General features: G+C 69.2%; 73 protein-coding genes (1 of these 73 cut by a window edge). 44 read left to right on the plus strand and 29 right to left on the minus strand.

Annotation, left to right across the window (positions count from 1 at the left end; genetic code table 11):
* Window positions 1–407, minus strand: the 5' portion of a protein-coding gene (locus AC07OX_RS28865; RefSeq protein ID WP_489059975.1) for an IclR family transcriptional regulator. Its footprint begins 334 nt before the window's first position; only the first 407 of its 741 coding nucleotides appear in the window; it begins with the start codon at window positions 405–407; its stop codon lies off the left edge, out of view.
* Window positions 408–496: 89 nt separating this feature from the next.
* On the opposite strand from AC07OX_RS28865, the gene AC07OX_RS28870 reads away from it, so the two are divergent.
* From AC07OX_RS28870 to AC07OX_RS28885, 4 genes are all read left to right on the plus strand, one after another.
* The gene (locus AC07OX_RS28870; protein WP_495262716.1) at window positions 497–1432 is read left to right on the plus strand and encodes a hydroxymethylglutaryl-CoA lyase; all 936 of its coding nucleotides are present in this window, start codon (window positions 497–499) and stop codon (window positions 1430–1432) included.
* A complete protein-coding gene (locus AC07OX_RS28875; RefSeq protein ID WP_062479735.1) occupies window positions 1425–2615 on the plus strand; it encodes a CaiB/BaiF CoA transferase family protein in 1191 nt (396 codons plus the stop codon). The genes AC07OX_RS28870 and AC07OX_RS28875 overlap by 8 nt, the downstream gene beginning before the upstream one ends.
* A 32-nt stretch (window positions 2616–2647) precedes the next feature.
* The gene (locus AC07OX_RS28880; protein WP_062479733.1) at window positions 2648–3574 is read left to right on the plus strand and encodes a LysR family transcriptional regulator; all 927 of its coding nucleotides are present in this window, start codon (window positions 2648–2650) and stop codon (window positions 3572–3574) included.
* Between the two features lie 64 nt (window positions 3575–3638).
* A complete protein-coding gene (locus AC07OX_RS28885; protein ID WP_056584391.1) occupies window positions 3639–4091 on the plus strand; it encodes a DUF2214 family protein in 453 nt (150 codons plus the stop codon).
* A gap of 85 nt (window positions 4092–4176) precedes the next feature.
* Here AC07OX_RS28885 and AC07OX_RS28890 read toward each other — a convergent pair whose 3' ends face one another.
* Window positions 4177–4542, minus strand: a complete 366-nt coding sequence (locus tag AC07OX_RS28890) for a hypothetical protein (RefSeq protein ID WP_062479731.1) — start codon at window positions 4540–4542, stop codon at window positions 4177–4179.
* 132 nt (window positions 4543–4674) lie between these two features.
* On the opposite strand from AC07OX_RS28890, the gene argS reads away from it, so the two are divergent.
* The 7 genes from argS (at window position 4675) to AC07OX_RS28925 (ending at window position 12803) form a co-directional block, all read left to right on the plus strand.
* Window positions 4675–6360, plus strand: a complete 1686-nt coding sequence (argS, locus tag AC07OX_RS28895) for an arginine--tRNA ligase (protein WP_495262717.1) — start codon at window positions 4675–4677, stop codon at window positions 6358–6360.
* A gap of 14 nt (window positions 6361–6374) precedes the next feature.
* Complete coding sequence (locus AC07OX_RS28900) at window positions 6375–7139, plus strand: SPOR domain-containing protein (protein ID WP_095949698.1); 765 nt, start codon at window positions 6375–6377, stop codon at window positions 7137–7139.
* Window positions 7140–7291: 152 nt separating this feature from the next.
* Window positions 7292–7936 carry a thiol:disulfide interchange protein DsbA/DsbL gene (locus tag AC07OX_RS28905; RefSeq protein WP_095743352.1) on the plus strand — a complete coding sequence of 215 codons (645 nt, stop codon included), beginning with the start codon at window positions 7292–7294 and terminating at the stop codon, window positions 7934–7936.
* A 122-nt stretch (window positions 7937–8058) separates the two neighbouring features.
* Entirely contained in the window at window positions 8059–8778 is a 720-nt protein-coding gene (gene lptA / locus AC07OX_RS28910; RefSeq protein WP_495262718.1) for a lipopolysaccharide transport periplasmic protein LptA, read from the plus strand.
* Window positions 8775–9569: an LPS export ABC transporter ATP-binding protein gene (gene lptB / locus AC07OX_RS28915; protein ID WP_062480328.1), complete on the plus strand. Its 795-nt coding sequence runs from the start codon at window positions 8775–8777 to the stop codon at window positions 9567–9569. The genes lptA and lptB overlap by 4 nt, the downstream gene beginning before the upstream one ends.
* A gap of 17 nt (window positions 9570–9586) precedes the next feature.
* On the plus strand, window positions 9587–11176 hold the full coding sequence (gene rpoN, locus AC07OX_RS28920) for an RNA polymerase factor sigma-54 (RefSeq protein WP_487848734.1): 1590 nt from the start codon (window positions 9587–9589) through the stop codon (window positions 11174–11176).
* A gap of 10 nt (window positions 11177–11186) precedes the next feature.
* Complete coding sequence (locus AC07OX_RS28925) at window positions 11187–12803, plus strand: phospholipase D family protein (RefSeq protein WP_495262719.1); 1617 nt, start codon at window positions 11187–11189, stop codon at window positions 12801–12803.
* A gap of 12 nt (window positions 12804–12815) precedes the next feature.
* On the opposite strand, the gene AC07OX_RS28930 is transcribed toward AC07OX_RS28925, so the two are convergent.
* The 5 genes from AC07OX_RS28930 to AC07OX_RS28950 form a co-directional block, all read right to left on the minus strand.
* A complete protein-coding gene (locus AC07OX_RS28930; protein ID WP_095743356.1) occupies window positions 12816–13463 on the minus strand; it encodes a LysE family translocator in 648 nt (215 codons plus the stop codon).
* A gap of 25 nt (window positions 13464–13488) precedes the next feature.
* Window positions 13489–14121: a YceI family protein gene (locus AC07OX_RS28935; RefSeq protein WP_095743357.1), complete on the minus strand. Its 633-nt coding sequence runs from the start codon at window positions 14119–14121 to the stop codon at window positions 13489–13491.
* A 38-nt stretch (window positions 14122–14159) separates the two neighbouring features.
* On the minus strand, window positions 14160–14744 hold the full coding sequence (locus tag AC07OX_RS28940) for a YceI family protein (protein ID WP_062480316.1): 585 nt from the start codon (window positions 14742–14744) through the stop codon (window positions 14160–14162).
* Entirely contained in the window at window positions 14741–15352 is a 612-nt protein-coding gene (locus AC07OX_RS28945; RefSeq protein WP_495262720.1) for a cytochrome b, read from the minus strand. The genes AC07OX_RS28940 and AC07OX_RS28945 overlap by 4 nt, the downstream gene beginning before the upstream one ends.
* 80 nt (window positions 15353–15432) lie before the next feature.
* On the minus strand, window positions 15433–17256 hold the full coding sequence (locus AC07OX_RS28950; RefSeq protein WP_495262721.1) for a sensor histidine kinase: 1824 nt from the start codon (window positions 17254–17256) through the stop codon (window positions 15433–15435).
* 81 nt (window positions 17257–17337) lie between these two features.
* Between AC07OX_RS28950 and AC07OX_RS28955 the strand changes: the two genes are divergently transcribed.
* Window positions 17338–18591: a THUMP domain-containing class I SAM-dependent RNA methyltransferase gene (locus tag AC07OX_RS28955; protein ID WP_062480312.1), complete on the plus strand. Its 1254-nt coding sequence runs from the start codon at window positions 17338–17340 to the stop codon at window positions 18589–18591.
* Window position 18592: 1 nt separating this feature from the next.
* On the opposite strand, the gene AC07OX_RS28960 is transcribed toward AC07OX_RS28955, so the two are convergent.
* Window positions 18593–18907: a DMT family transporter gene (locus tag AC07OX_RS28960; RefSeq protein WP_062480310.1), complete on the minus strand. Its 315-nt coding sequence runs from the start codon at window positions 18905–18907 to the stop codon at window positions 18593–18595.
* Window positions 18908–18921: 14 nt separating this feature from the next.
* Window positions 18922–19860 carry a DMT family transporter gene (locus AC07OX_RS28965; RefSeq protein ID WP_495262722.1) on the minus strand — a complete coding sequence of 313 codons (939 nt, stop codon included), beginning with the start codon at window positions 19858–19860 and terminating at the stop codon, window positions 18922–18924.
* Window positions 19861–19981: 121 nt separating this feature from the next.
* Between AC07OX_RS28965 and AC07OX_RS28970 the strand changes: the two genes are divergently transcribed.
* Together AC07OX_RS28970 and AC07OX_RS28975 are read left to right on the plus strand one after the other, a co-directional pair.
* Window positions 19982–20893 carry a LysR family transcriptional regulator gene (locus AC07OX_RS28970; protein ID WP_495262723.1) on the plus strand — a complete coding sequence of 304 codons (912 nt, stop codon included), beginning with the start codon at window positions 19982–19984 and terminating at the stop codon, window positions 20891–20893.
* A 53-nt stretch (window positions 20894–20946) separates the two neighbouring features.
* Window positions 20947–21372, plus strand: a complete 426-nt coding sequence (locus AC07OX_RS28975) for a PIN domain-containing protein (protein WP_062480304.1) — start codon at window positions 20947–20949, stop codon at window positions 21370–21372.
* A 16-nt stretch (window positions 21373–21388) separates the two neighbouring features.
* Here the strand turns inward: AC07OX_RS28975 and AC07OX_RS28980 are convergent, their stop codons facing one another.
* Entirely contained in the window at window positions 21389–22294 is a 906-nt protein-coding gene (locus AC07OX_RS28980) for a BUD32 family EKC/KEOPS complex subunit (RefSeq protein ID WP_070063745.1), read from the minus strand.
* The gene (locus tag AC07OX_RS28985) at window positions 22291–23991 is read right to left on the minus strand and encodes an FMN-binding glutamate synthase family protein (protein ID WP_495262724.1); all 1701 of its coding nucleotides are present in this window, start codon (window positions 23989–23991) and stop codon (window positions 22291–22293) included. The genes AC07OX_RS28980 and AC07OX_RS28985 overlap by 4 nt, the downstream gene beginning before the upstream one ends.
* Window positions 23992–24060: 69 nt before the next feature.
* Here AC07OX_RS28985 and AC07OX_RS28990 point away from each other — a divergent pair, with 69 nt between their 5' ends.
* Window positions 24061–24855 (plus strand): UPF0149 family protein, encoded by a 795-nt coding sequence (locus AC07OX_RS28990; RefSeq protein ID WP_495262725.1) that lies wholly within the window; start codon window positions 24061–24063, stop codon window positions 24853–24855.
* Window positions 24856–24917: 62 nt separating this feature from the next.
* Window positions 24918–26105: an MFS transporter gene (locus AC07OX_RS28995; protein WP_495262776.1), complete on the plus strand. Its 1188-nt coding sequence runs from the start codon at window positions 24918–24920 to the stop codon at window positions 26103–26105.
* Here AC07OX_RS28995 and AC07OX_RS29000 read toward each other — a convergent pair.
* Both AC07OX_RS29000 and AC07OX_RS29005 read right to left on the minus strand, forming a co-directional pair.
* Window positions 26095–26418, minus strand: coding sequence for a GNAT family N-acetyltransferase (locus tag AC07OX_RS29000; protein WP_354347973.1), 324 nt, complete (start codon window positions 26416–26418; stop codon window positions 26095–26097). The two genes, AC07OX_RS28995 and AC07OX_RS29000, sit on opposite strands and share 11 nt — an antisense overlap.
* The gene (locus AC07OX_RS29005; RefSeq protein ID WP_369631040.1) at window positions 26415–26912 is read right to left on the minus strand and encodes a nuclear transport factor 2 family protein; all 498 of its coding nucleotides are present in this window, start codon (window positions 26910–26912) and stop codon (window positions 26415–26417) included. The genes AC07OX_RS29000 and AC07OX_RS29005 overlap by 4 nt, the downstream gene beginning before the upstream one ends.
* A gap of 194 nt (window positions 26913–27106) precedes the next feature.
* Between AC07OX_RS29005 and AC07OX_RS29010 the strand changes: the two genes are divergently transcribed.
* Entirely contained in the window at window positions 27107–27871 is a 765-nt protein-coding gene (locus tag AC07OX_RS29010) for a helix-turn-helix transcriptional regulator (RefSeq protein ID WP_495262726.1), read from the plus strand.
* Window positions 27872–27988: 117 nt separating this feature from the next.
* On the plus strand, window positions 27989–29182 hold the full coding sequence (locus AC07OX_RS29015; RefSeq protein ID WP_495262727.1) for an Acg family FMN-binding oxidoreductase: 1194 nt from the start codon (window positions 27989–27991) through the stop codon (window positions 29180–29182).
* 15 nt (window positions 29183–29197) lie between these two features.
* Here the strand turns inward: AC07OX_RS29015 and AC07OX_RS29020 are convergent, their stop codons facing one another.
* Window positions 29198–29725 carry a CinA family protein gene (locus tag AC07OX_RS29020; RefSeq protein WP_492687381.1) on the minus strand — a complete coding sequence of 176 codons (528 nt, stop codon included), beginning with the start codon at window positions 29723–29725 and terminating at the stop codon, window positions 29198–29200.
* On the minus strand, window positions 29719–30276 hold the full coding sequence (locus AC07OX_RS29025; RefSeq protein WP_495262728.1) for a phosphatidylglycerophosphatase A family protein: 558 nt from the start codon (window positions 30274–30276) through the stop codon (window positions 29719–29721). The genes AC07OX_RS29020 and AC07OX_RS29025 overlap by 7 nt, the downstream gene beginning before the upstream one ends.
* A 162-nt stretch (window positions 30277–30438) precedes the next feature.
* Between AC07OX_RS29025 and AC07OX_RS29030 the strand changes: the two genes are divergently transcribed.
* Window positions 30439–31899, plus strand: a complete 1461-nt coding sequence (locus tag AC07OX_RS29030; protein WP_495262729.1) for an MFS transporter — start codon at window positions 30439–30441, stop codon at window positions 31897–31899.
* Here the strand turns inward: AC07OX_RS29030 and AC07OX_RS29035 are convergent.
* Window positions 31896–33608 (minus strand): FAD-dependent oxidoreductase, encoded by a 1713-nt coding sequence (locus tag AC07OX_RS29035; RefSeq protein ID WP_495262730.1) that lies wholly within the window; start codon window positions 33606–33608, stop codon window positions 31896–31898. The genes AC07OX_RS29030 and AC07OX_RS29035 overlap by 4 nt on opposite strands.
* Window positions 33609–33627: 19 nt before the next feature.
* Complete coding sequence (locus AC07OX_RS29040; RefSeq protein WP_492683580.1) at window positions 33628–34644, minus strand: Bug family tripartite tricarboxylate transporter substrate binding protein; 1017 nt, start codon at window positions 34642–34644, stop codon at window positions 33628–33630.
* A 99-nt stretch (window positions 34645–34743) separates the two neighbouring features.
* Here AC07OX_RS29040 and AC07OX_RS29045 point away from each other — a divergent pair, with 99 nt between their 5' ends.
* Both AC07OX_RS29045 and AC07OX_RS29050 read left to right on the plus strand, forming a co-directional pair.
* Window positions 34744–35643 carry a LysR family transcriptional regulator gene (locus AC07OX_RS29045; RefSeq protein WP_495262731.1) on the plus strand — a complete coding sequence of 300 codons (900 nt, stop codon included), beginning with the start codon at window positions 34744–34746 and terminating at the stop codon, window positions 35641–35643.
* A 63-nt stretch (window positions 35644–35706) separates the two neighbouring features.
* Window positions 35707–36432, plus strand: coding sequence for a DUF3053 domain-containing protein (locus AC07OX_RS29050; protein WP_495262732.1), 726 nt, complete (start codon window positions 35707–35709; stop codon window positions 36430–36432).
* Here AC07OX_RS29050 and thiL read toward each other — a convergent pair whose 3' ends face one another.
* Window positions 36433–37389, minus strand: a complete 957-nt coding sequence (gene thiL / locus AC07OX_RS29055) for a thiamine-phosphate kinase (RefSeq protein WP_307697012.1) — start codon at window positions 37387–37389, stop codon at window positions 36433–36435.
* A gap of 136 nt (window positions 37390–37525) precedes the next feature.
* On the opposite strand from thiL, the gene AC07OX_RS29060 reads away from it, so the two are divergent.
* Both AC07OX_RS29060 and AC07OX_RS29065 read left to right on the plus strand, forming a co-directional pair.
* A complete protein-coding gene (locus AC07OX_RS29060; protein WP_495262733.1) occupies window positions 37526–38665 on the plus strand; it encodes a helix-turn-helix transcriptional regulator in 1140 nt (379 codons plus the stop codon).
* An 82-nt stretch (window positions 38666–38747) separates the two neighbouring features.
* Window positions 38748–39533 (plus strand): SGNH/GDSL hydrolase family protein, encoded by a 786-nt coding sequence (locus AC07OX_RS29065; RefSeq protein WP_062483039.1) that lies wholly within the window; start codon window positions 38748–38750, stop codon window positions 39531–39533.
* A gap of 13 nt (window positions 39534–39546) precedes the next feature.
* On the opposite strand, the gene AC07OX_RS29070 is transcribed toward AC07OX_RS29065, so the two are convergent.
* Complete coding sequence (locus tag AC07OX_RS29070; RefSeq protein WP_495262734.1) at window positions 39547–40176, minus strand: isochorismatase family protein; 630 nt, start codon at window positions 40174–40176, stop codon at window positions 39547–39549.
* Window positions 40177–40283: 107 nt separating this feature from the next.
* On the opposite strand from AC07OX_RS29070, the gene AC07OX_RS29075 reads away from it, so the two are divergent.
* On the plus strand, window positions 40284–41273 hold the full coding sequence (locus AC07OX_RS29075) for a GlxA family transcriptional regulator (RefSeq protein WP_495262735.1): 990 nt from the start codon (window positions 40284–40286) through the stop codon (window positions 41271–41273).
* Window positions 41274–41279: 6 nt separating this feature from the next.
* Here AC07OX_RS29075 and AC07OX_RS29080 read toward each other — a convergent pair whose 3' ends face one another.
* Genes AC07OX_RS29080 through apaG form a run of 4 tightly spaced genes read right to left on the minus strand, consistent with a single transcriptional unit; the run spans window position 41280 to window position 46181 of the window.
* Window positions 41280–42503, minus strand: a complete 1224-nt coding sequence (locus tag AC07OX_RS29080) for a YbdK family carboxylate-amine ligase (RefSeq protein WP_495262736.1) — start codon at window positions 42501–42503, stop codon at window positions 41280–41282.
* Window positions 42500–43771: a cation:proton antiporter gene (locus tag AC07OX_RS29085; RefSeq protein ID WP_062480997.1), complete on the minus strand. Its 1272-nt coding sequence runs from the start codon at window positions 43769–43771 to the stop codon at window positions 42500–42502. The genes AC07OX_RS29080 and AC07OX_RS29085 overlap by 4 nt, the downstream gene beginning before the upstream one ends.
* Window positions 43768–45741, minus strand: a complete 1974-nt coding sequence (gene tlpB, locus AC07OX_RS29090) for a transporter-like protein TlpB (protein WP_062481011.1) — start codon at window positions 45739–45741, stop codon at window positions 43768–43770. The genes AC07OX_RS29085 and tlpB overlap by 4 nt, the downstream gene beginning before the upstream one ends.
* Before the next feature lie 44 nt (window positions 45742–45785).
* A complete protein-coding gene (apaG, locus tag AC07OX_RS29095; protein WP_495262737.1) occupies window positions 45786–46181 on the minus strand; it encodes a Co2+/Mg2+ efflux facilitator ApaG/CorD in 396 nt (131 codons plus the stop codon).
* 60 nt (window positions 46182–46241) lie between these two features.
* Between apaG and rpe the strand changes: the two genes are divergently transcribed.
* Window positions 46242–46937 carry a ribulose-phosphate 3-epimerase gene (gene rpe, locus AC07OX_RS29100; RefSeq protein WP_062480999.1) on the plus strand — a complete coding sequence of 232 codons (696 nt, stop codon included), beginning with the start codon at window positions 46242–46244 and terminating at the stop codon, window positions 46935–46937.
* On the opposite strand, the gene AC07OX_RS29105 is transcribed toward rpe, so the two are convergent.
* Window positions 46927–47160, minus strand: coding sequence for a hypothetical protein (locus tag AC07OX_RS29105; protein WP_062481001.1), 234 nt, complete (start codon window positions 47158–47160; stop codon window positions 46927–46929). The genes rpe and AC07OX_RS29105 overlap by 11 nt on opposite strands.
* A 163-nt stretch (window positions 47161–47323) precedes the next feature.
* Between AC07OX_RS29105 and AC07OX_RS29110 the strand changes: the two genes are divergently transcribed.
* The 6 genes from AC07OX_RS29110 (at window position 47324) to AC07OX_RS29135 (ending at window position 60429) form a co-directional block, all read left to right on the plus strand.
* The gene (locus AC07OX_RS29110; RefSeq protein ID WP_495262738.1) at window positions 47324–48316 is read left to right on the plus strand and encodes a succinylglutamate desuccinylase/aspartoacylase family protein; all 993 of its coding nucleotides are present in this window, start codon (window positions 47324–47326) and stop codon (window positions 48314–48316) included.
* Between the two features lie 157 nt (window positions 48317–48473).
* A complete protein-coding gene (locus AC07OX_RS29115) occupies window positions 48474–48632 on the plus strand; it encodes a hypothetical protein (RefSeq protein ID WP_167394958.1) in 159 nt (52 codons plus the stop codon).
* Window positions 48633–48661: 29 nt separating this feature from the next.
* Window positions 48662–50851, plus strand: coding sequence for a catalase (locus AC07OX_RS29120; protein WP_495262739.1), 2190 nt, complete (start codon window positions 48662–48664; stop codon window positions 50849–50851).
* 226 nt (window positions 50852–51077) lie between these two features.
* On the plus strand, window positions 51078–53189 hold the full coding sequence (locus tag AC07OX_RS29125) for a CHAT domain-containing protein (protein WP_495262740.1): 2112 nt from the start codon (window positions 51078–51080) through the stop codon (window positions 53187–53189).
* 41 nt (window positions 53190–53230) lie between these two features.
* Window positions 53231–54949, plus strand: a complete 1719-nt coding sequence (locus AC07OX_RS29130; protein ID WP_495262741.1) for a ShlB/FhaC/HecB family hemolysin secretion/activation protein — start codon at window positions 53231–53233, stop codon at window positions 54947–54949.
* A gap of 2 nt (window positions 54950–54951) precedes the next feature.
* Complete coding sequence (locus AC07OX_RS29135; RefSeq protein ID WP_495262742.1) at window positions 54952–60429, plus strand: two-partner secretion domain-containing protein; 5478 nt, start codon at window positions 54952–54954, stop codon at window positions 60427–60429.
* A 7-nt stretch (window positions 60430–60436) separates the two neighbouring features.
* On the opposite strand, the gene AC07OX_RS29140 is transcribed toward AC07OX_RS29135, so the two are convergent.
* Complete coding sequence (locus AC07OX_RS29140) at window positions 60437–61303, minus strand: glycosyltransferase family 25 protein (RefSeq protein WP_495262743.1); 867 nt, start codon at window positions 61301–61303, stop codon at window positions 60437–60439.
* 47 nt (window positions 61304–61350) lie between these two features.
* On the opposite strand from AC07OX_RS29140, the gene AC07OX_RS29145 reads away from it, so the two are divergent.
* A complete protein-coding gene (locus AC07OX_RS29145) occupies window positions 61351–63096 on the plus strand; it encodes a glycosyltransferase family 2 protein (RefSeq protein WP_495262777.1) in 1746 nt (581 codons plus the stop codon).
* Here the strand turns inward: AC07OX_RS29145 and AC07OX_RS29150 are convergent.
* The 4 genes from AC07OX_RS29150 to AC07OX_RS29165 all read right to left on the minus strand — a co-directional run bounded on the left by AC07OX_RS29150 (window position 63054) and on the right by AC07OX_RS29165 (window position 68969).
* Window positions 63054–63833, minus strand: a complete 780-nt coding sequence (locus AC07OX_RS29150) for a hypothetical protein (RefSeq protein ID WP_495262744.1) — start codon at window positions 63831–63833, stop codon at window positions 63054–63056. The two genes, AC07OX_RS29145 and AC07OX_RS29150, sit on opposite strands and share 43 nt — an antisense overlap.
* 6 nt (window positions 63834–63839) lie before the next feature.
* Window positions 63840–65828 (minus strand): hybrid sensor histidine kinase/response regulator, encoded by a 1989-nt coding sequence (locus AC07OX_RS29155; protein WP_495262745.1) that lies wholly within the window; start codon window positions 65826–65828, stop codon window positions 63840–63842.
* On the minus strand, window positions 65825–66835 hold the full coding sequence (locus tag AC07OX_RS29160) for an ABC transporter substrate binding protein (protein ID WP_495262746.1): 1011 nt from the start codon (window positions 66833–66835) through the stop codon (window positions 65825–65827). The genes AC07OX_RS29155 and AC07OX_RS29160 overlap by 4 nt, the downstream gene beginning before the upstream one ends.
* A gap of 226 nt (window positions 66836–67061) precedes the next feature.
* Window positions 67062–68969 carry an ATP-binding response regulator gene (locus AC07OX_RS29165; protein WP_495262747.1) on the minus strand — a complete coding sequence of 636 codons (1908 nt, stop codon included), beginning with the start codon at window positions 68967–68969 and terminating at the stop codon, window positions 67062–67064.
* A gap of 164 nt (window positions 68970–69133) precedes the next feature.
* Here AC07OX_RS29165 and phnD (AC07OX_RS29170) point away from each other — a divergent pair, with 164 nt between their 5' ends.
* The 12 genes from phnD (AC07OX_RS29170) to tagF all read left to right on the plus strand — a co-directional run bounded on the left by phnD (AC07OX_RS29170) (window position 69134) and on the right by tagF (window position 88196).
* A complete protein-coding gene (gene phnD, locus AC07OX_RS29170; protein ID WP_495262748.1) occupies window positions 69134–70183 on the plus strand; it encodes a phosphate/phosphite/phosphonate ABC transporter substrate-binding protein in 1050 nt (349 codons plus the stop codon).
* Between the two features lie 11 nt (window positions 70184–70194).
* Window positions 70195–71214, plus strand: coding sequence for a phosphate/phosphite/phosphonate ABC transporter substrate-binding protein (phnD, locus tag AC07OX_RS29175; protein WP_495262778.1), 1020 nt, complete (start codon window positions 70195–70197; stop codon window positions 71212–71214).
* A gap of 263 nt (window positions 71215–71477) precedes the next feature.
* Entirely contained in the window at window positions 71478–71855 is a 378-nt protein-coding gene (locus tag AC07OX_RS29180; protein WP_495262749.1) for a DUF2628 domain-containing protein, read from the plus strand.
* A 113-nt stretch (window positions 71856–71968) separates the two neighbouring features.
* Window positions 71969–74473, plus strand: a complete 2505-nt coding sequence (locus AC07OX_RS29185; RefSeq protein ID WP_495262750.1) for a type VI secretion system Vgr family protein — start codon at window positions 71969–71971, stop codon at window positions 74471–74473.
* A 5-nt stretch (window positions 74474–74478) separates the two neighbouring features.
* Window positions 74479–75471 (plus strand): DUF4123 domain-containing protein, encoded by a 993-nt coding sequence (locus tag AC07OX_RS29190; RefSeq protein WP_495262751.1) that lies wholly within the window; start codon window positions 74479–74481, stop codon window positions 75469–75471.
* A 28-nt stretch (window positions 75472–75499) separates the two neighbouring features.
* Entirely contained in the window at window positions 75500–78415 is a 2916-nt protein-coding gene (locus AC07OX_RS29195) for a T6SS effector BTH_I2691 family protein (protein ID WP_495262779.1), read from the plus strand.
* Between the two features lie 11 nt (window positions 78416–78426).
* Window positions 78427–79557 (plus strand): MFS transporter, encoded by a 1131-nt coding sequence (locus AC07OX_RS29200; protein ID WP_495262752.1) that lies wholly within the window; start codon window positions 78427–78429, stop codon window positions 79555–79557.
* 193 nt (window positions 79558–79750) lie between these two features.
* Window positions 79751–80758, plus strand: coding sequence for a DUF6708 domain-containing protein (locus AC07OX_RS29205; RefSeq protein ID WP_495262753.1), 1008 nt, complete (start codon window positions 79751–79753; stop codon window positions 80756–80758).
* 374 nt (window positions 80759–81132) lie between these two features.
* Window positions 81133–82464 (plus strand): type VI secretion system baseplate subunit TssK, encoded by a 1332-nt coding sequence (gene tssK, locus AC07OX_RS29210; RefSeq protein WP_095743395.1) that lies wholly within the window; start codon window positions 81133–81135, stop codon window positions 82462–82464.
* A 124-nt stretch (window positions 82465–82588) separates the two neighbouring features.
* The gene (locus tag AC07OX_RS29215; RefSeq protein ID WP_495262754.1) at window positions 82589–83965 is read left to right on the plus strand and encodes a DotU family type VI secretion system protein; all 1377 of its coding nucleotides are present in this window, start codon (window positions 82589–82591) and stop codon (window positions 83963–83965) included.
* Window positions 83962–87564 (plus strand): type VI secretion system membrane subunit TssM, encoded by a 3603-nt coding sequence (gene tssM / locus AC07OX_RS29220; protein WP_495262755.1) that lies wholly within the window; start codon window positions 83962–83964, stop codon window positions 87562–87564. The genes AC07OX_RS29215 and tssM overlap by 4 nt, the downstream gene beginning before the upstream one ends.
* Window positions 87561–88196 (plus strand): type VI secretion system-associated protein TagF, encoded by a 636-nt coding sequence (tagF, locus tag AC07OX_RS29225; protein WP_495262756.1) that lies wholly within the window; start codon window positions 87561–87563, stop codon window positions 88194–88196. Before tssM ends, tagF begins: the two co-directional genes overlap by 4 nt.
* The last annotated feature ends 132 nt before the right edge of the window (window positions 88197–88328 follow it).

Below are 88328 nucleotides of genomic sequence, written 5' to 3' on the forward strand. Positions count from 1 at the left end.
TCGACGCGGAATTGGCACAGCCGCACCCAGCTGTCGCCCTGGTCCTGCCGCACGTGGTACGCCGCGCTTTCGCCAGTGGCGGCGGCGAGCGTGCGCAGCACCGGCAGCACGAGGCGGTCGAGCGACTGCGACGCCGCATACAGCCCGTGCAGCCGCGCGATCTCCAGCCCCAGCGCATAGCGCCCGTCGTCCTGCCGGCGGATGAGCCGCGCATGTTCGAGCGAGGCCAGCAGCCGCAGCACCGTGCTCTTGTAGAGCTGCGTGCGCTCGGCGAACTGCGCGAGCGACAGCGCCTCGTCGCCAGGCCGGAAGGCCGACAGCAGGCTCAGCGCGCGGTCGACCGCGGCGGCGCCGCCGGGGGCGGCGTTGAGGTCGGACACCGATTCGGTCTGGGCTTTGCGGGGCATGGCGTGGCTTGACAGTCGGCGGGCTTGCCGATTTAATTCTGTTTAACAGAATATAGTTCTGCAAGATAGAACAGTCAAGAAAGCACCCGATGACCTCCCCCGACGTTCTCATCAGCGAGGTCGGTCCGCGCGACGGCCTGCAGTCCGTGAAGGCCACCATGCCCACGGCCGACAAGCTGCGCTGGATCGATGCGCTGCATGCCGCCGGCCTGCGCGAGATCGAGGTCGCCTCCTTCGTGCCCGCGAAGCTGCTGCCGCAGATGGCCGACGCCGCCGAGGTGGTGCGCCACGCGGTCACGTTGCCCGGCCTCGTGGTGATGGCGCTGGTGCCCAACCGCAAGGGCGCGCAGGGCGCGCTCGAGGCCGGCGTGCACAAGCTCACGATGCCGGTGTCGGGCAGCGTGGCGCATTCGCTGGCCAACGTGCGCAAGACACCGACCGAGATGGTCGAGGAGGTGCGCGCCATCGCCGAACTGCGCCGTGCCCTCGCGCCGCAGGTGAAGCTCGAAGCGGGCATCTCCACCGCCTTCGGCTGCACGCTGCAGGGCTTGGTGCCGGAAGACGACGTGATCCGCCTGGCGGTGCAGTGCGTCGAGGCCGGTGCGCAGGAGGTCGGCCTGTCGGACACCGTGGGTTATGCCAACCCCGCGCAGGTGCGCCGCCTCTTCAAGCGGCTGCGCGCCGAACTCGGCGTGCACGCGGGCGCGGCCCACATGCACAACACGCGCGGCCTGGGCATTGCCAACTGCCTGGCCGCGTGGGACGAGGGCGTGCGCACCTTCGACGCCTCGCTCGGCGGCCTCGGCGGCTGCCCGTATGCGCCGGGCGCGTCGGGCAATGCGGTCACCGAAGACCTCGTCTTCATGTTCGAGGCCATGGGCGTGCGCACCGGCATCGACATCGACAAACTCATCGCGGCGCGCGCGCCGCTCAAGGCCGGCCTGCCCGGCGAGCCGGTCTACGGCATGACGCCCGAAGCCGGCCTGCCCAAGGGCTTTGCCCAGGAAACCACCTCTCATGTCTGAAGCCAATCCCTTGCCCTACGCGGGCGTGCGCGTCGTCGAGTTCACCCACATGGTCATGGGCCCGACCTGCGGCCTGCTGCTGGCCGACCTGGGCGCCGAGGTCATCAAGGTCGAGCCCATCGAGGGCGACAACACGCGCCGCCTGCTGGGCTCGGGCGCGGGTTTCTTCCCGACCTTCAACCGCAACAAGAAGAGCATCGCGCTCGACCTGAAGAAGCCCGAGGGCGTGGAGGCCGCGCTGCGCCTCATCGCCACCGCCGACATCGTGAGCGAGAACTTCAAGCCCGGCACGATGAAGAAGCTGGGGCTCGACTACGACACGCTCGCCAAGCTCAACCCGCGCCTCATCTACGTGAGCCACAAGGGCTTCCTGCCCGGCCCGTACGACCACCGCACGGCGCTGGACGAGGTGGTGCAGATGATGGGCGGCCTGGCCTACATGACCGGCCGCGCCGGTGACCCGCTGCGCGCGGGCACCAGCGTGAACGACATCATGGGCGGCATGTTCGGCGCCATCGGCGCGATGGCCGCGCTGCGCCAGCGCGACCTCACGGGCAAGGGCTGCGAGGTGCAGTCGGCGCTGTTCGAGAACAACGTGTTCCTCGTCGCGCAACACATGATGCAGTTCGCCGCCACCGGCAAGGCGGCCGATCCGATGCCCAGCCGCATCTCGGCCTGGGCCGTGTACGACGTGTTCACGGTGAAGGATGGCGAGCAGATCTTTCTGGCGGCCGTGAGCGACAAGCAGTGGGCCATCTTCTGCAAGGCCTTCGGCCTCGAGGAGATGCTGGCCGACCCGCGCCTGAAGACCAACAACGACCGCGTGCGCGCACGCGAGTGGATGATGCCGATCCTGCGCTCGCACCTCGCGAACCACAGCGCGGCCGAACTGAGCGCGGTGTTCGAGCAGAACGAGTTGCCCTTCGCGCCCATCACCAAGCCGCAGGAGCTGTTCGACGACCCGCACCTGAACGCCACCGGCGGCCTCGCGCCCGTGCGCATGAACGACGGCCACATGGCGAAGGTGCCGCTCGCGCCGTTCACGCTGGGCGGCGAACGCCCCGGCATCCGCCTGCAGCCGCCGCACATCGGCGAGCACAGCGAGGCGCTGCTGAAGGAAGTGGGCTACAGCGACGGCGACATCGCCGCGCTGCGGGCGCAAGGCGTCACGGCCGGCGACTGATCTTCGGTGGCGGGCGATATAGTTCCCGCGCCATGGACCGCCTCAAGCAGCTCGAATCCTTTGTCTCGGTCGCGACCCGCGGCAGCCTCACCGCGGCGGCCAAGGCGGAAGGCGTGGCGCCCGCGATCATGGGCCGTCGCATCGATGCGCTCGAAGAGCGCCTGGGCGTCAAGCTGCTGGTGCGCACCACGCGGCGCATCGCGCTCACGCACGAAGGCAGCGCCTTTCTCGAAGACTGCCAGCGCCTGCTGACCGAGTTCGCGAACGCCGAGGCCAGCGTGAGCGCCGGCGGCGTGAAGGCCAGCGGCCACCTGCGCGTGACCGCGCCGGCCGGCTTCGGCCGCCGCCACGTCGCGCCGCTGGTGCCGCGCTTTCATGCGCTGCATCCCGAGGTGACGATCTCGCTGAACCTCAGTGACCGCGTGGTCGACGTCACGGGCGAGAGCTTCGACTGCGCCGTGCGCGTGGGCGACCTGCCCGACTCGTCGCTGGTGAGCGTGCGCCTGGCCGACAACCGCCGCCGCTGCGTCGCCACGCCCGAGTTCCTGCGCCGCCACGGCGCGCCCAAGCACCCCGGCGAGCTGTCGCGCTTTGCCTGTCTCACGCTGTCGAGCGACGCCTCGCAGACGCGCGGCTGGGCCTTTCGCATTACCAGCGAGGAGGGCGTGCAGGAGCTCATCCACCTGCGCCCCAGCGGCCCGCTCGATTGTTCCGACGGCCAGGTGCTGCACGACTGGTGCCTGGCGGGCCACGGCATCGCCTGGCGCAGCACCTGGGAGGTCGAGGCCGAGATCGACGCCGGCCTGCTCGTGCCCCTGCTCGACGACTTCGCCGCGCCGCCCAACGGCATCTATGCGGTGTTCACAGGCACCAAGCACCTGCCGCTGCGCGTGCGACTGTGGCTTGATTTCCTCAAAGCGCAGTACGGGCAGCCGGAATTCTGGGGCGGGCGGTCCTGAAATCGTGACCGGGCGGCACAATGCTTTTTGCATTTGCTTGCAACCCCGATGAAGAAAGTTTCCGATGACCCTCGAAGCCATCCTCGCCTACCTGCATCTGTTGGCCATCCTCACGATGGTCGTGTTCATCTCCAGTGAAGCCGCGCTGTGCCGCGTGCAATGGCTCAATGCCGCCGTGGTCGAGCGGCTGGCCAAGGTCGACATGGTCTACGGCATCGCCGCCATCGCGGTGCTGGCCACCGGCATCGCGCGCACTTGGTGGGGCGTGAAGGGCACGGCCTGGTACTGGACCAACCCGCTGCTGCACGTGAAGCTCACGCTGTTCATCATCGTGGGCGTGCTGTCGATCTTCCCGACGTTGACCTACTTCCGCTGGCGCAAGACGCTGCGCGCCACGGGCAAGCTGCCGGCAGAGGCCGACATCCTGAAGACGCGCAAGCTGGTGATGATCCAGGCGCACCTGATCGCGCTGATCCCGCTGGTGGCGGTGTTCCTGGCGCGCGGCTTCGGCAAGTAATCAAAACAGAGACAAAAAGAAAAGGCCCGCGTGAGCGGGCCCTTCGGGAGTAACAAATGTCAGCGCCAGACGGCGCCGCGCCGGATCAGGCCTTGGCCGCGTCGGCTTCGCACTTCTTCATGAAGCTGTTCTTGGCGGCACCGGCCAGGGCCTTGCCGTTCTTGTCGACCGCCTTGGCGGCGCAGGCGGGTGCGGCGGCGGCCTTGGTGCACTTCTTCATGAAGCTGTTCTTGGCGGCACCAGCCAGCGGCTTGCCGTTCTTGTCGATGGCCTTGGCATCGCAGCTGGCGCCACCGGCGGGTGCGGCCGCGGCGGCAGGGGCTGCCGCAGGTGCGGCTGCGGCGGCGGGGGCCACGACCGGTGCGGGTGCCTTGTCCTGCGCGTAGGCGCTGAACGACAGGCAGGCGCCGAGCGCGACGGTGGAGGCGACCAGGGAAAGGAGCTTCTTCATGGTGGATATGTCCTTGCAAGGTTGGGTTGTGACAGACGCCCCGCCTCGGGGCCGACCATCCTAACGGGCGACATCGCCCATCGGATGACGATCGTTAACTGGGTCCGGGTTTGCCCCCGGTAAAATTCACAGATGCTATTGGTCAAACAGGAGCTGCTCGCGGCGCTCGCGAACACGCTCGAAACCCTCTCTCCCGGCGCCGGCGCCAAAGCCGCGTTCGAGTCGCCCAAGGTGGCGGCGCACGGCGATTTCGCCAGCACCGCCGCCATGCAGCTCGCCAAGCCGCTGGGGCGCAAGCCTCGCGAACTGGCCGAGGAACTGAGCGCTGCGCTGCTCGCCACCCCTGCTTTCGGCCAATGGGTCGAGGCCATCGAGATCGCCGGCCCCGGCTTCCTCAACATCCGCCTGAAGGCCGCCGCCAAGCAGCAGATCGTGCGCGAGGTGCTGGCCGCCGGCGAAAGCTTCGGCCAGCAGCCCGCCACCGGCGAAAAGGTGCTGGTCGAGTTCGTGTCGGCCAACCCGACCGGTCCGCTGCACGTCGGCCACGGCCGCCAGGCTGCGCTGGGCGACGCCATCTGCAACCTGCAGGCCTCGCAGGGTCAGAGCGTGTGGCGCGAGTTCTATTACAACGACGCCGGCGTGCAGATCCAGACGCTGGCCAACAGCACGCAGCTGCGCGCCAAGGGCTTCAAGCCCGGCGACCCCGAGTGGCCCAGCGGCGAAAAGGCCCCGGCCTACAACGGCGACTACATCGCCGACATCGCCGAGGACTTCAAGGCCAAGAAGACCGTCAAGTCGGACGACCGCGAGTACACCGCCAGCGGTGACATCGACGACCTGGACAGCATCCGCGAATTCGCCGTGGCCTACCTGCGCCGCGAGCAGGACCTCGATCTGCAGGCCTTCCGCGTGCGCTTCGACAACTACTACCTCGAGTCCAGCCTCTACACGAGCGGGCGCGTCGAGGCCGCCGTGGCCGAGCTCGTGGCCGCCGGCAAGACCTACGAGCAGGACGGCGCGCTGTGGCTGAAGTCGACCGACTACGGCGACGACAAAGACCGCGTGATGAAGAAGCAGGACGGCACGTACACCTACTTCGTGCCCGACGTCGCGTACCACATCGCCAAGTGGGAGCGCGGTTTCCACAAGGTCGTGAACATCCAGGGCACCGACCACCACGGCACCATCGCGCGCGTGCGCGCCGGCCTGCAGGCCGCGGGCGAAGGCATTCCCGAGGGCTACCCCGACTACGTGCTGCACACCATGGTGCGCGTCATGAAGGGCGGCGAAGAGGTCAAGATCAGCAAGCGCGCCGGCAGCTACGTCACGCTGCGCGACCTGATCGAGTGGACCAGCACCGATGCCGTGCGCTTCTTCCTGCTCAGCCGCAAGCCCGATACCGAGTTCCTTTTCGACATCGATCTGGCGTTGGCGCAAAACAACGACAACCCGGTCTACTACGTGCAGATGGCGCACGCGCGCATCTGCAAGATGCTGCGCGACTGGGCCGGCGACGTGGCATCTCTGAGCACGGTGGACCTGTCCTCGCTGGAGGCCCCGCAAGCGCAGACGCTGATGCTGCAACTGGCCAAGTACCCGGGCATGTTGACGGCCGCTGCCAAGGATTTCGCGCCCCACGACGTAACTTTCTACCTGCGCGAGTTGGCCGCCAATCTGCACAGCTACTATGACGCCGAGCGTGTGCTGGTCGACGACGAAACGTTGAAGAAAGCGCGCCTGGCACTCGTCGCCGCTTGCGCGCAGGTGCTGCACAATGGCCTCGCGATCCTCGGCGTCAGTGCGCCGAGCAAGATGTGAATCACCCTCTGAACATGAAGAAGACAAGCAGACAACGCGGCAACATCGTCATCGGGCTGATCATCGGCCTGGTGCTCGGTCTGGGCGTCGCCCTGGGCATCGCGGTCTACGTCACCAAGGTGCCGATCCCGTTCGTCAACAAGACGCAACGCGGCGGTGCCGAGCAGGACGAAGCCGAAGCCCGCAAGAACCGCGACTGGGACCCGAACGCGCCGCTGGCCGGCAAGGCCGGCGCGCCCAAGCCGGCCGCCACGCCGCCGGCCGCCACGGCCACCGGCCCGGTGAACCCGATCACCGGCGCGCCCGCCACCGTGGCCCCCGGCACGCCGCCCGTCGCCACCGCGCCGGTCACCGCCCCGGCCCCCGTCGTGGTAGCGCCCAAGCCGGCGCGCCCCGCGCCGGTGCCGGCCGAAGCCAACGCCCTGCCGCCGTCGAACGATCCGCTGGGCGACCTCGCCCGCGCCCGCGCGGGCGGCAGCACGACCACCGCGTCCGCCGCGCCGAGCCACACGGCCGCCGCGCCGTCGTCGTCGGGTGCCGACCCCTTCATGTACTTCGTGCAGGCCGGCGCCTTCCGCACCACCGACGACGCCGAGGCGCAACGCGCCAAGCTGTCGCTCATGGGCGTCGAGGCCAAGGTCACCGAGCGCGAGCAGGCCGGTCGCACGGTCTACCGCGTGCGCGCGGGCCCGTTCAACAAGAAGGACGACGCCGACCGGCTCAAGGAACGGCTCGACGGCGGCGGTCTCGAATCGGCGCTGGTGCGCGTGCAGCGCTGACCGACGCCTTTCTTGAACAGCCTTTAAGCTCTCGCCCGCGCGGCATCTGCCGCACTCGTTTGTCAATTCCAGCGCCTCGGTCGCGCCGTCCACGGGGAACTCCCGGCGGCGCGCCGGCTCTGTACTGCGGTACCCACAGGAGAACCTTTTCCATGAAACGTCGTGACTTTTCGCTGGCCGCCACTTCGATCGGGCTGCTTTCGCTGGCTGCCGTTCCGGCACACGCCCAGCGCGCCCCCAAGGCCGGCACCGATTTCCTCGTGCTCGACAAGCGCGTGCCCGTCGATGCACCCGCCGGCAAGGTCGAGGTGGTCGAGTTCTTCTCGTACAACTGCCCGCATTGCAACGACTTCGAGCCCTCGCTCGAAGCCTGGGTCAAGGCAGCCCCGAAGGAAGTGGCCTTCCGCCGCATCCCGGTGCCCTTCGTGGGCAACGACGTCGAAGCCAAGCAGCGCCTGTACTTCACGCTCGAAGCGATGGGCAAGCTGGACGAGTACCACCCGAAGGTGTTTGCCGCGATCCACGCGCAGCGCCAGAACCTGAACGGCGACGCCAACATCCAGGCCTGGGCCGAGCGTGCCGGCCTCGACGGCGCCAAGTTCAAGGAAACCTTTGCGTCCTTCGGCGTGGCCAGCAAGGCCCGCCGCGCGGCGCAGCAGACCGAGGCCTACAAGGTCGCCGGCGTGCCGGCCCTGGCCGTGGCGGGCCGCTGGTATGTCGACGGCGAAACCGCCGGCAGCATGTCCAAGGTGCTGCAGGTCGCGACCTTCCTCATCGGCGAAGCCAAGAAGGGCTGACCGACCCGACGACCTGGTTCTTCGGTCGAATGCAAGGCCCGCTTCGGCGGGCTTTTTCATTGGCGGCGGTGGGCAATTGCCATCCCACGCATACAATGTTTCAGAGCAAGTTTCGTGCCTTTATGACATTGCCCTCCATCCCCACATTCCCCACCCTTCGTCGCCTCGGCCGCCTGGCTTTCGGTGCGCTGTTGCTGGCCGGTGCCGCCTCGGGCGCCCTGGCCGAGACCGCCGACCGCACCAAGCCGATGAACATCGAGTCCGACTCGATGCGCTACGACGACCTGAAACAGACCAGCGTGTTCACCGGCAACGTGCTGGTCACGAAGGGCACGATCATCATCCGCGGCGCGCGGCTGGACGTGCGCCAGGACGCCGAGGGCTACCAGTACGGCGTGGTCACGGCGGCGCCCGGCAAGCTGGCCTATTACAAGCAGAAGCGCAACGCCGGCGACGAGTGGATCGAGGGTGAGTCGGAAGTCATCGAGTACGACAGCCGCGCCGACAACGTCAAGTTCATCCGCCGCGCCGTCATGCGCCGGCTGATCGGCGCCACGGCCAACGACGAGAGCAGCGGCGCCCTGATCGTCTACGACCAGAGCAACGACACCTACACCGTCAACGGTTCCCTCGTGCCGCCGAACGCCGGCGTCTCGGCGGGCGGCGGTGGCCGCGTCAAGGCCATCCTCACGCCGAAGGCCGCCGCGGCCCCGGCGGCCCCCGGCTCCGCACCGGCAGCCGGCGGCAAGAAGCCCGCGGCCCCGGCACCCACCCCCGCGCCCGGCGCCGGGCTGCGCCCGAGCACCACGCTGGGCGGCACCGAAGGGGAAGGGCGCAAGTGATCGAAACCGCAGGAACCCAGGCCGCCGACGGCATTCCGGGCAGCCGCCTCGTGGCGCGCGGCCTCAAGAAGAGCTACGGCAGCCGCACGGTCGTGAAAGACGTCTCGCTCGATGTGCAAAAGGGCGAGGTCGTCGGACTGCTCGGCCCCAACGGCGCGGGCAAGACCACCTCGTTCTACATGATCGTCGGGCTGGTGCGCGCCGACGCCGGCGAGATCACCATCGACGGCGAGCCCATCGCCCACATGCCCATTCACCGCCGCGCGCGCATGGGCCTGAGCTACCTGCCGCAGGAAGCCTCGATCTTCCGCAAGCTCACGGTCGAGGAAAACGTGCGTGCCGTGCTCGAGCTGCAGCGCGAGCCCGACGCCAACGGCCGCATGATGCCGCTGACCAAGCAGCACACCGAAGAGCGACTGGCCGACCTGCTGGCCGACCTGCGCGTGGACCACCTGCGCGATTCGCCCGCGCTCGCGCTGTCGGGCGGCGAGCGCCGCCGCGTTGAAATTGCACGCGCACTGGCCACGCAGCCGCGCTTCATCCTGCTGGACGAGCCCTTCGCCGGCATCGACCCGATCGCGGTGATCGAGATCCAGCGGATCATCAGTTTCCTGAAAGAGCGCGGCATCGGCGTGCTCATCACCGACCACAACGTGCGTGAGACGCTGGGCATCTGCGATCACGCGTTCATCATCAGCGACGGGCACGTGCTGGCACAAGGCACACCCTCGGAGATCGTCGACAACGCCGAGGTACGCAGGGTGTACCTGGGCGAGCACTTCCGCATGTAAGGGAGGGTCGGGTCTCCATGAAGCAAGGGCTGTCCCTTCGCGTCTCGCAGCATCTGGCGCTGACGCCACAGCTGCAGCAGTCCATTCGCCTGCTCCAGCTCTCCACGCTCGAGTTGAGCCAGGAGGTCGAGCAGATGCTGGACGAGAACCCGTTCCTCGAACGCACCGCGGAAGAAGCGGCGCGCGAGGAATTCGGGCTGGACACGGCCGATGCGCCGGTGCCGCGCGACGACGCGGGCGAGGGCGAGGCCGAGTTCACGCCGTCCGCCGCCAGCACGTCCTCCACGTCCAGCGACACCACCTCCTCGACCCCCGACACCGACGGCCCCGCCGCCGAGATCGCCGAGCGCGAGCCCGACTGGGAAGGCGACGGCACCGTCGACATGGCGCCCGACGACAGCGAGTGGGGCAGCGATGCACCCGCACGCCAGAACAACCTGGGCGACGACGAGCGTGCCGACGCCACCGAGCTCGCGCGCAGCCAGGAGTCGCTGCAGTCCTTCCTGCACCGCCAGGCGCTGAGCCTGCGGCTCAATGAAAACGACTGCGCCGCGCTGCGCTTCCTGATCGAGTCGCTCAACGACGACGGCTACCTCGAAGACTCGCTGCCCGCGCTGGCCTCGGGCCTGGCGGGCGACGACAACGACCAGTTCGACGACCTCGTGCACCACTTCCAGGTGGCGCTGGGCCTGCTGCAGAGCCTGGAGCCGGTCGGCGTCGGTGCGCGCGACCTGGGCGAATGCCTGAGCATCCAGCTGAAGGCGCTCGCCAGCGAAGACGAGACCGAGGCCGAAGCGCTCATCCGCAAGACCGCCATCGCGATCTGCAAGCAGCCGATGGAGCTGCTCGCGCGGCGCGACTTCAAGCGCCTGGCCACGCTCACGCGCACCAACGAAGAGCTGGTGCGCTCGGCGCTGCAAGTCATTGCGCGGCTCGAACCCAAGCCAGGGCGCCGCTTTGTCGACGTCGAGCGCAACATCGTCATTCCCGACGTGATCGTGACCAAGACCGGGCGCGGCACGAACGTGAAGTTCCGCGTCATGCTGAACCCCGAGGTCATGCCGCGCCTGCGCGTGCACGACATCTACGCCGGGGCGCTCAAGTCGCACAAGGGCGAGGGCAGCCAGGCGCTGTCGCAGCGGCTGCAGGAGGCGCGCTGGTTCATCAAGAACATCCAGCAGCGCTTCGACACCATCCTGCGCGTGAGCAACGCCATCGTCGAGCGCCAGAAGAGCTACTTCGTGCACGGCGAGCTGGCCATGCGCCCGCTGGTGCTGCGCGAGATCGCCGACGAGCTGGGCCTGCACGAGTCGACCATCTCGCGCGTGACCACCGCCAAGTACATGGCCACGCCCTTCGGCACGGTCGAGCTCAAGTACTTCTTCGGCTCGGCGCTGGGCACCGAGACCGGCGGCAACGCGTCGAGCACCGCGGTGCGCGCGCTGATCAAGCAGTTCGTGAGTTCGGAAAGCATCAAGAAGCCGCTGTCCGACAGCCAGATTTCCGAGATGCTGAAAGAGCAGGGCATCGAGTGCGCGCGCCGCACCGTCGCCAAGTACCGCGAGGCCTTGCGCATCGCACCGGCCAACCTGCGCAAAGCCCTGTAGAAAGCCCACGATGACCCGTCGCCTGCTGTCGCGCTGGGGGCATTGGGTCTTCGCCCTCGTGGCTGCATCGCTGTTCGCCGGCTGTGCCACCTTGCCCGACGAGGCACCGCGCCCGCCCACCAAGGCCATCGCCGTCTCGGCCGACACCGCGCTCGGCAAGATCGCGCTGGCCTCGCAGCCCGACCCCGACCTCAGCGGCTTTCGCCTGATGCCCGGCGGCGATTTCGCCTTCGACACGCGGCTGCAGCTGGCGCGCCGCGCGCAGCGCACGCTCGACGTGCAGTACTACCAGATCGAGAACGACGAGACCGGCCGCTACCTGCTGCGCACCCTGCGCGATGCGGCCCAGCGCGGCGTGCGCGTGCGCCTGTTGATGGACGACCTGTACACCTCGGGCGAAGACGAGCTGCTGCTCGGCCTGGCCGCCACGCCGAACGTGGAGCTGCGCCTGTTCAACCCGTTCCCGGCCGGGCGCGGCAGCCTGCTCAAGCGCTTCACCGCGTCGCTGTTCGACTTCAGCCGCGTCAACCGCCGCATGCACAACAAGCTCTTCATCGCCGACGGCGCGATGGCGGTGGCGGGCGGGCGCAACATCGGCAACCAGTACTTCCGCCGCACCACCGGCCCGAACTTCATCGACCTCGACACCTTCGTCACGGGCGCGCTGATCCCGCGCCTGGGCGTGCTGTTCGACCAGTACTGGAACAGCCCGCACGTGCGCCCGATCGGCGCGGTCGTGCACACCGACCTGCCGCGCGAAGAGCTGCAGCGCCGTTTCGACGCCGCCACCGGCCCCGACACCACGCCGCCGCCGCCCAGGCCTGCGCCCAACGACCTGCTCGGCTACAGCCCCGTGGCCGACGACCTCGACGCCGGCAAGCTCGGCCTGATCTGGACCACCGCCGAGGCTTATGCCGATTCACCCGACCGCGTGATCGGCAAGACCGCGTCGTATGGCGGCGTGCCGCTGCTCGACGTGGACAGCGTGCGCTACAACGTGGTCGAGCAGATGCGCCGCGCGCGGAGCGATGTGATGCTGGTCTCGCCCTACCTGATCCCGGGCGCGTCGGGGCTGGAGGTGATGCGCGAGATCCGCGGGCGCAACGTGAAGATCAGCGTGGTCACCAACTCGCTCGCCGCCACCGACGAACCGCTGGTCCACACCGCCTACCGCCGCTACCGCGCCGACATGCTGGCGCTGGGCGCCGAGCTGCACGAGCTGAGTTCCGCGCGCACGCGGCGCAGCGTGCGCCTCGGCCTGTTCGGCACGTCGGTGGGCCGGCTGCACGCCAAGTCGGCGGTGATCGACCAGCGCATCCTGTTCGTCGGCTCGATGAATTTCGATCCGCGCTCCGAAATCCACAACACCGAGATCGGCCTGTTCATCCGCAGCCCCGAGATGGCGCAGCAGACCCTGAAGCTGCTCGACGTGCTCAAGCAGCAGGGCGCCTACCGGCTGCGCTTTGCCGAAGGCGCCGATGCGGGCGCCACCGGCTCGCGGCGCATCGAGTGGGTCAGCGAGGAAGGCGGCAAGACCACCGTGCTGCACGAAGAGCCCGACTCGGGCTTCTGGGACCGCACCATGCTCGAACTGCTGGCGCCGCTCACGCCCGAGAGCCTGCTGTAGCGGCTTGGTTGGCTAGGTGCCGCGCACGGCCGACCACACCAGCCGCAGGCCCAGCAGGCCCATCACGCCGCCGGCGGCGCGGTCGATCCAGGTCTTGTAGCGCAGGTAGGCCGCGCGCGGCGCGGCCGAGGACAGTGCCAGCGCGACGATCGCGTACCAGCCCGTCTCGATGCAGAAGATCACGGCCGGCACGGCGAGCGCCAGCACCAGCGGCACCTCGCGCGGCAGGAAGGCCGCGAAGATGCTCGCGTACACCACCGCCGTCTTCGGGTTGCTGATCTGCGTGGCCAGGCCGAGCAGGAAGGTGCGTCCGCTGCGGCCTTGGCTGCGGGGCGAGGCGTCCGTGTCGGGCGTGATCGCGAGCGGCTGCCGCGCGCCGCGCCAGATGCGAAAGCCCAGGTAGATCAGATAGGCGCCGCCGAAGGCCTTGATCGCGAGGTACAGCGCCGGCACCGCGAGGAACGCTGCCTGCAGCCCGGCCAGCGCCGCGATGGAGAACGCCAGCCCGCCGGCGCCCATGCCCAGGGCCGCCGCCAGCCCGTCGCTGCGCGAGGCCACGGCCGTGCGCGCCACCATCACGAAGCTCGGGCCCGGGCTCATCGCGCCCACGGCCATGGCGCCGGCAATGCCGAGCAGGGACAGGAGGTGGGCGTCGGTCATGGGGTGGCTCCGGTGGGGGATGGGTTCATTGCACGTTCACGGCTTCGACCTGCACCAGCAGCTTCACCTTGTTCTCGAAGCCGAAGTTCAGGCCCCAGGTGATGCCCCAGTCGCTGCGCTGCACGGTGGCCTCGAAGTCGCCGCCGCAGACCTGGCGGTTGATCAGCGGGTTCAGGTAGCAGTTGAAGCGCACGGCCTTCAGCGTCACCGGCTTGGTCTGACCCATGAGCGTGAGCGTGCCGGGCACGTCGGTCACCTTGTCGCCGCTGAAGTCGATGCGCTCGGCCACGAAGCGGCCGGTGGGGAATTCGGCCACGTTGAAGAAGTCCTTGCTCTGCACGTGGCGGTTGAGCAGGTCGACGCCGGTGTTGATGGAGCTGATGTCCATCGTGATGTCGACCTTGCCGCTGGCGCCGGTGCCGTCGATCTGCACCGAGCCGTCCTTGGTGCTGAAGCGGCCGCGGTTGGTGGTGGTGCCGTAGTGGCCCATCTCGTACATGACGAAGGTGTGGGTCGGGTCGATCACGTAGCTGGCGTTCTTGACCGGCCCGCCCGCGGGCTTGGCGGCCAGCGGCGGCGCGGTGTATTCCTGGGCCGTGGCGGCCAGCGGCAGGGCCGCGCCCGCGCACAGGGCCGCGGCGAAGAAGAGCTTGTTCATGGCAAGGGAAGAAGGATGCATGGGAAATGAAATCGTCGTCACAGCGGCCCGAGGCCCGCGAGCGTCAGCTTGAAGCGCACCTGCACCTCGTTGCCGACCACCGAGGTGTCGGTCCATTCGCCGTCGCCCACCTTGTAGTCGAGCCGCTGGATCGTGAGGGTGCCCGTGGCGACCGAATACGCGCCGCCCGACGACACGATGCTCACGGGCACCGTCACGTACTTGCTGACGCCCTTGATGGTGAGCTTGCCGGCCATCTCGAAACGGCCCTCGCCCAGCGCCTTGATGGCGCTCGAGCGGAAGCTGGCCTGCGGGAAATGCGCGGTGTCGAACCAGGTCGGCTTGGGCAGCTCGGCATCGCTCATGGGCACGCCGAAACCGGCGCTGGCGGTGTCGATCTGCAGCACGACCGAGCCGCCCTCGGGCTTCTTCGGGTCGAAGGCGACCTGTGCGTCGAAGCGCTTGAAGCTGCCTTCCACCGGCACGCCCATCTGCTTGCTGACGAAGGCGATCTGGCTCTTCTCGGGCACCAGTTTGGCAGTGGTGGCCGGCATGGGCTCGGCCGCGGCGTGCAGCGCGAGGCCGAGGAGGGCGGCGGTGCCCCACAAAAGACGGGTCGTCATCCGGCGGATTCCTTGCGTGGCGCGGGCCACATGCGTTGCAACAGACCGTCGTGGTCGATCCAGTGGTGCTTGAGCGCCGCCGCCACGTGCAGCAGCGTGACGCCGGCCAGCAGAAAGGCGCTGCGCTGGTGCAGCGGCTTGAGCACGGCTTCGGCGAAGTCCTTGTCGACCGCCACCAGGTCGGGCAGCGGCAGCAGGCCGAACCACACGACCGGCACGCCCATGCCCGAGCTGTAGGCCCAGCCGAACAGCGGGACCGCGAAGAACAGCAGGTACATCAGCGCATGGCTGATGCGGTGGGCGGCCCGCTGCCAGGCCGGCATGGCCGCCAGCACCCGCGCCGACAGCGGCGGCGGGCGGTGCGTGAGGCGCCACAGCAGCCGCAGCGCCGACAGCAGGAGGATGGTGATGCCGGCCCACTTGTGCCAGCTGTAGAGCTTCAGGCGCTGCGGCGAGAAGGGCAGGCCCGTCATGTAGAGCCCGACGCCGAGCGAGCCGACGATCATCGCCGCGAGCAGCCAGTGCAGCAGCATCGCGACCCGCCCGTAGCGCGGCTCGCGCAGGGCGGCGGCGCCAACGGAAGGAGCGGGAAGGGGTTCGACGGGCATCGGGGCAGGGGCGGCGGCGGCCTGTGCGCGGAGCATAGCTCGGAAGCGATGACACCGCAGCGGGACCGGCCCGCGCCGCGCTACGTCGACGACGGCGGTTGTTGCTGCTGCTGCGCCCGCAGCAGCACGCGCCGCAGCGCATCCGGCTGCACCGGCTTGCGCAGCGCATGCCAGCCGCGCGCGGCGGCCAGCTGCTGCGTGGCCTCGGTGATGTCGGCCGAGATCAGCGCGATCGTCAGTGCGGGCTTGCGCTGCGCCAGCCGCTCGGCCAGCGCGATGCCGTTGAACGCGCCGGGCAGGCGGATGTCGCACAGCGCCGCGTCGAGCGCGTCCAGGTCGGCCAGCGCGAGCGCCTCGGCGGCACTGGCGTAGATGCGCGGCGCCACGTGCCAGTGCCGCAGCAGCGCCGAGAGGCTGTCGGCCACCACGATGTTGTCCTCGACCACCAGCACCGCGAGGCCGGGGCGCAGCACGGTGTCGGCGTCGGGCTCGTCCAGCGCCACGGAGGGCGCGGGCGCTGGCACCGCCGCCGCACCGGGGCGGGCCGCCGGCAGCTCGAAGCTGAAGACCGAGCCCTTGCCCGGCGCCGAGCGCAGCGCGACCTCGATGCCCAGCTGCCCCGCCAGCCGCCGCACGATCGCCAGCCCCAGGCCGTGGCCGTGCTGCAGGTTGCGCTCCACGTTGCCGACCTGCTCGAAGTCGTCGAACACCCGCGTCTGCGATTCGGCCGCGATGCCGATGCCGCTGTCGCGCACCTCGACGCGCCACGCGCGCCCGGTGTCCGTGCCGAGCCGGCGGCGTGCCCGCACGGCCAGCAGCACGCGCCCGCGCGGCGTGAACTTGAGGGCGTTGTCCAGCAGGTTGGAGAGCACGCGGCGCAGCGCCACCGCGTCGGTCCAGGCCACCGCATCGGCCGGGCAGCGCACCGCGACGCGGCCTTCGCCGGCCTGGCGCGCCAGCTCGTTCAGCAGCGGCGCCAGCGCCACCGCCGCCGGGCGCAGCGGATCGACCGCGGCCTCGATGCGGCCGATTTCGAGCAGCTGGTTGGTCAGGCCCTCGAGCGCCTGCTGCGCGCGCGAGAGCGAGGCCACCGTGTGCTGCACCGCCGCGCTGTCGGTGCCGTGCTGCAGCTGCTGGCGCAGCACCTCGGCCTGCAGCCCGATGGCCATCACCGGCTGGCGCAGGTCGTGGTTGGCCGCCGAGAAGAAGCGCAGCCGCTCGGCCTGCGCCTGCTCGGAGGCGCGCAGGCCGGCCAGCGCCTGTTCGCGCAGCGTGCGCTCGTTCAGGCGCAGGCCGATGTTCTCCTCGAGCTGGCGCGAATGGTCGGCCACCAGCTTCCACATCATCGCGGTCAGGCCGATGCCGATCACCGCGACCGCCATCATCACCGGCGCCCCGAGCCACAGGCCCGTGACGATCACCGGCGCCAGCAGCAGCGTGATGGCCAGCTGCGTGGCCGGCGTGTAGAACGACACCGAGAACGCCGACGACAGCGTCATGCCCATGAGGATCAGGCCCAGCAGCAGCTGCAGGTCGGGCCGCTCGGGGTTGAACAGCAGCACGCCCGCCAGGCCGTGCGCCAGCTCCCAGATGGCCGTGCGCAGCGTGTGCTGGCGCTGCGCGGCGCGCAGGGTGGCGGGGGTGAAGGGCTCGGGCAGGCACTGCGCAAAGAAGCCGCGCATCACCGTGACCCCGGTGACCAGCGCCAGCCACACCAGCGCGCGCACCGGCGAGAACTGCCAGGCGAAGAGCGCCGCCACGCCGCAGTTGAGCAGGTACTGCACCAGCAGCACCGGCCCGAGCGGGCGGATCGACAACCGCAGCACTTCGCACTGGATCGCGAAGCGGTGGTCGCCGTCGCGGGCGTCTGCCGGGGGGGCCGCGGAGGCGGGGGTGGGCGTCATGGGCAAATCGACTATATAGAGAAGGCCCCAGCCCCGGCGACAATGGGGGCCCTTAGCGGGCTTCCCGATGGCCGACTTTCCGTGAACGATCTCTCATTTTTCCTGCCTTGCGCCGCCGGCGTCGAGGAATTCCTTGCCCAGGAGGTGCATGCCCTGACCGGCCGTGCCGGGCAGGACCTGCTCACCCTGCGCGGCGGCGTGCGCGTGCGCGCCGACTGGCGCGATGGCCTCAAGCTCAACCTGCACAGCCGGCTCGCGCAGCGCGTGCTGGTCGAACTGGCCCACGGGCCCTACCGCAACGAGAACGACCTGTACGCCATCGCCAACGGCGTGGCCTGGGAGATCTGGTTCACGCCCAAGCAGACCTTCAAGATCGAGACCACGGCCCAGCACAGCCCGCTGCAGAGCCTGAACTTCGCCACCCTGCGCATCAAGGACGCCGTGGCCGACCGCTTCCGCGCCAAGGCCAATGGCGTGCGCCCGAGCATCGAGACCCAGTGGCCCGACTGCCGCATCTTTGCGCACCTGACCACCGACAGCTGCACGCTGTACATCGACACCTCGGGCGAGCCGCTGTTCAAGCGCGGCTGGCGCCAGGACAAGGGCGACGCCCCGCTGAAGGAAACCCTGGCCGCCGCCATGCTGGCCGCCAGCGGCTGGTGGAACCCCGAGACCGGCGAGGTTGCCAAGGCCCCGCTGTACGACCCCTGCTGCGGCAGCGGCACCATCGCCATCGAGGCCGCGCAGATCGCCAGCGGCATCGCGGCGGGCTCGCTGCGGCGCTTCGGCTTCGAGAAGCTGCTGCCGTTCCAGGCGCACGTCTGGGCGGCCATCAAGAATGAAGCCGCCAACGCGCAGCATGCGAGCGCCATCGCCGTCTTCGGCTCCGACGTGTCGCACCGCATGGTCGACTTCGCCGAGCGCAACGCCGAACGCGCGGGCGTGGCGGGCGCCATCGAGTTCCGCGGCGGCGACGCCCTGCAGCGCATGCCGCCGGCCGAGGGCGGCGTGATCATGCTCAACCCGCCGTACGGCGAGCGCATCGAGGTCGGCGGCGTGGCGCGCTTCGGCGCCCGCGAGGCCGCCCAGACCCCGGGTGACGGTGAAGGCGGCGACGGCGGCGACTTCTTTCCGCAGCTCGCCACCCACTGGAAGAAGAACTACGCGGGCTGGACCGCCTGGGTGCTCACGCCCGACCTGAAGCTGCCCAAGCAGATGCGCCTGAAAGAGTCGCGCCGCGTGCCGATGTGGAACGGCCCCATCGAATGCCGGCTGTTCCGCTTCGACATGGTGCGGGGCTCGAACCGCGCTGCGCCGCAAGACGCCCCCACCTGAATCAGCTCTGCAGCTTCAGGCCTGCAATGCCCAGGAAGATCAGCGCGATGCACACCAGCCGCAGCGGCGCCGCGCTCTCCTGGAAAAAGAAGATGCCGATCAGCGTGACGCCGATGGCGCCGATGCCGGTCCAGATCGCGTAGGCGGTCCCGACCGGCAGCGTCTTCATCGCGGCGGTGAGCAGCACGATGCTCGCCAGCGCCGCGCCCAGGCCCAGCGCACCGGCGCCGGGGCGCTCCCAGCCCGCCGCGGCCTTCAGCGCGAGGGCCATCACGATCTCCACCAGTCCGGCGGCAAGCAGAAGAAACCAGGCCATGGCGTTCGCTCCTTTCACAGCAGCTTGATGATGGCCACGCCGAGCAGCAGCACGGCCACGCCGGCCATGCGCAGGCCCGACACCGGGCGCTGCGGCAGCCGGAACCAGCCGTAGCGGTCGACGAACACCGACGCCACCTGCTGCCCCGCCACCGTCAGCCCGACCGCGGCCGCGGCGCCGATGGCCGGGATCGCCGTGAACACCGTCGTCACATAGGCCGCGCCCGCAAGACCGCCGAGCCAGCCCCACCACGGCATGCCGCGCAGCGCCGAGCCCTGCGGTGCGACCGCCGCAGGGGCGGGCGCACGCCGGAACAGCGTGACGAGCAGCAGCGCCAGGGCCATCGCCAGCGTCGCCACGAAGAAGCTCACCGCGCCCACCGCGAACGGCGCGCCCAGGTCCTGCCGCAGCAGCCCGTTGACCACGCCCTGCACCGGCAGCACCGCGCCGGCCAGCAGCGCGAGCACGATCCATCCGGCCTTGCCCGCCAGCGCCTGGCGCAGGCTGCCGGCCTGCCCCGCGACGATGGCCCCGGCCCCGAGCAGCACCGCCAGCGTGCCGCCGGCCATGGCCGGCGTCAGCACCTTGGGGGCCACGCCGAGCAGGCCGAAGGTGTCGAGCGCGAACGAGGCCAGCATCTGCCCCGCGATGAACAGGCCGACCGCCACCACCGCGCCCAGGCGCGGAAACAGCAGGATGGTCGAGACCACGTAGAAGGCGCTGGCCGTGCCGCCGATCACGTGCCACCACGGCACGCCCGGCAGGCCGGCCAGCGCCGTCAGCGTGCCCGTGGCGAGCGCCACCGCCAGCAGGGCCAGCGTGCCGACCGACAGCTGCAAGGTCGTGGCGGTGAACGGGCTGCCCGTGGCCTTGGAGAGCTGGGCGTTGGCGCCGGCCTGCACGGCGAGCAGGCCTCCGGCGACGAGCGAGGCGGGAATGAAAAACGCGTCCATGGTGGTTCGACCTCCGTGTGGTGTGGATGCGGGGCGGGAGAATCGCGGCCCCCTGCGGACGACTGTAGGATCGGCACGTTTGCAAAGCCATTCGAAAAAATCGCATCCGCGGTATGCATAAATGCAGGGCACAGACTGGGACGACTTTCGCGTGTTCCTGGCCGTCGGCCAGGCCGGCTCGCTCTCCGGCGCCGCGCGCCAGCTGGGCGTGAACCATTCCACCGTGCTGCGGCGCCTGGGCGCGCTCGAGGCGCGCATGGCGGTGCGCCTGTTCGACCGCCTGCCCGCCGGCTACGCGATGACGCTGGCCGGCGAGGCACTGCGCGAGCGCCTGCAGGGCGTGGGCGAGCAGATCGACGCCGCGCAGCGCCACCTCATGGGGCTCGACCTGCGACTGACCGGCGTCATCCGCATCACCAGCACCGACACCTTCATGGCCGGGCTGCTCGGGCCGATCCTGGCGGACTTCCGGGCGCTGCACCCGGGCATCGAGTTGCAGGTGGTGATGAACAACCTCTTCCTGAGCCTGACCAAGCGCGAGGCCGACGTGGCGATCCGCCCGACCAACGCCCCGCCGGACCACCTGGTCGGGCGCCGGGCCGGGCGCCTGCAGACGGCGGTGTACGCGTCGAAGGCCTACCTCGCGAAGCACGGGGCGACGACCCCGCTAGACCAGCACGACTGGGTCGCGCCCGACGAAGGCCTGTCGCACCTGCTGCAGGCCAAGTGGCTGCGCGAGCAGGTGCCGCCGGCGCGGATCGCGGCGCGCGTCGACAGCCTCGTGGGCATGACGCAGCTCGTGAAGCGCGGCCTGGGCCTGGGCATGCTCCTGTGCATGCTGGCCGATGCGGAAGACGAGCTGGTGCAGGTCGAGGCGCCGAGGGAGGCGCTCGACACGCAGGTCTGGGTGCTGACGCATCCCGACCTGAAGGAGGTCGCGCGGATCAAGGCCTTCACCGACTTTGCCTACGCGCGGCTCGTTGCCGAAGCGAAGGTGCTGGCGATGCCTTCAGGGCGGCCGGCGGCGCGCTAGAAGCCCGGGCGCCGCATGGTGCAACATCGGCGATAGACAGATTTCACGCGACCATGACCTTGCCAGCCCCCGACCTCGTCGTCATCGACACCAACATCGCCCTCGACCTGCTGGTCTTCGAAGACCCCGCCTGGGCGCCGCTGGTCGACGACCTCGCGCGCGGCGCGCTGCGCTGGCTGGCCACGCCCGCGATGCGCAGCGAACTGGAACGCGTGCTGGGCTACCCGCTGATCGCCCGGCGCATGGCGCAGCGGGAGCTGACGATTCCCGTGGTGCTCGCGGATTTCGATGCGCGCGTGCAGCTGGTGACCGAGGTGCCGGCGCGCGCGCCCTGCGTGTGCAGCGATCCGGACGACCAGGTGTTCATCGACCTGTCCGTGGCGCACGGGGCGCAGCTGTTCAGCAAGGACAAGGCGGTGCTGTCCATGAAGAAGCGGCTGGCGCTGCGCGGGGTGGCGGTGCGGTCGGCGCTGGCCTAGGCCACGCCGGTCCGTCTCAGGCCTTGTTCAGTTCGTACCACTGCCCCAGCAGGCGCGCGACGGCCCGCACGCGCTGCGTGTCCCGTCCCCAGCGCCGGCTGGCCGGCAGCTTCTGCGCCCACTTCATGCGCCGTGCCGCGTTCGCGATGCGCTCGCGCACTTCCTCGTCCACCTCCGCCAGCGCCGCGTGCCAGTGCTGCCCCGCCGCCTGCGGCGCGGCGGCCTCGAGCATCATGGCCGTGGAGTGCAGGTAGCTCAGCCAGTCGCGGGCCTGGCATTCGGCCAGGGTCATGACCTCGGAGGGATCGTCCTCGAAATCGATGTAGCCGATCACGCCGTCGGGGCACTGCACGAGGTTGCGGTCGAAGGCCTGGCTCAGGTGCTGGCCGCACAGGTGCACGGCGGCGATGGCGGCCAGGCCCTCGCGCCACACGGCGAGCAGGGCGGCGGGGCCGGCGGCGGCGGCCTGGTCGATGCGCTCCTGCAGCACCACGGTGGCACGGCCGCTTTCGCCAAGATCGGAAATCAGCAGCCCGTCGGCCTGCTGCGCCAGCACGATCGGCACGCGCAGGCCTGCGGCGGCCAATTGCTTCAGGCGACGTGCCTCGGTGGCGATGGCGGCTTCGCCGCCCGGGTTGGGCACGGGCTTGATCACGTCGAGACCGGCCAGCCGCGCGGCCAGTGCCATCACGCGGTAGCCCCACTTGCCGTGGCGCGGGCCGGCCTTCTTGAGCCAGACGCGCTCACTGCCGAAGCGGTGGCTGGCCACGTTCTTGGCCTGCCTGGGCAGCGTGACGCGCAGGAACTCGGCGTAGTCGCCGGGCGCCGAGCCCGGGGCGTCGTCGAGCGGCGCGGGCGCCGACGCGGCGCCCCGTTGGCTGTACAGGCGCGTCGCGGCGCCTCCTCGTCTCAGTGGATTCATGCGGCCATGGCGAAGCCCGGCGCCAGCAGCCCGTGCGGGCCCTGCGTCACGGGCTGGAAACTCTGTGCACTGGCCAGCGGCCAGTAGGTGCGGAAAACGGTGTGCTGGTTGTCCAGCGGCCCGAGCAGCGCGCCGGGCTGCACCTGCATCACCAGGTTGCTCAGCAGGCGCACCTCGGTGTCGGAGATGCGGCGCACGATGTGGTGCGCGGTGATCTGCTGCGGGTGATCGAGGCCCGCGGCCTGCACCAGCTCCTGCAGCGCATGCAGCGTGCTGCGGTGGAAGTTGCGGACCCGGTCGGCCTTGGTTGGCACCACCAGCGCCTGCTGGCGCACCGGGTCCTGCGTGGTCACGCCCGTGGGGCAGTGGCCGGTGTGGCAGCTCTGGGCCTGGATGCAGCCCAGCGCCATCATGAAACCGCGCGCCGCGTTGCACCAGTCGGCGCCCAGCGCCATCATGCGGGCCACGTCGAAGGCGGTGATCACCTTGGCGGCGCAGCCGATCTTGATGCGGTGGCGCAGGTTCACGCCGATCAGCGTGTTGTGCACGAGCAGCAGGCCTTCCTGCAGCGGCGCACCGACGTGGTCGCTGAACTCGACCGGCGCCGCGCCCGTGCCGCCCTCGGCACCGTCGACCACGATGAAGTCGGGCGTGATGCCGGTGGCCTGCATCGCCTTGACGATGCCGAACCATTCCCACGGGTGGCCCAGGCAGAACTTGAAGCCGGTCGGCTTGCCGCCCGACAGCTCGCGCAGCTTCGCGACGAAATGCATCATCTCGGTCGGCGTGGAGAACGCGCTGTGCGACGAGGGCGAGACGCAGTCCACGCCCACCGGCACGCCGCGCGCCGCCGCGATCTCGGGCGTGACCTTGGCCGCCGGCAGCACGCCGCCGTGGCCGGGCTTGGCGCCCTGGCTGAGCTTGATCTCGATCATCTTCACCTGCGGGTCGCGCGCGTTGGCGGTGAAGCGCTCGGCGTTGAAGGTGCCGTCGTCGTTGCGGCAGCCGAAGTAGCCCGAGCCGATTTCCCAGATCAGGTCGCCGCCGTGCACGCGGTGGTGCTGCGAGATCGAGCCTTCGCCGGTGTCGTGCGCAAAGCCGCCCATCTGCGCGCCCTGGTTGAGCGCGAGGATGGCGTTGGCCGACAGGGCGCCGAAGCTCATCGCCGAGATGTTGAACACGCTGGCGCTGTACGGTTGGGTGCAGATCTGCGCCAGGTTCGCATCGGCCGGCTGCGGCGTGCCGCCGATCACGATGCGGAAGTCGTGGTTCGCCAGCTTGGTGGGCTGCATCGAGTGGTTGATCCACTCGTAGCCCGCGGCCGACACGTTCAGCTGCGTGCCGAAGGGCCGGTTGTCGGGCTCGCCCTTGGCGCGCTGGTACACCAGCGAGCGCTGGGCGCGCGAGAAGGGTGCGGCCTCGGCGTCGCTCTCGATGAAGTACTGGCGAATCTCGGGGCGGATGAACTCGAGCAGAAAGCGCAGGTGCCCGATGACCGGGTAGTTGCGCAGGATGGCGTGGCGCGCCTGGCGCAGGTCGTGCACGCCGGTGCCGGTGAGCACCGCGAAAGCGGCCACGCCGATCCACGCGAGCCACAGGTGCGGCGAGGCCAGAACCAGCGCCAGGCAGGCGACCAGACCCAGCACACACAGGGCGAACGCGCTGTAGCGTGCGGGAAACGGAATAATCGTGGGCATAGTCATCAGATGTCGGCTGGAGCCTGCTGCATCATAGAGGGCTGCCCCCAACCTGCCATGACTGCTGCCATGACGACCACATCCGACACCCCCGATACCCCTGACACCGCCCTGGCCGCCTCCTCGCAAGCCCTGGGACCCGACGATTTTGACGCCCTCGACAGCGCGCTCGACGCCATGCGCGAGCACGACGAGGAAATTCCCCAGTGGGAGTTCTGCGAAGGCTTCATGGCCGCGCTGATCTGCACGCGCCGCCCCATCGACCCCACCGAATACTGGCCCGTGCTGCTGGGCGACCACTTCGTGCCGGCCCAGCACATGGAGTTCGTCTGGAACTGGAAGCGCCGCTGGCGCGAGATCGAGGAAGGCCTCGACGCCCCGGTCGAATCGCTCGAAGACGAGCGCAGCTGGCAGCCCGAGGTGCTCGACACCCGCGGCGCCATCGCCTCGCTGCCCGAGGAAGAGCGCGCCGAGATGGCCGCCGAAGAGATTCCCTCGTTCGCGCAGGTCTGGGCGCTCGGCTTCATGTACGCGGTCGAGAACTGGCCCGAGGACTGGGCCGCGCCGCGCGACAAGGAAGCCGCGCAGATGCTCGACGACGCGCTCGACAACATCGTTGCGCTGACCGAGGACGACACCGCCAAGCCCACGCTGTCGATGTACGACGAGAACGGCCCGCCCAGCGTGAGCCAGCAGCGCCTGGACGACTTCGGCGCCGCGATCTGGGCGGTGTACGACCTGCGCCAGCTCTGGAAGAGCCTGGGCCCGAAGGTCGAGACGATCCGCAAGGAAGCCGAACCCGGCCGCAACGATCCGTGCCCTTGCGGCAGTGGAAAAAAGTACAAGAAGTGCCACGGGGCATGAGTGCTGTCGCGCCGACGCAGCGCCCTGCCGCGCAACCCCTGACGCCGCAGGCGGCATGGGTCATGGTCCTCGCGCTCTGCGCCGGGGTCGCGCTCAGTCAGGCGTTTCGCACCGTTGGCGCCATCATGGCGAGCCCGCTGCAAGCGGACTTCCACCTTTCGGCTCAAGCCCTCGGGATCTTCTCGGGGGCTTTTCACTTTGCGTTCGGCGCGATGCAGCTTTTCATGGGCATCGGCATCGACCTGCACGGCGTGCGCCGCACCGTGCTCGTGGCCTTCCCGGTCGCGATCGCGGGCGCGCTGCTGTCGGCCGTGTCGCCGAACTACCTCGTGCTGGTGGCCGGGCAGGCGCTGATCGGCGTCGGCTGCGCGCCGGCCTTCCTTGTGTGCACGGTGTTCATTGCGCGGCACTTTCCGGCGGCGCGTTTCGCCACCGTGTCGGGCCTGGTGCTGGCCATCGGCGGCCTGGGCATGCTGGCCACCGGCACGCCGCTCGCGTGGCTGGTGCAGGCGTATTCGTGGCGCGCGGGCTTCCTGGTGCTCGCGCTGGCGTCTGCGCTGGCCTGGCTCGCGATCTGGCGCTGGGTGCACGAGCCCGTGTCGGCCGTGCCGCAGAAGAAAGAGTCGATTCCCGAAGCCGTGCGCCAGTTCGGCGCGCTGTTCGCCATGCCGCACACGCTGGGCATCATGGTGCTGGGTGCGGTGACGTATGCGGCCTTCATCTCGCTGCGCGGGCTGTGGCTGGGTCCGCTGATGATGGAGCGCCACGGCTACTCGCTGGTGCAAAGCGGCAACGTCGCGCTCGCGGTGTCGGTGATCGCGCTGTTCGGCTCGCCGCTGTTCGGCCGCTTCGACCGCGACGGCGCCGCGCGCCGCCGCTGGATCGTGGCCTGCGGCCTTTTCTACGCCGGCCTGTTCGCGCTCATCGCCGTGGTGCATTCCGCCTGGCTCGACATCGCGGGCATGGTGCTCATCGGCGTGCTCTCGGGCTTCATCGTCTGGCAGTACGCCGACGTGCGCGTGGCCTACCCGGCCGCGCTCACGGGCCGCGCGATGGCCGTCTTCACCATGGCGATGTTCCTGGGCGTCGCGTTCATGCAGTGGGGCACGGGCGTGGCGGCCTCGGTGGCCGCGGCGCACGGCGGCGATCCGCTGACCGCCGTGCTGGCCGTCATTGCGGCGCTGCTGGTGATCGGCATCGCGGCCTTCGCGTGGCTGCCCGCGCCGAAGGCGGCTTCCGTCAGATCTTGAAGGCGCGCTGGATGTCCGGCCGCACGAGGTCGGCGTACTCGCGGTGCTTGCGGATGTAGCCCGCGATGAACTGGCACACCGGAATCACATGCCGCCCGTTGGCGCGCGCCTCGTCGAGCACGTGCCTCGCAATGCCCGAGCCCACGCCCTTGCCCTCATGCTCGGGCAGCACCTCGGTGTGCGTGAACATGATCGCATCGGTCAGCAGGTTGTACTCGGCATAGGCCGCGAGCTTGCCGTCGAGCGCGGCTTCGTAGCGGTGCTGCGCTTCGTTGTTCGTGAAGGTGAGGGCGGTCGAGGAAGAAGTGGTCATGAAGGTTGGCGTGCAAGAAAAGTGGCGAGGTTGGCGGCGGCGGTGGCGCGCACCTTGTTGCGCAGCATCGGCGTCCAGCCCAGCAGCAGGCCTGGCGTGCCCAGCGCCTGCCGCGACCAGGTCCAGAACGGGAAGCTGTCGCGGTGTGTGGCGATCAGGCCGTCGGGCGTGAAGGTGAAGCGCGCGTCGATGCTGTTGTCGACCAGGCGGCCGGTGGCGCTGAAGCGGTAGTGGGCGTCCCAGTGCGCGCTGCCCGTGCGGGCGTCGGCCTGCACGTCGCGCCAGCTCAGGCGCCACACGTCGGCACCCTTGGCCTTGGTGGCGTCGCAGAGCATGCGCCACATGCCGCCGATCTCGCGCCGGCCGCGCAGCGAAAAGGCCTCGTCGTCGAACACCGCGTCGGGCGCGTAGCAGGCGGCCATGGTGGCGGCGTCGAGTTGCGAGAACGCGCTGTAGAAGCGCTCGATGGTCGGGGCGTGGGTGGCTGCGGTCATGGGGCCTCGGGATGGGTGGTGCCGGATCATCGCCGGGATGCGGCGCGCAAGGAAGCGCACGGGTGATTCCGGGTGCCCGGCATTAACATGCGCCCCGATGCCGGTCCTCGCAGGGCCGGCGCCCTGGCGGTGGCGCAGAAAAACCAGAACCACAGTCGCTGCGCCCGCCGCACACAACCCGAGGGGACGCATCCATGGCCGAGGTGATCAACGACTGGCAGTTCGTCGAGGCCGTCATGGCCGCCCGCACGCTCGAGGAGGTCGCGCAGGTCAACCGCCGCGCGATGCGGGCGATGGGCTTCAACCACGGCGCCTACGTGCTCAAGCGCCCGGTGCCCGCGCCCCGTGCCGACACCCCCGCGCAGGACGCGCTGCTGTTCTTCCACGAGCTGCCCCCCGAGTGGGCCCGCAGCCGCTACGAGTCGCTGCGCAGCAACGCCGGCGAGCAGGCCGACGCCCGGGTGCAGCATGTGCGCGCCGGGATGCCGGCCACCGCGTGGAGCTGGCTCGGGCAGGTGAGCCACACGCGCGCCGACATCGGGCAGCGCGCCCGCGGCCTGCTGCGCAGCGCCGGCGAGCACGGGCTCAAGGCGGGGCTGACCGTGCCGCTGTGGACGCCCGGCATCGACTGGGCCTTCATGACCCTGACCACCGACGCCACCGCCGACCTGCGCGAACTGCGTGCGACGTTGGCGCCGATGAACTACTTCGCCTCCTGCCTGCATTCGACCGTGCGCCGGCTGCAGGGCGACGCGAAGGTGCCGGTGCTGAGTGCGCGCCAGCGCGAGGTGCTGCACTGGGTGGCGGTCGGCAAGTCGACCTGGGAGATCTCCGAGATCCTGCACATCAGCGAGCGCACCGTGTACTTCCACCTCGTGGGCGCGGCCCGCAAGCTCGACACGCAGGGCCGCACCGCCACCTGCGCGCGGGCCCTGGCGCTGGGCCTGCTCACGCCCTGAGCCGGCCCACCCCTGTCGGAAACGACAGGGGGCCGCATGGCGCCGCGCGGCGCGGTGCTGCAATCGGCCACGGGCAGGCCGTGTGTCACGCGCCCGATGCTTCAACCGATCAAGCCCATGAGAGAACGCAGAAATTTCGTGCGCCTGCTGGGCGGCTGCTTCGCGGTGGCGGCGGGCGCGACGGCCCTGGCCACCTGGTGGCTGCACGCCGACGTGCCGGCCGCCGCCTTCGAGATCTGGAACGGCCCGGGCGACGAGCCCGACGTGCGCAAGCGCGCCGTCGCCTATGCCGTCACCGCGCCCACGGCCTACAACGGCCAGCCCTGGCGGGTCGACCTGCGCGAGCCCGACGCCATCGTGCTGCACGCCGACCGCGCCCGCGTGCAGCCCGCCACCGACCCCTTCGGCCGCCAGCTCATGATCGGCCACGGTGCGTTCATCGAGCTGCTGGTGATGGCGCTGGCCCAGCAGGGCGTGCAGGCGCGCGTGCAGCTGTGGCCGCAGGGCGAGCTGGTGGGCGATGCGCCGCAGCAGTGGCCCGACCTGCCGGTGGCGCGTCTCACGCTGTCGCGCGGCGGCACGCCCGATCCGCTGTTCGCGCAGGTGCTGCGGCGGCGCACGCCCAAGCAGCGCTTCGACACCGGGCGCAGGGTGTCGGCCGACATGCTGCAGGGGCTCACCGCGGCCGTGGCTTCGGCTTCAAGCGGGGGCGTGCAATCGGCCGGCACGGTCGACATGGCCCGCGTGCTGCCGCTGCGCAAGCTGTGCGCGGCGGCGGCGCGCGTGGAGCTGGTCACGCCCCACACCGCGCGCGAGAACCTGCGCCTGCTGCGCATCGGGCCGCAGGAAATCCTGGCGCACCGCGACGGCTTCTCGCTCAACGACCCGGCGCTGCGCATGGCGGTCGCGCTGGGCCGCTTCGACCGCGAGGTGCCGGCCGCCGAAGACAGCCTCTCTTTCCGGCAGACGCTGCGGATGTTCGAGGACCAGGCCCACACGGCGATGGGCTTCGTCTGGATCAGCACCGGCGGCAACAGCCGCAGCGAGCAGATCGCCGCGGGCCGCGCCTACGTGCGCCAGCAGCTGCGCGCCACCGACCTGGGCCTGGGCATGCAGCCCATGAGCCAGCCGCTCGAGGAATTTCCGGAGATGGCGCTGCACCACGCAGCGGCGCACGACATGCTGATCGGCGCCGCGCCGTCGCGCCATGCGCGCAGCCCGACCGTGCAGATGATGTGCCGCCTGGGTTTTCCGACGGCGCCGGTGCCGCCCGCGCCGCGTCGGCCGGTCGGCGATTTCATGCAGGCCTGAACAGCCCGCACGCGGTCAGCGCGGCAGCAGCTGGATCAGTGTCTGCAGCGCGTAGTGCACCGTGGCCGCGCGCACGGTGGCGCGGTCGCCGTCGAAGCGGCGGCGCTCGGTGCGCACCTGCCCGTCGACCGACCAGCCGAACCACACCGTGCCCACGGGCTTGTCGGGCGAGCCGCCCGCCGGGCCGGCCACGCCGGTCACGGCCACGGCCGCGCGCGCCGGGGCGCCGCGTGCAATGGCGCCCTCGGCCATCGCGCGCGCCACGGGCTCGCTCACGGCGCCGTGGGCCTCGATGAGCGCGGCGTCCACGCCCAGCATCTCGGTCTTGGCGGCGTTCGAGTAGGTGACGAAGCCGCGCTCGAACCACACGCTGGAGCCCGCGAGGTCGGTGCAGGCGCCGGCGATCAGGCCGCCGGTGCAGCTTTCGGCGGTGGCCATCATCCAGCCCCGGGCCTGCAGCCGTTCGGCCAGCGTGGCGACGAGCGCGGGGACGTCCTGTTCGGCCAAGGCCGGGGAAGCGGAAGGTTGCATCGGGTTCACCATGCGCGCCACAGCGCAATGACCAGCAGCGTGCAGAAGGCCGCCACCAGGTCGTCCAGAAGAATGCCGAAGCCCGCGCGCCACCACTGCACCCGCGCGGGGTCGCGCGGCTTGAAGGCGGCGTCGGCCCAGCCCACCGGGCCGGGCTTGGCGGCGTCGAAGTAACGGAACAGCGCAAAGGCCACGACCTGCGCCCACAGGCCGGCCGGCGTCACCAGCCAGAGCACGAGCCAGAAGGCGACCACCTCGTCCCACACGATGGCGCCGGGGTCGGACACGTTCATGTTGCGCGCAGCGACCGTGCAGGCCCACCAGCCGATCGGCAGGCCGGCCAGAATGATCCAGCCGATGGTCGCGGGCGTGAACCACAGCTGCATCACCACGAACGCGGCCCAGGCCCACAGCGTGCCCACGGTGCCCGGCGCGAAGGGCGACAGCCCCGAGCCGAAGCCCAGCGCGATGAAGTGCGCGGGGTGCGAGAGCAGGAAGTGCAGGGTGGGGCGACGCATCGGGGGACGGGGCAGGGCGCCGGTGGTGGCGGAAGAGGAATCCATCGAGGAAGAAGGGGAAGAAGAAACGGCGTGCATCGGTTTCGAAGTGTCGCGCATCCTGTGCGACGGCTGCGCGCCGAAGTTTCTATTTATCAAAGCAATAGCTTGTTTAATTAAGGGGCGCCGCCTAGTATCCAGGCTCCTTTGGTGTTCCCCTTCGTTCTCATGTCGTCCTCCTCCTCTTCCCTCGATGCCGCCGCCGTTGGCGCGCCGCCGCCCACCGCCGCCTGGCGCGAGCTGTTCAGCGGGCGCAACGGCTGGCGCGCGCTGGCGCTGACCGGCGGCGTCGCGCTGCACGCGGTCAACGTCCACATCGTGACCACCGTGCTGCCCTCGGTGGTGCGCGAGATCGGCGGGCTCGACTGGTACGCGTGGAGCACGACCCTGTTCGTGGTCGGCTCGATCCTCGGTGCCACGCTCTCGGTGCGGCTCTTGGCCGCGCGCGGGCCGCGTGGCGCCTGCCTCACGGCGCTGGCCGTGTTCACGGCCGGCTCGGTCGGCTGCGCGCTGGCGCCGGCCATGCCGTGGCTGCTCACGGGGCGCACGGTGCAGGGCCTGGGCGGCGGGTTGCTGGCGGCGTTGAGCTACGGGCTGATCCAGCGCGTGTTCGAGCCACGGCTCTGGCCGCGCGCGGTGGCGCTGGTGTCGGGCATGTGGGGCGTCGCCACGCTGTGCGGGCCGGCCGTGGGCGGGCTGTTCGCGCAGGCCGGCCACTGGCGCTGGGCCTTCTGGGCGCTGCTGCCGGTGGCGGCGGCACAGGCCCTGCTGGTGACGGTGCAGCTGCGGCCCGCGGCCGGCATCCGGCATGACCGGCCGGCGCAGATGCCGCGCGTGCCGGCGCCGCAGATCGCGCTGCTGGCGCTGTCGGTGCTGGTGATTGCCGCCAGCGGTTTCTGGCCCGGCCTCGCGGGGCAGGCCGTGGGCGTGGCGCTGGGACTGGCCATCGGCTTCGCCGCCACCCGCATCGACCGCCGCGCCGGCGCCGTGCGCCTGCTGCCAACCGGCGCCTATGCGCTTGGCACGCCGCTGGGCGCCATCTACGCAAGCGTGGCGCTGCTGCTGATCGGCACCACCACCGAGATCTTCGTGCCCTATTTCCTGCAGCTGCTGCACGGCCACTCGCCGCTCGCGGCGGGCTACCTCACGGCGGCGATGGCGGGCGGCTGGAGCATCGGCTCGCTGACCTCGTCGGGCCGCACTGGCGCAGGCGCCGACCGCATGCTGCGCGCCGGGCCGGTGGTCTGCACCGCAGGGCTGCTGGCGCTCGCGTGGCTGTTGCCGACGCCGGGGGCGCTCGGGGCCCCTGTCGAGACCTCGCTCGTGGCCGTGGCGCTGGCCGCCGTCGGCTTCGGCGTGGGCATCGGCTGGCCGCACCTGCTGACGCGCGTGATGGCGCTGGCGCCTCGTGGTGAAGAAGGATTGGCTTCCGCGTCGATCACCACCGTGCAGCTCTACGGCATGGCCGTCGGTGCGGCCGTGGCCGGGCTGGTGGCGAATGCGGCGGGGCTCACGGTGCCCGGCGGCGTGGACGGTGCGCGATCGGCCGCAATCTGGTTGTTCGCCGTCTTCGCGCTGGCGCCTGCCATCGCCGCGTGGCTGGCGTGGCGCGCGGTGGCGCGGCGCTAGGCCAGCACGCCTTCCCAGGCGAGGGCGCGCCGGCGTCCACGTTCGCGCCGCGTTTCGCCGCGCAAGGTGGCGACGAGGTCATACACATCCGCCGGCAGATGCGCACCGCGCCACGCGATGTGCTGGTCGGCGCGGCACATCACGAGGCGGTGCGCATAGGCCTTGGGCAGGCTCGCGGTTTCGATGTCGAGCACCGTGAGCGGCATGCGGTAGGCGGCGGCCGCGCGCTCCAGCGGACGCACGTCCACGCTGCGGTCGAAGCGCAGCAGCGTGTAGCCCGGGCCGAAGGCGTCGTACAGTGAGCGCCCGTCGGCCAGCCAGAAGTGCGGTGCGCGGCAGCCGGGCACGGTGGAGGGCGTGAACTCGCCCATCGAGTACGGCGGCGCGCGGTGCTCGCCGTCGGGCACGATGATCGGCGAGCCGGTGTAGAAGTAGCCGAAGTTGAGCCCGCCGCAGCAGAACTGCTGCACGTTGAGCGCATAGGCCTCGCGGCCGATTTCGGCGCGCTGCGCGTCGCCCGCCGGGCCGGGCGCCTCGATGTCGGGCGGCACGGCGCGTCGCGCGCGGATCATCTTCTGCGCATGGTCCATCGCGAACTGCGACACCTGCTCGGTGATCGGCAGCCGCTCGGCCTCGTAGGCGTCGAGGATCGCTTCGTCGCCCCAGCCCTGCACGCAGGCGCCCAGCAGCCACGAGAGGTTGAGCGCATCGGCGATGCCGGCGTTCATGCCGTAGCCCGCGTAGGGCACCCACAGGTGCGCAGCGTCGCCCGCGAGGAACACGCGGCCGTCGCGAAAGCGCGTGGCCACGAGGCGCCGGCCGATCCAGTCTTCCTTGCTGATGATGTCGTAATGAAAGTCGGGCCCCACGCCCAAAATCTCGCGGATCGAGGTGTCGCGGTCGACCGAGTCGAACTCGGGCTCTTCGGCGTTCAGGTGGTTGTGCACCAGCCAGGTCTCGTGGCCGTCGATGGCGAACATCGTGCCGCAGCGGCGCGGGTTCATCGCGTAGTACGACCACGCGGGCTTGCCCGGAATCAGCGCGCGCAGCTGCGGCGCGCGGATGAAGGTCGACTGCACGCGTTGAATGACGGCCGTGCCTTCGAGCTTGGCGCCGATCTGCTTGCGCACCGGCGAGCTGCCGCCGTCGCAGCCGACCATGTAGCGGCAGCGGATGCTGCGCGTGGCGCCGCTGCCCATGTCGGTCGCGATGGCGCTCACGCCGTCGGCGTCTTGCGTGAAGCGCTCGAAGCGCGTGCGGTTGAGCAGCGTCACGCCCGGCAGCGCGGCGGTGTGCTTCAGCAGAATCGGCTCGAGGTAGATCTGGTTGATGCGGTGCGGCGGCTCCGGCGTGGGCCACCACGCGTCGGGGCCCTCGGTCTCGGTGTAGCGGTCGCGCCGGCACGGAATGGGAATGCGCGTGAGCTCGGTGCCCGTCACCGTGGTGCGGAACACCACGTCGTTCGGGTGGTCGGCCGGCAGCCCCGCATCGCGCAGCTGCTGCGCCACGCCCAGGCGGCGGAACTGCTCCATGGTGCGCGAGGCCACGTGGTTGCACTTCACGTTCGGCGGCTCGGCGAAGCGGCGCGTCTCGCACAGGATCACCGAGACGCCGCGCGAGGCCAGGTCCATCGCCAGCGTGAGGCCCACGGGGCCGGCGCCGACGATCAGCACGTCGGCTTGCATCGAGGTGTCGGCGGTCTTCGTCATGTCTCTATCGGCTTGTCGTTCAATCGAGCTTGATGTGGGCGTCCTGGATCACCTGGGCCCATTTCTTCGTCTCGGCGCGGATGTAGCTGTCGAAGGATTCGACCGAACCCGGCGCCGGCTCCACGCCGAGCGCGCGCATCGCGGTCTTCACCTGCTCGTCGCCGAGCGCGGCGTTGAGCTCGGCATTGAGCCGCGCCACCACCGGCGCCGGCGTGCCGGCCGGCGCGACCACGCCGAACCAGCCGGTCGAGTCGTAGCCCGGCAGGCCGGCCTCGGCCACCGTCGGCACCTCGGGCAGCATCGGCAGGCGCTGCGGGCTGGTCACGGCAAAGGCGATCAGCTTGCCGGCGCGGATCTGCTGCAGCGACGACGGCAGGTCGACCACCGCCAGCGGAATCTGCCCGCCCAGCACGTCGAGCGCCGCCGGGCCCGAGCCGCGGTAGGGCACCTCGACCAGCCGCGTGCCCGCCATCTGGTTGAACAGCGCCGCCGACAGGTGCATGGCCGTGCCGTTGCCGCCGTGGCCGATCGACAGCGTGGCCGGCTTCGCCTTGGCCAGCGCGATGAGTTCGCGCTGCGTCTTCGCGGCCACCGACGGGTGGCCCACCAGCACGAACGGAATGGCCGCCAGCATGCCCACCGGCTTGAGGTCTTTCTGCGGATCGAAGGGCATCTGCGGGTACAGGCTGACGTTGGCCGCCAGCGCGCCCGCCGCGCCCACGCCCAGCGTGTAGCCGTCGCCCGGCGCCTTGGCCACCAGCGTCAGCCCCACGTTGCCGCCCGCGCCGGGGCGGTTGTCGACCACCACCTGCTGGCCCAGCTTCTCGTTCAGGCGCGGCACCAGCATGCGCACCACGCCGTCGGCGCTGCCGCCGGGCGGGAAGGTCACGACCATGCGGATCGGCTTGGTGGGGAAGTCGCCCGCAGGGGCTTGGGCCAGCGCATTGCCCGCCAGCAGCGCACCGGCCGCGGCCCACAGCAGTCGCCTGCGTCGCTCACGAAATGCGCGCATGCCGCGGGCGATGGGTGCTGTCATTCGGGCCTCTCCTTGAATTCGGTGCTTTGATCGGAGATTGAACGATGGCAGGATTCATTCGTAAATCAAGAAATTCCGAATGATTTTTCAAATTTTCTGATGAATACGAACTTCAGTCCTACGATGCGCCAGCTGCGTGCGTTCCTCGCTGTCTACCAGCTGCGCAAGCTCGGCGCCGCGGCCACGCGGCTGTTCGTCACGCAGTCGGCCGTGAGCATGCTGATCCGCCAGCTCGAAGAGGGCCTGGGCACGCGCCTGTTCGACCGCACCACGCGCGCGCTCAAGCCCACGGCCGCAGCCGAACAGATGATTTCCACCGTCGAGCGCGTGCTGCGCGACGTCGATTCGCTCTCGGCCGATTTCCGCGAACTCGCCACGCTGGAACGCGGTCGCGTGACGCTGGCCATCACGCCCACGCTGGCCGGATTTTTATTGCCCGATGCGCTGCGCGCCTTCGGCGAGCAGCACCCGAAAGTTCGCGTGCTGGTGAACGACTGTGCGCCCGACCAGTTCCTGTCGCGCATCCTCGGCGAGCACGTCGACTTCGGCATCGGCACGCCCGAGCGGCCAGGCCCCGAGGTCGAGGTGCAGCGCCTCATGCGCGATCACCTCGCCGTGGTGTGCCGCACCGACCACCCGCTGGCCAAGGCGCGCGTGGTGCGCTGGTCGGACCTGGGGCGCCACCCGGTCATCACCGTGCGCCCCGGCTACGGGGTGCGTCCGCTGATCGATGGCACGGCGGCGGAGGCGGGCGTGACGCTCGACGTGGTGAACGAGGTGTCCTTCCTGTCCACCGCGCTGTGGATGACGGCGGCCGGCATGGGCGCGTCGATCATGCCGTCGGCGTTTGCGCGCGCCGAGAAGAACCCGGTGCTGGTGGTGAAGGTGCTCAGCGCCCCGCGCGTGGTGCGCGACATCTCCATCGTCACCAAGCGCGGCCATTCGCTGTCGGCGGCGGCGCGGGCGTTCATCGAGGCGCTGAAGCAGAGCCTGCAGTAGCCGCGGGGGCGGGCCGGTCGTATGCTGGCCGGTCTTTTTTCTTTGCGCGAAAGCAGGTGCCCCATGACAACCACCACACGGTCCCGTTTCTCTTCCGCATGGCTGGTCCTGGCATTCGGCCTGATGCTGTCGATGCTGCTCGTGGCCTGCGGCAACAAGGAGGCCGAGCAGCGCAGTGCCTTCATCGCCTACCTGCAGACCCGCGTGCTCGACAAGCCCGGCTTGCGCGTGCCCACGCCCACCGCCGAAGAAAAGGCATCGTTCGGCGACTACGCGCAGCACTACGCGGTGATCACCGATTTCAACGAAGGCATGAACAAGTCGGTGAGCCAGCCGATGACGCAGATCATGAACAAGGGCGCGCTGCGCTCGTTCGTCGATCTGCCGGCACGCCGTGACGATCTCAAGGCCGCCAAGGAGGGCCTGGGCGGCCTTCGCACCGCGCTCGATCAGCAGTTGGCCAAGGCCGATGCGGCACGCGCGCAACTCAAGCAGCCCGACGACCTGAAGCAGGTCTATGCCAAGGCCTACGAGAAGACCGTGACCACGCCCGCCACCACGTTCAAGGAGGTGTTCCCTCCGGTCGACGCCGTGATCGACAGTGCGTTGGCCATCGCCGATTTCATGGAGAAGAACAAGTCGAAGCTTCGGGTTTCCGGCGGCACGCTCACCGTGACCGACCCGGCCGTGGGGGACGAACTCAACAAGATGGCGCAGCAAATGGGCAAGCAGTCGGCGGCGATCAACACCGCGCAGGACAAGATGCGCGCGGTGATGCGCGGCTCTTGATCAGACGAAGTGGTCGAAGGAGCCGAAGCGCTGTGACACCGGCGCGCCGCTCGCATCGACGATGCGCAGGCCCGCGTCGGCCTCGATGCGGCCGATGCGCGTCACGCGCGTGGCGCTGGCTTGCCCGGCCTGCGCCACCGCATCGCGTGCCGAGGCCGGTGCGGTGAACACCAGCTCGTAGTCGTCACCGCCCGAGAGCGCGCAGGTGCGCAGCGCCTCGGTGGGCAGGCCGGCCGTGTCGACCGCGATCAGCGCGGTGGTGGCGTCGGCATCGAGCGTGGCGCCCACGCCGCTGGCCGCGAGGATGTGGCCCAGGTCGCCGATGAGGCCGTCGCTCACGTCCACCGCCGAGGTGGCGATGCCGCGCAGCGCCTGGCCCAGCGCCACGCGCGGCGTGGGTTGTTCCATGCGTGCGCGGGCTTGTGCGAAGGCCTCGGCGGGCAGGCTCAGCGTGCCGCGGAACACCTCGAGCGCCAGCCGCGCATCGCCGAGCGAGCCGCTCACCCACAGGTCGTCGCCCGCGCGTGCGCCCGAGCGCAGCAGCGCGGCGCCGGCCGGCACTTCGCCGAACACGGTGATGCAGATGTTGAGCGGGCCGCGCGTGGTGTCGCCGCCCACCAGCTCGCAGCCGTGGGCGTCGGCCAGCGCGAACAGGCCGCGCGAAAAACCTTCGAGCCAGGGCTCGTCCACGCCGGGCAGCGCCAGCGCCAGCGTGAAGGCCAGCGGCTTCGCGCCGCAGGCGGCCAGGTCGCTGAGGTTCACGGCCAGCGCCTTGTGGCCCAGCCGGGCCGGCTCCACGGTCGAGAGAAAGTGCCGCCCCTCCACCAGCATGTCGGAGGACACGGCGAGCTGCATGCCCGCGGCCGGCGCGAGCAAGGCGCAGTCGTCGCCCACGCCCAGCGGCGAGCGCGTGGCGGGGCGTTTGAAATAGCGTGTGATCAGGTCGAATTCACCCATGGGTGCGAGAGCATAACGACCTGGCGCGGGGTCGCCCGCCGCGGCGCCCACGGGAAAGGGGGGCTGACACTGGAAGCATTTTGTAATACCGTCATGCAAGCGGATACACCGAAAGTCCGAATAGGAGGAGGCCGCCATGACAGCCATCGTGCAGGGAGGCGTGTCCGCCGACGCAGACACCGACCGGATCGTTGCCTTGCTGTACGACGGGATCACCTGTCCCGGCGATTGGTACGACGCGCTCGATGCCATGCGCGAGGTGCTCGGCGCCGCCTGCTTTCACACGCTCACGGTGCGCCGTACCGACTGCTCGGTGGTGGGCGCGGGACTCGCCAACCTGGAGAGCCCGCCCGACAAGGTGCGCGAGTACGAGCAGCACCTGGCGCGCGACGACATCCGCATGCAGATGCCGGTCAACGCCCCGCTGGGCACGCCGGTGGCCGACCACGCCTACTTCGGCGCGCGCACGCTCTCGCACAGCCCGATCTATGTCGACTGGCTCGCGCCGCTCGGCCTGCGCCACACGCTGGCGATGGGGCTGCGCGCCGACGACGACACGCGCGAAGTGCTCGGCTTCATCCGCCCCCGGGCCGAGGCGCCCTACGGTCCTGAGAGCGAGGCCTTCTGCCGGCGCCTGTCGCCGCACCTGGTGCGCGCCAGCGAACTGCGCGCCCGCATGATGCAGCTGGGCGAGCATGCGGCGACCGGGCTGTCGGCGCTCGACGCGCTGCCGCAAGGCATCGCCGTGGTCGACGAGGCCTGCCGCATCGACCACCTGAACGCGCGAGCGGCGGGGTGCGCGGGCCGCGGCGGCCTGTTCGACAGCGCGCAGGGGCGACTGCGGCTCGCGTCGTCCGCGCTGCAGTCGGCCTTCGAGCAGCGGGTGCGCGAGGCCTGCGCCCCGGCCGGTGGCGCGCGGGCCGGCGTGCTGCACCTGCCCGTGGCTGGCAGCGTGGTCCGCATCACGGTGCTGCCGCTCAAGCCCTCGCACCCGCTGGCCGTGCTGCGCCAGCGCCACCGCGCGCTCGTGGTCTTCGCCCATCCGGCCGAGGCGGCGCCCGTGGAGCCGCGCCAGCTGGAAAGCCTGCTCGGCCTGAGCCCGACCGAGGCGCGGCTCGCGCTGTTGCTGGCGAGCGGCAAGACCGTGAAGGACTTCGCCGCCGCGCAGCACTGCTCCGAACACACGGCGCGCAGCCACCTGCGCAACGTGATGCGCAAGACCGACTGCCACCGGCAGGCGGAGCTGGTGCTGCTGGTGCAGTCGCTGCGGGACTGAGCAGCAGGTTCTACTGCGAACGGGGGATGGCGCCGCGCGGCGGTTGCGAGAACCATGGCGCCCTCTACACGAGGAGTTCGCCATGGCTGTCTACTGGGACGAGACCAAGATGCAGATGGGCCCGCACGGCACCGCGACCATCCTCGCCTTCGGCGATTCGTGGTTCTGGTACCCGCTGCCGGGCGGCAGCCTGCTGAACTTCCTGGGCGACGTGGTCGGCGCGCGCGGCCACGTGATCCTGGCCAAGGGCATGAACGGCGCGGAAGCCCAGGACTATGTGGAAGGCAAGTACCGCAACGCCGTGCGCGAGTCGCTGCGCCTGTACGGGCCGACGCTGTCGGCGGTGTTCATCAGCGGCGGCGGCAACGACTTCGCGGGCTTCAACGACCTGCGCCCGCTGCTCAAGTCCGATTGCACGGGCGAGACGCAGGCCGCGCAGTGCTTTCGCAACGGCAAGGGCGGCTTCGACCAGTTCCTTGTCGACATGGACGAGCAGTACCGTGCGCTCATCGGCCTCATCTACACCCGAACGAGCGTCGACTGCCACATCGTCATGCACAGCTACGACTACGCGCCGCCCACGGGCAAGGCGCTGTTCGGGCGCGAAGGCTGGCTGCGTCCGGCGCTGGTCGACGCGGGCGTGGCGCCCGAGCTGTTCAAGCCCTGCGTCGACCACCTGATCGACGGCTTCCACGGCATGCTGCAGAACATCGCCGCGGGCGACCCGCAGCACCTGCACGTGGTGGACAGCCGCGGCACGCTGGGCCCGACCGACTGGGCCAACGAGCTGCATCCCAACGGCCGCGGCTTCAAGAAGATCGCGGTTCAGCGCTGGCAGCCCGTGCTGCAGCCGCTGAACCTGGCCTGAACTCTTGTGAAGTTCAGACGCCGCGCGCGCGGCGGTTGGACATGACCACGTTGTCCTTTTCGATCGCTGTACCGCTCTTCAGTGCAGCGACCCACACGTCGGTCGTCGCCACGGCCGCGAAGTTGCTGTGGAATACGACGCTGAACACGCGGTGGATCTCTTCGGCGCTCACGCGGCCGGCCGCGTTTTCATAAGGCAGCGCGCCGGTCGCGTCCGACAGGAACTCCACGTTCAGCCCGCGGTGCATGGCTTCGAACACGGTGGAGGCGTCGCAGTTCTGCGTCATGTAGCCGGTCACGCTCAGCGTGTCGATCTCGTGGCGCGCGAGCCAGTCGGCGAAGTCGGTGCCGGTGAAGACGCTCGGGAAGGCCTTGGTGACCAGGTGGTCACGCGGGCGCTTCGCAATCTCGGGGTGCAGTTGGCCGTAGAAGTTGTCGGCCTGGAAGACCGGCGCGCCCTTCGGCGCGTGGTGCTGCACCACCACCACCGGCACGCCGGCCGCGCGCGCCGCGTCCATGGCCTGCGCGATCTTCGGCAGCGAGCTCTCGACCGGCGGGTATTCGATGGGCAGGCCGCCGCCTTCGAAGTATTCGTTCTGCACGTCGATGACGACGAGGGCGCGGCGTGGTGCGGACTGGCTCATGGGTATCTCCTTCGGTGGTTGTGTGTGTGTCTGGAATGGCTCGATTCTTCGCGCGCCGCGGGTTTTGCGACAGTGGCCCGAAAGCCATTCATCGATAAGATCGGGCCATGCGCTCATCTGCCGCCAAAACCATCGCCGAGACCATTGCCGTGGTCGCCTTCGACGGCATCAGCCCCTTCCACCTCTCCGTGCCCTGCATGGTGTTCGGCGAAGACCGCACCGACACCGGCGCGCCGCGCTTCCGGGTGCAGGTCTGCGCGCCCGAGCCCGGGCCGCTGGCCACCAACGCGGGCTTCACGCTCGTGGTGCCGCACGGCCTGGCGGCGATCCGCCGCGCGCAGATCGTGGTGGTGCCGTCCTGGCGCGACGACGGCCGGCCCGCGCCGCCCGCGCTCATCCGTGCGCTGCAGGCGGCGCACCGCCGCGGCGCCACCGTGGTCGGGCTGTGCCTGGGCGCCTTCGTGCTGGCCGAGGCCGGCCTGCTCGACGGCCGGCCCGCCACCACGCACTGGCACCTGGCCGCAGCCTTCGCCAAGCAATATCCGCAGGTCGTGCTGCAGCCCGAGGTGCTGTACGTGGACGACGGCAACGTGCTCACCTCGGCGGGCACGGCCGCGGGCATCGACTGCTGCCTGCACCTGCTGCGCGTGCGCTACGGCGCAGACACCGCGAACCGCGCTGCGCGGCGCATGGTCGTCGCACCGCACCGGCAGGGCGGTCAGGCGCAGTACATCCAGCAGCCCATGCCGGCGGCGGCCGAACGCGACCGGCTCACGCCGTTGCTCGAATGGCTGGGGCGGCATCTGCAGACGCCGCACGAACTCGACGACCTCGCCCGCCGCGCGCTCATGAGCCGGCGCACCTTCACGCGGCGCTTTCGCGAATCGACGGGCACGACGGTCGGCCAGTGGCTGCAGAACCAGCGCCTGGCGCTGGCGCAGCGGCTGCTCGAAACGACCGACCGCTCGGTGGAGCGCGTGGCGGCCGATGCGGGCTTCGGCTCGGCGGTGCTGCTACGCAAGCACTTCGCCACGGCGTTCAAGGTGTCGCCGACGGTGTACCGCCGGCAGTTCTCGCAGGAGGCCGTGGCGGCCTGAACAACGTCAGGCCGCGCCGCGAAAGCGGAGCGAAGCCTGGCGCACCACTTCCGCCAGCAGCCGCTCCTTGCCCTGCTTCTCGCGCAGCCAGCGCGCGTCGTTGCGGTTGGCCTCGACGCTGGTGCGCAGCTCGCCCAGCGCCTGCGTGGCGTTGAGCGCCTCGCTGTGCCATTCGAGCTGGGTCATGGTCATCAGGATGTGGTCGCGCAGCGGCATGTGCTGGCCGCTGGCCGGGTCGACGTACACCGCGTCCAGCCCGAAGCGGCAGGCCTGGAAGCGGTTGTAGGTGTAGACCAGGTAGTCGTCCTCGCACGGCTCGAAGGGCTGCTCCTGCAGGAACCACGCGGCCAGCGACTGCACATAACCCGCGAGCGCGGCGGCCCGCTCGATGGTGAGCGGCGTGTCGAACACGCGGATCTCGATGGTGCCGAACTCGGGCTTGGGACGGATGTCCCAATAAAAGTCTTTCATGCTGCGCACGACGCCGGTGCGGGTCATGCGCTCGAAGTAGGCCTCGAATTCCTTCCAGCTCGTGGTGAAGGGCGCGCGGCCCGAGAGCGGGAACGCGAACACCGAATTGAGCCGCGCCGAGTCGAACTGCGTGTCCTGCCCCTGCACGAACGGCGAGGATGCCGACAGCGCGATGAAGTGCGGGATGTAGCGCGACATGCGGTGCAGCATCAGCAGCGCCGAGTCGGCGTCGGGGCAGCCGATGTGCACGTGCTGGCCGAAGATGGTGAACTGCTTGCTCAGGTAGCCGTACAGCTCCGACAGCTCGCGAAAGCGCGGCTTGTCGTAGATGCGCCGTTCGTGCCATTGCTGGAACGCGTGCGTGCCGCCGCCGACCACCGCGATGTTGAGCTTGTCGGCGTTCTTGATCAGCGCCTCGCGGATCGGCGACAGCTGCGTGATCACGTCCTGCGCCGAATGGCAGATGTCGGTCGAGATCTCGATCATGCTCGAGGTCATCTCGGGCACCACGCTGCCGGGCAGCGGCGTCTGGGCCATCAGGCGCAGCATGTCCTCGGCGTACGGCGCGAGGTCGTAGTCGTGCGTGTTCACGAGCTGCAGCTCGAGCTCCACGCCCAGCGACAGCGCCTCCGACTTGTTGAAGGGCTCGAGCTTGACGGCGCGGCTGGCCGGATCGGCGGGCAGCTGCGCGGAGCGCACGTCGTCGCTGTCCGGGTCGATCGGGAGGACGGAGGTGGGGTTGCTGTTGCTGCTGCTCATCGCTGCGTGTCTTCCGTGGTGCTGAAGGCCTGTGGCGTCCAGGGGACCGAACTCTCGCCCACGGCGTGGATCGCCACGGTGGCGAGCACGGCGCCCATCACTTCCATCAGCAAAATCGAGGGCAGGGCGACCTGCGTGATCATGGTGCCCAGAAGCGGCGAGGCCGAGGCGAAATTGGAGGCGATCAGCAGGGCGATGGACGACAGCGGCGTCATCGCGCAGCCGACCCAGAAGGCCTGCTTCCAGCTGGCGCCGCTGCCCGGGTTGGCAATGGCCACGCCCGAGATCTTGGTGACCAGGCGCACGCCGATCACGGCCAGCACCACGCTGGCCACGGGCAGGGTCCAGTCGGCCTGGGCCGCCACCATCGACACCAGCACGAACATCAGCATGGTCAGCAGCGACGAGGCGGTGCCGAGCTGGCGTTGCCAGGCCCAGGGCTTGGGGTTGAGCGTCTTGAGCAGCACGCCGCCGATCAGCGCCGCCAAGGGTGCCGAGCCGCCGATGTGGGCCGTGAGCGCCGCGCCCGCCGCGATGATCGCCAGCAGCAGGATCGAGGTGTTCTCGCTGTTCGGGCTCATCACGCGCAGCGCCGAGCGCAGCGCCAGCGCCATGATCGCGCCGACCACGAACGACATGCCCAGCACCACCGCCACCGGGTAGAGCTTGAGCATCAGCGACTGCGGTGCGCGCTCGATCAGGCCGGCCTGCGCGTAGCCCAGCGTGAGCGCGTAGAAGGTGTTGAGCGTGGCCAGCGTCATGGCGCGTTCGGTCACCGGGCCGGCGGCGCGGGTGTCCATGATCACGCGGCTGAGCACGGCCGGCGAGGCGACGATCGCCATCAGCGCGATGGGGTTGGCCACCGGCTCGGGCAGGCCCAGAAGAATCAATATCCAGTACACGCCGAAGTAGGTCAGCCCCGCCTCCAGCAGGCTCTGCACCAGCACCATCGGGTTGTGGCGGAACCAGCGCAGCGGCAGCCGCCCGCCCGCCTCGAACAGCACCACGGCCGCGCCCAGCTCCAGCAGGAACAGGCTGATGCCGCGCAGCGGCCAGATCGCGCCCTCGAAACCGGCAAAGCCCACCACCGCGCCCACCACCGAATAGCCGATGACCTTGGGCATTCCCAGGTAGCGCTGCACCAGGTGGCCGGAGGCCGCGGCGGCGGCCACCAGCAGGGCCCAGAGCACGGTGGGCAGGCCGGCCGAGGGGCGCGCCCATTCGGCCCAGAAGCCCTGGAGTTCGGCGAGGAGTGCGGTCAGGTTCATGTAGGCAGGAAGAAGCTCACCGGCCGGCTGCGCCAGCGGGCCCAGATCGCGCTGCGGATGCGGGCGCGGTCACCGAGGCTCACGCTGTGCGCGCGCAGCGCCAGACGGAAAGCGAAGTAGAAACTCACGCTCACATTGAGCGCGCCGATCACCGGGATCGCCGCAACCGCCCACCACAGGGCCGGCTGGTGCAGTGCCGGCAGGCCGATGGATGCCGCCGCGGCCGCGATCTGGCCGGCCGACAGCGTGACATGGCGCACATCCAGCCCGAGCCCGAAGAAGCCCGCGAACGCGGGCAGCAGTCCGAGCATGAGTCCCAGCGAGATGTTGGAGGCGAAGCCTGAGATGTGTGTGCGCATGAAGGCGGCCCAGCGACGGGCCCGGGCGGCACCGAGAAAGGCGCCGATGCGAGGGTTGTAACGCATGGCGGAGTCCAGGCGATGCAGGACAAAGGCGTTTTCTGTCCATCCGGCGATGATGCTGGACGAAAACAGCAGGATGCCGGTGATTGCCGCGAAAAGCACGGTCGGTCCGAGCAGCGACAGCGAATGCAGCGTGGAGGCCGCATGCGCCGCGTCCAGCAGCGGCCGGCCCAGCGCGGCCTGCCAGCCCAGCACCAGCAGGCCCACCGCCGGCACCACCAGGAGCACGTTGCCCAGCACGGCCGCCACCTGCGAGCGCACGAGGTTGGCCACCTCGTCGACGAACTGGTCCACGGCGTCGTCCGACTTGATGTCGCGCAGCCGCGCCGCCATGGCGGGCGCGGTCATGGCCGGCTGCTTGGTGGCCAGCGTCAGGTGCAGCAGCTGGATCGCCACGAAGCTGGCCGCGTACATGAGGCCCGCGGCCAGCCCGCTCCAGAAGGCCGACAGGGCCAGCGCGTAGATGCCGAACTTGGCCAGCACCGTCAGCGCCGTGAAGGCGCCGCCGCCGGCGGCCTTCTTCACCATCTGCAGGTAGCTGCGGCGGTCGCGGGTGATGTAGTGCTCGCCCGTCTCGGCGCTGCGCTCGGTCACCTTGGCCGCGAGCATCGACGAGTTGGAGGCGATCAGCGCGCGGATGCTGTTGCGCTCGCCGCCCGCCAGCACCAGCTTGCCGACCAGCCGCGCCATGCTGGGCCCCGGCACGGGCGACATCAGGCAGTCGAGCAGCTCGCGGATGCGCAGCACGCGCTCGCGCAGCTGGCGCAGCCGGAACACCAGGCCGACCGAGATGCCGTTGTCTTCCAGGTGCGTGTAGACCGACGAGGCGCTGGAACGGCAGGCATCGAGCCGGTCGCGGAAGGCCACGAAGGCGGCCTGCAGCGATTCTTCGTCGCGCGGCAGGGCGAACATCTGCTCGCGCAGCGCGTCCAGGTCGGCCATGAGGGCGTGGAAAGGGCGCGCCTCGCCCGCTTCGGGGCTGATGCGCAGCCGCAGCTCGGGCGAAAAGCCCGTCGCCACCACCTGGCTGCAGCAGTAGGTGACGGCGTCCATCACCGTGTGGCGCCAGCGCGCCGAGCCGTCGGGCATGGGCGCGGCGTCGGCCAGCAGCGCGCCGATGCGCGCGAGCTGGGTGTCGTCGAGCAGCGCGATCCAGCCGGCGTCGAACACGCCGGGCAGCACCAGCCGGAACAGGTCCGAGGCGTCGGTGGTCTCGGGCGTTCCCGGCAGGATCTTGCGGCGCATGCGCTCACCGAACTCGCTCAGGAAGGCGGTGCGCGGCGCAAAGCCGTAGTCGGCCAGCAGCGCCGTGAGGTCGACCGACTGCGTGAACGCGCGCCACCAGGCGCGCAGCCGATCGCACAGCTCGGGGCGTGCCTCGACGGCGTCGAGCAGCAACTGCACGCGGCCGATGGCGGCCTGCGGCGAGGCGCGGTCGCCGCGCAGCCAGTCGAAGAGGTTGATGAGCCAGATGTGGCGCTGCGCCACATCGGCCGTGGGGTCGAGGCCGGCAAGCAGCCCCTGCAGATCGCGCGATGCGGCAGCCATGGGGGAGCGGAAGAGAAAAGAAAGAAAAAGAGCGCGTCGCGCGCTCAGTGCAGCACCCGGGAGACCGGGGTTCCGCCTATGTCGGCTTCGAGTACGAACATGGGAACCGGCACGTCGAAACGCTCGCCTTCTTCGGTCACCACGAAGAAGCTGCCGTGCATCGTGCCGCTGGCCGCCTGCAGGCGGCAGCCGCTGGTGTAGCGGAACGATTCGCCGGGCGCCAGCAGCGGCTGCTGGCCGATCACGCCGAGGCCCTTGACCTCCTGCGCATGGCCCGAGGCGTCGTTGATGAGCCAGTGGCGCGCGATCAATTGCGCGCCCACCGTGCCCACATTGGTGACGGTGATCGTGTAGGAGAAGGTGTAGACGTTGTCCTTGGGCGAGGACTGGTCGGCCAGGTAACGCGGTTCGACCTGTACGCTGAAGGGGCTGTGTGACATGGGGCGCATGGTAACGGAGGCCTTTCCTCGGACTTCCGTCGGCTGCGAGAATCCGGGGTTATGAGCAGCACCCCGTTCCGCATTGCGCCCTCCATTCTTTCCGCCGACTTCGCGCACCTCGGCCAGGAGCTGACCGACGTGATCGCGGCCGGCGCCGACTGGATCCACTTCGACGTGATGGACAACCATTACGTGCCGAACCTGACCTTCGGCCCCATGATCTGCCAGGCCCTCAAGCCCTACGCCAAGACCGCCGACGGCACGCCCGTGCCCATCGACGTGCACCTGATGATCCAGCCGGTCGACGCGCTGGCCGCGTCTTTTGCGCAAGCGGGCGCTGACTACATCAGCTTCCACCCCGACGCATCGACCCATGTGCACCGCAGCATCCAGGCCATCAAGGCCGCCGGCTGCAAGCCCGGCCTGGTGTTCAACCCCGGCGCCGGCCTCGAGGCACTGGACTGGGCCATCGACGACATCGACCTGATCCTCATCATGAGCGTCAACCCCGGCTTCGGCGGCCAGAGCTTCATCGACTCGGCGCTGCGCAAGATCGAGCAGGCGCGCAAGCGCATCGAGCAGAGCGGGCGCGACATCCGCCTCGAGGTGGACGGCGGCATCAAGGCCGACAACATCGCGCGCGTGGCCTCGGCCGGCGCCGACACCTTCGTGGCGGGCAGCGCCATCTTCAACGCCAAGGACTACGGCGCGGTGATCGGCGACATGCGCCAGCAGCTGGCCACCGTCAAGGCCTGACCTTGCCGTCGGCGGTGCGCTCGGGCGTGAGCCCGCGGTCGGTGTCGACCACGCCGCGTTCCACGTCCTCGTAGCCGCGCCGGCCCTTCTCGGGCGGCTGGCCGTCCTGCATCACCTGGCTGTCCGACGACTGGTCGCGCTCGTGCGGCAGGCGCGGCGCCGATTCGCCGTCCTTTTCGACGCGGGTGGTGTCCTTCTTGTCCTTGCGCGGTTGCTGGGCCATCGTGTGCTCCTTCAAAGTTCGGGTCTGGCGCCAGCTTGCGCGGCGCCTCGCCACGGGGCGGTAGGACAGGCCAGGGCGCGGCTGTAGGTTCGCGCTGCGCGCCCGCCAAGCCACAGGGTCTTGCCTTTTGCGTGGCCACAGTCGCCTCCGCATAATCGCCCGCATGTCCACCCCGCTTTTCGACGACGCCGCGACCGCCACCGACAGCCTGCGCCTGCATGCCTTCGCGTCGCTGAACCCCGGCCCGCGCCTGCTCGTGATCGGCGGGGTGCACGGCGACGAGACCTGCGGCACCGAGGGCATCGCGCGCGTGCTGGCCGAGTTCGATGCCGGCGACTTGCGCCTGCTGCGCGGCGAACTCACGCTCGTGCCCGTGGCCAACCCGCTCGCGCGGCGCCGCCTGCAGCGCGAGGGCCAGCGCAACCTCAACCGCCTGTTCCGGCCGAGCGAGACACCGGCCGACTACGAGGCCCGCATCACCAACCGGCTGGCGCCCGTCATCGCGCGCCACGACGTGCTGCTCGACCTGCATTCCTTCCAGAGCGAGGGCGAGGCCTTCGCCATGATCGGCCCGCGCGACAACAGCGGCAGCCTCGAACCCTTTGCGCGCGCGCAGGAAGAAGGCCGGCTCGCACTGCACATCGGCACGCCCATCGTGGTCGAGGGCTGGCTCGACATCTACGCCGCCGGCCTCGCGCAGCGAGGCGCCGCCGTCGACGAGGCCGCCATCGACTTCGGCCGCGGCACCAACGAATACATCCGCAGCTGCGGCGGCTACGGCGTCACCCTCGAATGCGGCCAGCACCAGGACCCGCAGGCGCCGCAGGTGGCGTGGGCGGCCATCCGCCGCACGCTCGCGCTGCTGGGCATGGCGGCGCTGCCGCCGGGCCTGTCGGCCGCGCCGCCGCAGCCGCCCCAGCTGCTGCGCCTGGCGAGCGTGACCGACCGCCTGCACGAAGACGACAGCTTCGTGCGCGACTGGGCCACCTTCGACCCCGTGCAGCGCGGCGAACCCGTGGGCATGCGGCACGACGGCACGCTGGTCAGCGCGCCCGACGACGGCTTCATCGTGTTCCCGAACGCGATGGCGCTGCCGGGCGCCGAGTGGTTCTACTTCGCGCGGCCCAGCGAGCGCGTGCTCGACCCGGGCGCCTGAGGCTCGCGCCTGTCGGCGCCCTCCTACCGGTGACGCCCACCTTCTCCCACAGACGGGGAGGGGCGGCCACTACGGCCCGCGCACCGGGCCCCACCTAAGCTTCCTCTTTGCGGATTTGCCGGCTTGCGGCCCCGCTTCTCTCGGAGGGAAAAACATCATGGAAATCTCGGCACTGTTCGATTCGCTCATGGGCACCTGGGGCGACGACATCCTGATCTGGGCGGTGGCTGCCGTGACCGCCTGCATCGGTCTGATCGCCGTGGTGAACGTGCTCGACATCTTCATCGGCAGCGGCAACAGCAACGAGGCCGGCTGAGCCGACCCGCATCGATGCCCAGAACCCCGATGTCCCCCCAGAACAAGGCCGCCGCAGGCCGCCGCGCCAGCACCGCCAAGACCGGTGACGGCGCCAACGCCAAGCAGCTGCAGCTCGAGGGTTTCACCACCGAGCACCCCACGCACCTGACGACCAACCAGGGCCTGCAGGTTCCCGACAACCACAACTCGCTCAAGGCGGGCGTGCGCGGGCCGACGCTGCTCGAAGACTTCATCCTGCGCGAGAAGATCACGCACTTCGACCACGAGCGCATTCCCGAGCGCGCCGTGCATGCGCGCGGCTCGGCGGCGCACGGCTACTTCCAGGTCTACCAGTCGATGTCGCAGTACACCTGCGCCGACTTCCTGCAGGACCCCGATGCGAAGACGCCCGTGTTCGTGCGCTTCTCCACCGTGGCCGGCTCGCGCGGCTCGGCCGACACCGTGCGCGACGTGCGCGGCTTCGCCGTCAAGTTCTACACGCGCGAGGGCAACTACGACCTCGTGGGCAACAACATCCCCGTGTTCTTCATCCAGGACGCGATGAAGTTCCCCGACCTCATCCACGCCGTGAAGCCCGAGCCGCACCACGAGATGCCGCAGGCCGCGAGCGCGCACGACACCTTCTGGGACTTCGCCTCGCTCATGCCCGAGAGCACCCACATGCTGATGTGGGCCATGAGCGACCGCGCCCTTCCGCGCAGCCTTCGCATGATGGAAGGCTTCGGCGTTCACACCTTCCGCTTCGTCAATGCGCGCGGCGAGAGCCACTTCGTGAAGTTCCACTGGAAGCCCAAGCTCGGCGTGCACGGCCTCGTGTGGGACGAGGCACAGAAGATCGCCGGCAAGGACCCCGACTTCCACCGCCGCGACCTCTGGGAAGCCATCGAGCAGGGCCACTTTCCCGAGTGGGAACTCGGCGTGCAGCTCATCGCGCCCGACAAGGCCGAGTCGCTGGGCTTCGACCTGCTCGACCCCACCAAGCTGATCCCCGAAGAGATGGTGCCCGTGCAGCGCATCGGCAAGCTGGTGCTCAACCGCAACCCCGACAACTTCTTTGCCGAGACCGAGCAGGTGGCCTTCCACCCGGGCCACGTCGTGCCGGGCATCGACTTCAGCAACGACCCGCTGCTGCAGGGGCGCCTGTTCAGCTACACCGACACGCAGATCTCGCGCCTGGGCGGCGCCAACTTCCACGAGCTGCCGATCAACAAGGCCGTGTGCCCGTTCCACAACATGCAGCGCGACGGCATGCATCGCCAGACCATCGCGCGCGGCCAGGTCGCCTACGAGCCCAACACGCTGGGCAGCGGCACCGAGTTCCGCGTGGACGGCGGCAGCCACGGCTTCCAGTCGTTCCCCGAAGAGATCGAGTCGCCGAAGGTGCGGCGCCGCAGCCCCTCGTTCGACGACCACTTCACGCAGGCGCGCCTGTTCTTCAACAGCCAGAGCATGGCCGAGAAGGAGCACATCGTCGCGGCCTTCCGCTTCGAACTCTCGAAGCTCGAAGTGCCCGCCATCCGCCAGCGCATGGTCGACAACCTCGCGCACGTGGACGAGAAACTCGCGCGCCGCGTGGCCGAGCCGCTGGGCATCGGCGAGCCCGACGCGAAAGCGGCCGCAGGGTACTCGGGCTTTCGCGAACACCGCATCGAACTGCTCATCGACGAATCGCCCGCGCTGCGCATGAGCGACGGCAGCGCCGACGGCGTGGTGCGCACGCGCAAGGTCGCGATCCTCGTGGCCGACGGCGTCGACTCGGCCTCGCTCAAGCCCATTCGCGATGCGCTCGAGCAGGTGGGCGTGCTGTGCAAGGTGGTGGGCCCGAAGCTCGGCACCGTGGCCAGCGCGTCGAAGCGCCAGATCGACGTCGACATGACCTTCACCAACACCGCCTCGGTGTTGTTCGACGCCGTGCTTGTGCCGGCGGGCGCCGAGGGTGCCGCCGCGCTCGCGGCGCAGGGCGATGCCGTGCACTTCGTGCTCGAGGCCTACAAGCACTGCAAGGCGATCTGCGCGGTGGGCGAGGGTGTGCAACTGTTGGCGACGCTGGGCGTCACGGTCGAGGGCGAGGCGCCGGCTGGCGTGGTGGTGGCCGAGACGCCTGTCACCAACCTGGGCGACGCCACGGCGGCGACGCAGATTGCGCACGACTTCATCGCGGCGATTGCGAAGCACCGGCACTGGGACCGGCTCAACATCGACAGCGTGCCCGCCTAGCGTGAACCGGCTCTACGCCATTTGCGCTAGACCGTATTGCGAATAGGCGAGGTGAACACCCGCTCCTAGACTTTCCCACGAGGCCTGAACGGCGCGCACTCCCGCGGCGTCGAGCGTTCGCGGCAGCGAGTGCATGGGTCGAGGGGGTTCAATGGCGTGGTTTTCGAGATGGGGATGTGCGCATCCGGCGCGTCGCCGTGCCGGTCTTGCCGGTGCGCTCGGCCTGGTGGGTGTGCTGCTTCTGGGCCCCGGCGGTCCTTCGGCGCTGGCACAACGTCCGGCGCCACCACCTGCAACCCCCGCTGCTTCAGCGGGCGGCCCGAATGCCGAAGCCGCGGCCGACCGCATGGCGCAGGCGCGGCTGGCCGATACCGACACGCTGCTGGCCCTGACCAGCGAAGGCGCGGTGCTCTACGGCCAGGACGCGGTCAAGCTCTCGGGCTATCAGTACTGCAGCCAGGCGGTCGCGCTGGCCGAGGCGGGCGAGTTCCGCCAGAGCGTGCGCGCCGCGAGCAAGGCGCTGCACCTGGCCAATGCCACCAGCGACCCGAACCTGCGCGCCGTGGCCAACCGCGACCTGGCGATCGTCTACAGCTACTCGGGCCAGCTCGAGAAGGCCGAGGAGTTCGCGCGCGAAGCGCTGCGCCACACCGCACGCGACCCCAAGCTGGTGGTCGGCCCGGTGCAGAAGGTGATCGGCGACGTGCGCACGCGGCGCGGCGACTTCGCCGGCGCGGTGCTCAGCTACGACGAGGCATTGGCCAACAGCTCGCCGCGCTATGCGCCGCTGGTGCAGGCTTCGCTGGTCAATGCGCTCATCGAATCGGGTGACGCGGCACGCGCGCGCCAGGTGCTCGGCGAGATGGCCGAGCCGCGCGAGGCGCCCCTGGCCGCGCAGCTCGAACGCACGCGCGCCCGCCTGCTGCTGGCCGAGAACAAGCCGGCCGAGGCACGCGACAAGTACCGCGCGCTCACCACGCGCCAGGTCGGCACCGACACCGCCTACTACCGGCTCTGGGCCTGGGACGGCGTGGCGCGCAGCGAACTCGCGCTGGGCCAGAAGCAGGCCGCGGCCGAGGCCGCGGGCCGCGCGCTGGCCGACGTCGACCAGGTGCGCGCGCGCTTTCGCAGCGAAGAAGTGAAGATGGGCCTGTTCTCCGACCTGCAGTCGGTGTTCGAGCGCGGCGTGGCGGTGTACAGCGAAGCGGGCGATCCGCAGCGCGCGTTCGAGGTCAGCGAGCACAGCCGCTCGCGCGCGCTGCTCGATGCGGTGCGTGGCCGCGCCAAGCTCAGCGAGTCGTCGGCCGGAACGGTCGGCGTGGCCGCGCTGCAGCGCACGCTGGCGGCCGACGAGCGCGTGGTGCAGTACCACGCGCTGCCCGACCGCCTGATGGTCTGGGTCGTGGGGCCGGACAGCATTGTCGAAAAACGCATCGCGGTGAAGCGCGACGAACTCACCGAACTCGTCGAGACCTTCCGCAATTCGATCGTGCGCGGCCGCCGCGCCGCCATCACCAACGCCGACAAGCTCGGCGCCGCGCTGCTGGGCCCGCTGGGCCTGGCACCGGGCCAGCGTGTGGTGGTGGTGCCGCACGGGCCGCTGCACTACCTGCCGTTCCAGGCGCTGCGCCTGGACGGGCGCTACCTCATCGAGACACACCCGGTGTCGGTGGCGCCGTCGATCAGCATCGCGGTGCAGCTGGCGCAGCGCACGCCGCGCGTGAACGCGTCGCTCACGGCCTTCGGCAATCCGCGCATCGAGGACAAGTACGACCTGCCCGGCGCCGAGACCGAAGTGAAGCAGCTCGCGCAGCTCTTCCCGCGCAACACGGTGTACATGGGCGCGGCCGCCACCAAGACGCAGTTCCGCGACGTGGCCTCGCGCTCGCCGCTGATGCACGTGGCGGCGCACGCCGAAGCCGACGAGGTCGACCCGCTGTACTCGCGCATCCTGCTGGCCAACGAAGGCGGCAAGCAGAATTTTCTCGAGGCGCACGAGATCCTCGCGCTGCCGATGGACGGCACGGCGCTGGTCACGCTCTCGGCCTGCGAGTCGGGCCTGGGGCGCATCGCGCAGGGCGACGAGGTGCTGGGCTTCACGCGCTCGTTCCTCTCGGCCGGCAGCTCCAGCCTCATCGCCTCGCTGTGGCCGGTGTCGGACGACGCCACCGCCGTGCTCATGGGCACGCTCTACGGCGAGCTCGCCAAGGGCCGCGACATCCAGAAGGCGATGCAGGCCGGGCAGCTGGCCGTGCTGAAGGACCCCAAGATGTCCCATCCCTTCTTCTGGGCGCCGTTCAACCTCATCGGCAACTGGCGCCTCACCGTGGGAAGCTGACCATGTCTTCGCCACGCTCCCTCCTGCAAAGAAGCACTGCCATGGCCCCTGCGATCCGCCTTCGTCCACGGCCGACGCCGATCGCCATCGCGGCGACTGCACTCGTCGGCGCCACGCTGTGGGTCGTCATGCCCCGCGCCCATGCGCAGGAAGCCACCACGCTGCTGCCCACCAAGGACCCGTGCGGCAGCTGCGACCGCCCCGTCGCGCAAGCCACCGGCGCCGTCGCCCCGCAAACCCTGCCCGCGCCGCCACAGCGCGCCGCCGCGGGCAGCTTCAAGCTCACCGACCTGCGCCTGAACGGCGTGAAGGCGCTGAGCAACGAAGAGCTGCAGACCATCACCGCGCCGTACATCGGCCGCGACGTCACGCTCGGCGACCTCGAAGGCCTCGCGCAGGCGATCACCACGCGCTACAAGGAGCGCGGCTACTTTCTCGCGCAGGCCGTGGTGCCGGTGCAGACCGTGCGCGACGGCATCGTCGAGATCAGCATCATCGAAGGCCGGCTCGGCAAGGTCGAGGTGCTGGTCGCACCCGAGGCGCCGATCAGCGAGGCGCGTGTGCGCGGCTTCCTGGCGGCGCTGCAGCCGGGCGAGGCCGTGAACGCGCCGGCCTACGAGCGCGCGATGCTGCTGCTGTCGGACCAGCCCGGCCTCAAGGTCTCGTCGAGCCTGCAGGAAGGCGCGCAGGCTGGTACCACCGACCTGTCGGTCGAGGTCGAGGCCGGCGCGCGCTGGGCCTTCTCGGCCGAGGCCGACAACCACGGCACCAAGGAGGCGGGGCGCTACCGCGTGGGCGGCACGGCGCGCTGGCTCAGCCCCTTCGGCATCGGCGACAACCTCGATGCGCGCCTGCTGCTGTCCAACAGCAACGCGCTGCAGTACGGCCGCGTGGCCTACGAGGCGCCGCTGGGCACCAGCGGCCTGCGCGCGGGCATCGGCATCTCGCGCGTGAGCTACGACCTGGGCGGCAAGTTCGTCGACCTCGACGCGCGCGGCCGTGCCGACGTGCTCGACGTGTCGCTCAACTACCCGCTGATCCGCCAGCGCCAGCAGAACCTGTTCCTGCGCCTCACGGCCGACGTGAAGGACCTCACCGACGAGCTGCGCGGCGTCGACTTCACGGCCAAGAAGCGCGTGCAGGGCTTCGGCATCGGCTGGGCCTGGGAGCGGCGCGACGAGGTGCTCGGCGGCGGCTACTGGGCCAGTTCGGGCACGCTGTACCACGGCGACCTGTCGATCCGCGATGCGCAGAGCTTCCAGTCCGACCAGCAGTTCGGCGGGCGCCACACCGAAGGCGGTTTCACCAAGCTGAGCTTCCAGGTGTCGCGGCTGCAGGCCATCGTGCCGCGCCACTCGCTGTACTTCTCGGTCGGCGGCCAGTGGGCCAGCAAGAACCTCGACGCCTCGGAAAAACTCGCGCTCGGCGGCGCGCGCGCGGTGCGCGCCTACCCCTCGGGCGAACTGCTGGTGGACCAGGGCCTGATCGGCACCTTCGAATACCGCTGGGCCGCCACCGACGAGATCACGCCCTACCTGTTCTACGACGCGGCACGCGGAAAGATCGCGCGCCATCCCTCGCCCTTCGACGGCGAGAACTCCCACAGCCTGCGCGGTTACGGCATCGGCCTGAGTTGGTCGCGCCCCGGCAACTTCTCGATCAACGCCACGCTCGCCTGGCGCGCCGGCACACCGCCCGCGCAGACCGACGGCGGCGGGCGCAACCCGCGGCTGTACGTGCAGCTGCAGAAGGCGTTCTGACCATGAAGCCCCGCACCACCTTCCAACCCCGGCATCCGCTGCGTCCGCTGGCGCTTTCGATTGCCTGCATGGGCCTGGCCCCGGCGCTGGCACAAACCATCCTGCCGAGCTTCGGCCCGAACGGCTACACCACGCAGGGCGGCGTGACCGTGGGAACCACCACGTCGGCCACCAGCGTGGGCGGACAGGCGCTGGGCATCTCGCAGTCGTCGCTGCGCGCGATCATCAACTGGAACAGCTTCTCCATCGGTGCCAAGGACGCGGTCAACATCAGTCAGTCGATGGGCGCGTCCAGCATCCTGCTCAACCGCGTGACGGGCGGCGAGCTCTCGACCATCGCCGGCCAGCTCACGGCCAACGGGCGCGTGTTCCTCATCAACCCGAGCGGCGTGGTGTTCAGCCAGGGCGCGACGGTCAACGTGGGCGGCCTCGTGGCGTCCACGCTGGCACTGAACACCACCGACAACGACTTCCTCGCCGCCACCAGCACGAAGCTCGATTTCCTGCGCGACGACAACAAGAGCACGGTCGTGAGCAACGCCGGCGTGCTCACCGCCACCGGTGGCCCCGTGGTGCTGATGGGCGCCGAGGTGACCAACACCGGCAGCATCACCGCCAACCGTGGCACCGTCGCGCTGGCCTCGGGCCGCAGGATCAGCTTCGACCTGGGCAACGACGGGCTCACCAACCTCGTGGTCGCGGCCGACGCCATGGCCACCAGCGCCAAGGTGGTGAACGCCGCGGGCGCCACGCTGCAGGCCGATGGCGGGCGCGTGATGCTCATCGGCAGTTCCACCACGGCGGGCGAGCTGGTGGTGAACCAGTCGGGCACGGTGCGCGCGCGCACGCTGGAGAACGTCAACGGCGAGATCGTGCTCGGCGCCGGCAGCAACAACCGCATCGAGATGAACGGCGGCACGCTCGACGCCACCGGCATGGGCGCGGGGCAGCACGGCGGCACCATCCGCATCGCGGCGGGGCAGGTGCGCATCGAAGGCACCGGCGGCGGCGACCAGCGCGCGGTGATCGACGCCAGCGGCCAGGCCGGCGGCGGCAGCGTGTCGGTGCATGGCTACGACGTGGCGCTGTCGTCCACCTCGGTGCTGCGCGCCGACGCCACCACGGGCGGCGCGGGCGGCACGATCACGACGGCCAGTGCCCAGGGCCAGGCCCTGGTGGGCGAGGCCGACCCGGCACCCGAGCGCGAGTCGCGGCTGCAGGCCTACGGCGAGATGACCGCGCGCGGCGCGGGCGCCGGCAAGGGCGGTGCGATCTCGAACGAGGCCGACTCGGTGCGCGTGCAGGCCGTGCGCGTGGACGCGGGCGGCGGTTCGCAAGGCGGCGCCAACGGCAGCTGGCGCGTGAGCGCGAAGCAGTCGGACCTGGGCATCGTCGAGGCCGGCAACGTGCCGGCGTATGACAGCAAACTGCCGGCCTTCACCGGCGGCTCCGTGAGCGCCGGCAGTGTCGGCGACACGCTGGGCCGCGGCACCGACGTGACGCTGGCGAGCGGGCGCACCGGCCTCGGCGCGGGCGTGACCTTTGCGCCCGGTGTGCAGGTCGTCAAGAGCGAGGGCGGCACGGCGCGGCTGCGCGTCGATTCGGCCGGCAGCATCGTGATGAACGAGGGCTCGGCCATCACATCGCAGCAAGGCGCGCTGCACGTCGACTTCAACGCCGACGCGACCGGCCGCGTCGCCACCAACGCGAAGAACATCAACAACAGCAGCGGCAACCCTTCTGCGGAGACCGACTATGCCGGCGCCATCGTGCTGACCGGCGCGACCATCACGGCCAACGGCGGCGACGTGCGCTTCTTCGGCCAGGGCGACGCGCAGAACGGCCGCGCCATCGGTGGCATCGTCCCGCTCGGCGGCGACACCGGCGATTTCGTGTGGCGCGACGGCGTGACGCTCGCCGGCAGCCAGGTCACCACCCGCGGCGAAGGCCGCATCGCGATGCGCGGCCAGGGCCGCACCTGGATCGACGACCAGAACAACAGCGACTTCATCTTCCGCGGCAGCAACGGCGTGTCGATCACGGGCGGCACGGTCGAAGCGGGCGCCGGCGGCCTGCAGCTCGACGGCCTCGCGGGCTACGGGCGCAGCGGCGTCGCCATCAGCAGCGGCGCGGTGCTGAAGTCGGTGGGCGACATCGGCATCAAGGGCCAGGGCCCGACCTGGACTTCCAACATCGGCGGCGCCGCGGTGGGCGCCAGCACGGCGGTCGTCATCGACGACGCCACCGTCGCCGGCGAGCGCGACGTGCGCATCGAAGGCCAGGGCGCGAACCTCGACGGCCTGCGCACCGACACGGGCTTTGCGGCGGGGAACATGTCGGCCGGTGGCGGCAACGGCGTGGCCATCCGCGGCGCGGTCTCGGCCGGCGCGGGCCGGCGCATCGACGTGATCGGCCACGCGGGCAGCGAGGGTTTCAGCGCCACGCTCGGGAGCCCCGACATCATCATCACGCCGTCCACCACGCCCACCTACGGCGTGGCCGTCACGGCCGACGCCGACCATCCGACGGCGCTGCGCACCGACGGCGGCACCATCGCCATCGACGCCCAGGGCACCGACATCTCGATGCGCATGGTCACCTTCATCTCCGGCGTGGGCACCAGCGTCGGCACGCTGGCCTCGGTGGCCAGCGACAGCGGCAAGGGCGGCAGCATCTCGGTGCAAGGGCGCAACGTGCTCATCGACGGCGCCACGAACTCCGACGGCTCGCCCGCGGTGGCGCGCCTGGACGCCGGCGGCGCGACCGGCGGCGGCAGCATCGACATCGCGGCCACCAACGCCATCGCCGTCGGCGGCAACACGCGCCTGGAAGCCAACGCGGGCACGGGCGCGGGCAACGGCGGCAGCATCAAGGTGGTGGCGACCGAGTCGCTGCGCGCGCACGGCCAGCTCTCGGCGCGCGGCGGCGCGGCCGGCGGCGACGGCGGGCGCATCGAGACCTCGGCCGGGCGCTTCGACCTGCGCGGCGCGCGCGTCGACGCGTCGGCACCGGTGGGCGCGGCGGGGCAGTGGTTCATCGACCCCTTCGACCTCACCATCGCCCACGGCACGGCCGCGGGCACGCTGCCGACCAACCCCTACGACGCGGTCGCCAACTCGACCATCCAGGACGGCGACATCAACACCGCGCTCAACGGCGGCACCAGCGTGAAGATCACGACGGGCACCGGCACGGGCGGTGGCGGCGTCATCACGCTCGATGCCGACGTCGACATCAACTACACCGGCTCCAAGGGCCCGCTCACGCTGCAGCTGGACGCCGCCAGCGGCATCCAGACGCGCACGCCGGGCACCACGATCCGCGCGACCGGCGGCGACGACCTGAACGTGGTGATGAACGCGGGCGTCAACCCCGACGGCACGCCCTCGGGCAACAGCGGCTTCATCGACTTCGGGGGCAACATCCTCACGCAGGGCGGCAGCGTGACCATGAACGCGCTGGGCACGGGCACGCCCGGCAGCGGCTTCATCCGCCTGAACGGCGGGCAGGTCATCACCGACGGCGGCAACGTGTCGCTGCTCAGTGGCCAGCCCGGTGCACCCACCGGCACCGTGATCCTCACGCAGGACGTGCAGGTCGACACGCGTGTCGGCCAGAGCGACGCGGGCGCGGGCGGCAACGTGCGCATCGAAGGCGGCGACGTGCTGCTGCAGGGCGCGCGCATTGCCAGCGCCACCGGCAACGTCGACATCCGCGGCACCTCGACCACCTGGGACAGCGGCGTGGTCATCACCAGCGGCCAGCTCGGGCCGAGCACCATCAGCACCACCAGCGGCAACGTCACGGTGCAGGGCGTGGCGCGGCGCCAGGCCTCGTCCACCTTCGCGGCGGCGCACGGCGTGCTCATCAACGGCGGCAGTTCCATCACCACTGGCAGCGGCAACATCGCGGTGCGCGGCTACAACTTCAACAACGACCCCTCGGCGCCGGGCGTGACCGAAGACAGCGGCGTGCGGCTGGAGAACGGCGCGCAGCTCGTCACCACGGGCGGCGGCAACATCGAGGTCACGGGCCGTTCGCAGAACGGCGGGCGCGGTGTCGTGCTGCAGGCCGGCGGCGCGCCGACCGCGCCGGGCGCGCTGCCCGGCATCCGCAGCAGCGGCAACGTGCTGCTGCGCGCCAGCAACGACGGCAGCGGCGATTCGATCGTGATCGAGGCGCCGGTGGTCGCGGCCGGCGCCATCGACCTGCGCCCGGGCGGGGTCGATGCCAACATGGTCGCGTCGGACGACACGGCCACGCCCATCGTGCTGGGCGGGCCGACGGTCAACGGCTTCTCGGTGTCGGGCGCGGAGTTCGCGCAGCTGTCGGCGCCGACCATCGTCGCGGGCAGCACCACGCACGCGGGCGCCATCACGGTGGCCGGCGCGCTCACCACCTCGGGTGCGCTCACCCTGCAGAACGAAGGCGGTGGCGGCGGCATCGCGCTCAACGCGCCGGTCTCGGCCGCGACGCTGGGGCTGCTGTCGGGCGGCAACGTGAGCCAGTCGGGCGCGGGCACGATCACGGCGGGCACGCTGCTCGCGCGCTCGCGCAACGGCAGCGTCGATCTGCGCAACCCGGGCAACGACGTGGCCACGGTCGGCGGCGGCGCGGCCGGCGGCTTTGCCTACGTGGACGCGAACGCGGTCACCATCGGGCCGGTGTCGGTCACGGGTTTCGATGCGGCGGGCAACCTGCCGCAGGTGACGTCGGCCGACTCGATGGCCGCCAACACGGTGTTCGTGCGCACGCTGAGCGGCGACCTCACACTCGGCGCGCCGGTCAGCAGCACCAGCGGCACCGACCTCGTGGCGGCGGCGCGCTTCCAGAACCCGGGCGGCTACGGCATCTCGGGTGCGCTGTGGCGCGTGTGGGCCGACACCTGGGTCGGCGAAACGCGCGGCGGCCTCGCGGGCTCGGGCCCGCTGCCCAACTTCTATCACTGCGCCTACCTGGGCCTGTGCACCGTGACCGTGACGCCGGGCGACAACCACTTCATCTATGCGCAGCAGCCGACGGCCACGGTGGTGATCGCCGACGCGTCGCGCACCGTGGGCGCGCCCAACCCGTTCTTCATCTACAGCATCACCGGCCTGATCCTGGGCGACACCGGCGCGGGCTTCAGCGGCTCGATGTTCTCGCCAGCGCTGCCGGGCAGCCCGACGGGCCTGTACCCGATCAACGGCACCTTCACCTCGGCCGAGGGCTACGCGGTGCGCGTGGTGCCGGGCCAGCTGCGCGTGAGCGGCCTGCCGCTCTTGCCTTCGGTGGACGTGGTGCGCGAGCCGCTGACCTCGTACCTGTACGACCGGAACATCGGCCAGGCGCCCATCTGCCTGGCCACCGGGCCGCTGGACGGCGATCGCGCGCAGCAGGGCGCCGACGTGCTGGCACGCGAATGGTCGCGCGTGCGCTCGCGGCCCAACCTGCTGAGCTGCGTGAACACCGAGCGGCGCAACGGCTGTTCGGACTTTTGAGCAGGTGTCAGCGCGGTGCGTGATCGCGGGCCGTGAGCACGAAGAGCTGCGCCATCAGGTCCGCGAGCAGCCGCAGTTGCGGGTCGTCGGTGAGCGGCGCGTGCCGCCACGGGGCGACATGGGCCTCGAGGCCTTCGAGCGGCCCGGCGAAGAACAGGCGCCGCAGCGCACCGCCGAGCACGTCGTGCGCCGCCGATTCCGTCGGGCTGCCGAGGGTGCTGCCGGCATGGCTGCCGGAGGCGGGCGTGGCGAGGAAGGGCGAGAGCACCACGCCTTGCAAGCGGCCGTCTCGCAGGAAGCTGCCCAGCGTCAGGTCGTACGGTTGCAATGGCCCGTGCGCGAGCGCCTCTTGCAGCAGCGCGGGCAGCACGCGCAAGCCCTTCGGCGTGACGAGGTAGGCGACCGCGCCCCAGTTGTAGAGCGTGAGTGCGTCGAGAAAGTCGATGCCCGACAGTGCATGGCGCGGCGCGCCGCTGCCTTGCGGCGGCAGGCGCCGTTGCAGGCTGTGCCAGAGCGCGAGCAGGTGCTGCGTCGAGGTCACGGGCTGGCATTCGAGGAACGCGATGTCGCAGCCTTCCGCTTCCAGTTGCGCGAGCGCGCCGCTGCGCAGCACGGTGGGCAGGGCCTCGCTGAGCTGCGCGTCGTCTTCGAGCACCAGCAGTGCCTCGTCGGGGTTTGCGCGTGCGAGGGCTTCGGTGTGCGAGAGAAAGCAGGCGCGCTCGCCGGGCGTGATCGCCGTGTTGCCTGGCGCAAGCGTTTGCGCATCGATGGCTGCGTGCCGCCTGACATTCGTCAGCCCGAGCAGCTGCAACTGCGCGTCCATCGCGGCGCGGCGCTCGGTGCTTCGCTCGAGATTGATGTAGCAGCCTTGCATGGGCATCTCCGGTGCGTCATCGCTGAAGGAGCGATGCAGTGAACATCATGACGGCGGAAGGTCGAGAGGCTGACACGAACCGTCCGTGGCTCAGCGTCGTGCTGCCTTTCTACCGCAAGCTGGCCGAGTTCGAGCGTGTGCTGCCGATGAATGCGGGGTATTGGGCGCGGCCCGGCATCGAGGTGGTGATCGCGCTCGACGAACCCGGCGATGAAGCCGGCGTGCTGGCGCTGGTCGAACGTTTTCCGCAGATCCGCTGGAAGGTGCTGGTGAACGATGTCGCACATGCGTGGCGCCCGCCGTGCAAGGCCATCAACGCCGGCGTGCGCGGCAGCGCGGGGCGCTTCGTGCTGGTCCATTCGCCCGAGTCCGCCTACGTGGGCGATGCGCCGGCCCTGTTGCTAAACGCCGCGATGGGGCACGCGCGCGGCGTGGCCGTCGGCCGCGTCGGCTTTGCGCGCTTCGACGAACTCACGGACACGCTCGACGCCGTCTTCGCGCGCCAGGTGCCGCCCGAGCTGCTGCTGCAGACCTTCTACGGCTCGCTGTGCTGCGCGCGCGAGGCCTTCGATGCGGTGCACGGCTACGACGAATCGTTTGAAGAGTGGGGCGGCGACGACGACAACCTGCGCGTGCGCCTGGAAATGGCGGGCTGGCAGTTGCTGGCCTGTCCGGACGCGCACCTGCTGCACCTGTCGGCCGAGATGCGCACGGGCGGCGAGCAGTTCGACCGCGATGTGGACTGGATCAAGTGCACGCCGCACGAGGCGCGCGCAGGCGATGCCGGCTGGGGCCGCGATTTCGAGCGCATCGCGCGCGACGACAGCGCCCGCGCATGGCCCGCCGAAGCGCCGCACTGGCTGGCTGCCGCACCCGTGGTGCCGATGGGATCGCGCAGCCAGTGCGAGGTCTGCGCGCGCCTGCTGCACCACGGGCCCAGCGCCTTTCATTGCCCGCGGTGCGCGCCTCCGCCGAGCGCACCGCGTCTCACGTCGCGGCTGCGCATCGTCTGCGTGCTGCAGCTGCGCAACGAAGCGCGCTGTCTGCCGGGCTGCCTCGACCACCTGCGCGGCCATGTGGACGGCATCGTCGCGCTCGACGACGGTTCGACCGACGGCACCGCCGACATCCTGCGGCGCGAGCCGATGCTGCTGGAGCTGCTGTCGAACCCGCCGAGCGATGACGCCACGCACGTCTGGCGCGAGAACGAGAACAAGCGCCGCCTGCTCGAAGCGGCGCGCCGCCACGGCGCGGGCTGGGTGCTGGTGTGCGATGCCGACGAGCGCTACGAAACGTTGTTCCTTCGCCATCTGCACGCGACCGTCGATTCGCTGCCCGACAACCAGCTCGTCAGCCTGTCGCTCGTGTCCTGCGAACTCTGGAATTCGCCCGACGCCTGGCGCAGCGATGGCCCGTGGGGCCGCAAGTCGCGCGCGCGGCTGTTCCGCTTGCCGCAGAAGATCTCGTTTGAATCGAGTTCGGAATTGCACGGCCCGTGGCTGCCCGACGACGCGCAGCGCCACGGCCTGATGTTCTACAGCCGCTACCGGCTCTACCACCTGAAGAGCATCCGTCACGCCGACCGCGTGGCGCGGCGCGACCTCTACACGCGGCTCGATCCGGCGCGGCAGTTCCAGGCCATCGGCTACGACTACCTCGCGCAAGAAGGGCCGGGGCTGCAACTGAGGCGCATCGCGCCCGACCGCGAATACGACCGCAACACCTTGCCGCCCGACCTGCAAGAACCGGCTCAGTCGCCCAGCCCCAGCGTTCTCGCAAAGTCGCCGCGGTAGGTGCGCAGGCCCTGGTGCGAGAGCCGCGAGCGCGTGTCGACGTGCACGCGCCCGCCGATCGACTGCCAGCGGCGGCAGAAGCCGTAGTCCTCGCTGAGGTAGCGCCCGTTGCCCGGCTCGGCGAACACGTCGAAGAAGCGGTAGTGCGGCCGCGCCGCGACGACCGGGTCGTCCATGCGGTCGGGCGTGTAGCGCAGCTCGGGCAGCGCCTGCGCCATCTGCTCGAGCACGCGGCGCGCGATCAGCATGAAGCCGGTGGGTGCGTCCAGCACTTCGAGAAAACCGTCGGCGTCGACGCGGGCCCCCGCATCGTTCACGTTGACCGGAAACGCCGCATGCAGCGCCTCGAAGTCGGCGCGCGTGGTGCCGGCCGGCAGCGGCGCGCGCAGGCCGCCTTCGGGCCAGCCGTCGCTCTTGTGCGGGTACACGCCGGCCACCACGTCGCGGCCCGCGCCCAGCAGCCGCAGCGCGGCCTCGGGCTCGAAGCCGATGTCGGCATCGATCCAGAACAGGTGCGTCCAGCGCGTGTCGGCCAGGAACTCGGCGGCCAGCCGGTTGCGGGCGCGCGTGACGAGGCTGTCGCCGTCGAGAAAGCGCGTCTGCATCGCGAAGCCGTGGGTCCACGCGAGGTTCACCAGGCCGAGCAGGCTGCGCGCGCACTCGGTGCCGACCGCGCCGCCGTGGCAGGGCGTGGCGACGAAGGGGCGGACGTCTTTCAGGTCGATGGCGGTGGGCATGCGGGGTCAGGCGCCGGGCGCGCGGCGCCGCGTGGTGAGCAGTGCGCGCAGCTTGGCCGGCGCCACCGGTTTGGTCAACAGCGTCACGCCGCCGTGGCGCAGCCGCTGCAGCACCTCGGGCCCGGTGGCGCCCGACACCAGCACGGCGAGCGCGCCGGGCTGCAGGCGGCGGGCGGCATCGATCACTTCCACGCCGTCGGCGTCGCCGGCCAGTTGCAGGTCGCACAGCACGGCGTCGTAGACGATGTCGCCGGTGCCCAGCCGCGCCAGCGCCTCGGCGCCGGTGGTGACGCATTCGACCTCGCAGCCCCACTGCGTGAGCAGCGCGTGCGTGCCGTCGAGGATGGCGGGGTCGTCGTCCACCACGAGGCAGCGCAGGCCCGCCAGCGGCGCCGGTGCCACCGGTGCGGGCTCGGGCGGCGCGACGTCGGCCTTGCGCGCGGGCGGCAGCGTGAACGCGAAGGTGCTGCCCGCCTGCAGCGCCGAGCGCACGGTGATGCGGGTACCCAGCAAAGTGGCGATGCGCGCGCAGATCGCCAGGCCCAGGCCGAAGCCGCGGCGCCGGTCACGCTCGGTGTTGGCCACCTGGTAGAACTCTTCGAAGATGCGGCCCTGGTGGATGGGCGCGATGCCCACGCCGTTGTCGCGAACCTCGATGCGCACGCCGGCCCGGCTGCGCCGCGCGGCCACCAGCACGGTGCCGCCCTCGGGTGCGTGGCGCAGCGCGTTGGCCACCAGGTTGCCGACGATGCGCTGCACCATGGCCGCGTCGCTGCGCACCGCCAGGCCGCGGTCGCGCCAGTGCAGCCGCACCTGCGCCGCATTGGCGGCGGGCGCGTGCTGCGCGTCGAGCTGGTCGAACAGCGCGGCCAGCGAGACGCGCGTGATGGCGGGCGTGAGCACCTGCGCATCGAGGCGCGAAATTTCGAGCAGGTCGTCCAGCAGCACGCCCATGAAGCCGGTGCTCTCCTGCAGCCGCAGCACGGCCGGGCGCTGCGCCTCGGTGGCGCTGGGCAGCAGGCCGTCGATGAAGAGGCCCATCGCGTGCAGCGGCTGGCGCAGGTCGTGGCTCGCGGCGGCCAGGAAGCGCGCGCGCGACAGGGCGGCCTGCTCGGCCTCGGCCATGCGCTGCAGCGCGACGGCGGTGGCCTCGCGCACGCGCTCCTCGCTCACCTGGCGGTTGTATTGCAGGCGCTCGGCGAGGCGGTCGATGTCGTGCGCGAGCACGGCCAGCTCGTGCGTGCCGCGCGTGCCGCCTTCGACCACGTCGCAGCGCACCTCGAAGTGGCCGGCCTCCAGCGCCGCCACGGTGCGCGACACGCGCCGCAGCGGCCGCGCCACCGTGCGCGCCATGTGGCGCACCGAGGCCCAGGCCGCCAGCAGCGCGACCAGCGCGATGCCGATGCCGGCGATGAGCGAGCGGCTGCGCTCGTGCGTGTAGGCGGTGGTGTCGCGGAAGGTCTGCACCAGCCCGATGGGCGTGTCGCCCGCCGCGGTGGAGCCGGCCGGCGCGAAGGCGCTGGCGCGCGAGGCCTCGCGCAAGGTGACGGGCGCGCTGAACATGCGCAGCTGCGCGAGCGATTCGTTCTTCGGCCCGGCCGTGACGTACACGCCGGCGCTGTTGCTGATCTCCACCCGCGTCACCTGCCCGCCGCGCAGCGCCGCCGAAGCCACGTTCTGCAGCGCCGGCAGGTCGCCCGCGTAGAGGCTCAGGTCGGACATCGCCGCCACCTGTTTCGCCACGGCCTGGCCTTCGGCATCGAAGGCGGCTTCGAGTGTCTGCAGCCGGTTGTGCGTGAACCAGCCGGTGAGCGCCAGCGCCACGGCCGCGCAGGGCACGACGCCCAGGCGGAACAGGTCGCGCTGCAGGTTGCCGCGCACGACGAGCGAGGCAGTGGCCGGAGGTGGGGGCGGCGGTGGCGATTCGGTCGCCGTGGCTGCTCCCGCCGCCGTCGGGCGGGACAGCGGGCCTGGGGGGACCGGCGTGGTGCTCATCGCGGGGCTGCGAGTCGTTCGGTGAGCTCCCGTTCCTCCGGCGGACGCAGGCCGAGCCCGCGTGCCACGGTCGCGTTGATCCGCACGGTGGCCGGCGTGGCCGCCTCCACCAGCGGGCTGTTGTTGCCGGTGCTGCCGGCGCTGGCCACCTTCTGTCCGAGCTGGCGCGCCTGTTGCGCGAGCTGGCCGGGCGTGGAGACCGCCGCCGCCAGGCCGCCCGAGCGCACCAGCCCCTCGCTGGCACCGAACACCGGCAGGCCCGCGCCGGCACCGGCATGCAGCACCGAGAGCGTGGCGGCCTGGCTGTCGCCGATGAGGTCGGGCAGCACCATGAGGGCGTCGCTGCGCGGCACGAGGGCGCGCAGCGCGGCGGCGAGCGAGCGCGCGTCGGGCGCGATCTCGACCTGCAGGTCCCAGGCCGGGTTGGCGCCTTGCGCGGCACGCTGCAGTTCGCGCACCAGTGGCTCGGATTCGGGCGTGGCGATGACGCCCAGGCGGCGCTTCTGCGGCAGCACGGCGTTCACCAGCGCGAGCTGGTCGGCCATGGCCGGGTCGCGCAGCAGCACGCCCACGCGCCGGTCGCCGCGACGCAGGGCAGCGGGGCTGGCGGCCTTGAGGGTCTCGTAGTCGAGCCGGCTCAGCATCGCGAGCACCAACGGCTCGGCGCCGGGCCGTTCGAGGGCGGCGCGCGCGGCGGCCGTGCCCACCGCCACGGTGAGGCCCGCATCGCTCGCGGTGCGCAGGCTGCGCGTGCGCACGCCGGTGTTGGCGGCGGGCTCGGTGTCGGCGCCGGCCGGCTCCGCGGCCGGGGCGCCCGGTCCGATGCGCACGAGTTCGAACTTGCCGGCGGCCGACTGGCCGGTGCGCAATTGCTGCACGAACTCGGCCGATGCGGCCTGGTCGTCACCGACGAGCACCGTCAGCGTGGCCGCCGATGCCACGCGCGGCGCGGCGGCCAGGCACAGCACGAGGCCGACGGCCAGCAGCGCGTGGACAGCACGGTGCACTCTTCCGGAGAAAAGCGGAATGGGAGGGTTCACAGCGACGGACATGGACTGCTTTGTGCAGCGAGAGGCAATGGTCCAATGTAAGGACGCGCCCTGTTTCCCGCGATAAGGCGGAGGGCTTATGCCCGCATGCGCGAGGGCCTGCGCGTGTGAGGAAGATCACACCGCGGCGGCTGCTTGGTCTATGTCCGACGGACTACCCGGCGCCTACAGGGAAGGTACCGTGTCAGAGGCCCGCGGCCACCATCAGCGCGGCCGCGCGCTGCGCCTGGATCGCCTGGCGCAGCACGCGCGGCGACACCGGCTTGTAGAGCACGGCGATGCCGGCGGCGGCCACTTCGCGCAGCCGGTCGGGCTTGGTCTCGCCGGTGACCAGCAGGCGCGCGGTGCCGGCGCCGATGCCGTTCGGGTGGCGCTCGAGCGCGGCGATCACATCCAGGCCGTTGTCGCCGCCCTGCAGCAGCAGGTCGCTCACCACCACGTCGGGCGGCGTGTCCCAGTGGTCGGCCAGCGCCAGCGCCTCGGCGCGCGTCTGCGCGGCCAGCACGGTGGCGCCCCAGTTGGACAGCACCACGCTCAGGCCTTCGAGGATCGTGCGCTCGTCGTCGATGACCAGGATGCGCAGGTCCGCCAGGCTGTCGCCGTTGCTCTCGTCGTCGGCGCTGGCCGCCGCGGGCGCCGGTGCCACCGGCGCCGGCAGCGCGGCGGGAGCGGCGCGCACCTGCACGCGCACGCAGGTGCCCTTGTGCAGGCGCGAGCTGAGCTCGACGCGCGTGTTCAGAAGTTCGGCCAGCCGCTGCACCGTGGCCAGCCCCAGGCCCATGCCGCGCGCGCCGCCGGGCGCGTTGCTGCGGCTGGCCGGCTCGACCTGGTAGAACTCCTCGAACACCCGCGCCTGGTGGTGCGCGGCAATGCCCACGCCGGTGTCGACCACGTCGATGCGCACGCCCTTGCCGCGGGCGCGCGCGCCGATCAGCACGCCGCCCTCGACCGTGTGGCGCAGCGAGTTCGACACCAGGTTGTTCAGGATGCGCGAGAGCATCACGTAGTCGCAGCGCACCCACAGCTCGGTCTTGCGCACCACCAGCCGCAGGCCCTGCTGCTCGGCCACGGGGCGGAAGTTGCGGCTGATCTCGTCGAACAGACGGTCCAGCGGAAAGTCGGCCCACTGCGGCTGCAGCACGCCGGCGTCGAGCTGCGACAGGTTCAGCAGTTCCGAGAACAGCCGGTCGAGCGAATCCACGCACTCGCGGATGTGGCCGATGCGTTGCAGCTTCACCGGGTCGGTCTCGCCATTGGCCAGCCCGTCGGAGAACAGCGTGAGCGCATGCAGCGGCTGGCGCAGGTCGTGGCTGGCGGCGGCCAGCAGCCGCGTCTTGGCCTGGCTGGCCACCTCGAGCAACTGGTTCTTGCGCGCCAGCTCGGCCGTGGCCTCGTTGATGCGGCTTTGCAGCAGCCGGTGGCTTTCGGCAAGCGCGCGTGCCGCCTGGTTGAAGCCGTGCTGCAGGTGGCGCACCTCCGAGGTGCCTTCGATCGCCACGCTGGCGGCTTCGCCCGCGCCGAGCCGGTCGACCGCCTCGCCCAGCGCGCGGATCGGCTCGCTGATGCGGCGCGCCGCCCACCAGCCGGCCAGCCCCACGCCGAGCAGGCTCATGGCCAGCACCAGCGCCACGTTGAGCCAGACCGAGCGGCGCGCGCTCTGCACCGCGTCCAGCCCGATCTCGACCATCACCTTGCCGTTGTGGCGCCCGTCGTCGCTGACGATCGGCACCACCACCTGCAGGCCCTCGCCGCGGCGGCGGTCGACGGTCTCGGAGTTGGCGACGATCTCGCCGTCTTCCGTCCAGATCTGCACCTGCTGCACGTGCGGCTGATAGGTGCCGGTCTGCGCGGTGCGCGCCAGCGCGCGGCGGTCCATGCGCGCCAGCGGCGCCTGCGCCACCGTGGCCACCTGCAGCGCCACCGTCTGCGCGTTGGCGCGCATCAGCTCGGTGAGGTTGCCCAGGTGCTGGCGCGTGAGCACCGCGATGGCCACCAGCGTGGCCGCCGTGGCCGGCACCAGCGCCAGCAGGATCAGCTGCTGGGCGAAGGTGAGGCGGGCCAGCCCGCGCAGGAGGCGGAAGTTCCAGTTCATGAAGGCCTTGAACGCATGGGGCGCGAGCTTAGGGCCACGGCCCCGAACAGGGAAGACCGGAAAAACATCACGAGAAAGACTCGCATTTGGGATGTAATGGCGTCCGCGTCGCCCATGTTAGACCCCGCCGGCTCGCCGCGGGCCCCGTGTCTTCCGCTCCTTCCATGCACGCCTTCTTGCGTCGTTTCGGCAGTTTCCCCGGCACCGGCCGCCGTGCGGCCCTGGCGCTGGCCATGGGGCTCCTGCTGCTGCCGCTGCCGGCGGCGGCGCAGGCTGCGGCGCCCGCCGCGGACGCGCCGGTGCGCTTCGGCATCCTGCCGCTGGGCGGAGCCTTCGAGTCGCGCAGCGACTGGGACCCGCTGCTGGCCGAACTCAGCCGCGCCATCCAGCGGCCGGTGAGCGTGCTCTCGGTCAATTCGTACGAGGCGCTGGAGCAGGCCATCCAGCGCGGCGAAGTCGACATGGCGTTCCTGTCGGGAAAGATGGCGCTCGACGCCGTGAGCCAGAAGCGCATGAAGGTCGTGGCCCAGGTCGTGCGGCACGATGGCCTGCCCGGCTACCGCGGGCTGCTGCTCACGCGCAAGGCGCCGCCCTTCAACACGCTGAAAAACCTCGTCGACCAGCCCGAGCGCTGGCGCCTGGCGCGCGGTGAGCGGCAGTCGGTGTCGGGCTTCATCGTGCCGCAGCTGCAGTTCTTTCTGCCGAACCACATCGTCATGGAGACGCGTTTCCTGAGCGAGGTGGTCGGCACCCACCAGGCCAATGCGCTGGCCGTGGCCAACAACGAGGCCGACGTGGCCACCAACAACTCGGCCGATTTCGAGCGCTTCAAGCTGCGCTTTCCGGCCGAGGCGCAGCGGCTGCAGGTGCTGTGGGAGTCGGAGCTGATCCCGCACGCGCAGATCGTCGTGCGCCGCGAGTACCCGCCCGAGCTGCGCCTGCGCGTGCAGGCCTTCCTGGTCGCCTACGGCCGCGGCAAGGGAGCGCGCGGCGACGCCGAGCGCGGGGTGCTCAAGTCGCTGCACGACCTGGCGGGTTTCGTGGCCGCCGACAACAGCTCGCTGCTGCCCGCCGCCAAGCTGGCCTACCAGCTCGCCATGCAGAACGCGAAGACCGCGCAGTGGGTCAACGACGCGGCGCGCCAGGCGCGGCTGCAGCGCCTGGAGAGCGGCTATGCCGAGCAGCTCGCCGTCTTGAAGGATGTGAGCCCTTGAACCGTCGCACGATGCTCGCGCTGGCCGTGTCGTCGCTGATGGCGCCATGGCTGGCGGGCGCGCAGCCTGCGCCAGCGTCCTCCGCCAAAGGCCCGCTGGTGATCAAGGAAGTGCGCTTCGGCGTGCTGCCGCTGGGCGGCACCGTCGAGTCGCGCGCCTTGTGGACGCCGCTCATGGCCGACATGAGCCGTGCGCTGGGCCTGCCCGTCAGCGCGTACTCGGTGCCGTCGTACGAAGAGCTCGACCGTGCCATCGGCCGCGACGAGATCGACATGGCCTTTCTCTCCGCCAAGATGGCGCTCGACGCCGTCATGCAGCGGCGCATGAAGGTGGTGGCGCAGATCGCGCGGCGCGACGGCATGCCCGAGCACCGCGCCGTGCTGCTGGCGCGCAAGACCGGCCCGCTCAACACGCTCGAGGGCCTGCTGGCCCAGCCCGAGCGCTGGCGGCTCGCGCGCGGCGACAGCCGCTCGGTCACCGGCTTCATCGTGCCGCAGAGCCAGCTCTTCTTGCCGAACCAGATCGAGATGGAAACCCGCTTTCGCAGCGAGTTCGTCGGCACCCACCAGGCCACCGCGCTGGCCGTGGCCAACGGCGACGCCGACGTGGCCACCAACAACACCACCGACTTCGAGCGCTTCCGCCAGCAGTTCCCGGTCGAGGCCGCGCGGCTGCAGGTGATCTGGGAATCCGAGCCGCCGCCCGGCGCACCGATGGTGGTGCGCCGCGACTACCCGCCCGAGTTCCAGGCGAAGCTGCAGGCCTTCCTCGTCGGCTACGGCAAGGGCAAGGGCCCGCGCGCCGACGCCGAGCGCGAGGTGCTGAAGAACCTGCGCGCGGCGTACGGCTACGTCGCGGCGGACGACAGCGCGCTGCTGCCGGAAGCCAAGCTGGAATACCAGCTGGGGCGACAGCGCGCGCTGTCGGCGGCGTGGGTCAACGATGCGGCGCGGGAGCAGCGGCTGCAGCGGATCGAGAAGGCGTATGCGGCGCAGGTGGAGGCGCTGAAGGCGTCGAGCGCTTCCCGCTGAGGCACGGCCCGCGCAGGCCGCGCCCATGACAAATCACTCGCTTTGCGCGGGTATCTGAAGACACGTCGCGGCGGGCGACCATTGTTGTCATTGCAAACGCGTGGTGGCTTCCACACTGCGCGACCTCTTTCCGGGTGAAGGCTGTAGTCGTCGAAGGCGTTCTTGCGAACGGCTTTGTGCGGTGTGCGTTGCGCGTCGGCGAGAGGACGGGGCGAGAGCCCGCATCCGACAACAACGATCTCTATCGGGAAGGCAGTCACGCAATGAAGACCTACAAGATATTCAAGGACCCCCTCGGCAGTGTGCAGGCCATCAAGGACGGGTGGAGCTGGCCGGGATTTTTCTTCGGGGCGTTCTGGGCCCTTTTCCATCGCATGTGGTGGGTGGGGCTGGGCCTTATGGGCTTGGCGATGCTCATCATCCTCGGAGAAGACACCATAGGAACGGCAGCCACGGACGGGTTGCTCAACGTGCTTTCTGTCATCGTGTCAGTGGGGTTCGGTATGGGTGGGAACGCCTTGCGCGTGGGACAACAGATTCGCAGGGGCTATGAGGAGATTGCGGTGGTGCAAGCCGCCAATGTGGAGATGGCGCTGATTCAGGGGCATGCGGCAGCGGCAATGAAGCCCGGGACGCTCTGAGAAAAATCCCACGCATGGTGAATGCGGTGCGTGGAGTTTGACCATTGTTATCAGTGTGATCGCGAGGCGACTCGCAAACTGCGCGACCTGTTTTCCTCCCAAGGAAGTCGTCGATGCCGCGCACGCTGTCTGTCTCTTCTGCTGCGATCCCTGTTGTTCTTGGTCAGGCTGCACTGGCGCCCGTGCGGCTGTCAGGGCATGAGGGGGTCAACAGCCTCTTTGCCTACGAACTCTTTCTCAAGACCCCGGATGCCCTGGCTCTGTCCGGCGTCTCCTCCGGCGCCGACTTCGACCTGGATGCCTTCATCGGCCAGGAGATCAGCTGCGAGATCGAGCTCGATGGCTCTTCCCCCCGCCAGATCAACGCCCTGATCACCGACGCAGCCCTGTGGGGCGAGGAAGGGCGCCACGCCCAGTACAAGCTCACCCTGCGCCCCTGGCTGCACCTGGCCACCCTGCGCACCGACTGCAGGATCTTCCAGAACCTCAGCGTCGTTCAGATCCTGGACGAACTCCTGGGCGGCTACGCCTTCCCCGTGGACAAGCGCCTGATCGAGCACTACCCCGTGCGCGACTACCAGACCCAGTTCAACGAGAGCGACTTCGCCTTCCTTGCCCGCCTGTGCCAGGAATGGGGCATCAGCTACCACTTCGAGCATTCGGACGGCAAGCACCGCCTGGTGCTCTCGGACGCCATGGGCGCCTATGCGGCTGGCGATCCGCTGTACGAGCATGTGGAATACCACGCCCCAGGCTGGAAGATCGATGCCGAGTACATCCACAGCTTCGTTCCCCAGCACCAACTCACCAGCGGGAAGTACGCCACCCGGGACTACGACTACACCCGGCCCAGGGCGGATCTGAGTGTTTCTCGAAGCGACCCGCGCCCGACCGGGCAGGCCGAGGGCGAGGTCTACCAGTGGCATGCATCCGCAGCCGGGGGCAGCCACTACGCTCAGCCCAACGCGGGGGCTGATGCAGGCACCGACCCCCACGGCCAAGGCCGCCTGCTGTCCCTGCTGCGCATGCAGGCACTACGCACCCACGGCGCCCGGGCCCAGGCCAGCGGCAACCTGCGGGGCATGGTGCCCGGGTGCACCTTCCAGCTGAAGAAGCACCCGCGGGAGTCGGCCAACGCCGAGTACCTGATCCTGGACACCCGCTTGCTCATCGAGGACGTGGCCGAAGACAGCCAGAACCGCGAAGCCATTGCCGAACGCAAGCAGCAATGGCGCGTGCAGGTGGACTTCACGGCCCACCCGGTGACCGAACCATTACGCCCAGAGCCGACCCAGCCCAAGCCCGCCATGGTCGGCCCGCAGGTGGCGCTGGTGGTGGGCCCCGAGGGCCAGAACCTGTGGACGGACGAGCTGGGCCGCATCAAGGTGCAGTTCCCCTGGGACCGGCAGGGACAGAAGAACCAGCACAGCAGCTGCTGGGTGCGGGTGAGCTCGCCCTGGGCGGGCAACCAGCTCGGGGGCATCCAGATCCCGCGCATCGGGCAGGAAGTCATCGTGAGCTTCATCGCGGGAGATGCGGACCTGCCGATCTGCATGGGCAGGGTGCACAACCAGGTGAACCTGCCGCCGTGGCAACTCCCGGGCCAGAGCGCATTGAGCGGGTTCAGGAGCCGGGAGCTGACCGAGGGTGGAGGCAACAGTGCGGCGGGCAGGTCGAACCACCTGATCCTGGATGACACGGCCGAAAAAATCCAGGCGCAGCTCAAGAGCGATCACCAATCCAGCAGCCTGAGCCTGGGGGCGATCACGCGCATCGAGGACAACGCGGGCAGAAAGGACCCCAGGGGCGAGGGCTTCGAGCTGCGCACTGATGCCCATGGCGTATTGAGAGCCCAGGACGGCATGCTCATCACCACCGAAGCAAGGGGCAACGCGGCGAACCATGCCAAGGACATGGGAGAGACGGTTCAGCGACTAAAAGCGGCGCAGGACCAGCACGAAGGACTCGCGGAAGCTGCTGCGACAGCCAAAGCTCAAGCCGGCGGCGAAGACCAGGCTCTGGTGGTCCAGGCGCTCAAAGCGCAGAACGACGTCATCAAGGGCAGCGGCGGTGACAAGGCACAAGGCCGATTCCCTGAACTCACCGAAGCCCAATTGGTACTCGCCAGCGCCGTCGGCCTCGCAGCCACGACGCCTGGCAGCCTTCACCTGCAGGCTGGCGAACACATCGCGATTAGCAGCCAGGGTCACACCAGCATCAGTGCAGCCAAGCGGCTGCTCGTCAGTGCCAAGAACGGTATCCGCCTGTTTGCGCTCCGAGGTGGCGTGAAGTGGATCGCGGGCAATGGCAAGTTCCAGATCGAAGCGCACAAGGATTCAATGAATCTGACCGCCAAAAAAGCCGTCCGCATCACAAGCACTACCAGCGAGATCCGCATCACCGCGCCGATCAAGGTGGTAGTCAACGGCGGTGGAAGTTTCACGGAGTGGAGCAGCGCAAGCATCTTGCACGGAACGCCGGGTGGATGGGTCGAGCATGCGGCGAGCCATGTCAAGGTGGGGCCTGCCAAGCAACCACTTGAGCCGCAAAGCTTTCAGGCCTGTGCAGCGCAAGAGCAGGATGCCGATGGCGGTGCAGGCTCCATTTCGCGCGGATGAGAGCGATGCAGTCGCACTTCTTGCCGTTTGCCGAAGAACTGACGCGGAGTTGGCAGGCCATGGCCGATGTGGAAGGCAGCGATCTACCTCCTGTGAAAGCCTATCTTCTGCTCAATCGTTGGACCGACAACGCGCTGGCAGAAGCTGTCGCTGAGGAATTTCCCTGTATTGCAAAAGATCGGCTTGCCGTACCGGATGCCTACTACAAGTACGAGGAGGATCGAGCCCCTTGTCTTCTGCCCTTTCCAGAGATTTCTGCATTCCGGGAGATGAAAAATCAGTTCGTGCAGTGGATCGATTTCGCTTGGCGCCAAGTCGAAAAGCGTCAATCCAAGCAGGACTTCTGCGCCGTGATCCTCAGTCGAACGAACGGCGAAAGCATCACCAGACATTGGGTGGATCTGGGCCATCAACAGCCTCCGGGCGGCGGGGCGATGCGTTTGATGCGGTATCAGGATCCACGCGTGATGCAGGGCGTCTGGCCGCTGTTGACAGCCGCGCAGAAAGCGGCTTGGCTTGGCCCTGTCATCCAGTGGTGGAGCTTGGTCCAACCCTCGGGCCCTTGGCAATCGACGTCGACTGACAGTGCTCAGTGGTTCTGCGCCAGCGCACCCAAATTTGATTGCCCCAAAGTTCCTGCTTATTTGAATGCGCTGTTCGATCAGACGCAATGGCACGCAGCGCATCTTTCTCCCTCTGCCAATCTCGTATGGGCGGGGTATGCCGAAGGAGGCGTGCCCGTGGGAGATCAACCGGATGGTGCCGTGGTCAGCCGGCTGCTGGCCGACGGCCAACGGTTGGGCCTGAAACCTCCGAATCTGATTGACTACGTCTGGTCCAGTTGGCTCCATGACGCAGCGTCCGGTACTTCGCGTCTGACTGCGTGGCAAGTGCCGCCTGCCAGCACGAACCTGGCCCGAGTCCTCAACGCACTCCGTCAGCAACCGGACGCTCGTTTTGCGAGCCTGTATCTGGAAGCGCTCAAACAAAACCGCTGAAAAACCTCAAGAAAAACCGAGCCTCAATATGCCCTGTGCTACACCGTGTCCCAATTGCAGTCGAGAAGGGTTGCCGCTCCTGTTCACTCGTTATGCAGCTGCGTACAGCACGAACGCCGAAGGGCTGGCAGCCCTTGATCAACTGCGTCCTTCTGGGCAATTGCAATCCAAACCCGGCAACGTCCCCCTGGAAGCGGCGAGATACGGGCTGAGAATGTTGCGCGCAGGGTTCCTCTACATACGCATCAAGCGTCCTGGGCTCACGCCCGAGTGGTCAGGTTACGTGGTGCATCCCCACGGCTATCTGACGGCATTCGACGTCAAGAATCCGCAGGACAGCAAGGCCCATCCGGCCTGTGAAGTCGAAATGCGCGGCGCCAACATGAGCATGGTTTGGGTGGCGGATCCACAACGCGTCAGCGCGTTGAACTACATGTTTCACCCCGATCCCATCGACCACGGTCATCTGCAAAGAGCCATCGAGCCCAATCTGGGCAAATACACCCAGAGCTTTGACGTGAAGGGGTGGGCTCTGGGAAACACCAGTCAGAAGGACGCGGTTCAACCGGGTCTTCTAAACGGGCAAGTGATGGAATTTAGTGCGCTGAGCACAGCGAGCGTGCAAAAAGTTGGCAACGAGCAGCACTATGGCTTGATGGGAACCCATGGCGCTGAGCGCGGATGGGGAAATTACTCGGAGGCTCGATATGGCCGCCACTTTGAGAAGACTCGACACGAGACGATCGGCACGGGAAACCCAGAAGATATCGTTGTGACGGATGCCGGTGCAGTCGGCGGCATGGCCATTGGCCCCTATGTTGCCGAGGTGCTTGGCATGCGCTATGGCGACGTGCACGGACCACGGCTGAAGAAGATCGCCGAGCTCTTGCAGGTCAACCGAGGTGCAGCGGTGGCATGCGAGGATGCCATTGGCATTGCACAGGAACTGAGCCTTCACCATTTGACTGCGGCGATACCCTATGTCGCTTGGCTTAAGAAAGTCGATGATGAAGACGAAGACCCGAGAAATAGCAGCGTCACAAATCAATGGAAACAAACTGCTGGTGAGAGCATTAAGACCCTTGAGGCTGCCCTTTACAAGAAAGCGATGCGGCTGTACGACGACGAAACGGATCGACTCAGACAGGTGAGCGACGTGATGGACCAGCGCCATGATCGACCCATAGGCTCCGTGCTGGTCGAGCAAAAAGGCGGAGGCCATATCGAGGTGCCCGTCGCTGAAATCGAGGCGCAACGCAAAAGAGAGATCGAAATACAAATTGCCGCACGCGAGTCGGATCGTCACCTCGTCAGCGATGCAGAGGCCAAGGCGGCGGGGGCGAAAACCCGCGCGCACTACGACCAGGGAAAACTTGCGAAATTCGACGCCAAGCACCGCATCCAGATCAAGCAACGTGATGCACGCATGGACCTGCTCAGCAAAGATCTGATTGCATGGTTGAGTTCGAACGCCTTCCTCGAACAAGCGCTGGAACGCTACGACAGGTCACCTGCAGGCATTGAGACAGGCGACGGCGCCCGCTGCGCGGGCCAGATTTGTGCAATCTTGGAGCAAGTCGACATCAGCCCCCGTGGGCGAAGCTGGTATGGATCGCTCGATTTCTTCAAGGGGGGGCCGAAGAACATCGTGTGGCGAATGGCCACGCTGAACAACGAGGAGATATCACAAGAGTTGCAACGCGTGATGGAGTCGATGACCCACGCGCTGCCTGCGGCCACAAGTGATGCCGAGGAGGATAGCACTGAAGAAAGTGCACGAAAACAACGTGCTTACGCGGACATGCTGGCCGCATTGAGAAAGATCCCAAAAACTCTCAAGGGGAGTCAGACGCTGCTGGACGAAGGGGCCAAGGTCCTCGATCCCAAGGTGCCGCTCCTACAGAAATTCAAGTCGCTTCAAACGATCGCAAAGACGGCTCGAGAGAACGTTCATTCGGTCTGGGCCATCGCTGTTTTGAATGCTGCCAAGCACATCGAACCCTCTGCGCGGGAAGCCGTCTTTGCCAAGGCGCAAGTCCTTCAGCTTGCGCACGGGTTGGGCCCTCGGGCGATTGACATGGTCAAGAAGGAGAAAATCGAATACGACGAAGCCCTTCGCACCAAAGGGCAGCGGGTCGCGTACAGCAACAAGCGAAACCCTGAGCCAGGCAGTCGAAGCTGGAATCGAAAGTACGCCGCTCAGGCGCGGAAACTGGACATGCGATTGGGGCGCATGGCTGAGGTAGGCAAGGCCTCTGCAGCGATCAGTCGGCGTATCCCGGTTGTGTTTGGCGCGGTAGAAACGATGAGTTTGCTCGTTTCATTGCAGCGTGCGAACGAGAGGAGTGGTGATCCCAGGGCAGGTGCGGAGGCCGCCTCAGCGGTCTTCGCTGGCATGGGGGCGTGGAGCAGCGCTCGAGCTGCGTACTACGAGAGCAACTTGTACAACCGTATCCAAGCGGATCTGTCACGGATATTGCCTGCGCGCTTGTCGGCGCTGAGCGCAGCAAGTGGGATGGATCTCCATGCATTGAAGACTGGGGCTGCACACTATGTGGCCCTGGGGACGTTGGTGGGGGCTGGCGTAGATCTTGTCGCCGCAAGAAGCGCGGATAGAGAGGGCGAGTCAATCCTCGCCTATGCCTACATAGGAAGAGCCATATCTGCGAGTGCAATGATTGTTGGAACTCTGGGGAAAGCCTATCAGGCGCATCGAGCTATTGCAATCCTCGGGCTTTCGTTCGAGCTCTTCAGAGCCTCGAGCGTCGTAGGACTTGTGGGCTCTGTCGTCATGACCTACGCGATTGAGAAAATAAAGTCCGCCGAGTGGATTCGATGGCTCGAGGCTGAACCTTTCCGAAGAGAGGATGTTCAAAGGATCCCTTTCTCAAACGAAGATGCCATGCAAATTCAGTTGGCTAACGTTGTTGCCGGATTGGCATAGGAGTTCATGCCGTGTTTATTTTTGAGGCTGCTTTTCAGGAGGAAAAACGAAGCCGGGGCATTCATTCAGCATTGAAGTATTACGCGGATATTTCGGAGGAAAAACTACTCTATGGATCGAAAGAGAGTGCAGCTCGACAAGAAGATGGCTTCCGAAAACCAACAAGAAAGAAGCGGGATGAGCAGGAGGTCTTCGCTCGGCCGAGTTTCTCATCAAGGCGCGCAATATTCGATTTCAATGAGCATTTCATCGAGTTGAGCAACTCGGGAGGGATGGCACGTTCTTTGGCGTTGATGCTGATCGTATTGGCAACTGTTCCCGGCATTTATCTCATCCATTCACTTGTAGGTGACGCTTTCGGACTCCTGTCGGGCATGTTCCAGCTAACGCGTGATCGGATGATTGGCATGGGCATAGGGCTCGGATTCCTGATCTTCTCTCTTGCGCTTTTCTATTTCTTCTGGGACGCAATCTTTGCTCCCGCATTTTTCACATCCCTGTGCGCCCGCTATCGTTTCAATCGGACGACGCGTACGGTCTATGTGCTGCGTCCCAAGAAGTACGGTGGCAACGCCGTTCTGGAGTGGGGCCGAGTGCAAGCGCATGTGAACTGGGTGCCGCCCAGCGCTTGGACGCCCTCCCAGATCGAGAGCGACCCGACAGCGCGAGAGGCGAGATCGCTGGAAGGGCGTCGGACGCGATACCTTCTGCTGTACTGGCCGCCAATGGATGCCAACGATCCCGAGCGCAAAGGCGAAGACGTCATCTGGGTTGGCGATGAAGGTGCCGGCGAATCGCTGTGGCAATACATCCGCACCTACATGGAGGAAGGCATGAACAGTGTGCCTCGGCCTGGAGTGGACCACTGGCTGCGAAAGGGATTCAGCGGTGCAAGCGAGCACCTTGAAGAAGCCGTGATGCACCGTTCGCACGCGAACGACGATCTTGCAGGTGGTGGTACGTCGACGGGAACCTACATCAACTATGCCGCCAACCTGCCTTGGGCACCTTTGAACAGCCTGGCCGAGCGACTGTGCTATTGGCCAACTTTTCCCGAAGAGTGGAACAGCGACTGCGGCCAGAAGCGAAGAGAAAGCGGCGTCGGACCTGAGGAGCCGATGCGGTGGCCTGCCAAATTCTGAGTCGCGACGAAGCCATGGAAAGGGCGCTTTTGCCGGCCGAGCTTCGAATGGAGTGGGTGCGAAAGTTCATGGTCAGCCAGGAAGTTGCGCATTTGTTCAATTCGCACCCGGCCCCGCCGCTGGCGCCTCAGCTGCCACCGCGATTTCCGTTCGATCCAAGGAATCCCATGAACGATGGCGTGGGCGGCTTTCGATGATTGGCGTCGTCAACACCAGCGGGCGAAGCACCGATGAGGATCGCGCCGATGGCAAAGTTATCGGAATTGTGGAGCGCTATGCCAACAAAAGACAAAGGGCTGCCGGATTAGCCGGGCATGGCGGACAGCTCACAGGCGTCTATCCAGATGCCATTGAGTTTCAGAGGGTCTACCTGACGGGGGGAGGTGGGTACTACCTCACACATTGTTTTCTAATAGGTGTGATCGGCACGTATTTGATTGCGAAGTTCACGCTTGAAGGACTGTTGAAATATCGGGGATACGGAGTTCTCGCCTTCGGCTTCATCGGCTCCTGGTCCTTCTTTGCATTCTTCGCTTACCTCGAACTCTTCGCCCCCGCCGACAGTCCCCTCTACTTCGACCGCAAGCATCGCAAGGTCTACAAGGTCACTCAGTCCGGTGCCCGCTGCTGGCGCTTCTTCGGCCCTCGCAACTCTAGCCCTGTCGCTTACGACTGGGACCTGGTCGACGCCGAGCACTACACCACACTGCAGGCCAGCACAGCCACGGCGAGTCGTGTGCACCACCTTGTCTTCCTGGTACGCAAGAGCGCGGACGACCCAACCATCGTCGACAGCTTCACCTTCGCCAGTGTCGACTTCGTGCCTGCCCTGTGGGAGTACATCCGCCGCTACATGGAGCAAGGCGCTGCGCCGCTTGTGCAGGGTGAGTTCCCTCCGGTGTCGAACACTGGCACGTATGTGCCCTGGAGTGACTTCGGTGCGGTCGTCCCCTTTCTTGACCAGCCGGGGCGTCGTTGGAAAGAGCACCCTTGGAAGACCTTGCTCAAGTACATCGGCATGCCCGTCACGGTGCCGCTGTACGTGCTATGGTTGTTCTTCAATCGCCTGACTGTCTGGACCGCACAGAGGGTCGAGTGGCCCGAAGAGATCAAGCAAGCCATCGGTCGATTGATCAACGAATTGGACCTTCGCACCGACACCTACCGCAGGCTGCGCCCCGGCCCACCACCGGAAGTTTGATGTATCTGGTGTAGCAGCTCTTCAACCGTCTGACGGTGTGGACAGCGTAGAAAGTCGAGTGGCCGAAAGAGATCGAAGGCGCCATCGAACGGCTGATCAACGAGCTCGACCTGCGCTCCATACCTGCCGGAACTTGCGACCGGGCCCACCGCCCCAGTTCTGATCGCTCCTGGGCGTCGACGGTACTTTCCGGCCGCATCCCGCCAGTGCGCCCACCCCGTAGCCGGCCTCGCATCTACTCCCTTCGCCGTACCCCCTCTAGCCCCACCTAGGCCATTAGCTAGGCCTTAAGGCGGATTTGCCTCCGCTCCCCCGCGCCGGAAACTTCGTGTTTCTTCTTTCTTCCCGGCACCCTTGCCGTTGACGGAGTGCGGATGAGTTGGCGAACCAAAGTGGTCTGGAGCGAGGGGATGCTGTTGCAGCCTCAGCACCTGCAGCAGAGCGAGCGCCATGCCGATCATGCGCGGCATGTGCTGTTGCGCACCACCACGCCCTACGCCTGGGGATTCGCCGAGGTCGAGATCGACGCGGCGGCGCTCACGCTGGGCAAGCTGGCGCTGGTGCGGGCGGTGGGCATTTTCGGCGACGGCACGGTGTTCGACATGCCGGCGGTCGATCCGCTGCCCGAGCCCATCGACATTCCGGCGTCCATGCGCGACGAAGCGGTGGTGCTGGCACTGCCGCTGCGCCGCGCCGGGGCGCGCGAGGCCGATGCTGAAGAGTACGAGGAGCTGGTGCGCCACCGCGTGCTGGAGTCGGACGTGCCCGACTCCAACACGGCCGGCGAGCGCACCGCGATGCTGCAACTCGGCCAGCTCCACACGCGCCTGATGCGCGCCAGCGAAGCCACCGACGCCTGGGCGACCCTGGGCGTGGCCCGTGTGGTCGAGCGCCGGGTCGACAACCAGGTGCAGCTCGACCGCGCGATGCTGCCGCCGCTGCTCGACGTGGCCGGCCATGCGGTGATCCGCGCCTGGCTCGACGAGCTGCTGGGCCTGCTGCGCCAGCGCGGCGAGGCGCTGGCCGGGCGCATGACGCAAGGGGGAACCGGCGGCGTGGCCGAGATCGCCGACTTCATGCTGCTGCAGGCCGTGAACCGCAACGAGGCCATCTTTGCGCACCTCGCCAAGAGCGCGATGCTGCACCCGCAGCATTTCTTCGAGCACGCGCTCGGGCTGGCCGGCGACCTTGCGAGTTTTCGCGACACGCGCCGCGTGACGCGCTTCGGCCCCTACATCCATGACGACCTGGCGCTGAGCTTCCGCCCGGTGATGGACGACCTGCGCCGCAGCCTGTCGATGGTGTTCGAGCAGTCAGCGATCCGCATCGAGCTGCACGACCGCAAGCACGGCGTGCGCGTGGCGATGGTCACCGACGTCGAACTGCAGCGCAAGGCGACCTTCGTGCTCGCGGTGAACGCGAACATGCCGAGCGAGGCGCTGCGTGCGCGCTTCCCCACGCAGGTGAAGATCGGCCCGGTCGAGCGCATCCGCGATCTCGTGAACCTCGCGCTGCCGGGCGTCACGCTGACGCCGATGCCGGTGGCGCCGCGCCAGATTCCCTTCCACACGGGCGCCAACTACTTCGAACTCGAAACGCGCAACAGCGACCTGTGGCGCCAGCTCGAGCAATCGGGCGGCATCGCGATGCACATCGCGGGCGATTTCCCCGGCCTCGACCTCGCGTTCTGGGCCATCAGATCATGACCACCCCCAGGCTTCGCGCACTTCGTGTCGCTTCGCCAACCCCCTCGCCGGGGGCGACACCTGCGGCCCGGCAAAGCCGGTTCCGCGGCGTCTCCCGAAGGGACGTCACCTGCGTGGAGTTCTCATGAGTACCCCTCCCGACCCCTTTGCCGCCTTCGAGTCCGAGCGTACGGTCATCAAGCCCAAGCCGCGCACGCCGGGCGGCACGCCGCCGGCTGCTGCGCCCGCGCCGTTCTTCGGTGGCGCCGATCCGACGCCCGTGGCCGAGGTGGGCGAGATCGGCCTGCTCAATCCGCTGGTGTCGGCCGCGGGCAAGCTGCTGGTGCTGATCGGCAAGCTGCGCAACCTCGCGCAGCCGCCCAACGTGCCGGCGCTGCGCGCGTCCACCGCCGATGCGGTGAACCAGTTCGATGCCGCGGCGCGGCGCGCGGGCGTGGGCAACGAGTCGGTGCTGGCCGCGCGCTATGTGCTGTGCACCGCGCTCGACGAGGCGGTGGCCAACACGCCCTGGGGCGTGCAGGCCGGCTGGAACAAGCAGAGCCTGCTGGTGCAGTTCCACAACGAGACCTGGGGCGGCGAGAAAGTGTTCCAGCTGCTGGCCAAGCTCGCGCAGGACGTGCCCACGCACCGCCAGCTGCTGGAGCTGATCTACAGCGTGCTGGCGCTCGGCTTCGAAGGCCGCTACCGCGTGGTCGACAACGGCCGCGCGCAGCTCGACTCGGTGCGCCAGCGCCTTGCCGACCTGATCGCCAAGGACCGTCCGCCGCTCGAAGCCGAGCTGTCGCCGCACTGGCGCGGGCAGGGCGCGGGCACGGTGCGGCTGCGCGAGTCGCTGCCGCTGTGGGTGTTCGCGGCGGGCTTCGCGCTGCTGCTGGCGCTGGCGTGGTTCGGCCTGCGGCTCACGCTCAACCACCGCTCCGACACCACCTACGCGGCCGTGTCGAGCCTGCGCGTGCCCAACATCCAGATCGCGCCGCCCGCCGCGCCGGCCAAGTCGCCGCGGCTCGCGCGCTTTCTCGAACCGGAGATCAAGCAGGGCCTGGTCACGGTGACCGACGAGGCCGACCGCAGCGTGGTGCGGCTGCGTGGCGATTCGTTCTTCGGCTCCGGCAGCGCCGAGCCGATGGCGTCGTCGCTGCCGGTGCTGCGCCGCATCGGCCAGGCGCTGGCCGAGGTGAAGGGCGACGTGCTCATCACCGGCCACTCCGACAACCAGCCGATCCGCTCGCTGCGCTATCCGTCGAACTGGCACCTGTCGGCCGCGCGCGCCGACGCGGTGAAGGGCGCGCTGACCACGCTGGTCGACCCCGCGCGCATGCGCGCCGACGGCAAGGCCGACGCCGAGCCGGTGGCCGCCAACGACACGCCGGCCAATCGCGCGCGCAACCGCCGCGTGGACATCGTGCTGCTCACCGAACCCGACCGGCTCGTGGCGGCGGCGCCGGCTGCTTCCGCTGCCCCGGTTGCTCCCGTCGTTCCCGGTACAGGAGCGAAGAAATGATCAAGAAAATCTTCGGCTTCCTGTTCAGCCCGCTGCTGCTGACACTGCTGGCGCTGATCGTCGTCGCGCTGCTGATCTGGTGGATCGGCCCGCTGGTGAAGATCGGCGCGCTGGCGCCGCTCGAAAGTGAAATGGTGCGCGCCATCGTCATCGGCGTGATCGTGCTCGTGGTGCTGCTGCGCGCGCTGTACCGCCGCTGGCGCGCACGCCGCGCGAGCCAGCACCTGACGGATGGTTTGATGAAGGCGCCAGCCGCCAAGTCCGATGCGCCAGTCAACGGAGAGCAGAAGATCCTCGACACGCGCTTCAGCGAGGCCGTTGCCACGCTCAAGCAGATGCGTCTGCACGCCGCCGGCAAGAAGCCCGGCTGGCGCGACTGGATGTCGATCTCGGGCGGCAGCTACCTGTACGACCTGCCGTGGTACGTGTTCATCGGCGCGCCGGGCGCGGGCAAGACGACGGCGCTGGTCAACTCGGGCCTGAGCTTTCCGCTGGCCGAGAAGTTCGGCCCCGGCGCCATTCGCGGCGTGGGCGGCACGCGCAACTGCGACTGGTGGTTCACCGACGAAGCCGTGCTCATCGACACCGCCGGCCGCTACACCACGCAAGACAGCCACCAGTCCGAAGACAAGAGCGCGTGGGAAGGCTTTCTCAACCTGCTGAAGAAGTCGCGCCCGCGCCGGCCGCTGAACGGCGTGTTCCTCACGGTCAGCGTGGCCGACCTGCTGAGCCAGGGACCGGAGCAGCGCACGCAGCTTGCCGCATCGATTCGCGCGCGCCTGCTCGAACTCGATTCGAAGCTCACCACGCGGCTGCCGGTGTACGTGCTCGTCACCAAGAGCGACCTGCTCTACGGCTTTACCGACTACTTCGACGACCTCGGCAAGGAGCAGCGCGCGCAGGTCTTCGGCTTCACGCTGCCGGCGGACGAGAACGTGCAGCTCGAAGAGAAGGGCCTGTCGAATGCGTTCGCGCGCGAATTCGCGCTGCTGCACACCCGCGTCAACGACGGGCTGATTCCGCGCATGCAGCGCGAGACCGACGGCACGCGGCGCGCGGCCATCTTCGGCTTTCCGGCGCAGTTCGGCTCCATCGGCTCGCTGCTGTCCGATCTGCTCGACCAGGTGTTCACCGGCTCGCGCTTTGCGCAGCCGCCGTGGGTGCGCGGCGTGTACTTCACCAGCGGCACGCAAGAGGGCAGCCCCATCGACCGCGTGATGGGCAGCCTGTCGCGCAGCTTCGGCATCGAGCGCGCCATGCTCGCGCCGCAGAAGAGCAGCGGGCGCAGCTACTTCCTGACATCGCTGCTGCGCGACGTGGTGTTTCCCGAGCAGCGCCTGGCGGGCGCCGACGTCAAGCTGGAGCGGCGCCGCCACACCTTGCGCGTCGTCGGCGTGACCGCGATGACGCTGCTCACCGTCGGCCTGCTCGCGGCCTGGGGCTACAGCACGCTGCAGAACATGAACTACCTGAAGTCCGTGGAGGCCCGCGTCGCGCCCGCGCAGCAGACCCTGGCCGCGCTGCCCGCGCGCGTGCAGAACCTGGTCGAGGTCGCGCCCGTGCTGCAGGGCCTGCGCGACATATGGAAGACGCCCGACAACCGCCAGGGCGACGAGCCGCTGTCGATGACGCTGGGCCTGTACCAGGGCGACAAGCTCGACGCCGCCGCCATGCTCACGCACCAGCGCGCGCTCAACGACGCCTTTCTTCCGCAGATCGCCAAGCGCATCGAAGACCAGCTGCGCACCGCGCAGAAAGACAACCTCGAGTACACCTACGAGGCGCTGAAGAGCTACCTCATGCTCTACCAGCCCGAGCACTTCGATGCGGAAGCGCTCAAGGCCTGGATCACGCTCGACTGGGCGCGCAACCTCGACCGCGGCATTCCCGAAGACCAGCGCAAGGCGCTCGAAGACCAGCTCGACGTGCTCATCGCCCAGGGCCCGCCGCGCTCGCCGCTGAAGATGGACGAGAACCTGGTGCGCAGCGTGCGCGCCGTGCTCGCGAGCTACCCGCTGGAGCAGCGCGTGTTCAGCCGCCTCAAGCGCCAGCGTGCCACCAAGGACATCCCGGGCTTCAGCGTGGCGCAGGCCACCGGCCCGTCGGGCCCGCTGGTGTTCGAGCGCATCAGCGGCAAGCCGCTGAGCGAGGGCGTGCCGGGCATGTTCACCTACGACGGGTACCACAAGCGCTTCCAGAACGAGGTCGTGGTGCTCACCGGCCTGCTGGCCGCCGAAGACCCGTGGGTGCTGGGGCAGGACCGCAACGCCAGCGAGCGCCTGCGCGATGCTGCAGCGCTCGGCGCGCTCACCGACCGCGTGCGGCGCCTGTACCTCGAGGAGTACGTCAAGCAGTGGGAGGCGCTGCTGGCCGACGTGCGGCTGATCCGCGTCAGCGGCCTGGAGAAGAACATCGAGACCGCGCGGATTCTCTCGGGCGTCGATTCGCCGCTCGCGAACTTTTTGCGTGCGGTGGTCAAGCAGATCACGCTGATCCCCGCGGCCGATGCCAACAAGGACGTCGTGAGCAAGGCCACCGAGACCGTGCGCAACACGCGCAAGGGCCTGGAAGACCTGTTCGGCAGCGACCCCGGCAAGCAGGTGGCGCCGGGCAAGCGCATCGAGAGCATCGTGGACGATCGCTTCGAGTCGCTGCGCCGCCTGGTCACCGCGGGCGGCCCGAACCAGCCGGCGCCGATCGACGATGCGCTCAAGCTCTTCAACGAGGTGTACGTGTACCTCAACGCCGTCGACACGGCCGTGAAAGGCCGCACCTCGCCGCCGCCGGGCGACGTGGCCGGCAAGCTCAAGTCGGACGCAGGCCGCCTGCCCGAGCCGGTGCGCAGCATGATCGAGAACCTGAGCCAGACCGGCGCCGCGCAGGCGCAGGTGGCCGAGCGCGGCAACCTGAGCCAGGACCTGCGCCCCGTGACCGAGTTCTGCAACCGCGCCATCGCCGGCCGCTACCCGTTCGTGCAAAGCAGCAAGCGCGACGTGCTGCCCGAAGACTTCGGCCAGATGTTCGGCGCCGGCGGCCTGATGGACGACTTCTTCCAGAAGCGCCTGGCCGCGATCGTGGACACCAGCACCCGGCCGTGGCGCTACAAGCCCGTGGCCGAGCGCGGCGCGATTACCACGCAGGCGCTGGCGCAGTTCGAGCGTGCGGCGCGCATCAAGGACATCTTCTTCCGCGGCGGCGGTCGCGGGCCGTCGATGCGGCTGGACTTCAAGCCGGTGGAGATGGACGCGGGCATCACGCAGTTCATCCTCGACGTGGACGGGCAGCTGGTGAAGTACGCGCACGGGCCGGTGGTGCCGATGGCGGTGCAGTGGCCGGGGCCGAAGGGGAGCAACCAGGTGCGCGTTCAGGTGAGTCCGCCGTCGACGACCGGGAGTTCGGGGTCGGCGATGGATGGGCCTTGGGCTTTGTTCCGTACGCTGGACGACGGGCAACTGGAAGCGGGGGACGCGCCGGAGAAGTTCTTCATCACGTTCCAGGTGGGGGCGCGGAAGACGCGGTTCGAGGTGACGACGAACAGCGTGCAGCATCCGATTCGGTTGAAGGAATTGCGGGAGTTTTCTTGTCCGGAGGGGTTGTGAGCTTGGCCTCTTCTTCTTCTCTCTTCGTTTCCTCTGAGTTGCCGGGGTGGTTTGGCAAGCTGCCGGGGATGGGGGACTTTGCGCATCGGCGGTTGCCGGAGTCGTTTCGCTCGGTGTGGGATCCGTGGTTGCAGCGCGGGTTGGCGCGGCTGCGGGATCGGCATGCGGATTGGACTTCTCACTACCTGGAGGCGCCTGTGTGGTGCTTTGCGCTGGGGGCGCAGGTGGTGGGGGAGCGGGGGTGGATGGGGGTGTTGATGCCTTCGGTGGATGGGGTGGGGCGGTACTTTCCGTTCACTCTGGCTGTTGAGTTGGATGAAGGTGTTGCCTCTGATGCTCTGAGTGGAGAGGCGTTGGCTGCTGCGCTGAGGTGGTGGGCGTTGGGGACGCAGGCTGTGTTGGAAGGGCTTGAGGGTGATTTGGATGCGCTGCGGTTTGATGCGGTGCTGAGTCGGTTGTTTGTTGGTGCTGCTGGTGAGCCTTCCACTGAGGCCCGGTCGCTTGAGTTGCCATTGGCGGGGGCCTCGCTCTGGATGGAGATGCCTGGGGTGGAGGGCGGGGTTCGGATGTTGGCTACGGGGTTGCCTCGGGATTTGCAGTTCGAGGCTTTGTTTCTTGGGGGTGGGGAATGAGGGCGGTGCTTTCTTTTCCTTCCCGAGGCCGGGAGTTCCGCCCGGCGGCGGACTTACTTTCTTTTGCTTCGCCAAAAGAAAGTAAGCAAAGAAAAGGCGACCCCACTGTCTGCGACCCCTGCGCTTCGCTAC

Source organism: Variovorax sp. GW821-FHT09D07, from assembly GCF_059416345.1.

Coding starts and splice junctions, on each gene's coding strand:
- AC07OX_RS28870 (WP_495262716.1), top strand. CDS start 497: ATGACCTCCCCCGACGTTCTCATCAGCGAGGTCGGTCCGCGCGACGGC.
- AC07OX_RS28875 (WP_062479735.1), top strand. CDS start 1,425: ATGTCTGAAGCCAATCCCTTGCCCTACGCGGGCGTGCGCGTCGTCGAG.
- AC07OX_RS28880 (WP_062479733.1), top strand. CDS start 2,648: ATGGACCGCCTCAAGCAGCTCGAATCCTTTGTCTCGGTCGCGACCCGC.
- AC07OX_RS28885 (WP_056584391.1), top strand. CDS start 3,639: ATGACCCTCGAAGCCATCCTCGCCTACCTGCATCTGTTGGCCATCCTC.
- AC07OX_RS28890 (WP_062479731.1), bottom strand. CDS start 4,542: ATGAAGAAGCTCCTTTCCCTGGTCGCCTCCACCGTCGCGCTCGGCGCC.
- argS (WP_495262717.1), top strand. CDS start 4,675: ATGCTATTGGTCAAACAGGAGCTGCTCGCGGCGCTCGCGAACACGCTC.
- AC07OX_RS28900 (WP_095949698.1), top strand. CDS start 6,375: ATGAAGAAGACAAGCAGACAACGCGGCAACATCGTCATCGGGCTGATC.
- AC07OX_RS28905 (WP_095743352.1), top strand. CDS start 7,292: ATGAAACGTCGTGACTTTTCGCTGGCCGCCACTTCGATCGGGCTGCTT.
- lptA (WP_495262718.1), top strand. CDS start 8,059: ATGACATTGCCCTCCATCCCCACATTCCCCACCCTTCGTCGCCTCGGC.
- rpoN (WP_487848734.1), top strand. CDS start 9,587: ATGAAGCAAGGGCTGTCCCTTCGCGTCTCGCAGCATCTGGCGCTGACG.
- AC07OX_RS28925 (WP_495262719.1), top strand. CDS start 11,187: ATGACCCGTCGCCTGCTGTCGCGCTGGGGGCATTGGGTCTTCGCCCTC.
- AC07OX_RS28930 (WP_095743356.1), bottom strand. CDS start 13,463: ATGACCGACGCCCACCTCCTGTCCCTGCTCGGCATTGCCGGCGCCATG.
- AC07OX_RS28935 (WP_095743357.1), bottom strand. CDS start 14,121: ATGAACAAGCTCTTCTTCGCCGCGGCCCTGTGCGCGGGCGCGGCCCTG.
- AC07OX_RS28940 (WP_062480316.1), bottom strand. CDS start 14,744: ATGACGACCCGTCTTTTGTGGGGCACCGCCGCCCTCCTCGGCCTCGCG.
- AC07OX_RS28945 (WP_495262720.1), bottom strand. CDS start 15,352: ATGCCCGTCGAACCCCTTCCCGCTCCTTCCGTTGGCGCCGCCGCCCTG.
- AC07OX_RS28950 (WP_495262721.1), bottom strand. CDS start 17,256: ATGACGCCCACCCCCGCCTCCGCGGCCCCCCCGGCAGACGCCCGCGAC.
- AC07OX_RS28960 (WP_062480310.1), bottom strand. CDS start 18,907: ATGGCCTGGTTTCTTCTGCTTGCCGCCGGACTGGTGGAGATCGTGATG.
- AC07OX_RS28965 (WP_495262722.1), bottom strand. CDS start 19,860: ATGGACGCGTTTTTCATTCCCGCCTCGCTCGTCGCCGGAGGCCTGCTC.
- AC07OX_RS28970 (WP_495262723.1), top strand. CDS start 19,982: ATGCAGGGCACAGACTGGGACGACTTTCGCGTGTTCCTGGCCGTCGGC.
- AC07OX_RS28975 (WP_062480304.1), top strand. CDS start 20,947: ATGACCTTGCCAGCCCCCGACCTCGTCGTCATCGACACCAACATCGCC.
- AC07OX_RS28980 (WP_070063745.1), bottom strand. CDS start 22,294: ATGAATCCACTGAGACGAGGAGGCGCCGCGACGCGCCTGTACAGCCAA.
- AC07OX_RS28985 (WP_495262724.1), bottom strand. CDS start 23,991: ATGCCCACGATTATTCCGTTTCCCGCACGCTACAGCGCGTTCGCCCTG.
- AC07OX_RS28990 (WP_495262725.1), top strand. CDS start 24,061: ATGACGACCACATCCGACACCCCCGATACCCCTGACACCGCCCTGGCC.
- AC07OX_RS28995 (WP_495262776.1), top strand. CDS start 24,918: ATGGTCCTCGCGCTCTGCGCCGGGGTCGCGCTCAGTCAGGCGTTTCGC.
- AC07OX_RS29000 (WP_354347973.1), bottom strand. CDS start 26,418: ATGACCACTTCTTCCTCGACCGCCCTCACCTTCACGAACAACGAAGCG.
- AC07OX_RS29005 (WP_369631040.1), bottom strand. CDS start 26,912: ATGACCGCAGCCACCCACGCCCCGACCATCGAGCGCTTCTACAGCGCG.
- AC07OX_RS29010 (WP_495262726.1), top strand. CDS start 27,107: ATGGCCGAGGTGATCAACGACTGGCAGTTCGTCGAGGCCGTCATGGCC.
- AC07OX_RS29015 (WP_495262727.1), top strand. CDS start 27,989: ATGAGAGAACGCAGAAATTTCGTGCGCCTGCTGGGCGGCTGCTTCGCG.
- AC07OX_RS29020 (WP_492687381.1), bottom strand. CDS start 29,725: ATGGTGAACCCGATGCAACCTTCCGCTTCCCCGGCCTTGGCCGAACAG.
- AC07OX_RS29025 (WP_495262728.1), bottom strand. CDS start 30,276: ATGGATTCCTCTTCCGCCACCACCGGCGCCCTGCCCCGTCCCCCGATG.
- AC07OX_RS29030 (WP_495262729.1), top strand. CDS start 30,439: ATGTCGTCCTCCTCCTCTTCCCTCGATGCCGCCGCCGTTGGCGCGCCG.
- AC07OX_RS29035 (WP_495262730.1), bottom strand. CDS start 33,608: ATGACGAAGACCGCCGACACCTCGATGCAAGCCGACGTGCTGATCGTC.
- AC07OX_RS29040 (WP_492683580.1), bottom strand. CDS start 34,644: ATGACAGCACCCATCGCCCGCGGCATGCGCGCATTTCGTGAGCGACGC.
- AC07OX_RS29045 (WP_495262731.1), top strand. CDS start 34,744: ATGAATACGAACTTCAGTCCTACGATGCGCCAGCTGCGTGCGTTCCTC.
- AC07OX_RS29050 (WP_495262732.1), top strand. CDS start 35,707: ATGACAACCACCACACGGTCCCGTTTCTCTTCCGCATGGCTGGTCCTG.
- thiL (WP_307697012.1), bottom strand. CDS start 37,389: ATGGGTGAATTCGACCTGATCACACGCTATTTCAAACGCCCCGCCACG.
- AC07OX_RS29060 (WP_495262733.1), top strand. CDS start 37,526: ATGACAGCCATCGTGCAGGGAGGCGTGTCCGCCGACGCAGACACCGAC.
- AC07OX_RS29065 (WP_062483039.1), top strand. CDS start 38,748: ATGGCTGTCTACTGGGACGAGACCAAGATGCAGATGGGCCCGCACGGC.
- AC07OX_RS29070 (WP_495262734.1), bottom strand. CDS start 40,176: ATGAGCCAGTCCGCACCACGCCGCGCCCTCGTCGTCATCGACGTGCAG.
- AC07OX_RS29075 (WP_495262735.1), top strand. CDS start 40,284: ATGCGCTCATCTGCCGCCAAAACCATCGCCGAGACCATTGCCGTGGTC.
- AC07OX_RS29080 (WP_495262736.1), bottom strand. CDS start 42,503: ATGAGCAGCAGCAACAGCAACCCCACCTCCGTCCTCCCGATCGACCCG.
- AC07OX_RS29085 (WP_062480997.1), bottom strand. CDS start 43,771: ATGAACCTGACCGCACTCCTCGCCGAACTCCAGGGCTTCTGGGCCGAA.
- tlpB (WP_062481011.1), bottom strand. CDS start 45,741: ATGGCTGCCGCATCGCGCGATCTGCAGGGGCTGCTTGCCGGCCTCGAC.
- apaG (WP_495262737.1), bottom strand. CDS start 46,181: ATGTCACACAGCCCCTTCAGCGTACAGGTCGAACCGCGTTACCTGGCC.
- rpe (WP_062480999.1), top strand. CDS start 46,242: ATGAGCAGCACCCCGTTCCGCATTGCGCCCTCCATTCTTTCCGCCGAC.
- AC07OX_RS29105 (WP_062481001.1), bottom strand. CDS start 47,160: ATGGCCCAGCAACCGCGCAAGGACAAGAAGGACACCACCCGCGTCGAA.
- AC07OX_RS29110 (WP_495262738.1), top strand. CDS start 47,324: ATGTCCACCCCGCTTTTCGACGACGCCGCGACCGCCACCGACAGCCTG.
- AC07OX_RS29115 (WP_167394958.1), top strand. CDS start 48,474: ATGGAAATCTCGGCACTGTTCGATTCGCTCATGGGCACCTGGGGCGAC.
- AC07OX_RS29120 (WP_495262739.1), top strand. CDS start 48,662: ATGTCCCCCCAGAACAAGGCCGCCGCAGGCCGCCGCGCCAGCACCGCC.
- AC07OX_RS29130 (WP_495262741.1), top strand. CDS start 53,231: ATGGCCCCTGCGATCCGCCTTCGTCCACGGCCGACGCCGATCGCCATC.
- AC07OX_RS29135 (WP_495262742.1), top strand. CDS start 54,952: ATGAAGCCCCGCACCACCTTCCAACCCCGGCATCCGCTGCGTCCGCTG.
- AC07OX_RS29140 (WP_495262743.1), bottom strand. CDS start 61,303: ATGCAAGGCTGCTACATCAATCTCGAGCGAAGCACCGAGCGCCGCGCC.
- AC07OX_RS29145 (WP_495262777.1), top strand. CDS start 61,351: ATGACGGCGGAAGGTCGAGAGGCTGACACGAACCGTCCGTGGCTCAGC.
- AC07OX_RS29150 (WP_495262744.1), bottom strand. CDS start 63,833: ATGCCCACCGCCATCGACCTGAAAGACGTCCGCCCCTTCGTCGCCACG.
- AC07OX_RS29155 (WP_495262745.1), bottom strand. CDS start 65,828: ATGAGCACCACGCCGGTCCCCCCAGGCCCGCTGTCCCGCCCGACGGCG.
- AC07OX_RS29165 (WP_495262747.1), bottom strand. CDS start 68,969: ATGAACTGGAACTTCCGCCTCCTGCGCGGGCTGGCCCGCCTCACCTTC.
- phnD (WP_495262748.1), top strand. CDS start 69,134: ATGCACGCCTTCTTGCGTCGTTTCGGCAGTTTCCCCGGCACCGGCCGC.
- phnD (WP_495262778.1), top strand. CDS start 70,195: ATGCTCGCGCTGGCCGTGTCGTCGCTGATGGCGCCATGGCTGGCGGGC.
- AC07OX_RS29180 (WP_495262749.1), top strand. CDS start 71,478: ATGAAGACCTACAAGATATTCAAGGACCCCCTCGGCAGTGTGCAGGCC.
- AC07OX_RS29185 (WP_495262750.1), top strand. CDS start 71,969: ATGCCGCGCACGCTGTCTGTCTCTTCTGCTGCGATCCCTGTTGTTCTT.
- AC07OX_RS29190 (WP_495262751.1), top strand. CDS start 74,479: ATGCAGTCGCACTTCTTGCCGTTTGCCGAAGAACTGACGCGGAGTTGG.
- AC07OX_RS29195 (WP_495262779.1), top strand. CDS start 75,500: ATGCCCTGTGCTACACCGTGTCCCAATTGCAGTCGAGAAGGGTTGCCG.
- AC07OX_RS29205 (WP_495262753.1), top strand. CDS start 79,751: ATGATTGGCGTCGTCAACACCAGCGGGCGAAGCACCGATGAGGATCGC.
- tssK (WP_095743395.1), top strand. CDS start 81,133: ATGAGTTGGCGAACCAAAGTGGTCTGGAGCGAGGGGATGCTGTTGCAG.
- AC07OX_RS29215 (WP_495262754.1), top strand. CDS start 82,589: ATGAGTACCCCTCCCGACCCCTTTGCCGCCTTCGAGTCCGAGCGTACG.
- tssM (WP_495262755.1), top strand. CDS start 83,962: ATGATCAAGAAAATCTTCGGCTTCCTGTTCAGCCCGCTGCTGCTGACA.